The sequence below is a fragment of the Micromonospora sp. WMMD735 genome, assembly GCF_049178995.1.
Taxonomy (GTDB): Bacteria; Actinomycetota; Actinomycetes; order Mycobacteriales; family Micromonosporaceae; genus Micromonospora; species Micromonospora wenchangensis.
The window spans coordinates 1-115343 of record NZ_JBMHMJ010000002.1 but is presented as its reverse complement, the minus strand read 5'-3'; the positions used below and the strand labels follow the sequence as shown (position 1 = coordinate 115343).

Here is a 115343-nt window from a genome sequence, read left to right as displayed (position 1 = left end):
CAGTTCACTCCGCGAGACTAGTGCCCGCGCTGGTCAGCGGGCACGTCGGGCAGCTCCAGCAGCCATTCCTCGACCTCGACGCCCCGGCCGGGAGCGAATCCCGAGTCCTCGCCGACGACGACGAAGCCGCACTTGCGCAGCACCGCCAGGGAGGCCCGGTTGTCCTTCGCGGCGCGGGCCCGCAGCGGCCGGTGCGGCAGCTCCCGCAGCAGGGCGGTCAGCGCGGCGGTGGCGTGCCCGCGCCCCCACCGGCGCGGGTCGATCCAGTAGCTGACCTCGGTGTGTTCGCCCACCGGGAAGGCCGCCACGTGCCCGACCACCGCGCCGTCGACGACCACCGTGCGGTTGACCACCCGGGGGTCGGCGCGGATGCGGGCCCAGTGCGCGTCGAAGAGCGCCCGGTCGGTCGGGTCGGCCGGGCCGAACGCCGCCATCCAGGCCGCCTCCGGGTCCTGCTCGTGGACGAAGAAGTGCGGCAGGTCGTCGTCGCGCACCGGGCGCAGGGACACATCGGCGGTCACCGCCCGGAGGATACGCACCGGCACCGACACGTCGGGACCTGTGGCCCGCTCGGCGTACCGTCCGGCCCTGCCGGTGGACCCCCCGGCGTTGCTACCAACGAAGGGACAGGTCCGACCGGCGAGTGGAGTGGAGGCCGGGGCCATGACCAGGTACGTCTACGACTTCATCGAGGGTGACCGCAGCAGGGCCGACCTGCTCGGCGGCAAGGGCGCCAACCTCGCCGAGATGACCCGCCTCGGGTTGCCGGTGCCGCCGGGCTTCACCATCGGCACCGACGCCTGCCGGGCGTACCTGGCCACCGGGTCGCCGCCGGACGGGCTGTTCGCGGAGGTCGACACCCACCTGCGGCGGGTGGAGCGGCAGGTGGGCCGGCGGCTCGGCGACCCGCACGACCCGCTGCTGCTGGCGGTGCGTTCCGGCGGCCGGTACTCGATGCCCGGGATGATGGAGACGATCCTGGACATCGGGCTCACCGACGCCACCGTGGCGGGGCTGGCCGCCCGCACCGGCGACGCGAGGTTCGCGTGGGACTCGTACCGGCGGTTGATCCAGATGTTCGGCCGGACCGTGCACGGGGTGCCGGCGGAGGAGTTCGACAACGAGTTGGCCGCCCTGCGGGCCACCGCCGGCCCGGACGGGCCGGACGCCGGACAACTGCGCGACCTGGTGTCGACGTACCAGAAGATCTTCCTGCGGGTGGTGGGGCACGAGTTCCCGCAGTCCCCGCAGGAGCAGTTGCGGCAGGCCGTGTGCTCGGTGTTCGCGTCGTGGAACTCCGCGCGGGCCCGGATCTACCGGCGGCAGGAGCACATCCCCGACGACCTGGGCACCGCCGTCAACGTGATGGCGATGGTCTTCGGCAACCTCGGCCCGGACTCCGGCACCGGGGTGGCGTTCACCCGCGACCCGGCCACCGGCCTGCCCGGCGTGTACGGCGACTACCTGCCCGACGCCCAGGGGGAGGACGTGGTGGCCGGCATCCGCAACACCGTCGCCCTGCCCGAGCTGGCCCGGCTCGACCCGGCGAGCTTCCAGCAGCTCACCGGGGTGCTGACCACGCTGGAACGGCACTACCGGGACCTGTGCGACGTCGAGTTCACCATCGAACGCGGCACGCTGTGGATGTTGCAGACCCGGGTCGGCAAGCGGACCGCCGCCGCCGCGTTCGTGATCGCCGCCCAGCTCGTCGACGAGGGGCTGATCACCCTGGACGAGGCGTTGTGCCGGGTCAGCGGGGCGCAGTTGGGTCAGTTGATGTTCCCCGCGTTCGACCTGGCCGACGCGCCGCCGCCGCTCACCGTCGGGGTGGGGGCGTCGCCGGGGGCGGCGGTGGGTCGGGTGGTGTTCGACTCGGCCGCCGCGACCGCCGCCGACGGGCCGGTGATCCTGGTGCGTCGGGAGACCAACCCGGACGACCTGCCCGGCATGATCGCCGCCGCCGGGGTGCTCACCGCGCGGGGCGGGAAGACCTCGCACGCCGCCGTGGTGGCCCGGGGCATGGGCCGCACGTGCGTCTGCGGGGCGGACGCGCTGGCGGTCGACCCCGATCGGGGTGAGTTCACCGTCGGCGACCGGGTGGTCCGGGCCGGCGAGGTGATCTCGATCGACGGAACCACCGGCCGGGTCTACCCGGGTGCGGTGCCGGTGCAGCCCTCCCCCGTCGCCCGGTACCTCGCCGGTGAGCTGGACCCGCAGGCCGACCCCCTGGTGGCGGCGGTGCACCGGCTGCTCGGGCACGCCGACGCGGTACGCCGGCTCGGGGTGCGGGCCAACGCGGACACCGCCGCCGACGCCCGTCGGGCCCGCGCGCTCGGCGCCACCGGCATCGGGCTGTGCCGCACCGAGCACATGTTCCTCGGCGGACGGCGGGAACTGGTGGAACGGCTGATCCTGGCCGAGGGGCCGGACGCGGTGGCCGGGGCGTTGGCGGCGCTGCTGCCGTTGCAGCGGGCCGACTTCACCGAGCTGCTCGCCGCGATGGACGGCCTGCCGGTGACGATCCGGCTGATCGACCCGCCGCTGCACGAGTTCCTGCCGCCGCTGGCCGAGCTGACCGCGCGGGTCGCCCGCGCCGAGGCGTCGGGCCGGGACCCGGGACGCGACGGGGAGCTGCTGGCGGCGGTCCGTCGGATGCACGAGGCCAACCCGATGCTGGGGCTGCGCGGGGTGCGCCTCGGGCTGGTGGTGCCCGGGTTGTTCGCCATGCAGGTGCGGGCGGTGGCCGAGGCGGCGGCGCAGCGGGTCCGCGACGGCGGGGACCCCCGCCCGGAGATCATGGTGCCGCTGGTGGGTGACGTGCGGGAGTTGGCGGTCGTGCGGGCGGAGGCCGAGCGGGTGCTCGCCGAGGTGCCCGACGCGCCGGCCGTGCCGATCGGCACGATGATCGAGGTGCCCCGGGCGGCGCTGACCGCCGGACAGATCGCCACCCAGGCGCACTTCTTCTCCTTCGGCACCAACGACCTGACCCAGCTCACCTGGGCGTTCTCCCGCGACGACGTGGAGGGGTCGTTCTTCGGGGCGTACCTGGAGCGGGGGATCTTCGAGGTGTCGCCGTTCGAGAGCCTCGACACCGTCGGGGTGGGTCAGCTCGTGCGGCTGGCCGTGGCACAGGGGCGGGCCACCCGCCCGGAGTTGACCGTCGGGGTCTGCGGCGAGCACGGCGGCGACCCCGACTCGGTGGCGTTCTTCGCCGACGCCGGCCTGGACTACGTCTCGTGCTCGCCGTACCGGGTGCCGGTCGCCCGGCTCGCGGCGGGCCGGGCCGCCGTCGCCGCCGGCACCGGCACGTCCGACAGCCGATAGGAGGCAGCGCCATGACCGCGATCTTCAACCCGACCGGACCCGCCACGCTGGGCCCACCGCCGGTGCCGCGTACCCCGGTGGAGGCGACCGGGACCACGACGGCCGGGCCGGTGGGGCCGGTGCTGACGCTGCCCGGTTCGCCGGCCGCCGCACTGGTGCCGGTGACCCGCGACGGGCGGGCCGTCGGGGCGTTCGTGCTCGCCGACGGGCGGGTCCGCTACCGGGCGCTGCCCGACCCGGACCGGGTGCTCGCCGCCACGGCCGGTGCCGCCGCCGTCGCCCTGCTCACCGCCGGCGTGGCGGTGGTGGCGCGGCGTCGACCACCGGCGATCGGCACGGTCACCATGGGGCCCGGCGGCTGGGTCAGCCTGCGCGGAGCGCGGGTGCCCGCGCTGCGCCCGGCGACGCCCCGGCCGTGGTGGGCGCGGCTGCTGCGCGCCCAACGGCTCGTCGTGCGGCGCTGACCGGCCGCCGGGGGTCTTTGGTCCCGGGCGGGGGTGGTCCTGCGCCTCTGCCCGGGACGGCCCGGCCCGACGAGGCTGATGGTGCAGGCGCAACACCCCGGCGACCCAGGCCGCCGGACCCGACCAGCGCGGAAGGACCGATCATGACCGGCACCGCACATCTCGACCCGTGGCGCGGCTTCACCGGCGACGCCTGGCGCGACACCGTCGACGTGGCCGCCTTCGTCCGGGACAACCACGAGCCCTACACCGGGGACGCGTCATTCCTCACCGGACCCACCTGCCGCACCCTGGAGGTCTGGGGCACGCTGCGGTCGATGTTCGTCGAGGAACGCCGACGCGGCGTGTACGACGTCGACGCCGCCACCCCGTCCACCATCACCGCGCACGCCCCCGGGTACATCGACCGGGAGCGGGAGCTGATCGTCGGGTTGCAGACCGACGCGCCGCTGCGCCGGGCCATCATGCCCGCCGGTGGGCTGCGGATGGTGGAGACCGCGCTGAAGGCGTACGGCTACCCCGCCGACCCGCAGGTGCACCGGATCTTCACCACGTACCGCAGGACGCACAACGACGCGGTGTTCGACGCGTACCCGGCCGACGTGCTCGCCGCGCGCCGCTCGCACGTCATCACCGGGCTGCCCGACGCGTACGGGCGGGGACGGATCATCGGCGACTACCGGCGGGTGGCGCTGTACGGGGTGGACCGGCTGGTCGCCGAGCGTAAGGCGCTCAAGGCGGCGCTGGACGACCGGCCGTCGACCGACGAGGTGATCCGGGACCGTGAGGAGCTGGCCGAGCAGATCCGGGCCCTCGGCGAGCTGGCGCAGATGGCCGAAAGCTACGGCTACGACATTTCCGGCCCGGCCACCACCGGCCGGGAGGCGATCCAGTGGCTCTACTTCGCCTACCTGGCCGCCACCAAGGAGCAGAACGGCGCGGCGATGTCGCTGGGGCGTACCGCCGGGTTCGTCGACGTCTACCTGCGGCGGGATCTTGCCGAGGGGCGGCTGACCGAGATCGACGCCCAGGAGCTGGTCGACGACTTCGTGATCAAGCTGCGGATCGTCAGGTTCCTGCGCACCCCCGAGTACGACCAGCTCTTCTCCGGCGACCCGACCTGGGTCACCGAGGCGCTCGGCGGGATGGGTGCCGACGGTCGGCCGCTGGTGACCCGGACCAGCTTCCGCTACCTGCAGACCCTCTACAACCTCGGTCCCGCGCCGGAGCCGAACCTGACGGTGCTCTGGTCGCCCCGGCTGCCGGTCGGCTTCAAGCGGTTCTGCGCCCAGGTGTCGCTGGACACCAGCGCCATCCAGTACGAGAACGACGACCTGATCCGGCCCGCGTACGACGACGACACCGCGATCGCCTGCTGCGTGTCGGCGATGCGGGTGGGCCGGGACATGCAGTTCTTCGGCGCGCGGGCCAACCTCGCCAAGGCCCTGCTGTACGCGATCAACGGCGGGCGCGACGAGATCACCGGTGAGCAGGTCGCCCCGGTCAGCGCCCCGGTCGGCGGAGAGACCCTCGACTACGCCGAGGTGCTGGCCGCGTACGAGCGCACCCTGGACTGGCTGGCCGAGACGTACGTGGACGCGCTGAACGTGATCCACCACCAGCACGACCGGTACGCCTACGAGCGGCTGGAAATGGCCCTGCACGACCATCCGGTGCGCCGGTTCATGGCCACCGGCATCGCCGGGCTGTCGGTGGCGGTGGACAGCCTCGCTGCGATCCGCTACGGCAAGGTGAAGGTGCTGCGCGACGACACCGGCCTGGCGATCGACTACGTGGTCGAGGGGGAACCGCCGACGTACGGCAACAACGACGAGCGGGCCGACGCGATCGCGGTGTGGCTGACCGAGACGTTCGCGGCGAAGCTGCGCCGGCAGCGCACCTACCGCGACGCCGAGCTGACCATGTCGGTGCTGACCATCACCTCGAACGTGGTGTACGGCAAGCACACCGGCAACACCCCGGACGGCCGGCGGGCCGGTGAGCCGTTCGCCCCGGGCGCGAACCCGATGAACGGCCGGGACACCCACGGGCTGGTGGCCGCCGCGCTGTCGGTGGCGAAGCTGCCGTACGACGCGGCCCGCGACGGCATCTCGCTGACCTCGACGGTGACCCCGGACGGGTTGGGCCACACCCGCGACGAGCGGATCGACAACCTGGCCGGGGTGCTCGACGGCTACACCGACGCCGGCGGGTTCCACCTCAACGTCAACGTGCTGGACCGGGCCACCCTGGTCGACGCGATGGCGCACCCGGAGCGCTACCCGCAGTTGACCGTCCGGGTCTCGGGGTACGCGGTGAACTTCGTCCGGCTCACCCGGGAACAGCAGGAGGACGTGGTGTCCCGGACCTTCCACGGGTCGCTGTGAACGTCCGGCCGCCCGACGCCGTCGCCACCGCCACCCGGCGGGGCGACGGCGTGCCGACCGGGGCGGTGCACTCGTGGGACGTGTCGGTCGGGGTGGACGGGCCGGGCACCCGGTTCGTGGCCTTCCTCGCCGGCTGCCCGCTGCGCTGCCGGTACTGCCACAGCCCGGACACCTGGTACCGGCGCAGCGGCCGGCACCGCACCGTCGACGAGCTGATGGCGCAGATCGAGCCGTACCGGCGGTTCATCGCGGTGGCCGGTGGCGGGGTGACGATCAGTGGCGGCGAGCCGCTGATGCAGCCCCGGTTCACCGGTGAGGTGCTGCGCCGCTGTCACGACCTGGGCCTGCACACCGCGTTGGACACCTCGGGCTTCCTCGGCGTCCGCGCCGACGACGCCCTACTCGACGCCACCGACCTGGTGCTGCTGGACGTCAAGTCGTGGGACCCGGCGACCTACCGCCGGGTCACCCGCACCGGGTCGGTCACCCCGACGTTGCGCTTCGGCCGCCGGCTCGCCGACCGGGGCACCCCGATCTGGGTACGGTTCGTGCTGGTCCCCGGCCTCACCGACGCCGAGGAGAACGTGGCGGGCGTCGCCGACTTCGTCGCTGGGCTGGCCACCGTGCAGCGGGTCGAGGTGCTGCCGTTCCACCGCCTCGGCGCGCACAAGTACGCCGAGCTGGGGTTGACCTTTCCGCTGGCCCGCACGGAACCGCCGACCCCGGAGCTGGTGGCCCGGGTCCGGGGCCAGTTCACCGAACGCGGCCTGACCGTCACCTGACCCGGCGTCTCAGCCCTGCTCGTCGTCGTCTGCCGACGGCCTGGGGCGGCGGTGGTCCCGGATGTACGCCTCGACGTCGGACCGCAGCCACACCGAGCCGACCGACAACGTCTGGAACGGGCGCGGAAAGTTCGGGTGCAGCGCGATGGCCCGGAACCGTGACCGGCTGACATTCAGCATCTTCAGGATCTCGCCTGCGGCGACGAGTGGCCCCGGCACCTCATCAGTCATGCCCGAAAGGTAGACCGGTGCGCGCGTGCCGGAGTTGACACGATCATGTTTGCACGCTAGCGCAATCGCGTCTCAGATGGCACGTTAACTACATCGCGCTTACGTGTACGCGTCAACATTGACACGGGGTGACCAAGGGTGTGGAATCGGTGGCGCGGTGCCTCCGCCCTGGTGGAGCGGGGCTCGGCGGGGCGGGGTGCCGCGACGACCCCACCCCCGGGAGGCGCAATGTGTCGACACCGCGCGGTGCCGTACCTGATCGAATCGGCCTGGCGCTGCCTGGACCAGCACCGCGACCGGCGGTGCGAGCGGTGCACCGGCACCGGCTTCTGCCCGGCGGTGGAGGCCGCGCGCACCCGGATCAGGGCGTGGCGTCGGTACCGCAGCGTGTTCGGCCGGCGGTGAACGCGCCCCCGCCGAGGGCGGGCGACCTGCTCCTGCTGACCCGCGCGGCCAGCGTCCAGTTCGTCAGGCCGGTCCGGTTCCGGGTGATCCGCGTGCTCGACTGGCCGACGTACGACGGCTGGGTCTGGCTCGACGGCTACCGGCTCGACGACCGGGGCGACGCGGTGGCCCGCCGGTCGGTCTTCGTCCGCCCGGCCGGACTGGTCGTCGCCCCGCGCACCGCCCCGACGCCGGTTGCGCGGTCCGGGCCGACGCCGCCGGGTGCCTCGACGCGGGCGCGGGTCAGCTCGCGGCCGAGGTCGGGTAGCCGTACAGGTCGAGCAGCCGGACCCGGGACGCCTGGAGCCGGTCCACCACCACGCTCATGAACCGGGTGGTGAGCTGCCGGCCCAGGGCGTCGTCGGACTCCATCAGCCGGCGTACCCCCTCGGCGGTGAACTCCACGGTCGGGGTCCGTCGGACGGCCACCGCGCCGAACTGCCAGCGGTACGGCGGGAACAGCCACGACCAGCCCAGCACCCCACCGGCCCCGATCGACTCGATGCCGACGTCGCCGCGTGCGGGGACCGGGAAGTCCAGCGCCACCTCACCGCCCCGGACCAGCCAGAACCGTTCCGCCGGCTGACCGGCGCGGAACAGCCGGTGGCCGGGGTGCCAGACCACCGGTCGGGCGTACCCGGTCAGCCGGGGCAGCCACTGCGGCGGCAGCCCGGCGAGGAACGGGTGCTCGGTGAGCATCTCCAGAGGGGTCATCGGGGTGCCCTTCGCCGGTGGTCGTCGCCTCCATGGCACACCCGTCGGCGGCCGAGCGGCAGGGCCGTTGGTCCCGTGACCTGCGGCGGATCGCCCGAGCCCCGGCCGACCCGGGGGTGCGCCACGACGACGACGTGACGCTCGATCAACTCCATGGCACCGAAACAGCGGTGTCCGACGGCTCCGAAACCGCAACTTCGGCGACATGGCGCAGCGCCCACCGCCCGACCGCCCCACCCGGGACCTTGGGCCCGCCGGCGGGGCCGGACGCCCCTGACCGGGCCGGCCGGGCCGGGCCAGGCTAGAAAGGGACGAAGGAGGACGTGATGACCAACAGAGCCGGTGCCCCCGTCGTGGTGGGTGTGGACGGTTCCCGATCGGCGTTGGACGCGGTCGGGGTGGCCGCCCGGGAGGCCGTCGCCCGCAACCGCCCGCTGCGGGTGGTGCACGCGTTCGTCTGGCCGCTCTTCGGCGTCCCGCTCGGCCCCGCGCCCGTCGGACCGCCGGACGGCGGACTGCGCAACGAGGCCGAACGGATCGTCACCGAGGCGGTCGCCGAAGCCGGCAAGATCGCCCCGGAGCTGACCGTCACCGGCTACCTGTCCGACGGCGCGCCGACCCCGGTGCTGCTGCGCGAGGCCCGCGACGCGGCGCTGGTGGTGCTCGGCACCCGGGGGCTGGGCGGCTTCGCCGGGCTGCTGATCGGTTCGGTGGCGGTGCAGGTCTCGGCCCGCGCCGACTGCCCGGTGCTGGTGGTCCGGGGTGAGCCACGGGCGGACGGCCCGGTGCTGGTCGGGGTGGACGGGTCGGCGCTGTCCACCGAGGCGCTCGGGTTCGCCTTCGCCGCGGCGGCGCAGCGCGACACCGGGCTGCTGGCCGTGCACGCCTGGCTGACCCCGGCACCGATCGGCCCGGGTGACGTGCTGCCGCTGGTCTACGACGTGGAGGCGGTCGCCGCCGAGGAGGAGCGGGTGCTCGCCGAGGCGCTGGCCGGCTGGTCGCAACGCTATCCGGACGTGCCGGTGACCCGGCTGCTGGTGCCCGGCGCGGCGGCCCGGGTGCTGGTCGAGGAGTCGGCGTCCGCCCAGCTCACCGTCGTCGGCGCGCACGGCCGTGGCGCGTTGGGCGGGGTGCTGCTCGGATCGGTCAGCCACGCGGTGCTGCACCACGCGCACAGCCCACTGGTGATCGTCCGACGCCGGCCGGCCTGACCGTCGGGGCGGCGGCACGCCCGGCCGGGTGACCTGCCGGCGCGGGCGGGCCGGCGCGTCGACAATGGGCTGGGCCGGCGACGAGGGCAGGACCGGCGACACGGGCAGAACCGATCCTGGGAGGGCCGATGACACGACCGGTGGTGGTGGGGGTGGACGGATCGCCGGCCAGCCTGGCCGCCGCGGAGCAGGCCGCCCACGCGGCGGTGCTGCGCGGCGCGTCCCTGCACCTGGTGCACGGCTACCTGCACCCGCTCGGGTACGGCGTCCCGCTGAACCCGTACGACCTGGGGGTGCCCGCGCCGTCGCAGGAGGCGCAGCGGATGTTGGAGCGGACCGCCGCCGAGCTGACCGACAGGTGGTCGGGGCTGACCGTGCAGGCGCGGCAGGTCGCCGGTGGGGCGGGCGCGACGCTGGTCGAGGAGTCCCGCCGGGCCGACCTGGTGGTGGTGGGCAGCCGGGGTCTGGGCGGGTTCACCGGGTTGCTGCTCGGCTCGGTCGGCGCGCAGGTCGCCGCGCACGCGCACTGCCCGGTGCTGGTGGTGCGCCCGGAGACCCCCGCGGGTCGCCCGGACGGGCCGGTGCTGGTGGGCGTGGACGGCTCGCCGGCCGCCGGGGTGGCCGCCGACCAGGCCGCCGCCGAGGCCGTCCGCCGGGGGGTCCCGCTGGTGCTGGTGCACGTCGGCCCCACCCCGCCGGAGCGGGACGAGGTCGACGCGGAGCAGGCAGAGGCCGCGTACCGGGCGCACGCCGTGCGGCTGCTCGCCGAGGCGTCCGCCGCCGTGCGCGCCGACCACCCGGACGTGGTGCTGCGGGAGCACCCGGTCCGGGCGGTCGGGGTGGCGCAGGGCCTGGTCGAGGCGAGCGCGACGGCGTCGGTGCTGGCCGTCGGCACCCGGGGGCGGGGTGGTTTCACCGGCCTGCTGCTGGGTTCGGTCAGCCAGGCGGTGGTGCAGCACGCCCACTGCCCGGTGCTGGTGGCCCACCCGTACCGGTGAGGCTCAGTCCTCCCGACCGCCGCCGAGGAGTTCGGCGAAGTCGGTGGTGAGGGCGAACGGGTCGGCCGGGCCGGCAGCAGGCGGACGCCTGTCGACCTGGTCGGCCAGTTCCCGGCCGGCGCGCTGGATGCGGGCCCGCAGCGCCCCCTCGGCGGTGCCGCCGGACCAGTCCTCGGGCGCGGCGAAGACCGACGTCGGCAGCACCACCGCCCGCAGGTAGCCGAACATCGGCCGGACGGCGTGTTCCAGGGCGAGGGAGTGCCGGGCGGTGCCGCCGGTCGCGCCGATCAGCACCGGCCGGTCGACAAGCGCCTGGGCGTCCACCACGTCGAAGAAGGACTTGAACAGCCCGTTGTAGGACGCGTTGAAGATCGGCGTGACGGCGACGATGCCGTCGGCTCCGGTGACCGCGTCGAGGGCGGCCCGCAGCTCGGTCGACGGGAAGCCGGTGAGCAGGTTGTTCACCACGTCGTGGGCGTGGTCGCGTAGCTCCACTACCCGCAGTTCCACCTCGTCGCCGCGCCCGACCAGCTCGTCGCGGGCGGCCGCGGCGAGCTGGTCGGCGAGCAGCCGGGTGGACGACGGTTGGCTCAGCCCCGCCGACACCACGGCCAGGGTGCGGCGGGTCATCGCCGACCCTCCGCCCCGGCCCCGGCCAGGTCACCGGCGTCGGCCGCTCCGGTGGCCGCCCGGTCGGCGGCGTCGCGGGCGGCGACCAGCGACGCGTGGGTGGGAGCGACCGGCACGTGCGCCGGGCGCAGCGCGTCGAACTCCTTGCGCAGCACCGGTACGACCTCCTCGCCGAGCAGGTCGAGCTGCTCCAGCACCGTCTTCAGGGGCAGCCCCGCGTGGTCGAGCAGGAACAACTGCCGCTGGTAGTCGCCGACGTACTCGCGGAAGCCGAGGGTACGGTCGATGACCTGCTGCGGGCTGCCCACGGTCAGCGGGGTCTGGCGGGTGAACTCCTCCAGCGACGGCCCGTGCCCGTAGACCGGCGCGTTGTCGAAGTACGGCCGGAACTCGCGGACCGCGTCCTGCGAGTTGCGCCGCATGAACACCTGGCCGCCGAGCCCGACGATGGCCTGCTCGGGCGAGCCGTGGCCGTAGTGGGCGAAGCGCTGCCGGTAGAGGCCGACCATCCGCTGGGTGTGCTCCCTGGGCCAGAAGATGTGGTTGGCGAAGAAGCCGTCACCGTAGTACGCGGCCTGCTCGGCGATCTCGGGGCTGCGGATCGAGCCGTGCCAGACGAACGGCGGCACGCCGTCGAGCGGGCGCGGGGTGGATGTGAACGACTGCAACGGGGTGCGGAACTTGCCCTGCCAGTCGACGACGTCCTCGCGCCACAGCCGGTGCAGCAGCTCGTAGTTCTCCACGGCCAGCCGGATGCCGTTGCGGATGTCCTGCCCGAACCACGGGTAGACCGGCCCGGTGTTGCCGCGCCCCATCATCAGGTCCACCCGGCCGTCGGCCAGGTGCTGGAGCATGGCGTAGTCCTCGGCGATCTTCACCGGGTCGTTGGTGGTGATCAGCGTGGTCGAGGTGGACAGCAGCAGCCGCTCGGTACGGGCGGCGATGTGCCCCAGCATGGTGGTGGGCGAGGAGGGGACGAACGGGCGGTTGTGGTGCTCACCGGTGGCGAAGACGTCGAGACCGACCTCTTCGGCCTTGAGGGCGATCGCCACCATCGCCTTGATCCGCTCGTGCTCGGTCGGCTCCCGTCCGGTGGTCGGGTCGACCGTGACATCGCCGACGGTGAAGACTCCGAACTGCATGACCAGCTCCTCGCGTCTGAGATACCGGGACCGTTCGTGGTACCCGGACGTCGCGCACAACATAGTTGCAGCGTCAACTATTCCGGCGGCGACCACGCGTGGGGTGGCCCCGGTCACCCCGCCGGTGGCCGCTCCCCCTGCGGGGGCGTACCCGGGTCGGGCTGGTCCGATGCGCCCGACGGCGGACCGGCGGGGGCCGGCGGCGTGGGGTGCGGCGGCGCGGCGGGCGGGCCGGACCCGGCCGGACCGGGCGGGGGCCAGGACGGGGCCGGGGGCGGCCCGGGTGGGGTCGGCCGGCGGCGGGCGACCTGCACCGCCACCACGACCACCGCGGCCAGCACCAGCATCACCAGTAGCGGAATGACCACGCAGGCCAACCGGCCGACCAGCACTCCGGCGTCGTGTGAGTCCATCCGGGCCACCTCCAGGGTCATGATTGCGCGCGAATGCCAGCGAGCCGGCGGTCCCGCCGACCGGCCGGTCGGCTGTCGGGTCAGGTGCGACGTCGGGGTACGTGCCGGCGGTAGGGGCTGACCGTCGGGTCACCGGTGATCCAGAACCGCCAGGGCACGTCGTGGGCGGCGGCCACCCCGACCCGGGGGCCGGCGGAGACCTCGGCCCGGGTGACCGGCCGGGTCGGCGGGCTCAGCAGCAGGGGGCCGCTCCCGTCGAGCACGCAGGTGCCGTTCGCCGACGCGGTGACGCCGAGCGCGACGGCCAGCCGGGCCGGCCCCCGGGCCAGGTCCCGGTCGGCGACGTCGCCCCGACGGGCGCGGGCGGTCGGCAGCCCGTCAACCACCTCACCGGCGCGCACCAGGACGGCCGCCGCCTCCCCGTCCCGGCCGCAGACGATGTTGAGACACCAGTGCATGCCGAACACGAAGTACGTGTACGCGTGCCCGGCCGGACCGAACATCACAGTGGTCCGGGGGGTGGGGCCCCGGTGGGCGTGCGACGCCGGATCTTCGCCGGTGCCCGCGTACGCCTCCACCTCGGTCAGCCTGATCCGGACGCCGCCGGCGGCCAGTTCCCAGCCGAGCAGGGTGCGTGCCGTCTCGGCGACCTCGGCGGCGGGGGCGTGCAGCCACGGATAGTCCACCGGTCCAGGTAACGCCACCCGGCGAAGATCGGCAAACCGACGGGAGCGCCTAAGCGTTTCGTTGACAACGTTTCGTTGATGGATTGGGATGGGGGGATGAGCGACGCCTTCACCGCACCCGACGCGAGCCGCGCCCGAGCCGAACGGACCTACGCCGCGCTGCACCGGCTCAGCGAGCGGCACGCCGACACCGACGCCCGACGCCGTCGGCACACCAACCCGCACCTCGCCGACCCCTGGGAAGCGGTCTGCGTGGTCACCGCGCTCGCCGCTGGCGGGATCGTGCCGGACACCGACGAGGAGCCTGTCGACGGGGCCGATCTGATGGCCGCGCTGACCCTGGTGCCACACCTGCGGGCCGAACTCGACGTGCTGGAGGCGGGCCTGCTGGCGACGGCACGGGCCCGGGGACTGACCTGGCAGGCGATCGGCCACGGCCTCGGCCTGGGCAGCGCGCAGGCCGCCCGGCAACGCTACGAACGCCTGGTCAGCCGGACCGCCGACACGACGATGTCAACGCCGGCCACCACCCAGCACGTGGAGTAGTCGCCTGGCCGCCCCACCTCTCCCCCCGAAGTCATCTCCAGCCGTACGCCAGCGGCGACCCGGCGGCAACGACCAGGACGGCCGACCAGCCGGAGCAGGCCGGTTCGGGGAGACTGGGCCGACCACCACCGCACCGGGAGGACACCATGACCCGCGAGGAGATGCTGGCGTACTGCCTCGGCAAGCCGGGGGCCTGGCTGGACCGCCCCTGGGAGGGCGACGAGGTGGTGAAGGTGGGCAGCCGGATCTTCGCGTTCCTCGGCGCACCCGACGGCACCCCCCGGATCGGGGTGAAGTGCGGCCCGAGCCGCGAGGTCGCCGACGAGTGGCTGCACCGGTTCCCCGCCGACGCCCGACCGATGCCGTACGTCGGCCGCTCCGGCTGGAACGCCCTCGACCTGGGTGGCGCCATCCCCGACGACGAACTGGTCGAGGCGGTCGACGGCTCGTACGAGGCGGTGCTGGCGAAGCTGCCCCGCCGCGAACGCCCCACCTGACCGGCGACCCACCCGCCCGCCCGGCCGACGGTCAGCAGCACGACCGGCCGGACCGCGCCCGGTCGTCCGTCGCCCCGGACCACGGGACGACGGGCGACCGGCGCGGGTCAGCTCAGCGGGGGACGACCCGCTCGGCGGCCCACTCCCGCCAGCCGGTGAGCTGGTCGGACGCGGCGGCGAGCTGGTCGGCGACCGGACCGGGGCCGGTGGAGCCGGGGGTGATCCGGGCGGCCAGCGCCGACCGGACCGACAACACGTCACGCACCGACGGGTCGAGGTGCTCGCTGACCGCCGCCAGATCGGCGTCGGACACGTCGTCGAGGGCGCAGTCGCGGGCCGCGCAGAGCGCCACCAGCTTGCCGGTGATCTCGTGCGCGTCGCGGAACGGCACGTTGCGCCGCACCAGCCAGTCGGCGACCTCGGTGGCGAGCGAGAAGCCCACCGGCGCGGCGGCGACCAGGCGGTCCACCCGTACCGTCATCGTGGAGATCATCCCGGCCAGCGCCGGCAGCAGCAGCTCCAGGGTGTCGACCGCGTCGAACGCGGGCTCCTTGTCCTCCTGCATGTCCCGGTCGTAGGCCAGCGGCAGGCCCTTGAGCATCGTCAGGACGCTCATCAGCCCACCGACCAGCCGGCCCGACTTGCCCCGGGCCAGCTCGGCGATGTCCGCGTTCTTCTTCTGCGGCATGATCGACGACCCGGTGGCGAACGCGTCGTCCAGCTCCACCCAGCCGAACTCGTGCGACGTCCAGAGCACCACCTCCTCGCCGAGGCGGGACAGGTGCACCCCGACCAGGGCGGTGACGAAGAGGAACTCGGCGACGAAGTCCCGGTCGGCGACCGCGTCCATCGAGTTGGCGAACGACGTCCGGAAGCCCAGCTCCTTGGAGACCGCCACCGGGTCCAGCGGCAGGCCCGAGCCGGCCAGCGCGCCCGCGCCGAGCGGGCTGACCGCCGTCCGGTGGTCCCAGTCGCGCAGCCGCTCCAGGTCCCGCAGCAGCGGCTGGACGTGCGCCAGCAGCCAGTGCCCGAAGGTGACCGGCTGGGCGTGCTGCAGGTGGGTCATCCCCGGTGCCGCCGTGTCGACGTGCCGTTCCGCCTGCTCCACCAGGGCCTCGGCCAGCTCGACCAGCCGGGCGGCCACCCCCCGCGCATGGTCGCGCAGATAGAGCCGCAGGTCGGTGGCGACCTGGTCGTTGCGGGACCGGCCGGCGCGCAGCTTGCCGCCGAGACTGCCCAGCCGCTCCAGCAGGCCCCGCTCCAACGCGGTGTGCACGTCCTCGTCGTCGATCGTCGGGCGGAACTGCCCGGACGCGCAGGCCGCCTCCAGGTCGTCCAGCGCGGCCAGGATCTTCCCCAGCTCGTCGGGGTCGAGCAGCCCCGCGCCGGCCAGCACCCGGGCGTGCGCCCGGGAACCCGCGATGTCGTATGGGGCGAGACGCCAGTCGAACTGGACGCTCACCGACAGCCGCGCCAGGGCCTCGGCGGGGCCACCGGCGAACCGGCCACCCCACAGGCTCGTTCGGTTCGTCGCGGCGCTGTTCTCGGTCAGGCTCTTGTCGTCCACGCCGCTCATTCTGGCAGTGCTCACCTTTCGCTCCCCGACGGTGGGGTACGCCCCGACGCCGGCTCGTCCGTCGTCTGTGAACCCGTGACCCGGGCGGTCACGGGGTGTTCGTCTCGCCGCCGTCGTCGCGGCGGGCCCACCCGGCGAGCTTCTCGCCGAGCGCGGCCCCACCGTCGGCCTCCCGGGCCACCACGAGGATGGTGTCGTCACCGGCGATGGTGCCGACCACCTCGGCCAGTCCCGCCCGGTCCACCGCGCTGGCCAGGTAGTGGGCCGCGCCCGGCGGGGTGCGCAGCACCGCGATGTTGCCGCTGGAGTCGACCCCGTTGAGCAGTTCCCGCAGCAGCCGGATCAGCCGGGCGGGAGCCGCCTCGGCGTCACGCAGCGGCCGGTGGCCGTCCTCGGGGATCAGGTAACCGGCCCGCCCGTCGCCGCCCCGGGCCTTCACCGCACCCAACTCCTCCAGATCCCGGGAGAGGGTGGCCTGGGTGACCTGCACCCCGTCGGCGGCGAGCAGGTCGGCCAGCTCGGTCTGGGAACGGATCGCCCTGGCCCGGATCAACTCGACGATGCGGGCGTGCCGGGCGGCGCGGGTCGGGGCGGTCATGATGAGGATGCCTCCAGGAGAAAGGTCAGCAGCGCCTTCTGGGCGTGCAGCCGATTCTCCGCCTGGTCGAAGACCACGCTGTGCGGGCCGTCGAGCACCTCGCTGGTGATCTCCTCGTCCCGGTGCGCGGGCAGGCAGTGCAGCACCTTCACGTCCGGCCGGGCGTGGCCGAGCAGCGCCGTGTTGACCTGGTACGGCAGGAACGGGGTGATCCGGTCCAGGCCGTCGTCCTCCTGCCCCATCGAGGTCCAGGTGTCGGTGGCGACCACGTCGGCGTCCCGGACCGCCTCCACCGGGTCGACGAGCGCCCGTACCGACCCGCCGGTGCCGGCGGCGATCTTCCCGGCCCGGTCCAGCACCCCCGGATCGGGCTGGAACCCGGCCGGCCCGGCGACCCGCACGTGCATCCCGGCCGTCGCCCCGGCCAGCAGGTACGAGTGCGACAGGTTGTTCGCCGCGTCCCCCACGTACGCCAGGGTCCGCCCGGCGGTGCCGCCGCAGTGCTCGCGGACGGTGAGCAGGTCGGCCAGGAGCTGGCACGGGTGGTAGCCGTCGGTCAGCGCGTTGACCACCGGCACCGTGGCGTGCTCCGCCACCTCGGCGATCCGGTCGTCGCCGTGGGTACGCAGCACGATGGCCGCGACGTAGCGGGACAGCACCCGGCCGGCGTCGGCCAGTGTCTCGCCCCGCCCGAAGTGGGTGACCTGGGTGTCCACCACCAGCGGATGGCCGCCGAGCTCGGCGATGCCGGCGTCGAACGAGATCCGGGTGCGCAGGCTCTGCTTGTCGAACAGCACCGCCACCGAACGCGGCCCGGCCAGCGGGGTGAACCCGAACCGGTCGGCCTTCATCCGGGCGGCCAGGTCGAGCACGGCCGACTGTTCGGCCGGGGTGAGGTCGTCGTCGGCCAGCAGGTGCCGGATCATGTGCGGGTCTCCGTCGGGGTCGGGGTGGGAGTGGACGGCGGCACGGCGGCGGTCTGCGCACCCGGCGCGCCGTCGGATGCCGGGGTGTGCGCGTCGAGGGCGGCGGGGAGGGCGGCCAGGAACGCGTCGACCTGCTCGGCGGTGAGGACCAGCGGCGGGGCCAGCCGGATCACGCCCGGCTGGACCGGGTTGACCAGGAACCCCGCCGACCGCAGCGCGTCGGCCACCGGGCCGGCGACCGGCGCGGCGAGCACGATGCCGAGCAGCAGCCCGGCTCCGCGTACCTCGGCCACCAGCGGGTGACCCAGCGCCTCGACGCCCCGGCGCAGCCGTTCACCGGTGCGCTTGACGTGGTCGAGCAGCCCCTCGCTGGCGATCGTGGAGACCACCGCGAGGGCGGCGGCGCAGCTCACCGGGTTGCCGCCGAAGGTGGTGCCGTGCGACCCGGCGCGCAGCAGCTCGGCGGCCCGGCCGAAGGCCAGGCAGGCGCCGATCGGCAACCCGCCGCCGAGCCCCTTGGCCAGGGTGACGACGTCCGGTTCGACCCCCTCGGCCTGGTGGGCGAACCAGTACCCGGTACGCCCGATCCCGGTCTGCACCTCGTCGAGGACCAGCAGGGCCCCGTGCCGGGCGGTGATCCGCCGCGCCTCGGCCAGGTAGCCGGGCGGCGGGACGACCACCCCGTTCTCGCCCTGGATCGGCTCCAGGATCACCATCGCCGTCGCGTCGGTGACGGCCGCCGCCAGCGCCGCCACGTCGCCGTACGGGACGTGGTCGACGTCGCCGGGCAGCGGGCGGAACGGGTCGGCCTTCGCCGGCTGGCCGGTCAACGCCAGCGCCCCCATGGTGCGGCCGTGGAAACCGCCGACGGTGGCGACGACGTGCGACCGGCCGGTGAGCCGGGACAGTTTGAACGCGGCCTCGTTGACCTCCGCGCCGGAGTTGGCGAAGAACACCCGACCGGGCCGGCCGGCCAGCGCCAGCAGCAGTTCCGCCAGCGCCACCGGGGGTTCGGCGACGAACAGGTTGGAGACGTGACCGAGGGTGGCGACCTGCTTGGAGACGGCGGCTACCACGGCGGGGTGGGCGTGCCCGAGGGAGTTGACCGCGATGCCGCCGAGCAGGTCGACGTACTCCCGGCCGGCCTCGTCGACGACGACCGCGCCCGAACCGGAGGCCAGCGCCAGCGGCGGGGTGCCGTAGTTGTCCATCATGGACTGCCGCCAGCGTTCCACCAGCGTACTCATGAGCCGACCGTGCCTTCCTGGGTGGTGGTGGACCCGGCCGGGGTGTCGACGACCATCGTGCCGAACCCCTCCGAGGTGAAGACCTCCAGCAGCGTGGAGTGGGCGACCCGGCCGTCGACGACGTGCGCGGCGGGCACTCCCCCGCGCACCGCCCGCAGGCAGGCCTCCATCTTGGGCACCATCCCCGCCTCCAGAGACGGCAACAGCGTCGCCAACGCCTCCGTGTCGATCTCGCTGACCAGGCTGGCGGTGTCCGGCCAGTCGGCGTACAGGCCGGCGACGTCGGTGAGGACGACCAGCTTGCGGGCCTGAAGGGCGATCGCCAGCGCGGCGGCGGCGGTGTCGGCGTTGAGGTTGTGCAGCACCCCGTCGGCGTCCGGCGCGACGGTCGAGATGACCGGGATCCGGCCCGCCGCGATCAGGTCGGTCACCGCCGAGACGTCCACCGACTCCACGTCACCCACCTGACCCACGTCGACCGCCTCGCCGTCGACCCAGGCGGGCCGGCGCACGGCGGTGAACAGGCCGGCGTCCTCGCCGGACAGGCCCACGGCGAACGGTCCGTGCGCGTTGATCAGACCGACCAGTTCCCGGCCCACCTGACCCACCAGCACCATCCGGACGACGTCCATCGCCTCCGGCGTGGTGACCCGCAGGCCACCCTTGAACTCGCTGGCGATGCCGAGCCGACCGAGCATCGCCGAGATCTGCGGCCCGCCGCCGTGCACCACGACCGGCTTGAGCCCGGCATAGCGCAGGAAGACCATGTCGGCGGCGAAGGCCCGTTGCAGGGCCGGATCGACCATCGCGTTGCCGCCGTACTTGACCACGACGGTGGCACCGGAGAACCGGGCCAGCCAGGGCAGCGCCTCGATCAGCGTCTCGGCCTTCACCTGGGCCCGGGTGAGATCCGCGGACAGGCTCATGTCGAGTACGCCGAGTTCTCGTGCACGTACGCGTGCGACAGGTCGTTGGTCCAGATCGTGGCCGCCGCCCCGCCGGCGTGCAGGTCGATCCGGATGGTGACGTCCCGCCCGGTCAGGTCGACCTTGGACCGGTCCTCGGCGGCGGCACCGCCCCGGCACACCCAGATCCCGTTGACCGCCACGTCCACCGCGTCCGGGTCGAACGCGGCGGCCGTGGTGCCGACCGCGGCCAGGATCCGCCCCCAGTTCGGGTCGTTGCCGAACAACGCCGTCTTGACCAGGTTGTTGCGGGCCACCGAGCGGCCCACCTCGACCGCGTCGTCCTCGTCGGCGGCACCGACCACCTCGATGGCGACCTGCTTGGTCGCCCCCTCCGCGTCGGCCACCAACTGCTGGGCCAGGTCGTGACAGGCCGCGGTGACCGCGGCGGTCAGCTCCGCCTCGTCGGGCTCCACCCCGGACGCCCCGCTGGACAGCAGCAGCACCGTGTCGTTGGTGGACATGCACCCGTCGGAGTCGACCCGGTCGAAGGTGACCCGGGTGGCCGCCCGCAACGCCGCGTCCAGCAGCTCCGGCCCGGCCACCGCGTCGGTGGTCAGCACGCACAGCATGGTGGCCATGCCCGGGGCGAGCATGCCCGCGCCCTTCGCCATCCCGCCCACGCTCCACCCGGAGCCCCGGGCGACGGTGGTCTTCGGCCGGGTGTCCGTGGTCATGATCGCCTCGGCGGCGGCCGGACCGCCGTCGCGGGCCAGCGCCCGGATCGCGGTACGCACCCCCGGCAGCAGCCGGTCCATCGGCAGCCGCTCACCGATCAACCCGGTCGAGCAGACCGCCACGTCACCGGCACCGAGCCGCAGCCGGGGGCTGGACGCGGTGAGCGCCGCGGCGGTGTGCTCGGCGGTGGCGTGGGTGTCCTGGAACCCGGCCGGACCGGTGCAGGCGTTCGCGCCACCGGAGTTCAGCACCACCGCGCGGACCACGCCGCCCCGGACGACCTGCTGCGTCCAGCGCACCGGCGCGGCCCTGACCCGGTTGGTGGTGAAGACGCCGGCCACTCCGGCGTCCGGACCGTCGTTGACGACCAGGGCGACGTCGGTGGCCCCGCCGCTCTTCAACCCGGCCGCGACACCGGCCGCACGGAAGCCCCGAGGGGCGGTGACACTCACTGGACTGGCCTTTCGTTCGCGACTGCGGGGCTCCGCTGCGCTGCGCTCCTCGCGCTCACGGATGTTGACCTGTTCGCGACTGCGGGGCTCCGCTGCGCTGCGCTCCTCGCGCTCACGGGGCAACTCCAAAAGTGGGCAGGCCGGTGGTTTCGGGGAGGCCGAGCATCAGGTTGGCGTTCTGCACCGCCTGGCCGGCGGCGCCCTTGCCGAGGTTGTCGATGGCGCTGACCACGATCACCCGGCCGGAGTCGACGTCGACGGTGGCCTGGAGGTGGCACGAGTTCGCCCCGGCGGTCGCGGCGGTGTGCGGCCACGCCCCCTCGGGCAGCAGGTGCACGAACGGCGCGTCGGCGTACGCGGCGGCCAGCACCGCACGCGGTTCGGCGTCGCCGGTGGGCACGGCGGTGACGGTGGCGAGGATGCCGCGCGGCATCGGGGCCAGCACCGGGGTCAGCGACAGCCCGGTCGCGCCGGTGGCCTGCTTGATCTCCGGCACGTGCTGGTGGGCACCCACCTTGTAGGGCGACAGGTCCCCCATCACCTCGCTGCCGAGCAGGTGCGCCTTGGCGGCCCGACCGGCCCCGGAGGTGCCGGAGGCGGCCACCACGACCACGTCGGCCGGCGCGACCGCACCGGCGGCGATCAGTGGCGCGAGGGCCAGGGTGATGGCGACGGCGTAACAGCCGGTGTTGGCGACCCGGGTCGACCCGGCGATCGCCGCCCGCTGGCCGGGCAGCTCCGGCAGGCCGTACGTCCACGCCCCGGCGTGCGGGCCGCCGTAGTAGCGGGACCAGGCGTCGGCGTCGCGCAGCCGGTGGTCGGCACCGAGGTCGACCACCCGCACCGACTCGGGCAGTTCGGCGGCGAGCGCCGCCGACTCGCCGTGCGGCAGGGCCAGGAAGACCAGGTCCGCGTCGGCCAGCGTCACCGCGTCGGTCGCCGCGAACGCCAGGTCCAACCCCACGAGCTGCGGGTGTACGGCGGTGACCGGCGCACCGGCCTGGCGGTGCGCGGTGGCGGCGACCAGGTCGAACTCGGGATGACCGGCGATCAGGCGCAGCAGCTCGCCCCCGGCGTAGCCGCTCGCCCCGGCGACCGCAACTCGGATACCCATTCCAACCTCCGCATGACTATGCAGAGAAGGCTAGCGACCCACCGCCCCTCTGTGCAAGTTAATACAGCCTACTGCATGGACATGAAGAAGTGACCTGGACCACTCCCTTGCATTGACAGTCGTGACGGTATTGGCCATGCTGAGAGAGCGCTCTCTAGCCGCCCATCAGCCACAAACCACCCGCCTGCCGCTTGCGGCCCGGCCGAAGGAGCCGTCCTTGCGTACCCCGAGAAGCTGGGCCACCGCCCTCGCCGCGATCGCGATCGCCGGCGCCACCACCCTCGGCCTCACCACCGCGCCCACCCGCGCCGTCGGACCGTCCCCGCTCCCGCTGACGGTCACCAACAGCACCGGCCGGGCGGAGGCCGTCCACCTCTACCTCCTCGGCGTCGACCTCGCCTCCGGCCGGCTCGGCTACGTGACCGCCGGGGGCGTCTTCACCCCCTGGCCGGCCGGCGGCCAGCCACCCACCCCCGCCCCCGACGTCGCGATCGCCGGACCCGCCAACGGCGGCTCCGTCACGCTACGGGTTCCCCGTGGCCTCTCCGGCCGGGTCTACTTCTCCTTCGGCCAGAAGCTGCGCTTCTCACTGACCCCGGACGGCCTGGTCCAGCCGGCCCCCTGGGCCGCCGGCGACCCCAACCGCGACATCCTGTTCGACTGGTCCGAGTTCACCTACAACGACGCCGGGCTCTGGCTCAACAGCACCCAGGTCGACATGTTCGCCGTCCCGCACGCGGTCAGCGTCACCGGCGCGAGCGGCACCACCCGGCGGGCCGGCCAACTCGTCAACGGCGGCCGGCAGGCCGTCATCGACGCCGTCCGCGCACAGCCCGGCTGGGCGGACACCGTGCAGACCCGGTCCGACGGCACGGTGCTGCGGGTGCTCTCCCCCGGCAAGGCCGTCGACGCCGGCCGGTTCGCCTCCGGCTACCTCGACCCGTATATCGACGCGGCCTGGCGCTCCTACACCACCCGGACGCTGACCGTGACCCCGTTCACCGACCGGCCCGACGTGCGCTACCTCGGGCGTACCGCCGGCACCACGATGACGTTCACCGACCCGGCCGGCCGACAGGTCGCCACCTTCACCAGGCCCACCAGTTCCGACGTGTGGGACTGCGACGGAGCCCTCGCCGCCCCCAACGACCAGGTGGTCGGGCCGATCGCCCGGACGCTCTGCGCCGCCCTGCACCGCGCCACCCTCGACACCATCACCACACAGCCCGGCGGCGGCCCGGCCGACTTCTACCGGGGCACGCTGACCAACCACTACTCCCGGATCATCCACCAGCACATGGTCGACGGCCGGGCGTACGGCTTCGCCTTCGACGACGTGCTCGCCCAGGAGTCCCTCGTGCACGACGGCGACCCGCGCGCCGCCGGCCTCACCCTCACCCCGTTCACCGGCACGACCACCCCGACGCCCACCACCGGCCCGACCCCAACCGCCAGCCCAACCCCGTCCCCCGGCCAGCCGTGGAACGCGACCCGCCACCTCCAGGCCGACGGCACCCTGGCCGGCACCACCGGCCCCACCGGCACGGTCACCCTGGCGGCGGCGAACGGCAACCACGACGGCACCCCCACCAACGCCCGGGTCTTCACCGCCCGTGGGCTCACCGGCACCTGGACCGGCGCAGCCACCACCTTCGACCTGGCCGTCGACGCCGGCACCGCCGTCGGCGACGGCGTCCAGGCCCGGGTGTCGTACGACCTCACCGGCGACGGCACCGCCGACCGGGTCGAGACGTACGCCTACTTCGCCACCGACCCGGTGCCCGGCGTCGAGCGCTACCGGCAGACCCAGGGGCTGCGCTCGGCCACCGGCACCCTCGGCAACCTGCGCGGCGGGACGGTGACCGTGCAGGTCTGGAACGCCATCGGCGGCACCCCGACCGCCCTCGGCGTCGGCGACGCCTCCCGCGTCGTACTGCCCTTCACCGGCTGACCGTGCGGCGTCCTCCGGAGGCCGGGCCGCCTCCGGAGGACGCCCGCGCTCAGCCGGTCCGCTGAACGAGCCCGTGTTCGCGCTCGTACGTGCGCAACGCGACGTCCCATGCCTCGGTGTACTCCGACGGGCCCAGGTTGAGATCGTGGTGGCCCCGGACCGCCTCCCGGAGCAGGGTCACCAGTTCCGGCACCGTCGCCCGGCGCTCGTCGACGTAACGGCGGAACACCTCGGCGAACTGCTCGCCGGTCAGCCGTGCCGCGTGCATCGTCACCGGATCGGCCTCCAACGCCTGGAGCACCGCGCACCACCGACGGGTCAGGTCATCGACGTGCCGGGCCCGGATCTTCTGCAACTCGTGCTCGCACTCCAGCCTGATCCGTTCCTCCCAGTACGGCCGCAGCCGGTCGCGTACCCGCTCGTCAGGGCTGACCCGGACATGGGCGGTGAACTGCGGCAACGACTCGTTCGCCGGCCACCGCTGCCCGGCGAGCCGGTCGTTGAGCACCCGCTCCAGCTCATGTGAGCGATGCGGCTCGAACTCCCGCGACACGTCGACGATCCGCTCCCGGACGATCCCGCCGGCCCAGTCGAGGTACCGCTCGGCGCGGTACTTCAGCTCCTCGAACGTCATCCGCCGGCCGGTCCAGACATACACGGGGTACACCCGGAAGTCGAAGGCGTCCCCCTTCGCCGGCACCAGCAACGGGTGCGGGGCGTCCTGCCGGAACGACACCGTGACAGGTGCCGGTGCCGGCAGTGGTGGCGGCGTCGGCACGGCAGGCACCGGCGTGCCGAACAGACCCTGCCACCAGTGGCGGCGCTGCGGCGCCGGCACCTGGGTGCCGGCGGTGGTGCTGGAGTACACGTTCATCCGTGGTCCTCGTCGGTGAGTCGGCGTACGGCGGCGAGCAGGGTGTTGTCGGGCATCAGGGGTCCCCAGACGTGGCGCAGCTGGTGGTCCAGCCGGTGCCGCAGCGGCGCCCGACCCGCCACCACCAGGCCGAGCAGCTCCAGGCAGTAGGCGGCGACTTCGGGGTGGCCGTCGGCCCGGTTCAGCCAGAAGCCGAGCGTGCGCCACGAGCGGTAGGCGGTCGTGGGCAGGCTGAGGGCATTGGCCCAGCAGTCGGCCAGGTCGGTCATCGACACGGTCCCGATTCGGGCCAGATCGAGCAGTTCCGGCCAGTGCTCCCGGGGCGCGGGCGCCCACCGGTCGGCGAGCTGGCGCAACGCCCGCCCGGCGTGCAGCCACACCTCCGGGTCCTCGGCACGGGTCCACTGGGCGAGGGCCGGCAGCACGGTCGCCTGGTGACCGGCGGTGTGCACCTCCACCAGGCCGCGCACCACCGAGTGGTGCCACCGTTGCATCCGCGCCTGGGCGATCTGCCGCAGATGCAGCAGGGCGGTGTCCGGCCAGAGCCGGGCCAGCCCCAACGCGTAGGCGCGGGCCACCGTGTCCCGCAGGTGGGCCGGTCCGCTCGACGCCCACCGGTCCAACTCCGTGCGTACCCGTTGCCGCAGCTCCGGCTGCATGGCCATGGCGACCAACGCGATGGCGGCGGCCTGCCGGACGCCGGCCCGGCGCTCCCGGGCCAGCCGGTCCACCGTCTCCAACGCGACCCGCACCCCGTGCCGGGCCGACCAGCCGACCGCTCCGGCGGCAGCCTCCCGGACACCCGGATTGCCCGTCCGCACCAGGGTGGCGAGCCACCCGAGCAGATGCTCCGGCAGCCACCAGTCCGACCAGGCGACCTCCAGCAGGCTGGTCCGCAGCTGGTCGTTGCCGGGCGAGAACTCGATCCGCCGCCCGCCGTGGAGCCGGTCGTCGTCGACCAGGACGACGGCCTGCCGCAGTACCGGACCGAGCAGCAGGTCCACCACCCCGCCCAGGAACCCCACGGGTGCCGGGGACGTCGCACCGTCGTCGCCCGGCACCGGCGCGGCGAGCAGCCGTCCGGCCGCCGCCTGGACCTCGACCACGGACTGCCCGGCCAGGACCGCGCACGACAACCGGAACGCCCGCCGCTGGTCGACGTCCCACCGGGACGCCCCCTCGACGCCGTCGTCCTCGACGGCGAGCACCCGCCTGGCCCGTTCCCGCAACTGCCGGGGGAGCAGCCGTTCCAGCCGCTCGGTCAGGTCGCCGCCGCGCGGCGGGGCCTGGGCGATCAGTTCCGCCAGCCGGACGACCTCAGCGGCGCGCGGGCCGCCGGCCAGGTGGGCCGCGAGCAGCGGATGCGGGACGCACTCCTCCTCGACGTACACGTCGACGCAGTCTCCGGTGCAGCCGTCGACGCACCAGCCGACGCACTGCCCCCGCAACAACCGGCGGAGTTGGGCCCGGAACACCTCCACCGGGGCCGCCGGCCGGTGGGGCACCAGGTGCCCGGCGAACTCCTGTTCCCGGCGCTCGAAGTCACCGACCAGCACCAGGCTGCTTCCGGTGGCTTCCAGCCTCGCCGACAGGCCCACCAGGGTCATGCCGTCCAGGTCCCGGACCGCCTCCTCGCCGAGCGCCAGCGTGTAGCCGTGGCCGGGTCGCACCGGCGCGTCGGCGCCCAGCAGGTCCGACAGGTGCTCCGCGTCGAGCACGCCCACCCGGTCGTAGCCGTAACGGCGGGCCGAGGCCAGACAGGCGGCGGTGTGCCGGCCCGTACCGTCGGCACCGGTCAGGCAGACCAGGTGACGGAGCTTGAGCTGCCGGTCGAGCCGCTGGTCGCTCGGCGCGGGGGCGTAGCCGTCGGCCAGCTGACGGACCCAGGTGCCGCTGAGCGTCTCCGACCAGGTCCGGCCACCGGCCCCCACGGTCGCCGTGGTGATGTTCACGGTGCCGATCGCCGTCGCCCCCGGGCCTGTCGCGTTCTGACCCCGGACCCGTACGTCACCGACCCCGATGCCCGCCGGGACACCGAGCAGCGCGGTGAGGCGGGCCAGGACGGCCGCCGGGTCCGGTGCCTCCTCCGGCTCGTCCACCGGCTCGTCCTCAGGGTGCGGCCCCACCGGGGACGCGTCCGTCGCCGCAGACCACTCGGCCACGTTCTCGTCCGACCGCCGTTCCTCGTCGCGGGGAAGGTCCGCCGCGGTGTCGATCGGGCGCGGCTGGCCGAGGCCGTCCAGGTCCGGCGGTTCCCACGAATCCGACACCCCGGTCACCGGCCGCCGCCCTCGCCGCCGAACACGGCATCGCGTCCGACCGACCCGATGGCCGTGGCGTTCGGGCCGATCGCGTTCTGTCCGCGTACCCGGATGTCGCCGGTGCGGATGCCGGGCCCGGCCGCGCCGGCTCCGGTGTCCGGCCGGGCCGCGCCCGTTCCGGTGTCCGGCCCGGCCGGCGGCGGTCCCCCGGTGGGGGACGACGGATCCTGCGGCGGCCACGACGACATGTCCTCGTCGACCACGTAGAGCCAGGCCGGCTCCCGGAACTCCTTCTCCGGGTGCTCGACCTCGATCCGGCGGAACCGTTCCGGCCGCATCTCCTCCGGGTACTCGCAGACCACCTCGCGGTACATCTGCGTCGAGACCACCAGCGCGACGCCCGCGTCGGGGAACGCGGCCAGCGCCTGGCGCACCGGCTTGGCGTCGCAGAGCCGGCAGACGTGCACGACGGCGTGGCCGGGGAAGCCGTTCGCGCCGTCCAGGTGCACCAGGCCCTGGTGCACGGCCACCCGCAGCCGGATCTGCGCTGCGGGCGTCCGGCTGCTGTTGAACGCGCGCAGCCGCCGGTTCAGCTCCGGCACGAACCGGCCGATGACCCGGGACTCCGGCACGTCGCGGGGCAGGATCGCCAGCTCGCCGTCGCCGGCCTGCTGCGTGGTCCAGGTGACCCGGTCCAGGCCCACGTCGGTCGCCGCCGCGTGCAGGAGCGAGTGGAAGTTCTGCTGTGCCTCGTACTGCTGAAGATTGCTGCGCCGGCTGTATCGTTCCATGTCCACAGAGATCAGCAGACGCCGTTCGGGATGTCGCATGGCACACCCTTCGTCGTCAGCCCGCTCGGTGAGCGGGCACCACCGTGCCCATGGAAGCCGCCCCGCCGGGCGCAGACCCCCTAGAAGTACGGCATCGTCGGGACTGTCGGCATCCGGTCATCCCATCGTGGACAGGTGTCGTGCTAGGCCGGGTCGGTTGTGCTGGGAACATGTGGACGAACCTGACCGAACTGCTCCTGGCGCTCGGGCTCTCCCCGCCCGCGATCCTGGCCCTGGTGCTCGCCGAGGCCCTCGCGGTCCGCAGCGGGACGGTGCGAGCCGTGTCGGCCCGGATACGCTTCGGCACCTCTCGTCTGCTGAGGAGGATGCCGGTGCTGATGCGGCAACCCCATGTCCCCACCGACGGCGACTGGCCGTACGGGACCTTCCTGCAACGACTCGACCGCCCGGTACGGGACGCGTTGCTGGCCACCGGCGTCCGCCGGCAGGTCCCCGCCGGGCAGATCCTCATCCACGAGGGCCACCACGAGGCGCACCTGGTGCTGTTGGAGGACGGCCTGACGAAGGTCACCGCGTCCCTGCCCGACGGGCGGACCGCCCTGCTGGCGTTGCGGGTCGGCGGTGACCTGGTGGGTGAGATGTCGGCGCTCAACGACCACCCCCGGTCGGCGACGGTGACCACCTGCGGCCCCACCCGGTACAGCGTCATCCAGCCGGCACAGTTCAAGACCTTCCTGCGCGACCATCCCGACGCCGCCCTCGAACTGGCCGCCATGGTCTCCGACCGGCTGCGCTGGTCCAACCGTCGTCGGATCGACTTCTCGTCGTACCCGGTGAAGATCCGGGTGGCCCGGGTGGTGGCCGAGCTGTGCCGCTCGCACGGCAGACAGGACCGCGACGCGGTCGTCATCGACGTCCGGTTGACCCAACCGGAACTCGCCACCATCTGCGGTGCGGCCGAGACCTCCATCCAGAAGGCGCTGCGGGAACTGCGCGCCGACGGGCTGGTGGAGACCGACTACCGGCGGATCACCGTCCGCGACCTGGCGGCCCTGCGCACCTGCGGGGAGATCACCGACGACGCGTGAACCCGCGACGGCCCCGACCCGGTGACCGGGTCGGGGCCGTCGTCGGCTGTCACACCTCAGGCACCGCGCAGGGTCGCCCCGAACCGCTGGGCGGCGACGGCCACGGCGGCGTCCCGCGCGGCCACCGCCTCCTCCACGGTCAGCGTCCGGTCCGGCGCCCGGAAGGTGAGCTTGTACGCCAGCGACCGGCGACCCGCGCCGAGCGACTCCGACGCGTACACGTCGAAGAGCCGGACGTGCTCCAGCAGTTCGCCCGCCCCCTCGACCAGCGCGGCCCGGACGTCGGCGGCCGGCACCGTGTCGTCCAGCACCAACGCCACGTCGATCAGCGCCGGGGGGAACCCGGACACCGTCGGCGCGGACACCACCGGGGCCGCCGGCAGGGCGTCCAGGTCCAGTTCCATGGCGCTGGTCCGGCGGGGCAGTTCCAACGCGGCCAGCACCGCCGGGTGCAGCTCACCGGCGTGACCGACCACCTCCCCGTCGACCAGCAGCGCGGCGCAGCGGCCGGGATGCCAGGGCGCCCGCTCGGCGGCCCGCACCTCGACCCGCTCGGCCGGCAGGTCGGCGGCGGCCAGCACGGCCCGGCCGGCCTCCACCGCGTCGGCCCAGCCGGCGGCGCGGCCCGGCCCCCACCAGCCGGTCGGCTCCACGTCCCCGGTGAGCACCACCGCGACGTGCCGGGGCTGGGCGGGCACCACCGCGTCGGCGGCGGCGAACTCGGCGTCGGTGGGACGGCGGTCCACCCCCATGGCCGGCGGCGCGCCCACCCCGGGACGCGGGTGGAACACCGCCCCGATCTCGTAGAGCGCCAGGTCACGGTGCCCCCGGCCCAGGTTGCGCTTGAGGATGCCGAGCAACGGGCCGAGCAGGGTCGTGCGCAGCAGCGGCTCCTCCTCGGACAGCGGGTTGGCCAGTCGTACGGCCGGCCGGCGCGGGTCGTCGGCGGGCAACCCGAGCTGGTCGGCCAGCTCCGGGGCGACGAACGGCAGGGCCAGCACCTCGACGTACCCGCGCTCGGCGAGCGAACGGGCCACCGCCCGACGGCGACGCTGCTGCCAGGTCAACCCCCGGCCGGGGGGCGCGGTGGGCAGCACCGACGGCACCCGGTCGTACCCGTCGAGGCGGACCACCTCCTCGACCAGGTCGGCCGGGTCGGTGAGGTCGGGCCGCCAGGTCGGCGGGGTGACGGTGAGCACGTCGCCGCCGCCGGCCGTCGTCGCGACCGTGCCCACGTCCTCGGCCAGCCGGTCGGCACCCCGGATCACCGTGCAGCCCACCTGCTCCAGCAGGTCGACCACCCGCTGCGGGGAGTAGTCCACGCCGACCCGGCGCGACGGCAGGTCGACCGGGAGGACGACCTGCCGCATCGGCCGGACGTGGTCCAGGTCGAGGATCTCCGCGCCGGCCCCACCCCCGCCGTGCGCGGTGAGCAGCTCGACGGCACGCTGGAGGGCCACCAGCGGCAGGGCCGGGTCGACGCCCCGCTCCCACCGCTTGGCCGCCTCGCTGAACAGCTTGTGCCGGCGGGCCGTGCGGCCGACCATCACCGGGTCCCAGTGGGCGGCCTCCAGCAGCACGTTCGTGGTGCCGCCGACCACCTCGCTGGTCTCGCCGCCCATCACCGCGGCCAGCGAGATCGGGCCGGTGTCGTCGCAGATCACCATGTCCTCGGCGGTGAGCGAGCGGACCACGCCGTCCAGGGTGGTCACCTTCTCGCCCGCCTCGGCCCGGCGCACCACCAGCGGGCCGGTGAGCCGGTCGGCGTCGAAGGCGTGCATCGGCTGGCCCAGTTCGAGCATCACGTAGTTGGTGACGTCGACCGCCAGGGAGATGCTGCGGACGCCGGCCACGGTCAGCCGCTGCCGCATCCAGCCGGGCGTGGCCGCCGTCGGATCCACCCCCCTGACCATCCGAGCGGTGAACCGGTCGCAGCCGACGGTGTCGCGCACCTGCACCGGGTACGCCGGCTGCGCCGTGCCGGCCGGCGCGGGCACCCGGCCCGGGTCGCGGAAGGCCACCCCGAGGGCGTACGCCAGCTCCCGGGCGATGCCGCGCACGCTCAGCGCGTACCCCCGGTCGGGGGTGATCTCCAGCTCGACCACGACGTCGTCGAGGCCCACCACGGGGCGGGCGTCGTCGCCGGGCCGGGCCGGGGTGTCCGGCGGCAGCACGATGATGCCGGAGTGGTCGTCACCCAGGCCCAGCTCCATCGCCGAGCAGATCATGCCGGCCGACATCCGGCCGTACGTCTTGCGCGCGCCGATGGTGAAGTCGCCGGGCAGCACCCCGCCGGGCAGGATCACCACGACCCGGTCGCCGGGGGCGAAGTTCCGCGCCCCGCAGACGATCTGCTGGAGTTCGCCGGTGCCGTTGGCGGTGCCCACGTCGACCAGGCAGTGCCGGATCGGCTTCTTGAACCCGGTCAGCTCCTCGATCTCGCGGACCTCACCGACGACCAACGGACCGGTGACCGTGCGGCGCAGGTCCACCACGGACTCCACCTCGATGCCGAGGTCCACCAGGGCCTGTTCCAGGTCCTCGGTGGGCAGGTCGACGGGGAGGTCGACGTACTCCCGCAGCCAACTGACAGAAACTCGCATGACTCAGACCACCGTCTCCGTGACTCGTACCCGCATCGCCCTACGCCCCGGCCCCGAACGCGCGGGTGAACCGCACGTCGCCCTCGGCCATGTCCCGCATGTCGCTGACCCCGTGCCGGAACATCACCGTCCGGTCGATGCCCATGCCGAACGCGAACCCGGAGTAGACCTCGGGGTCGATGCCGCAGGCCCGCAGCACCCTCGGGTTGACCATGCCGCAGCCGCCCCACTCGACCCAGCGCGGGCCGTCGCGGTGCTCGGGGAACCAGACGTCGAACTCCCCCGACGGCTCGGTGAACGGGAAGTAGTGCGGACGCCAGCGGGTCTTCGCCCCCTCGCCGAACATGGCGCGGGCGAAGTGGTCGAGGGTGCCGCGCAGGTGCGCCATCGTGATGCCCCGGTCGACCACCAGGCCCTCGACCTGGTGGAAGACGGGCGCGTGGGTGGCGTCCAGCTCGTCGGTGCGGTAGACCCGGCCGGGCACCACCACGTAGATGGGGGGCTTGCGGGTGAGCATGGTCCGCGCCTGCACCGGCGAGGTGTGGGTGCGCAGCACCAGGCCGGAGGTGTCCGCGCCGGGCGGGGGTGCGATGTGGAAGGTGTCCATCAGCCCGCGCGCCGGATGGTCGGCGGGGATGTTCAACGCGTCGAAGTTGGTCCACTCCAGCTCGACCTCGGGACCCTCGGCCACCTCGTAGCCCATCCCGACGAACAGGTCGCTGATCTGCTCCATCAGGGTCGACAGCGGGTGCCGCGCCCCCCGGGGCCGCCGGTCGTACGGCAGGGTCACGTCGACCCGCTCCTCGACCAGCACCCGGGCGGCCTGCTCCCGGTCGAGCACCTCGGCGCGGGCCGCGTACGCGGACTCGACCGCCCGGCGGGCCTCGTTGACCCGCTTGCCGGCGTCGGCCTTCGCGGCCGGCGGCAGCGCGCCGATCTCCCGGCGGGCCAGCGACACCGGGGACCGGTCGCCGAGGTGCGCGGGGCGCAGCGCGGTCAGCGCGTCGGGGTCGGTGGCGGCGGCGAACGCCTTCTCGGCGTCGGCCACGGCCCCGGCCAGGGCGGCCGGGTCGAGCAGGGCGACCTGCTTCGGGTCGTACGGATCGTTGCGGTAACTCATGGCGTACGGGCACTCCCTCACGGCGGCGCCGGCCCTTCCGGGCGGCTAGGCGAGTCTACGGACGCGCGGCGGTGCCGCAGCCCGCCGGTGGGAGTTACGTGCGGAGGTAGGTCAGGACCACCGCCCGCCGACACCGGCGGGCTGGCTAAACGAACGCCGTGGCGCGTTCCTCACGTGACCGGCTCCCCTGCTGGGTGTGCGCCCGACCGGGGTCGGCGCAGTGCTCGGGCTGAAGCGTACAGGCAGACGGCGGCGGCCGCAGCCAGGTTCAGGCTCTCGGCCCGCCCGTGCAGCGGCACCCGGACCCGGGCGTCGGCGGCGGCGGTCAGCTCCCCGGGCAGGCCGTGCGCCTCGGCGCCGAACAGCCAGGCGGTGGGGGCGGCGAGCCGGCCCCGGTCGGCGAGGTCGTCGAGGTCGCTGTCGCCGTACCCGGTGGTGGCGAGGACGGTGAGCCCGGCGGCGCGCAGCGCGTCGACCACGGCCTGCGGGTCGGCGGCACGGACCACGTCGACGTGGAACAGGCTGCCGGCGGAGGCCCGCACGCACTTGCCGTTGTAGGGGTCGACGGTGTCGCCGGCGAAGACCACCGCACCCGCGCCGGCCGCGTCGGCGGTGCGCAGCACGGTGCCGGCGTTGCCCGGGTCACGGATGCCGGCGAGCACCGCGACCAGGCGGGGACCGCGCGCCAGGGCGGCGTCCAGTGGCACGTCGAGGTGCCGGCAGACGGCGACCACGCCCTGCGGCGTGACGGTTTCGGTGAGCGCGGCCAGGGCCTCGTCGGTGACCTCGGAGACGGGCAGGTCGGCGCGGGCGGCAGCGGCCGCGAGGTCGGCGTACCGGTCGAGCGCGGCCGGGGTGCCGAACAGCTCCACCACCGTGCCGGTGCGGTCGAGGGCCTCGCGGACGGCCTGCGGCCCCTCGGCCAGGAACCGGCCGGTGGCGTCACGGTCGCGGCGGCGGTGCAGCCGGCGGGCGGCGACCACCCGGGGCGTACGCGGGGTGAACGGGCCGGTGACGGCGTCGAGGCGTCTCCCGCGCGGTGGTGACTGCATGGGAGACGCCTCGATCTGCTGCCGGGGTGGGTCAGGCGGCCTGGGCCGCGGCGCCACCGGTGCCCTCGGCCGCCACGGCGGCGCGGGCCAGCTCGACGATCGCGGCGAACGCCGCGGCGTCGTGGACGGCCAGGTCGGCCAGGATCTTGCGGTCGACCTCGATGCCGGCCAGGCGCAGGCCCTGGATCAGCCGGTTGTAGGTCATGCCGTTGGCCCGGGCGCCAGCGTTGATGCGCTGGATCCAGAGCTGCCGGAAGTCGCCCTTGCGGTCGCGACGGTCCCGGTAGGCGTACTGCATCGAGTGCAGCACCTGCTCCTTGGCCTTGCGGTACAGCCGGGAGCGCTGACCGCGGTAACCGCTCGCGGTCTCCAGCAGGGTACGACGCTTCTTCTGGGCGTTCACAGCCCGCTTGACGCGTGCCATCTCAACTCCTTGTTAGGTAAAGGTGGCGCGCGTCAGCGGCCGAGCAGCTTCTTGATGCGCTTGACGTCGGACTTGGCCAGCTCGACCGTGCCGGTCAGCCGCCGGGTCTGGGTGGACGGCTTCTTCTCCAGGTTGTGGCGAAGGCCGGCCTGCTGGGCGACGATCTTGCCCTTGCCGGTCACCTTGACCCGCTTGCCCATACCCGTGTGGCTCTTCATCTTCGGCATGTGGAACGTCTCTCCCTGTTACTGGCCGCTGATGTCAGCGGTCGGGCCGGTCTCGCCGGCTGCTGCGGTCTCGCCGGCCACCGGGGGCTCGCCACCTGCCGGGGCGGCCGATTCCTCCGCGGCCCGGTCCCGGGGGCCACCACGGGACGCCGTGGCGGCGACCGCGGATGCCTTGACGGCCCGGTGCGGAGCGAGAACCATGATCATGTTACGGCCGTCCTGCTTCGGAGCGGCCTCGACGTATCCCAGGTCCGTGATCTCGGACTCGAGCCGGCGCAGGAGCCGGTAACCCAGCTCCGGACGGCTCTGCTCCCGACCGCGGAACATGATCGTCACCTTGACCTTGTCGCCGGCCTTGAGGAACCGCACCACGTGACCCTTCTTGGTCTCGTAGTCGTGCGGGTCGATCTTCGGCCGGAGCTTCATCTCCTTGATGACGGTCTGCTGCTGGTTACGCCGCGCTTCGCGCGCCTTGAGTGCGCTCTCGTACTTGAACTTGCCGAAGTCCATGAGCTTGCACACCGGCGGGCGCGCCATCGGCGCAACCTCGACCAGGTCCAGGTCGACGTCCGCGGCCAGCTGCAGGGCGCGCTCCAGCGGGACGATGCCCACCTGCTCACCCTCAGGGCCGACCAGTCGGACCTCACGTGCCCGGATCTGCTCGTTCACGCGTGGTTCGACGCTGATGTGGCCTCCTCGAGTCAAGTCTGCTGCGTGGCCGACCCCGCGCGGCCCCCGGGTGGGGGCGACCCGGAAAGCAGAAGGCCCCGGCGCATGCCAGGGCCTGCTCGACCGGTCGGCACGATCACAGGATCGCGCATCCGGCGCCGGGACGGACCCGGAACCGGTGACCGGACCCGGCCACCTCGGGGGCGACTCGGGTGGGAGCAGGCGCTCCGCTTCGGGACCACCCACACGCCACAGGCGGGGGCAGTCTGGTCGACGTGGTAACACTACACCCCGGCGCAGCCATCCCCCAAACCGGGCCCGCAGGTCAGCACGCTACGAGAACCCCGGTAGCGGGGGCCGGGACGCTCAGCGGGCCGGGGTGCCGCCGAGGCCGGCCAGGTGGGCCTGGTGCAGCCGGCGCAACGCGCGGACCCCGTCGACCGCGCTCTCCTTGTCGGCGGCCTGGAGCGCCACCATCGGCAGCAGGTCGTCGTCGTGCAGCTCCAGGCTGGCCCACGGCGCGCCCCGGTCGAAGCGCACCCCCCGGACGACCTCCCAGGGCAGCTCGTACGAGCCGAGGATGTTGCGCACCCGGACCCCCCGGGCGTCCGCCTCGACCCGGGGCCTGGTGAACAGCAGGATGCCGAGCGCGCCGAGCACCCCGAGGCCGACCATGGCGACCTGGTCGCCACGCTGGAAGGTGCCGTAGCCCTCGCCGGTCGCCCCGGTCAACGAGGTGGCCACCAGGCTGAAGACCACCAGCAGGGCGATCGCCGAGGCCCAGCAGACGACCCGGATACGACGCGGCCTGAGACGGATCAACTCGGTGTCGCTCACCGCTCCAGTCTGCCACCCGACCCGGACGGCGTCGCGTCGCCACCCACCCCCACCAGCCCCGCCCGGTTCGAGCGGGCCCGGTCGGACCGGTCAGGCCGAACTGGCCGGGCCGGGCCGGGCTGGGGTGGGGCGGGGCGGGCCGGGGTGGGGCGGCTGGGGCAATGGGGCTGATACAGCGGTATCCGCGCGGGATGATGCCGCTGTATCGGCCCCACAGCCGTCGATCACGAGGGCCCGCCGGGCGGTCGGGTCAGAGCCGGCAGGCGTGGATGTTGGTGACCAGGATGGCGCGGGCACCCAGCTCGTACAGCTCGTCCATGATCCGGTGGACGTCGTCGCGGAGCACCATCGCCTGCACGGCGACCCAGCCCTCCCGGTGCAGCGGGGAGACCGTCGGCGACTCGATGCCCGGGGTGAGGCCGCTGGCCCGGTCGAGCAGGCCGGCCGGCACGTCGTAGGCGAGCATCACGTACCGGCGGGCCACCAGCACCCCGTGCAGGCGACGCAGCAACTGCTCCGCCTGCGGGTGGGCCGGCGCGGCGGCCCGGCGGACCAGCACCGCCGAGGACCGCAGCAGCGGCTCCCCGAACACGACCAGTCCGGCCTGGCGCAGCGTCGCGCCGGTCTCCACCACGTCGGCGACGACGTCGGCGACCCCGAGCCGGATGGCGTTCTCCACCGCGCCGTCGAGCCGGATCACGTCGGCCTTGACGCCCAGCTCGGCGAGGTACCGCTCGACCAGCCCCGGGTACGCGGTGGCGATCCGGTGCCCGCCCAGCTCCTGCACGTCGCCGACGTCCTCAGGGCGGGCGGCGAAGCGGAAGGTGGCCCGGCCGAAGGCCAGGTCGACCACCTCCTCGGCGGGCGCGCCGGAGTCGATCAGCAGGTCCCGGCCGGTGATCCCGACGTCGAGGTCACCCGAGCCGACGTAGGTGGCGATGTCCTTCGGGCGCAGGTAGAAGAACTCGATGTCGTTGGCCTCGTCCGGGCAGACCAGGTCCTTGGGGTCGGTGCGCTGGCGGTAGCCCGCCTCGCGCAGCATCTGGGCGGCCTTCTCGGCCAGGGCCCCCTTGTTGGGTACGGCGACACGCAGCATGACGGAGTGCTCCTTCGATCGGATCAGATCAACGACGCGGGCGCACTCACAGATGTCGGTAGACGTCCTTCAGCTCCAGGCCACTGGCCAGCATCAGCACCTGCACCTGGTACAGCAGCTGGGAGATCTCCTCGGCGGTGCGCTCCGGGCCCTCGTGCTCGGCGGCCATCCACGACTCGGCCGCCTCCTCGACGACCTTCTTGCCGACGAAGTGCACCCCCTTGGCCAGGGCGTCGACCGTGCCGGAACCCGGCGTGCCGGCGGCTGCCTTGGCCTGGAGCTCGGCGAACAACTCCTCGAACGTCTTCACGGAACCGGATTCTTCCAGCCACCCACCGACGCCGTGCGCTCCGGGTCCGGCCGGGTCGCCCCGCCCACATCCCGTTCCCGCAGGCTGGGACGGGGCCGGAGACGCCGGGCGCTCCGGCCGGCCGGGGCGCGGGTCACCGGCCACCGGCAACGGGCCGGACACGTTTGCACATCGATCTCTCATCTACCTGATGGGACACCCTTCGAGGGATCGGTGGTCTTCTCTATCCTGGCGGCCATGGTCAGCAGCAGCTCACGTACCCGCGCCGCCGCCACCGCCGCCGCCGCGCTCCTCGTCGCCGTGGCCGGATGCGCACCGCAGGACCCCACACCCACCGCCCCCGACGTCGCCCCCACCGCAGCGTCCTGCGCCAAGGACAGTCTGAAGACCCGGACGCCGGGCAAGCTCACCATCGCCACCGACGAGCCCGCGTACGAGCCGTGGTTCAAGGGCGACAAGCCGGACAGCGGCGAGGGTTTCGAGTCCGCCGTCGCGTACGCGGTGGCCGAGAGGCTCGGGTACGCCCGGGGGGACGTCACCTGGACCCGGGTGAAGTTCGACACCGCCATCGCCCCGGGCCCGAAGACCTTCGACTTCGACATCAACCAGTTCTCCATCACCGAGGAACGCAAGCAGGCGGTCGACTTCTCCGCCCCGTACTACCTGGTGCGCCAGACGGTCATCGCGCTCAAGTCGTCGAAGATCGCCGGGAAGAAGTCGGTGGCGGACCTGAAGAACGCCAAGCTCGGCGCGCAGGTCGGCACCACCAGCTACCAGGCGATCACCGCCCTGATCAAGCCCTCGGTCAAGCCGCAGGTCTACAACAGCAACGACGACGCCAAGAAGGCCCTGCAGAACGGCCAGATCGACGGGCTGGTGGTCGACCTGCCGACCGCGTTCTACATCACCGGTTCGGAGGTCACCGACGCCACCATCGTCGGCCAGCTGCCGCAGGTGGGTGCGCCGGAGGCGTTCGGACTGCTGCTGGACAAGGACTCCCCGCTCACGCTGTGCGTCAGCAAGACCGTCGGGGAACTCGCCGAGGCCGGCACGCTCAAGCAGCTGGAGCAGAAGTGGCTCGCCCAGGTGGCGGGGGCGACCGAACTCCAGTGAGCCGGGTGTCCGCAGGCAACGACGACCCGGCGGTGGACCGGCCGTACCTCCTGTCGGCGGCCCAGCGGCGGCGGGCCGCGTACCGGCGTCGGCAGACGACCCGCAGCGTGCTGGTCGCCGCCGTCTCCACGGCGGTGCTCGGCACGCTGCTGGTCGTCGCGGTCACCGGCGCGCCCGGCTGGGACCGGGTCCGCCTGTCGTTCCTCGACCCGCAGATCGCCCGCCACGCCCTGCCGGAGGTGCTCACCGGGCTGTGGCTCAACGTCCGGCTGCTGGTCTGCTGCGCTGCCGGGGCGCTGCTGCTCGGCCTGCTGATCGCGTTGCTGCGGACCCTGCGCGGGCCGGTCTTCTTCCCGCTCCGCGCGCTCGCCGCCGGCTACACGTACACCTTCCGGGGCCTGCCGCTGATCATCGTGCTGTACGTGCTCACCCTCGGCGTGCCCGGCCTGCGGTTGCAGGGGATGCCCCCGGTGCTGGTGCTCGGCGGGCTGGCGCTGGTGCTCACCTACGGTGGCTACCTGGCGGAGGTGTTCCGGGCCGGCATCGAGTCGGTCCACCCCAGCCAGCTCGCGGCGGCCCGCTCGCTGGGGCTGACCTACCGGCAGACCATGCGGCACGTGGTGCTGCCGCAGGCCGTCCGGCGGGTCGCGCCGCCGCTGCTCAACGACGTGGTGGCGTTGCAGAAGGACGTCGGCCTGGTCTCCCTGGCCGGCCCGATCGACGCCGTCCGGGCGGCGCAGATCGCCACCGCGCAGAGCTTCAACTACACCCCGTACATCGTGGCCGGGGTGCTGTTCGTGCTGCTCGCCATCCCGCTGATCGCGGTCACCGACTGGGTGACGCTGCGCGCGGCCCGACGCCAGTCCGGAGGCTGACCATGGCCGTGCTGACCTGCCAGGGGGTACGCAAGGAGTTCGGTGGCCGGGTGGTGCTCGACGGGCTCGACCTGACCGTCGACGAGCACCGGGTGGTCGCCCTGATCGGGGCGTCCGGGTCGGGCAAGTCGACGCTGCTGCGCTGCGTCAACCTGCTGGAGGAACTCGACGACGGGACCATCACGCTCGACGGCGAGGAGATCTCCGACCCCCGGGTCGACCCGGACCGGGTCCGCCGGCGCATCGGCATGGTGTTCCAGTCGTACAACCTGTTTCCGCACCTGAGCGTGCTGGACAACGTCACCCTCGCGCCGCGCCGGGTGCACCGGCGGGCCCGGGCCGAGGCCGAGGCGCAGGCCCGGGAACTGCTCGCCCGGGTCGGGTTGGCCGACCGGGCGGACGCCTACCCGGACCGGCTCTCCGGCGGCCAGCAGCAGCGGGTGGCGATCGTCCGGGCGCTGGCCAACTCGCCCCGGCTGATGCTGCTGGACGAGGTCACCTCGGCGCTCGACCCGGAACTGGTCGGCGAGGTGCTGGCGATGATCCGGGACCTCAAGGCCGACGGGATGACGATGGTGCTGGCCACCCACGAGATGGGGTTCGCCCGGGAGGTCGCCGACCAGGTCTGCTTCCTCGACGCCGGCCGGGTGGTCGAGGCCGGCCCGCCCGCGCAGGTGTTCGGCGAACCGACCCAGCCGCGAACCCGGCAGTTCCTCCGCCGGATCATCGAGGCCGGCCGGCTGTAGCGGGGCCGTGCCCTCGGAACGACCCGTGTGGGCCGATGGTGCGGGGTCTACGCCTGCCGGACCCCACACCATCGGCCCAAGAGGCCACAGCCCGCCGGGGCACGCCGGCCCGGCGTGCCCCGGCGGTCCGTCAGCCGGCGAAGCCGACGCGGTGGCCGTTGGCCGTGGACACGGCCCGGACCGCCAGCGCGGCGTCCAGGGCGGCCACCGTCGCCGACCAGCCCTTGTCCTCGGCGGAGCCGGGCAGCCCGGCCCGGTCCCGGGCCTGGTCCAGGTTCTCCACGGTCAGCACCCCGTGCGCCACCGGCTTGCCCTCGTCCAGGGCGACCCGGGTCAGGCCGTCGGTCACCGACCGGCAGACGTAGTCGAAGTGGGCGGTCGCGCCGCGCACCACCACGCCCAGCGCCACCACCACGTCGCAGCGCCGGGCCAGGGCCTGCGCCACCACCGGCAACTCCACCGAGCCGGCTACCCGGGCCGTCACCACCCGCGCCCCGCACGCCTGCGCGGCGGCCACCGCCCGGTCGAGCATGTGGTCGGTCAGCTCGCCGTGCCAGCGCGCCGCCACCACCCCGACGGTCAGCCCGGCGGTGTCCACCGGGGTCACTCCGGGTTCACCGAAACCCGCCATCGTCATGCTCCGATCTCGTCGCCGGGGACCGGCCGGCCCATCGGGGCCTCGGTCACCTCGTCCAGCTCGTCCAACAGGTGGCCCATCCGGTCCCGCTTGGTCCGCAGGTAGCGGACGTTCTCCGGGTGCGGCCGGACCGGCAGCCCCTCCCGGCCGGTGACGGTCAGCCCGTACCCCTCCAGCCCGGCCCGCTTGGCCGGGTTGTTGGTGAGCAGCCGCATCGACCGCACCCCCAGGTCGTAGAGGATCTGCGCGCCGGTGCCGTAGTCCCGGGCGTCGGCCGGCAGGCCCAGGTCGAGGTTCGCGTCCACGGTGTCGCGGCCCTGGTCCTGGAGCTGGTACGCCTGGAGCTTGTGCAGCAGGCCGATGCCCCGGCCCTCGTGGCCGCGCACGTAGAGCACCACGCCCCGCCCCTCCCGGGCGACCCGGGCCAGCGACGCTTGCAACTGTGGCCCGCAGTCGCAGCGCAGCGACCCGAAGACGTCCCCGGTCAGGCACTCGGAGTGCACCCGGACCAGCACGTCCTCGCCGTCGCCCAGCTCGCCGAAGACCAGCGCGACGTGCTCGGCCGGGTCGTGTTCGGCCCGGTAGCCCAGCGCCCGGAAGACCCCGTACGGGGTGGGCATCCGGGCCTGCGCGACCTGCTCCACCTGCTTCTCGTGCCGCCGCCGGTAGGCCACCAGGTCGGCGATGGTGACCAGGGTGAGCGAGTGCTCGGCGCAGAACTTCTCCAGGTCCGGCAGGCGCATCATGGTGCCGTCGTCGTTGACCAGCTCGCAGAGCACCCCGGCGGGACGTAGCCCGGCCAGCCGGGTCAGGTCGACCGCCGCCTCGGTGTGCCCGGGACGGCGCAGCACCCCGCCGGCGCGGGCCCGCAGCGGCACCACGTGGCCGGGGCGGGCCAGGTCCGTCGGGTCGGTGCCGGGGTCGGCGAGCAGCCGGATGGTGTGCGCCCGGTCGGCGGCCGAGATGCCGGTGCTGACCCCCTCCCGGGCGTCCACGGTCACCGTGTAGGCGGTGCCGCGCCGGTCCTGGTTGGTGTGGTGCATCGGCGGCAGGTCCAGCCGGTCGCACTCCGCCTCGGTCAGCGGGACGCAGACGTACCCGGAGGTCCAGCGGACCATGAAGGCGAGCAGCTCCGGGGTGGCCAGCTCGGCGGCGAAGATCAGGTCGCCCTCGTTCTCCCGGTCCTCGTCGTCGACCACCACGACGGGCCGGCCGGCGGCGATGTCCGCCACCGCCTCCTCGATCCGGGCGAAGGTGACCGCCTGGGTGCTCATGCCACGACCTCCGAGTAGGTGGACGGGATCGGTGTCGACGCCGTACGGCTGGCCCGCGAGCTGCGCCACCAGGCGGCGAAACCCCAGCCGCAGAGCGCGCCGTAGACCAGGTACATCGCCGCCGAGGGGTAGAAGCCGCCGCGCAGCAGCAGCGGTACGCCGACCGCGTCCACCGCGATCCAGACCAGCCAGAACTCCACCCAGCCCCGGGCCATCCCGTAGGTGGCCAGCAGGCTGCCGGTGAGGATCCAGGCGTCCGGCAGCGGCCCCCAGGAGCCGAGCGCGGCGAGCAGCGGATAGCCCAGCGCGGTGCCGAGCACGGCGGCCAGCAGCAGAGCGAGCCGTTCCCGGCCGGTGGCCCAGCGGGGGGTTACCGCCGGGGCGTCCGCACCCTGGCGGCGGTTGCGTGACCACCGCCACCAGCCGTAGACGCTGACCGCGAAGAAGAAGACCTGCCGGCCGGCCTGGCCGTAGAGGTCGTGCGCCTGCGGGGTGGCGAACACCCCGCCGAGGAAGACGGTGAACAGCAGCCCGTTGCCGATCATGCCGACCGGCCAGGCCCAGACCAGCCGGCGCAGCCCGAGCAGCGCCGAGACCAGCCCGAAGGCGTTGCCGACGATCTCCCGGACCAGCACCGGGGAACCGACGACGTGCACCTGCGCGTCGAGCAGCCAGCCGACCGGGCCGGTCACCGCGCCCCTCCGGTGGCGTCCCCGGGCAGCGCCGGGGCGGTGCCGTCGGTCCCGGCGGGCAGCCGGGCGTCGAGTAGGCGTTCGACGTACTTGGCCAGCACGTCCACCTCCAGGTTGACCGGCGCGCCGACCCCCCGGCCGCCGAGCGTGGTGAGCTTGAGGGTGGTGGGGATCAGCCCGACGGTGAACCAGTCGTCGCCGACCGCCGCCACCGTCAGCGACACCCCGTCGACGGTGATCGAGCCCTTCTCCACCACGTACCGGGCCAGGGCGGTGGGGAGCCGGAACCGCAGCGTCTCCCACTGCGCGGCCGGTTCCCGGGAGAGCACCTCGCCGACGCCGTCGACGTGGCCCTGCACCAGGTGCCCGCCGAGCCGGCTGTTCAGCGCGGCGGCCCGCTCCAGGTTGACGGGGTCGCCGGGGCGCAGCCCGCCCAGCGCCGAGCGGCGCAGCGTCTCGCCCATCACATCGGCGGTGAACACCCCGCCGTCGACGTCGACCACGGTCAGGCAGACCCCGTTGACCGCGATGGAGTCGCCGTGCCGGGCGTCGGAGGTGACCAGCGGGCCGCGGATCGCGACCAGCGCCGAGTCACCCCCGGTGTCGGCGATCCGGACGACCTCGCCCAACTCCTCGACGATGCCGGTGAACATCTCAGGCCTCCCTCTTCCGGGGCAGCGCGGTGATCCTCAGGTCGGACCCGACCCGGGTAACGTCGGTGATTTCCAGATCGATGGCGTCGGCGATGGTCGTCACACCCGCGTCGACCAACGCGGTCGGGCCGGCCCCGAGCAGCTTCGGCGCGACGTACCCGACGACCCGGTCGACCAGGCCGGCGGCGAGGAACGCCCCGGCCAGCCGGGGGCCGCCCTCCAGCAGCGCGGCGCGTACCCCCCGGTGGTGCAGTTCGGCCAGCAGGGCCGGCAGGTCGACCCGGCCGTCCGGGCCGGCGCCGACCTCCGCGACGGTGGCGATCCAGGTCCGGGCGGCGCCGTCGCGGACCCGGGCGTCGGCGGGGGTACGTCCCGCGCTGTCCACCACCACCCGCAGCGGCTGGCGGATGGCCAGGGTGCCGTCGCGCAGGTTACGGGCGGTCAGCCGGGGATCGTCGGCGAGCACGGTGCCGACCCCGGCGATGACCGCGTCGACCGTGCCGCGCAACGCGTGCACGTCCATCCGGGCCGCCTCGGAGGTGATCCACATGCTGCTGCCGTCGGCCGCCGCGGACCGGCCGTCGAGCGTGGCGGCGTACTTCCAGATCAGGTACGGCCAGCCGCGCCGCATCGAGGTCAGCCAGGCGACGTTGCCGGCCTCGGCCTCGTCGGCGCGTACCCCGAACTCGACCCGCACCCCGGCGGCGCGCAGGGTGGCGGCGCCGCCCGAGGCGACCGGGTTGGGGTCGGGTACGGCGATGACCACCCGGGCGATGCCGGCGCGGATCAGCGCGTGACTGCACGGGCCGGTGCGACCCGTGTGGTCGCAGGGTTCGAGGGTGACCACCGCGGTGCCGCCCCGGGCCCGCTCGCCGGCCTGGGCGAGCGCGACGATCTCGGCGTGCGGCCCGCCGGTGTAGGCGTGGAAGCCCTCCCCGACGACGACGCCGTCCGCGTCGAGCAGCACGCAGCCGACGACCGGATTGGGACTGGTGGTGCCGAGACCCCGCGCGCCCAACTCGATGGCACGACGCATCGCCTCGTCCACGGAGACGCCGCCCATGCCCTGCCCTCTCGCTCGCCGGTCCCCGCGCGGGCGGTACGGGAGCAGGCGGGCAGGCGGCGGCGGAACCGGGAACGGCAGCGCCGCCCCCGGGGAGCCCACGCGGTCGCCGAGACGCCACGCAGGCCCGCCCCGCCCGCGCGCTGTCTCCCATCCGGACTGTCGGGGGTGCGGACGGACCGCTCCCCCACCGTCGGCCCCGGATTCTCACCAGGTCCACCGGGCGGCACAGCCGTCCGGGTCGCGGGCTTACCACGTCGAGCGTGGATCACCGCCGGTTCGGAATTTCACCGAGCCCCGCCAGCGCGTGGTGGGTACATGCGAAGTCTTACACGTCACCCCCGGGAGTCCGCCACATCCAGCGTGCTACTTCACACCCCGTCGGCACGTCGCCTGTCGACTGCGACGTATGACCCCGGTTGGCTCTTGGCGACCGTTTTCATCTCGCTGGCCACGGCGATCGCCGCCAGCGGGTCGGTGAAGCGCTTGCGGGCGTCGGAGAGCGACACACCGATCGACAGGGTGACCAGGGCCGCCCGCCTGATGTTGCCCCGCCGGTCCTTCAGCTCGACGAAGCCGCGTTCCCGGTCGGTCGCGTCGTAGAGGGTGTCGGCGGTCTTCTCGAAGTCGACCACGGCCCGGGAGGTCAGCGGGCGGATCTGGTCGGGGGCGCAGACGATCACGAAGTCGTCGCCGCCGACGTGGCCGAGGAAGGCCGGCGGCAGCCCGATCGCGACCACCGCCCGGTACAGGCTGCGGGCCAGCGCGGAGATGAACTCGTCGCCCCGCACGAAGCCGTACCGGTCGTTGACGCTCTTGAACCGGTCGATGTCGATGTAGCCGACGGCGTAGTCGACGCCGCTGCGGACCCGGTCGCTGATCTCCCGGCGGATCCGACTGTTGCCGGGCAGGCCGGTCAGCGGGGAGACCTCACGGAACTCCTTGTTGCGGCGCAACGTGGAGCTGACCCGGGCCACCAGCTCGGCGGTGTCGAACGGCTTGACCAGGTAGTCGTCGGCGCCGGCGCTGAGCCCGTGCACCTTGTCCACGGTCATGCCCTTGGCGGTCAGCATGATCACCGGCAGTGCCGAGGTGATCGGGTTGGCGCGCAGCCGGCGGGTCAGCTCCAGACCGTCGATGCGCGGCATCATCAGGTCGACCACGGCCAGGTCCGGCTTGTGCTGCTCGATCATGTCGAGCGCCTCCTGGCCGTCCCCGGCGTGCAGCACCTCGAAGCCGTGCAGCCGCAGGTTGAACTCGACGAAGCGGGCGATGTCCTCGTCGTCGTCGACGACCAGGATCACGTCGGGGCGGTCGCCGGTGGGTTCCACCTCAGGCCCCGGCGTTGGCGCGCTCCGCCAGCCCGCGCAGGCGACGGACCGCCTCGGCCGGGTCGTCCGCGCCGTACACGGCGGTGCCGGCGACGAAGGCGTCCGCGCCGGCCGCCGCGGCCTGCTCGATGGTGTCGGCGGCGATTCCGCCGTCGACCTCGATGCGCAGTTCCAGGTGGCCGCTGTCGACGTGCCGGCGGGCCGCCCGCACCTTGTCCAGCAGCTGCGGGATGAAGCGTTGCCCGCCGAAGCCGGCCTTGATCGTCATGATCAGCAGGGTGTCGAAGCTGGGCAGCAGGTCGAGGTACGGCTCGATCGGGGTGTCCCGGTCGATGGCCAGCCCGGCCCTGGCACCGGCCGAGCGGAGATCCTTGGCCAGGGCGACCGGGTCGTCGCACGCCTCGGCGTGGAAGGTCACGTTGTACGCGCCGGCGTCGGCGTAACCGGGGGCCCACCGCCGCGGGTCGGTGATCATGAGGTGCACGTCGAACGGGAGCCGGGTCACCGCCCGCAGGCTCTGCACCACCGGCAGGCCGATGGTCAGGTTGGGCACGAAGTGGTTGTCCATCACGTCGACGTGCAGCCAGTCCGCGGCGTCCTCGACGGCGCGGACTTCATCGGCGAGGCGGGCGAAATCGGCGGCGAGGATGCTGGGCGCGATGATCGACGGCGGTACGGTCACAGGGCAAGTGTACGAACGCGGCCATCCGCCGCGGACAGCACGGCACCATGAGCGACGCCCTGTGACCCAGGCGTGACCCGTGGTGCACCAACGGCTCCCCTTCCCGGGAGTCCGGGACGAATGGCCGGTGCCGACTGGCCGAACGGCCCGCAAGAGGCAACACTCCATCAGGGACGGTCACGTATGATGCTCGCCCGGCGGCGGGCACGCCGGGCGGGGCACGGCGACGGACCGTCGACCCCCGGAAAGGGTGGACGATGCGACGGTGGCTCGTGGCGCTGGCGCTGGCCGGCACCGTGACGGTGGCGCTCAGCGGCTGCGTACCGCAGCACGGCGCCGACGGCGACCTGCTCGACGACTGGCCGGTGCTGCCGGTCGCCCAGTCGTTCGTGCCCGCCACGGACGCCTGCCTACCCCGGATCACCCCGGTCGTGCAGGCCGGCACCTACGAGACCGTGGACTGCGCGCGCAGCCACCTGGCCGAGACCATCCACGTCGGCACCTTCACCGGCGCGGTGACCCGGGGTGAACGGCCCGAGCCGGGCTCCGCCGCGCTGCGTCCCGCCCGTACCGAGTGCGACCAGCGGGCCCGTGACGTCCTCGGTGGCGACTGGCACTCGGCCCGGCTGACGATGAACATCGCGCTGCCGGCCAACTCGGCGTGGAACAGCGGCGCCCGCTGGTTCCGGTGCGACCTCAGCGAGACCGACAGCATCGACAACACCCGGCCGGTCAACCGCGTCGGCAGCCTGCGCGGGGCGATGATCGGCGACAATCCGCTCAGCCACCGTTGCTTCGATCCCAAACTGATCGGCAACAACCTCAACTACATGGCCCCGGTGCTCTGCTCCGAGCCGCACCGCGCCGAGTTCGTCGGCGTCTACCTGGAACGCAGCGACCTGAGCTGGGCCGATTTCAGTCGCGCCAACCAGCGGGTGCACCGGCGGTGCATGGCGCTGATCGCCGGCTTCGCCGAGGTGCCCAACAACAGCGAACTGCCGTACCGGGCCGGGTCGATCTTCTATCCGCCGTCGCAGCGGGAGTGGGAGGAGGGCGACCGGGGCATCCGCTGTTTCCTGTGGAGCGACGACCGGAAGCTGACCCGCTCGATGCGCGGCGCCGGCCCCAAGGGCCTCCCCACCATCTGACCCGTCCGTCCGCCGCCGCTTCCCGCTTCCCGCCCCCGGTGATCAAGAGGTTCGCGTCATCCGGCGACGGATCGTTGACGCAATTCTCTTGATCACCGGGGGCAGGAAGCGGGGCGGCGGCAGGGGCGGGGCGGGTCAGGTGCGGCGGAGGAGGGCCAGGAACATGGCGTCGGTGCCGTGGCGGTGCGGCCAGAGCTGGACGGTGGGGCCGTCGCCCAGGCCGGGCATGCCCGGCGGCAGGACCGTCCGGGCGTCGACGAAGTCCGCCGGCACCCCGGCACGCCGGGCCGCCTCGGTGACCGTCACGTGCGTCTCCACCGTGTGCGGGGAACAGGTGACGTAGCCGACCAGACCGCCCGGACGGGCCGCCCGCAGCGCGGCGGAGAGCAGTTCCCGCTGCAACCGGGTCAGCGGCGGCAGGTCCGACGGCTGCCGCCGCCAGCGCGACTCGGGCCGGCGGCGCAACGACCCCAGCCCGGTACACGGGGCGTCGACCAGCACCCGGTCGAAATGCCCCTCCGGCAGCTTCGGATCGGCCCCGACCGTGCGCCCGTCGGTGTGCAGCACGCTCACCGGCAGACCCCGGGTGGCCTGCTCGACCAGCCGGGCCCGGTGCTCCGAAACCTCCACCGCGGTCAGCCGCGCACCCCGCTGCGCGGCGAGCGCGCCGAGCAGTCCGGCCTTGCCACCGGGGCCGGCGCACAGGTCCAGCCAGCGGCCGTCGTGACCGTCCAGCGGAGCCGTGGCCAGCGCGTTCGCCACCAGCTGGGAACCCTCGTCCTGCACGTGCGCCCGGCCGTCGGCCAGCGCCGGCAGGTCACCGGGCGCGCCACCGGGCAGGTAGACCGCGTACGGCGAGAACGCACCCGGCGCGCCGCCGACCGCGTCGGCCAGCTCTGCCGGGTCGAGGAGGCCCGGACGGGCGCACAGGTGCACCGGCGGGCGCTCGTTGTCCTCGATCAGCAGCCGGGTCACCTCGCCCAGGTCACCGCCGAGAGCGTCGGCGAAGGCCCGGACGATCCACTGCGGGTGGCTGTAGGTCACGGCCAGGTGGCCGATCGGGTCGGCGGCCATCGTCGGGGCGAGTTTGGCCGTCCACGCGTCGACGTCCTGGCCGGCCACCTCGCGCAGCACCGCGTTGGCGAAGCCGGTGGCCCCCTCCCCCACCGTACGGACCAGGTCGACCGTGGAGGACACGGCGGCGTGCGCCGGGACCCGGGTGTGCAGCAGTTGGTAGGCGCCGAGCCGCAACGCGTCGCGCACCGGCGGGTCGATCCGCGCGACGTCCCGACCGGCGGCGGCGGTGAGGATCGTGTCGAGGGTGCCGAGCTGCCGCAGGGTGCCGTAGGTCAGCTCGGTGGCGAAGGCGGCGTCCCGCCCGGCCAGCCCCTGCTCGCGCAGGATCGCCGGCAACACCAGATTGGCGTACGCGTCGTCGCGGTGCACCGCCGCGACCGCCTGGTAGGCGGCGTACCGGGGCAGGTCGACGGCCGGGCGGACCGGTCGGCCGGGTCGCCCGCCGCGCCGGTCGGACCCGGCCCGGTCGCCCCACCCACCGGTGCGGGCGGGGCGGTCGCCCCGGGTGCCGCCGGAGGGCCGCCGGTCGTCGCCGCGCCGGTCGCCGTCGGCCGGACGGTCTCCTCGTGCGGTCGGTCCGGTCACGCGAGTTCCTCCCCGGCGGCGACCCGGACGCCACGCGCCCAGTCGGTCGCCGGCATGGCCTTCTTGCCCGCCGCGCGCACCTCACCGAGCTGCACCGGCACGGTCGCCGTGCCGGCCAGCACGCGGGACTTCTCCACCAGCAGTTCTCCAGGTTTCAGGGTGGGGCCGTTGCCGACCGGGGTGACCGGGCCGAGCTTGACCCGGTCGCCCCGGAAGGTCGTCCACGGGCCCGGGGCGGGGGTGCAGGCGCGCACCCGCCGGTCGACCGCGAACGCGGGGTCGCCCCACCGCACCCGGGCGTCGTCCACTGTCAGTTTCGGGGCCAGCGAGACCCCGTCGGCGGGCTGCGGTTCGGCCCGCGCGGTGCCCGCCGCGATCGCGTCCAGGACGGCTACCAGCAGCCCGGCACCGGAGTGGGCGAGCCGCTCCAGCAGGTCGCCGGAGGTGTCGGTGGGGCGGATCTCGTCGGTGAGCGTGCCGTAGACCGGGCCGGTGTCCAGCCCCTGCTCCAGCTGGAAGACACTGGCCCCGGTCAGCTCGTCGCCGTGCAGCACCGCGTGCTGCACGGGTGCCGCGCCCCGCCAGGCGGGCAGCAGCGAGAAGTGCAGGTTGACCCAGCCGAAGCGGGGGATCTCCAGCGCCGCCGGGGGCACCAGCGCGCCGTAGGCGACCACCGGCACGCAGTCGGGGGCCAACTCCCGGAGCCGGTCGAGGAACTCGGGCTCCCGGGGGCGGGCCGGGGTGAGCACCTCGACGCCGTGCTCGTCGGCCCAGACGCCGACCGGGGACCGCAGCACGCCCCGGCCCCGACCGGCGGGCGCGTCGGGGCGGGTCACCACGGCCACCACCTCGTGCCCGGAGGCGTGCACGGCGGCCAGGGCGGGGACGGCGACCGCCGGCGTACCGGCGAAGACCAGCCGCATCGGGGCGGTCACCGGCCCAGACCGAAGGGGTTGCCGGCGGCGTGCGGGCTGACCTTGACCGTCGGCGGGGCGGCCTCGTCGTACCAGTCGGCCTGCCGGATCGCCTTCATCGCCTCCTTGCGCCCGGCCGGGTCCAGCCGGTCGAGGAAGAGCACCCCGTCGAGGTGGTCGGTCTCGTGCTGGACGCAGCGGGCCATCAGCCCGGTGCCGACGATCTGCAACGGGTCGCCGTAGCCGTTGAAACCCTTGGCGATCACGTTCTGCCGGCGCTTGGTGTCGAAGTAGAGCCCGGGGATGGACAGACAGCCCTCCGGGCCGTCCTGCTCCTCGGCGTCGGGGAACTCCAGCACCGGGTTGACCAGGTGGCCGAGCACGTCGTCCACCTCGAAGGTGAAGACCCGCAGGCCCACACCGAGCTGGGGGGCGGCCAGCCCGGCACCGCTGCGGTCACGCATCGTGTCGGTGAGGTCGGCGATGAGCCTACGCAGCTCGACGTCGAAGTCGACGACCGGATCGGCCGGCGTGCGCAGCACCGGGTCCCCGAACAGACGGATGGGCTGGACGGTCACGCGGGGTGGCTCCTTCGTTGGACGGCGTGGTGCCGTACCAGTCTACGGAGTACGGCGGGGGCACCGGCCGGCGTACCGCGACGGGTGGTGACCGGGGTGGGACGGCCGGTCAGACGCCGGCCCCCGCTTCGCCGGCCAGCACGGCGTCCCCGCCGAGCAGGGCGTGCGCGGGCAGCGGGAGCCGGGTGCCGTGGGCGGCCTCCCAGTCGTGCACGAGGCTGGGGCGCACGTGGGCGGCGAAGTAGTCGACGGCGCTCGTCTGCCCGACCACCGGCTCGTCCACCTCGGCGACGAGCTGCGCGGGCACCAGCGAGAAACCGTTGCGCAGGGCCGCGCTGAGCCGGCGGTGACCGTCGACGACGAAGAAGTACTCGCCGGTGAAGCCGATCCGCAGCGGGGCGAGGGCCTCGTCGCCGGCCGCCGCCAGCTCCCCGACGAGCCCGGACCCGTCGAGCCCGCGCAGGGTGGCGACGTCCTCGGTCGGGTAGACCCGGGCCGGGTCCAGCAGCAGCAACGGCGGGGCGTCACGCAGCACGTCGGCGGCGAGCCGGCCCTCGTACGCGTCGATGATGTGCGTGATGACCTCCTCGGCGGAGGCCCGGGTGGTGTCGCAGACCAGGTCGTAGTTGCGCAGCCGGGCCTTGTCGACGCCGTAGCGGAGGATGAACCGGTTACGCTCGCTGTCGCTGCGTTCGCGCAGCCTGGCCTCCGCCTCGGCCAGCGAGGTGTAGCTCTCGGCCGGCCCGGAGGGGCGCAGCAGCACCCGCCGGGCCGCCTCGGCCGGCTCGGTGATCATGTGCACCTTGAGCGCGTGGGTGAAGAAGTGCCAGGCCAGCCGGGAGTCCATCACCAGTGACTCGCCGGAGGCGGCGATGTCGCGCTGGAGCTGGTCGACGTAGCCGTCGACGGCCTGGTCCAGCTCGGCGTGCAGGTTGAGCTGGAGGGCGGTCATCTGGCGTTCCTGGGCCATCTGCCGGTAGAGGTCACCGACGCTGACCCGGCGCAGGCCCAGCCGCTTGGCGATCTCGACGGAGACGGTGCTCTTGCCGCTGCCGAGGTCACCGTTGAAGACGATCGACTGACGAACGGTCACGACTGGTCCACCCCTGCTCACCGGCTGATTGAGATCATCGATTTGGCGTCGACCCGACGCGTTCCCGCCTTCGTCGCGCCATTCGTGCGCCCGGGCATGAGGGGCGATGCTATCACGCGTACGCCCGCCGGCCGGCGGACCCGGGGTGCGACGGCGGGCTGGCCGGACCCCCGACGGAACTGAGCGACGACTCAGAACAGGGCGAGCGGGTCGACCTGGAGACGGACCGGTTCGGCAGACCGCCTGGCGCTGCGGACCCCGGCGGCGGTGTGCAGCGCCCCGGCCAGCGCGGCGGCCCGGGACCGGGGCACCCGGACCAGCATCCGCTCCCGGTCCTCGTCGGCAGGGACCGGGCCGAGCACCTCCGCCCCCTCCGGCAGCTCGGCCTGCGCCAGCAGGTCGGCCACCGCCGCCGCTCCCCCGGTGACGCTGGCCATCTTCACCGCCGGCGGGAAGCCCAGCTCGCGCCGCTCGGCCAGCTCCCGCGCGGCGAACCAGCCCGGGTCCCAGCGCAGCAGCGCCTGCACCGGGGCCAGCGCCCCGTCGGCGACCACCACCACCTTCCCGCCGGCCGGGGCGGGACGGGCCAGCGCCGCAGCGGACAGCCACCGCCGTAGCGCCTCCTCGCCGGCGCGCAGGTCGGCCCGGGTGAGCAGCGCCCAGGAGTCCAGCAGCAGGACCGCGCCGTACCCCCCGTCGGCCACCGGCTCGGCCCCCGGGGTGGCGATGACCAGCGCCGCACCGCCCGGCACGGCGGTGAGCACCTCGTCGCGACCCGAGGTGCGCACCGGCACCCCGGGGAACGCCCGACCCAACTCCTCGGCGGTCCGGCGGGCCCCGGTGACGGCCGCCCGCAGCCGTCGCCCGCCGCACTGCGGGCAGGCGTACGCGGCGGTGACCCGGCCACACCAGCGGCAGGCCGGCGGGGCGTCGGCGGCGCGCAGCGCCAACGGGCCCGCGCAGTGCGGGCAGCGGGCCGGGGTCCGGCAGTCCGCGCAGGAGACCGAGGGCAGGTAACCCCGGCGGGGCACCTGGACCAGCACCGGCGCGTCCGCGCGCAGGGTGTCCCGGGCGGTGGTCCAGGCCAGGCTGGGCAGCCGGGCCGTCGCCGCGCCCGGATCGCGGGCCAGTTGCGGATCGTCCCCGGTCGGGGCGATGGCCGGGGTACGCGCCCGCAGGGTCGACCGGTCCGCCACCACCTCCCGGGCCCAGCCGGTCTCCACCAGCAGCTGCCCCTCGGCGGTCCGGGTCCAGCCGCCGACCAGCGCGGCGGCGTCGGCGAGCCGGGCCCGGGTGAGCAGCACCTCCCGCGCGTGCGGGTAGGGGGCCCGGGGCTCGGCGTGCAGGTCGTCCCCGTCGTCCCAGATCGCCACCAGGCCGAGCCGGTCGACCGGGGCGAACATGGCGGCCCGGGTGCCGATCACCACCGGCACGTCGCCCCGCCGGGCGGCCAGGAAGGCCCGGTACCGGCGGGCGGGGCCGAGCGCGGCGGAGAGGGTCACGTGCCGCCCGGGGCCGAGCAGGGCGGTCAGCGCCGCGTCGAGACGGTCGAGGTCCCGGGCGTCGGCGACCACCACGACCGCGCCCCGCCCCCCGGCGAGGGTCGCGGCGACCGCGTCGGCGTAGCGGGCCGCCCAGTCCTCCCCGGCCAGCGCCGACCAGACCGCGCGGGGGGCCCGCCCGTCGGCGAGCGCCGTCAGGAACGCCGCGCCGGCGGGATAGTCCCGCCAACCACGCGGGTCGACCCCGGCCGCGTCACGCGGGGCGGGGCCGGGCGGGGTCGGCCCGTCGTCGCCCGGGTCGGTGCCGGCACGGACGGGGTCGACCCGCGCGGGGTCGGCCCGGGGTTCCTTCTCGACCCGGGCGTGCCGGGGCGGGACGGCCAGCCGGAGCACGTCGGCGAGGTTGCCGGCGTACCGGTCGGCGACCGCGCGGGCCAGCCGGGCCACCTCGGGGGCCAGCACCGGCTCCGGTGAGACCACCTTCTCCAGGTAGGCCAGCCGGCCGTCGTGCGCGGAGCTGTCCACCCGCTCCAGCAGCCACCCGTCGACCAGCTGACCGGCGAAGCGGACCTTGACCCGCACCCCGGGGACCGCGTCGTCGGCCAGCCCGGCGGGGACCAGGTAGTCGAAGGGACGGTCGAGGTGCGGCAGCGCGACGTCGACGCAAACCCGAGCGACCGGCGACCCGTCAGCGGGTCGCCGGTCGCTGGGCGTGGTGCCGGTCAGGCGCCCGCTACCGACTTCAGGTCGGCGGCCCGGTCGGTGTTCTCCCAGGTCAGCTCCGGCAGCTCCCGGCCGAAGTGGCCGTAGGCCGCCGTCTGCCGGTAGATCGGACGCAGCAGGTCGAGGTCCCGGATGATCGCGGCCGGACGCAGGTCGAAGACCTCACCGACGGCCCGCTCGATCCGCTCCACCGGCACGTTCTCGGTGCCGAAGGTCTCGATGAAGAGGCTGACCGGGTGGGCCTTGCCGATCGCGTACGCGACCTGCGCCTCGCAGCGCTCGGCGAGGCCGGCGGCGACCACGTTCTTCGCCACCCACCGCATCGCGTACGCCGCCGAGCGGTCCACCTTCGACGGGTCCTTGCCGGAGAACGCGCCGCCACCGTGCCGGGCGTACCCGCCGTAGGTGTCGACGATGATCTTCCGGCCGGTCAGGCCGGCGTCACCCATCGGGCCACCGATCTCGAACCGGCCGGTCGGGTTGACCAAGAGCCGGTAGTCGTCGGTGTCCAGGCCCAGGCTCTCCAGCTCCGGGGCGATGACGTGGTCCCGCACGTCCGGGGTCAGCAGCGAGTCCAGCGAGATGTCGGCGGCGTGCTGGCTGGACACCACGACGGTGTTCAGCCGTACCGGGCGCAGCCCCTCGTACTCGATGGTGACCTGGGTCTTGCCGTCGGGCCGCAGGTACGGGATCGTGCCGTCCTTGCGCACGGCGGACAGCCGCTGGGCCAGCCGGTGGGCGAGCGCGATCGGCAGCGGCATCAGCTCGGGCGTCTCGGAGCAGGCGAAACCGAACATCATGCCCTGATCGCCGGCACCCTGCGCGTCCAACGCGCTCTCCGACGCACCCGTCCGCAACTCGAAGGCGTTGTCCACACCCTGGGCGATGTCCGGCGACTGCGCGCCGATGGAGACGCTGACGCCGCAGGAAGCGCCGTCGAAGCCCTTCTTCGACGAGTCGTAACCGATGCCGAGGATCGTCTCGCGGACGATGGTCGGGATGTCGGCGTACGCCTTGGTGGTCACCTCGCCGGCGACGTGGACCTGACCGGTGGTGATCAGGGTCTCGACCGCCACCCGACTGTGCGGGTCCTGGGTCAGCAGGGCGTCGAGGATCCCGTCACTGATCTGATCAGCGATCTTGTCCGGGTGGCCTTCCGTGACCGATTCGGACGTGAAGAGGCGGCGTGTCACGGCACTCCTAAGCTCTTTAGATAATCGTTCCGCAGCAGTCTAGTCACCCTCGCGTACCGCTCACGACCGGGCGAGGCGGCATCCACCGTTCAGGAACGGGCGGGCCACCGGTCGCGTACGAGGTCCCAGACCCGGTCGGCCAGATCCTCCTTGGCCTGCTCGGGCAGGCGGTGCACGCTGCCGTCGACGCCGATGACGGTGGCCGCGTTGGTTTCGGCGCCGAAGACCTTGTCGACGCCGACCTCGTTGACGACGACGAGGTCGGCGCGTTTGCGGGCGAGTTTGGCCCGGCCGTTGGCCTCGGCGTCGCCGGTCTCGGCGGCGAACACCACCAGCACCTGCTCCGGTCGACGGCGACGGCCCAGCTCGGCGGCGATGTCCGGGTTGGTGACCAGCGCGATGGTCGGCGCGCTGCCGTCGTCCGACTTCTTGATCTTTCCGGTCGCGTAGGTCGCCGGCCGGAAGTCCGACGGTGCCGCCGCCATCACCACCGCGTCGGCGTCGGCGGCGGCGGCCAGGGTCGCGGTGCGCAGTTCCTCGGTGGTGCCCACCCGGACCAGGTCGACCCCGGCGGGGTCGGGCAGCGAGACGTTGGCGGCGATCAGCGTGACCCGGGCGCCCCGGGCGACGGCGGACCGGGCGAACGCGTAGCCCTGCTTGCCGGAGGACCGGTTGCCGAGGAAACGGACCGGATCGAGGGGTTCGCGGGTGCCGCCGGCGGTGACCACCAGGTGCCGGCCGGCCAGATCGGCGGGGGCGTCGACGCCCCGGGCGAGGGTCCGGCGGGCGACGGCGAAGATCTCGGCCGGGTCGGGTAGCCGACCCTTGCCGCTGTCGGCGCCGGTGAGCCGGCCGACGGCGGGCTCGATCACCCGTACCCCCCGGGAGCGCAGGGTGGCCACGTTCGCGACGGTGGCAGGGTGCTCCCACATCTCGGTGTGCATCGCCGGGGCGAGCACCACCGGACAGCGGGCGGTGAGCAGGGTGTTGGTGAGCAGGTCGTCGGCGAGGCCGTGGGCGGCCCGGGCGAGCAGATCCGCCGTGGCCGGCGCGACGACCACCAGGTCGGCCTGCTGGCCGAGCCGCACGTGGGGCACCTCGTGCACCGCGGACCAGACGTCGTCGGCGACCGGCTGGCCGGACAGCGCCGCCCAGGTCGGCGCCCCGACGAAGCGGAGCGCCGACGCGGTCGGCACGACCCGGACCCGGTGGCCCGACTCCGTGAACAGCCGCAGCAGCTCGCACGCCTTGTAGGCGGCGATGCCACCGCCGACTCCGAGCACGATCTCGGCGGACATCGGGGGTACGGGGGTTACGGCTGGTCGGTCGGCTCGGCGGTGAGCAGGCCCGCGTTGATCTCGCGCATGGCGATGGAGAGCGGCTTCTCCTGCGGGGTGGTCTCCACGAGCGGGCCGACGTACTCGAGCAGGCCCTCGCCGAGCTGGCTGTAGTAGGCGTTGACCTGACGCGCCCGCTTGGCGGCGAAGATCACCAGCGCGTACTTCGAGGTGGTCTTCTCGAGCAGCTCGTCGATCGGCGGGTTGGTGATGCCCTCGGGGTTGGCGATGGATCCCACGAAATACCTCTGCCTCTGAAGTGGCTGGTCGCTCGGCCGCTCGGGGCGGCCGGTCGCCCGACCACGGTTCTGCGGTCGGACGGGAGCCAGATTAGGACGAACCGAGCAAGCCTACCAGCTCAGCGGCGGCGCGCTCGGTGTGGTCGTGGTGGACGGCGCGCGCGGCGAGGGCCGCCAGGGCCGGGTCCGGACGGTGTCCCGGCGGCAGCAGCAGCACCAGCCTGCTCTGCGGCAGGGCCGCGCGGACGACCAGCGCCCCGGGCGGGTCCAGCGGCAGCAGCACCGGCCGGCCCCGCGTCAGGCACTCGGTCAGCGGGGCGCGCGGCGTGCCCCGGCGGTACGGCCCGGCCCGGGACCACTCCAGCAGCTCGCCCGCGGCGATCATCCGGTCGAACTCGGCCGGCTCCCGGAAGAGCCGGTCGACGCCGTCGGACTCGCCGGTGCGAGGTGCCCGGGTGGTCACCGGGACCGGCACCCACACGGCGGGAGAACGCGCCCGGACCGCCTCGACCACACCGCCCCGGCCGGCACCCGAAGGTCCGGTCAGGACGGTGAGCCGTGCCGCCGGGCACGCCTCCTCATCCGTGCTCACCGCTTGTTTGTACCTGCTGCGGCGGTCAGTTGGCGGCGAACTCTCCAAGCAGCGCCTTGCGCTGCTGCTCGCCCAGGCCACGCAGGCGGCGGCTGTCGGCGATCTTGAGCTTCTCCATGATCTGGGTGGCCCGGATCTTGCCGATACCCGGCATCGCCTGCAGCACGGCCGACACCTTGAGCTTGCCGACGACGTCGTCGGACTCGGCTCGCGCAAGGACGGCGGCCAGGGTGGTCTTGCCCTGCTTGAGCTGCTCCTTCAGCTCAGCACGGGCCTTGCGGATCTCCGCGGCCTTTTCCAGCGCGGCAGCGCGCTGCTCGGGGGTCAGTGACGGGAGCGGCACCAGTTCTCCTCAGGTCCCTATCGCGACGGGCGGAACGCACCGCCGCTCTGTGAAACGTGGTGTCGCTGGCAACCAAAGGGGTCCGTGGTTCCCAGCGCGGGGAAAACTAGCGTTCGACGGAGTTTTCGGCAACGTGGACGCGCGATGATCAACGTAAAGTGACCGAGCCGTCAGTCAGTGTCCGGAAGCCAGAATGCGCCGGCAGTCGGCCGCCACCCGGGCCGCGGCGGCCCGCAACGCGTCGGCGTCCGGACCCGCGTTGAGCACCTCCCGGGAGTACGACGGCAACACTGCGGACAGGCTCGGACCGAACACGGTGGGTAGATCGGCGGCCGTCGCACCCTGCGCGCCGAGGCCCGGAGCGAGCAGTGGGCCATTGACCCGCGACAGGTCGTGACCGGTGGCGCCGATGGTCGCGCCGACCACCAATCCGAAGCTTCCCAGCGGCTCGGCACCCCTGTTGAGCTGGGAAATCTCATCGATAACAAGCTGTGCGACGGTACGTCCACCTGAGGTGACGGCACGCTGCACCTCCGCCCCCTCGGGGTTCGAGGTGAGCGCTAACACGAAGACCCCGCCACCGTGCGCAGCGGCCGTGTCGAACATCGGGGCCAGTGAACCTACTCCCAGGTAGGGGCTCGCCGTGAGCGCGTCGACATACATCGGGCTGGATGGATCAAGGTACGCGGAGGCGTACGCGGCGACCGTCGAACCGATGTCGCCACGCTTGGCGTCGAGAAGAACGAGCGCGCCAACATCACGTAACTGTCGGATAGTTGACTCAAGAATCGCCACCCCGCGGCTCCCGAATCGCTCGAAGAAGGCCGACTGAGGCTTGAACACCGCAACCCGGTCACCGAGCGCTTCCGCGACGGTCCGGACGAACCGTTCCAGACCGTCGACGTCGTCCTCAAGGCCCCAGCGGGCCAGCAGACCCGGATGCGGGTCGATGCCCACACAGAGCGGCCCGCGCTCGGCCACCGCCCGGTGCAGGCGGGTTCCGAAGGTCTCCATCCGTTGCTCCCTCTCGTCTCGTGCTCCCCTGCTGCGGGGCGACGGTCGCCGCCCCGGTTGCGCCCCCGGTGCTCAGCCGGCCGCCACGGCGGCGGCGATCCCGGCCGCGACCCGGGCCACGTCGTCGTCCCCGGTCACGTACGGCGGCATCGTGTACACCAGGTTCCGGAAGGGACGCAGCCACACGCCCCGCCCCACCGCGGCGGCCGTCGCCGCCGCCAGGTCCACCTCGTGGTCCAGCTGCACCACACCGATCGCGCCGAGCACCCGGACGTCCGCCACCCCCGGCGCGCCCCGCAACGGCTCCAGACCGGCCCGTAGCCCCGCACCCACCCGCGCCACCCCGGCCGCCCAGTCGCCGGCCTGCAGCAGCCCCAGGGAGGCGTTGGCGACGGCACAGGCCAACGGGTTGCCCATGAACGTCGGCCCGTGGGCCAGCACCCCGTCGGCGGAGATGCCCCGGGCCACCTCCGGCGTGCACAACGCCGCCGCCAGGGTGAGGTAGCCGCCGGTGAGCGCCTTGCCCACACAGAGCACGTCCGGGGTCACCCCGGCGTGCCCGGCGGCGAACATCGACCCGGTCCGGCCGAACCCGGTGGCGATCTCGTCGAAGATCAGCAGCACCCCGTGCGCCCGGGTCACCTCGCGCAGCACCCGCAGGTACCCGGGATGGTGGAACCGCATCCCGCCGGCCCCCTGCACCACCGGCTCGACGATCACCGCCGCCAACTCGTCGGCGTGCCGGGCGACCGCGTCGGTCAACGCCGTCACGTACGCCGGGTCGGGCGGGTCGGCGAAGCCACCGGGCGGCACCGGCGCGAAGACCTGCCGGGGCAGCACGTCACCCCAGAGGTGGTGCATGCCGCCCTCCGGGTCGCAGACGCTCATCGGGTGGAACGTGTCGCCGTGGTAGCCACCCCGCCAGGTGCCCAGCCGGCGACGCCGCGGCCGGCCGGTGGCCCGCTGGTACTGCAGGCACATCTTGATCGCCACCTCGACCGACACCGAACCCGAGTCGGCCAGGAAGACGTGTTCCAGGCCGTCCGGAGCCAACTCGACAAGCGTCTCGGCCAACCGGACCGCCGGCTCGTGGGTGAGCCCGCCGAACATCACGTGACTCATCCGGCCGAGCTGGTCGGTGACGGCCGCGTCCAGCACCGGATGCCGGTACCCGTGGATCGCCGCCCACCACGACGACATCCCGTCGACCAGTTCCCGGCCGTCGGCCAACCGCAGCCGGACACCCTGCGCGCTGTGCACCACGTACGGCGGGTGGGCCGGCGGCAGCGCCGCGTACGGGTGCCAGACGCGGGCCCGGTCGACGGTCAGGATCTCCTCGGGCGTCACGCGTGCTCCTCCGTACCCTCGTCGGTGGTGGCGTCGGGGCGGACGGGCGCTCCTGGCGGGCACGACCGGAACCCCGGACGCGCCCGCCGGCTCACCGGCCGCTCACCGCCCGGTCACCCGCCGGAACCCGGGCGGCGGCCCGCACCAGGGCCGGACCCCGGTAGATGAACCCGGTGTAGAGCTGGACCAGGCTGGCCCCCGCGTCGAACATCCGGGCCGCGTCGTCCGGGTCGAGGATGCCGCCGACCCCGATCACCGGGAGCCGGCCCCCGGTCTCCCGGTGCACGAACGCGACCATCTCCCGGGCCCGCCCGGTCAGCGGACGGCCGGACAGGCCACCGGCCTGCGCGCCACGGTCCCGGTCGGCGGCGGCGAGACCGTCGCGGGCCAGCGTGGTGTTGGTGGCGATCACCCCGGCCGCGCCCCGGGCCAGGCACACCTCCAGCAGCTCCGCCACGGCCGGCTCGGTGAGGTCCGGGGCGATCTTCACCAGCACCGGCTTCTCCCCCACCAGGGCGGTGAGCAGGGCGTCCAGGTGCGCCCTGTCCTGCAACGAGCGCAGCCCCGGGGTGTTCGGCGAGGAGACGTTGACCGCGAAGTAGTCGCCGTACCCGCGCAACGCCCGGTACGAGGTGAGGTAGTCCTCGACCGCCTCCTCCAGCGGGGTCACCTTGGACTTGCCCAGCGAGATGCCCAGCGGCACCCCCAGCGGGCGGGGCGCGGCGGCCAGCCGGTCGGCCAGGGCCTGCGCCCCGGCGTTGTTGAAGCCCATCCGGTTGATCACGGCCGAGCTGTCGGGCAGCCGGAACAGCCGGGGCCGGGGGTTGCCCGGCTGGGCGTGCGCGGTGACCGTGCCCACCTCGACGAAGCCGAACCCCAGCGCCGGCCAGGCCGGCAGGGCCACCCCGTTCTTGTCCATCCCCGCCGCCAGGCCCACCGGGTTGGGGAACTCCACCCCGAACACCGTCCGGGGGGCCCGGTGCAGGTTGCGGGCCCGCAGCAGCGCCAGCGCCGCCGGCCGCCGGGACAGGGTCGCCAACCGGCGCAGCGTCCACTCGTGCGCCGTCTCCGCGTCGCCGCCGCCGATCCGGAACAGCGCCCGCCGGACACCCCGTTCGAACATCATGTTCCCTCCCGGCCGACGCCCTCGTCGGTGATCACGAGGGTGGCGTCACCGCACCCGCCGTCCGGTGACCGGAACCTCGTGATCACCGAAACGAGCGGGGCGAGCGGGGTGCGGGGGGCGGGGGTCACCGGGCGGCCCGGAGGGCGGCGTGCAGCTCCTGCAGGGGGCGCACCCGCATGTCGCCCCGGATGCGGGCCTCGATGCCCATCACCGCCGCCGCCACCCCCGGCACGGTGGTGATGCACGGGATGTCGGCCGTGACGGCGGCGCTGCGGATCTCGTAGCCGTCCGAGCGGGCGCTCGCGCCCGACCCCTGCGGGGTGTTCACCACCAGCGCCACGTCACCGGCGAGGATCATCGACACCGCGTCCGCGCCCTCGCCGCTCTGGTAGTGCTTGCGGATCTGCTCACAGGCGATACCATGCCGGCTCAGCAGCTCGGCGGTGCCGGCGGTGGCGACGATCTCGAAGCCCAGGTCGGCCAGCCGCTTGATCGGGAAGATCATGGCCCGCTTGTCCCGGTTGGCCACCGAGACGAAGATCCTGCCGGTGGTCGGCAGCGAACCGTACGCGGCGGACTGGCTCTTGGCGAACGCGTGCCCGAAACTGGTGTCGATGCCCATCACCTCGCCGGTGGACTTCATCTCCGGGCCGAGCAGCGAGTCGACGCCCTTGCCGGCCGGGGTGCGGAACCGCTTGAACGGCAGCACCGCCTCCTTCACCGCGATCGGGGCGTCCGGCCGCAGCACCCCGCCGTCGCCGGTCGCCGGAAGCAGCCCCTCGGCGCGCAGCTCGGCGATGGTCGCGCCGAGCGCGATCCGGGCCGCCGCCTTGGCCAGCGGCACGGCGGTGGCCTTCGAGACGAACGGGACCGTCCGGGACGCCCGCGGGTTCGCCTCCAGCACGTAGAGCATGTCGTCCTTGAGGGCGTACTGGACGTTGAGCAGCCCACGCACCCCCACGCCCCGGGCGATCGCCTCGGTGTAGCGGCGCACCTCGCTCAGGTGCGAGCCGGCCAGCGTGATCGGCGGCAGCGCGCACGACGAGTCGCCGGAGTGGATGCCGGCCTCCTCGATGTGCTCCATCACCCCACCGAGGTAGACCTCGCCGTCGGCGTCGCAGAGCGCGTCGACGTCGATCTCGATGGCGTCGTCGAGGAACCGGTCGACCAGCACCGGGTGGTCCGGGGAGATGTCGGTGGCCCGCCCGATGTAGTCGCGCAGCGTGGCGTCGTCGTAGACGATCTCCATGCCCCGCCCGCCGAGCACGTACGACGGGCGGACCAGCACCGGGTAGCCGATCTCGTCGGCGATCGCCTTCGCCTCGTCGTACGAGGTGGCCGTGCCGTGCGCCGGGGCACGCAGGTCGGCGCGGGCCAGCAGCGCCCCGAACGCGCCGCGCTCCTCGGCCAGGTGGATCGACTCCGGGGAGGTGCCCACCACCGGCACCCCGGCGTCCTTGAGCCGCTGCGCCAGCCCCAGCGGGGTCTGCCCGCCGAGCTGCACGATCACCCCGACCACGCCGGGGCCGCCGGCCGCCCGGCCGGACGAGTCCTCGGCGTGCCAGACCTCCAGCACGTCCTCGAAGGTCAGCGGCTCGAAGTAGAGCCGGTCGGCGGTGTCGTAGTCGGTGGAGACGGTCTCCGGGTTGCAGTTGACCATCACGGTCTCGTAGCCGACGGAACCGGCCGCGTCCGCCGCCACGGCACCCGCCGTGCCGCGCGGGGCGGCCCGCAGCGCCTGGACGGCGTGCACGCAGGAGTAGTCGAACTCGATGCCCTGGCCGATCCGGTTCGGCCCGGAGCCCAGGATCAGCACCTTGGGCCGGTCCGACGCGGCGACCTCGGTCTCCTCGTCGTACGTGGAGTAGTGGTACGGGGTGGCCGCCGCGAACTCGGCGGCGCAGGTGTCCACCGTCTTGTAGACCGGCCGCACGTCGAGCCGGTGCCGCAGGGTGCGCACCCCGTCCTCGGCGGCCAGCTCCGGGCGCAGCGCGGCGAGCTGCCGGTCGGACAGCCCGGCCCGCTTGGCCCGGCGCAACAGCCCGCCGTCGAGCACCGGGGCGGCCACGATCTCGGCCCGCAGCTCGACCAGACCGGCGATCTGGTCGAGGAACCACGGGTCGATCCCGCCGGAGGCCGCCGAGACCTCGGCGACCGACGCGCCCAGCCGCAGCGCCCGCTCCACGGTGTAGAGCCGGCCGTCGTGCGGCATCCCCAGCGCGGCGAGGGTGTTCTCCCGGGTGGCCCCCTGCGGGTCCGGGGTGGTCCAGAAACCCGACGACTTGGTTTCCATCGACCGCATCGCCTTGTTGAGCGCCTCGGTGAAGTTCCGGCCCAGGCTCATCGCCTCGCCCACCGACTTCATCGTGGTGGTCAGCTCCGGGTCCGCGCCCGGGAACTTCTCGAACGCGAACCGGGGGATCTTCACCACCACGTAGTCCAGCGTCGGCTCGAACGCGGCGGGCGTCTTCAACGTGATGTCGTTGGGGATCTCGTCGAGGGTGTAGCCGATGGCCAGCTTCGCGGCGATCTTGGCGATCGGGAAGCCGGTGGCCTTCGACGCCAGCGCCGACGACCGGGACACCCGGGGGTTCATCTCGATCACCACGATCCGGCCGTCGGCCGGGTTCACCGCGAACTGGATGTTGCAGCCGCCGGTGTCCACCCCGACCTCGCGCAGCACCGCGATGCCCAGGTCACGCAGGTTCTGGTACTCCCGGTCGGTGAGCGTCATCGCCGGGGCGACGGTCACGCTGTCGCCGGTGTGCACGCCCATCGGGTCGACGTTCTCGATCGAGCAGACCACCACCACGTTGTCGTGCCGGTCGCGCATCAGTTCGAGTTCGTACTCCTTCCAGCCGAGCACGCTCTCCTCGATGAGCACCTCGTGCACCGGGCTGGCGGCCAGCCCCGCCCCGGCGATACGGTCCAGGTCCTCGTCGGTGTGCGCCATGCCCGACCCCAGGCCACCCATGGTGAACGACGGCCGGATCACCACCGGCAGGCCCAGCTCGGCGACCGTCTCGCGGACCTCGTCCATCGAGTGGCAGACCCGCGAGCGGGGCACCAGCGCGTCCGGGTCGGGCAGCCCCAGCCGGACGCCGGCCTTGGCGACGATCTCCTTGAACAGTTGGCGGTCCTCGCCCCGGTTGATCGCCTCGATGTTCGCGCCGATCAACTCGACGCCGTACTTGTCGAGCACCCCGGCCGCGTGCAGGGCGACCGCCGTGTTCAACGCGGTCTGCCCGCCCAGGGTGGGCAGCAGGGCGTCGGGCCGCTCCTTGGCGATGACCAGCTCGACGAACTCCGGGGTGATCGGCTCGACGTAGGTGGCGTCGGCGAACTCCGGGTCGGTCATGATGGTCGCCGGGTTGGAGTTGACCAGGCTGACCCGGATCCCCTCGCTGCGCAGCACCCGGCAGGCCTGGGTGCCGGAGTAGTCGAACTCGCAGGCCTGTCCGATCACGATCGGCCCGGAGCCGATCACCAGGATGTGCTTGAGATCGTCGCGCTTAGGCATTCGTGCGCCCCTCGCTGTGGTTCCGGCCCGCGCCGGGCTGCCCGTCCGGGCCACGGCCCTCGATCAGCTCGGCGAAGCGGTCGAAGAGGTAGTCGGCGTCGTGCGGGCCGGCTGCCGCCTCCGGGTGGTACTGGACGGTGAAGGCGGGCACGTCCACGGCCCGCAGCCCCTCGACGACGTTGTCGTTGAGGCAGACGTGCGACACCCGCACGCCACCGAACTCGGTGTCGATGACCTGGTCGGGGACGACCGCACCGGCCGGCCCGTCGCCGTGGCCCGGCCAGGCCACCGCGAAGCCGTGGTTGTGGCTGGTCACCTCGACCTTGCCGGTGGCCCGGTCGAGCACCGGCTGGTTGATGCCCCGGTGGCCGTAGCCGAGCTTGTAGGTGCCGAAGCCGAGCGCCCGGCCGAGGATCTGGCTGCCGAAGCAGATGCCGAACAGCGGAATCCGCCGGCTCAGCACCTCCCGGGCCAGCGCCACCGGCCCGTCGGCGGTGGCCGGGTCACCCGGGCCGGGCGAGAAGAAGACCGCGTCCGCGCCGGTGGCCAGCAGGTCGTCGATGGTGGAGCCGGCGGGCAGCACGTGGGTGGTGACCCCCCGGGCGGCCAGCCGCCGCGGCACGTTGCGCTTGATGCCCAGGTCCAGCGCGGCGACGGTGTACCGGTGCTCGCCCTCCGCCTCGACCACGTACGGCGCGGCGGTGCTCACCTCGGCGGACAGGTCCGCGCCGACCATCTGCGGGGACTGCCGGACCCGCTCCAGCAGGGCACGCGGATCGTCCTCCACGCTGGAGATGCCGACCCGCATCGCGCCCCGCTCCCGCAGGTGCCGGGTGAGCGCCCGGGTGTCCACCCCGGCGATGCCCACCACGCCCTCCACGCCGAGCCGGTCCTCCAGCCCGCCGGTGGCCCGCCAGTTGGAGCCGATCCGGGCCGGGTCACGGACCACGTACCCGGCTACCCAGATCCGGTCGGACTCGTCGTCCTCGCCGTTGACCCCGGTGTTGCCGATGTGCGGGGCGGTCTGCACCACCACCTGCCGGTGGTAGGACGGGTCGGTCAGGGTCTCCTGGTAGCCGGTCATGCCGGTGTTGAAGACCGCCTCGCCGAAGGTCTCCCCGACACTGCCGTACGACTCACCGTGGAAGGTGCGCCCGTCCTCCAGCACGAGGATCGCGGACCTACGCTTGTTCATCGCTCGAATCACCGGGCCTGCCCTCCGATCCGGACTGCGGGACTCCGCTTCGCTACGTTCCTCGCTCGAATCACGCACCCACCCCCGATCCGGACTGCGGGACTCCGCTTCGCTACGTTCCTCGCTCGAATCACTTGACAGCCTTTCCGTCCAGGACCGTCGGCTCGCCGCGCAGGAAGGTCGCCACGATGCGACCCGGCAGCGTCATGCGGGCGTACGGGGTGTTGCGACTGCGGCTGGCCAGCTCCGCGGGCTCGACCACCCGGCGGGCGGCCGGGTCGACCAGGGTCAGGTTCGCCGGCACCCCGGGCGCCGGGTCGAGGCCGTGGTCGTCGAGGCCGGCGATCCGGGCCGGGGTCCGGGACATCCGGTCGGCGATCAGGTCCCACCGGGGGCCGAGCACGTCGAGGGCGATGGACAGCGCCGTCTCCAGGCCGAGCATGCCCGGCCTGGCGTACGCCCACTCGCACTCCTTGTCCTCCACGGCGTGCGGGGCGTGGTCGGTGGCGACGACGTCGATGACACCCTCGGCGAGCGCGGCGCGCAGCGCGGCGACGTCGGTGCCGGTGCGCAGCGGCGGGTTGACCTTGAACACCGGGTCGTAGCTGGCCGTCGGGCTCCAGTCGGCCCCGAGCGCGGGGCTGGCCAGCACGCCGCGCCCGGCCACCACCTCGTCGGTGAGCAGCAGGTGGTGCGGGGTGACCTCGGCGGTGACCCGTACCCCGCGCGCCTTGGCCTGGCGCAGCACCTCGACGCTGCCGGCGGTGGAGACGTGGCAGACGTGTAGCCGGCTGCCGACGTGCTCGGCGAGCAACACATCCCGGGCGATGATCGCCTCCTCGGCGACGGCCGGCCAGCCGGTCAGCCCGAGCCGGGTGGAGACCTCGCCCTCGTGCATCTGCGCGCCCTCGGTGAGCCGGGGCTCCTCGGCGTGCTGGGCGATGATCCCGTCGAACGCCTTGACGTACTCCAGGGCCCGGCGCATCAGCTTCGGGTCGGCGACGCAGTGCCCGTCGTCGGAGAAGATCCGTACCCGGGCCGGCGAGTCGGCCATCGCGCCCAGTTCGGCGAGCCGCTCGCCGGCCAGGCCGACGGTGACCGCGCCGATCGGCTGCACGTCGACCAGACCGGCCTGCCGGCCGAGCCGCCACACCTGCTCGACCACGCCGGCGGTGTCGGCGACCGGCGAGGTGTTCGCCATCGCGCAGACCGCGGTGTAGCCGCCGAGCGCCGCCGCCCGGGAGCCGGACTCCACGGTCTCGGCGTCCTCCCGGCCGGGTTCGCGCAGGTGGGTGTGCAGGTCGACCAGGCCGGGCAGGGCGACCAGGCCGGTGCCGTCGACGACGGCGGCGTCCGGCGCGTCCAGGCCCGGACCGGTCTCGGCCACGACGCCGTCGCGGATCAGCAGGTCGGTCGGCGCGCCGCCGACGACGCTCACGTTCTTGATCAGGTACGCGGTCACCGGTTGTTCCCTCCGAGCAGCAGGTAGAGCACGGCCATCCGCACGGAGACCCCGTTGGCGACCTGTTCGACGATGGTGGAGCGGGGCGAGTCGGCGACCTCGGGAGTGATCTCCATCCCCCGGTTCATCGGCCCGGGGTGCATGACGATCGCGTGTTCGGGCAGCCGGCGCAGGCGCGGGCCGTCCAGCCCGTAGCGGCGGGCGTACTCGCGGGCCGAGGGGAAGTAGGAGTCGTTCATCCGTTCCCGCTGCACCCGCAGCATCATCACCACGTCCACCCCGGGCAGCACCGCGTCGAGGTCGTAGCAGACGTCGGTGCCGGGGTCGGCGTCGGTCGCCACGGACCCGACGCCCGCGCGGGCGGCCCAGTCGACCGGGATCAGCGTCGGCGGGCCGACCAGGGTGACCTTGGCGCCGAGAGTGCTCAGCAGCAGCACGTTGGAGCGGGCCACCCGGGAGTGCAGCACGTCGCCGACGATCGCCACGTGCAGGCCGGCGAGCCGGCCCAGCCGGGCCCGCATGGTGTACGCGTCGAGCAGCGCCTGGGTCGGGTGCTCGTGGGTGCCGTCACCGGCGTTGACCACCGAGCCGTCCACCCAGTTGGCCAGCCGGTGCGGTGCCCCGGAGGCGGGGTGCCGGACGACCACCGCGTCGGCCCCCATCGCCTGCAGGGTCAGCGCGGTGTCCTTCAGGCTCTCGCCCTTGGTGACGCTGGAACCCTTGGCGGAAAAGTTGATCACGTCGGCGCTGAGCCGCTTGGCGGCGGCCTCGAACGAGATCCGGGTCCGGGTGGAGTCCTCGTAGAAGAGGTTCACCACCGTCCGGCCGCGCAGCGCCGGCAGCTTCTTGACCTCCCGGCCGGCGACGGTGGCCATCTCGGCGGCGGTGTCGAGGATCTCGGTGGCGGTGCCGGCGTCCAGGTCACCACCGGAGAGCAGGTGTCTGATCATGAGCGGGGCCGCCTCTCGTTCGCGCCTGCGGGACGCCGTCGCGGCGCGTTCACCGGGTCCCCCCGCAGAGCCGGACCTCGTCGGCGCCGTCGGTCTCGACGAGGGTGACCTTGACGCTCTCGGCGAGCGCGGTCGGGATGTTCTTGCCGACGTAGTCGGCGCGGATCGGCAGCTCCCGGTGGCCCCGGTCGACCAGCACGGCGAGCTGCACCGAGGCGGGCCGGCCGACGTCGTTGAGGGCGTCGAGGGCGGCCCGGACGGTCCGGCCGGAGAAGAGCACGTCGTCGACGAGGACGACCCGCTTGCCGTCGATGCCGCCGGGGGGCAGCTGGGTCGGGCCGACCGCGCGGGTGGCGTGCCGGCGCAGGTCGTCGCGGTAGAGGGTGATGTCGAGCACCCCGACGGGGACGTCGACGTCCTCGAAGGTGCTGATCCGGGCGGCGAGCCGCCGGGCCAGCGGGGCGCCCCGGGTGGGGATGCCCAGCAGCACGGTGTCGGCGGCGCCCTGGGTCTTCTCCAGGATCTGGTGGGCGATCCGGTCGACGACGCGCTGGACGTCGGCGCTGGCGAGGATCACCTTCACCGAGGGTTGCCGCTCGGGCGACGGGTGGGCAGCCGGTGGGCAGGCCACGGCGGACCTCCTTCCCCGCCTCACGGGACGGGTCGTTAAAGGATGTCGGGGGTGTCCGGTCGGGTCGTGGGGCCCGACCGGGGCTGGCGGCCACGTTACCAGCGGTCACCTGGCCGTTCGCCGCGACCCACTGATCCCCGGATCAGGACGGTGAAATGCGGACAACTCACCCGCTATCTCCGATGGGAATGTCACGAGCACTTGACCACGTGTCGCAATCCCCGTACCGTCACGCTCCGTAGCGATCGCGGGGAGAACCCCAAGCACAGCACTGGGAGTGTCCGAATGCCCTCTGAATACGCCAAGTCGCTGGGCGCCCGCCTGCGCTCCATCCGCCAGCAGCAGGGCCTGTCCCTGCAGGGGGTGGAGGAGAAGTCGAACGGACGCTGGAAGGCGGTGGTGGTCGGCTCGTACGAGCGCGGCGACCGGGCCGTCACCGTGTCCCGACTGGCGGAGCTGGCCGACTTCTACCGCGTTCCCGTCTCGGAGCTGTTGCCCGACGGCAGCGGGGTACGGCACGAGCCCACCAGCAAGATCGTCCTCGACCTGGAGCGGCTGTACGACGAGGCCTCCGAGGACCTCGCCTACGTCGCCCGCTACGCCCGTGCCATCCAGCAGCAGCGTGGCGACTACAACGGCCGGGTGCTCTCCATCCGCGCCGACGACCTGCGCGCCCTGGCGATCGTCTACGACGCCTCGCCGTCCGGTCTGATCGAACGGCTCACCGAGCACGGTGTGCTGGTCGCCGACCCGCGGGCGTTCTTCGCCTCCTGATCCGCGGTCACGCAACGAGAAGGGCCCGTGCCGGACGGCACGGGCCCTTCTCGTCACAGCGTGCGGTCCCGCCCACGCCACGCAGGGCACGGGCGACCACGCTCAGCGGGTGGCGTACTCGGCGATCCGGCCGAGGATGCCGTTGAGGAAACGCGGCGAATCGTCGGTGGACATCTGCCGGGCCAGCTCCACCGCCTCGCTGATCGCCACCGCGTCGTCGATCTCGTCGACGTAGAGCAGCTCGTAGACGGCGATCCGGGCCAGGTTGCGGTCGACCGCCGGCATCCGGTCGAGGGTCCAGCCCTCGGCGTAGCTGGCGATCACCTCGTCGATCCGGTCGAGATGCCCGGCGACCCCCTCGACCAGACCGATCGCGTAGTCCAGGTGCTCCGGACGCGGCTTCTCGATCCGCTCGACGTAGCCGGCGAGCACCTCGACCGGGGGCCGGTCCCGCAGGTCGGCCTCGAAGAGCACGTCCAGCGCCCGCTTGCGCGCCTTGCGGCGCGCCGGCATCTGCTGCTTGGCGCCCTCGGCCATCAGGCTCGGCCGAGGTAACGGCCGTCGCGGGTGTCGACCTTGATCTTCTCGTCGGTGGTGATGAACAGCGGCACCTGCACGGTCGCGCCGGTCTCGACGGTGGCCGGCTTGTTGCCGCCGGTCGACCGGTCGCCCTGCAGACCCGGCTCAGTGTAGGTGACCTGGAGCACCACGCTGGTGGGCAGCTCGATGTAGAGCGGCACCCCCTCGTGGGTGGCGACGGTCGCCTCGGCCTCGGGGAGGAGGTAGTTGGCGGCCTCGCCGACGGTGCCGCCGGGAACGGTGATCTGGTCGAACGTCTCCAGATCCATGAAGACGTAGTCCTCACCGTCGGCGTACAGGTACTGCATGGTGCGCTTGTCGACGGTGGCGGTCTCGACCTTGGTGCCCGCGTTGAAGGTCTTGTCGACGACCTTGCCGGACAGCACGTTCTTCAGCGTCGTGCGGACGAACGCCCCACCCTTACCGGGCTTGACGTGCTGGAACTCGACGACGGACCACAACTCCCCGTCGAGGTTGAGTACCAGGCCGTTCTTGAGGTCGTTGGTGGATGCCATTTCCTGCCTTGATCATCAATTGGCGGACAGACCTGACAAGTCTACTAGCTGCGTCTAATCGGCGGCGGGGCCGTCAACGGGGGCCCGCCACACCCCCCACGGGCCGGGCCGACAATCACGCAGAGTAACGGGCGGCGGTTCAGTCGGCCCCGGCGGGCCGGGTGGCGAGGTGCCGCAGCGCGAGCCGGTAGCCGTCCACGCCCAGACCGCAGATCACCCCGGTGGCCACCGCCGACACCACCGAGTGGTGCCGGAACTCCTCCCGGGCGTGGATGTTGGAGATGTGCACCTCGACCAGGGGGGCACGCAGCAACGCGCAGGCGTCGCGGACCGCGATCGAGTAGTGCGACCAGGCCGCCGGGTTGAGCACCACAGCCGCGCCCTCGTCCGCCGCCCCGTGCAGCCAGCCGACGAGTTCGTGCTCCGCATCGGTCTGCCGCACCACCACGTCCAACCCCAGCTCACGGCCCGTCTCGACGCAGAGCGTCACCAGGTCGGCATAGCTGGTCACGCCGTACACGTCGACCTGGCGGGTGCCCAGCCGGCCCAGGTTCGGCCCGTTGAGCACGTACACCCGGGGGGCGTCCGGGCCGGTCACCGGCTGACCTCCCGGTAGGCGGCGTGCAGCAGCTCGTCGTCCGGGCCGTCCAGGATCGCCGGGCGGGCCAGACCGTCGAGCACCACGAACCGCAACCGGCTCCCCCGGGCCTTCTTGTCCACCCGCATCGCCGCCAGCAGGTCCGGCCAGGCGTCCGCCGGGTAGCTGGTCGGCAGGTCCAGCGCGGACAGCACCCGGCGGTGCCGCTCGGCGGTCACCGCGTCGAGCCGACCGGCCAGCCGGGCGAGGGTGCCGGCGTAGACGGTGCCGACGGAGACCGCGTGCCCGTGCCGCCAGCGGTACCCCTCGACCTTCTCGATCGCGTGCGCCAGCGTGTGCCCGTAGTTGAGCACCTCCCGCACCCCCGACTCGCGCAGGTCACCGGAGACCACGTCGGCCTTCACCCGGATCGCCCGCTCGATCAGCTCCCGGGCCACCGGGCCGCTCGGGTCGACGGCGGCCACCGGGTCCGCCTCGACCAGGTCCAGGATCACCGGGTCGGCGATGAAACCGCACTTGACCACCTCGGCCAGCCCGGCGGCCAGGTCGGCCGCCGGGAGGCTGTCCAGCGTGCCCAGGTCGGCCAGCACCCCGACCGGCGGGTGGAAGGAGCCCACCAGGTTCTTGCCGGCCGCCGTGTTCACCCCGGTCTTGCCGCCGACGGCGGCGTCGACCATGCCGAGCAGCGAGGTCGCCACCGGCACCCACCGCACCCCGCGCAACCAGCAGGCCGCGACGAAGCCGGCCAGGTCGGTCACCGCGCCGCCGCCCACCCCGACCACCGCATCGGTACGGGTGAAGCCGGCCGCCCCGAGCTGCTCCCAGCAGTCGGCGGCCACCTCGACCCGCTTGCCCGCCTCGGCGTCGGGCACCTCGATCGCCAGCGGGGTGATCCCCGCCCCGGCCAACCGCCCGCCGATCTCCTCGGCCAACGCCCGCAGGGGCGGCGCGTACAGCACCGCCGTCCGGGTCGCGTCGGGAAGCAACGCGGGCAGCTCGGCCAGCAGGCCCCGCCCGACCAGTACGTCGTACGGCCGTTCGCCGCCGACCGGAATCCGGGTCACCTCGTCCATCGCCGGCAGCCTAGTCCAGGCTCGGCCCCGGCACGGGGAGTGTCCACCTGATGGCGGCCCGCCCCGGCGTGACCCGGCGGCCGGGCCGGCGTTTAGCCCCACGGGACCCGGGCACCGGAGACGGGACCGACCCGAACGTGCCGACCCGAACGTGGAGGAACCCCCATGGGCAGCACCACCGTCGACGGCGCGGACATCCGGCTCCCGGCCACCATCCTCGGCGTCGGCCTCGGCGGCTTCGTCGACGGCATCGTCCTGCACCAGGTGCTCCAGTGGCACCACATGCTCAGCAGCACCGGCAGCGACAACGTCGGGATCAGGGCGTACCCGGTGGACACCGTGCCCGGGTTGCAGATGAACACCCTGTGGGACGGGCTGTTCCACGTGGTGACCTGGGTGGCGGTGCTCACCGGCCTGGCCCTGCTCTACTCCCGGGTCACCCGCTCCCGGGGCCGGCTGTGGCGCTCCGGCGCACTCTGGGGCTGGGCGCTGGTCGGGTGGGGGCTGTTCAACCTGGTCGAGGGGATCGTCGACCACCACCTGCTCGGCATCCACCACGTGCACGGTGGCCCGCACCAGACCGCCTGGGACGTCGGCTTCCTGCTGCTCGGGGCGGCACTGGTGGCCCTCGGCTGGACGGTTCAGCGCCGGGCCACGGCCGTGGACACCTGCGCCGACCGGCGATGACCGGGACGCACGGCGGCGGGGTCGGACTGCTGCTGCTCGTACCCCCGGTGGTGTTCTGGGGTTACCTGGCCGCCGCGCTGCGCCAACGCGGCCCGGGACAGGCCGGGTGGAGCCACTGGCGGACGGCCAGCTTCGGCGCGGGCAGCGCACTGCTCGCAGTGGCCCTGCTGCTGCCCGCGCACGACCTGGTCGGGCACATGTGGCAGCACCTGCTGGTCGGCATGCTCGCGCCGCTCGGGCTGGTGCTCGGCGCGCCCGGCACGCTGGCGCTACGCACCGTCGCGCCCCGCACCGGCCGGGCCGTGCTGCGGCTGCTGCGGCGGCCCGCCGTGACGGTCGCCAGCCATCCGGTCACCGGGCTGCTGCTCACCGCCGGCGGCCTCTACCTGCTGCACCTCACGCCGCTGTACCGGGCCACCCTGACCCATCCCGGCCTGCACCCGGTGCTGCTGCTGCACTTCCTGGTCAGCGGGTACGTCTTCACCTGGTCGATCGCCGGCCCCGACCCCGGGCCGCACCGCCCCGGCGTGCCGGTACGCCTGGTGGTGCTGGGCCTGTCGGTCGCCGCCCACGCCACCCTCGCCCAGCTGATGTACGCCGGCCTGGTCGACGCCGCCGCCCCCGCCGACCAGCTCAGGACTGCGGCGACCCTGATGTACTACGTCGGCGACCTGGCCGAGATCCTGCTCGCCCTGGCCCTGCTGGCGACCTGGCGGCCCGAACCCCGTCGGAACGGGTCGACGCCGGTCCGGCGTCGGGTGGGGGCGGTCAGGGCTTGAGCAGGGCGACGATCTCGGCGGCGATCTCCTCTGGCGCACGGCCGTCGGTGACCACCGTAGCGGTCGCGACCTCCGCGTAGAGCGGCCGACGCTGGTCCATCAGGTGTTTCAGGGTGGCGCGCGGGTTGACCGACAGCAACGGCCGGCCGGCGCCGAGCCCGACCCGCTTCACCGCGTCGGTCAACTCCACCGACAGGTGCACCACGGTGTGCCCGACCAGCGCGGCCCGGTTCTCCTCGGCGAGGATCGCCCCACCTCCCAGGGCGAGCACCCCGGCGTGCGACGTCAACGCCGCCAGCACCGCGGCCCGCTCCAGGGCCCGGAAGTGCGCCTCACCCTCGTCGATGAAGATCTCCGGAATGGGCTTGCCCGCCATCTGCTCGATGTCGGTGTCGGTGTCCCGGAACGCCACCCCGAGCAGGGTGGCCAACTCCGCGCCGACGGTGCTCTTGCCGGAACCGGGCGCCCCGACCAGCACACAGACAGGCTTCGTCATCGGGTTGGCCTTTCTTGACAGCCGGCGCTCACCGGATGATCAGGCTGTCGAGGTAGCCGGTCAGGTTACGGCGGATCTCGGCCACCGAATCACCACCGAACTTCTCCACCGCGGCCTCCGCCAGCACCAACGCCACCATCGCCTCCGCCACCACCGCAGCAGCGGGAACGGCACACACGTCGCTGCGCTGGTTGATCGCCGTGGCCGGCTCACCCGTGGTCACATCCACCGTCGACAGAGCCCGGTTCAACGACGAGATCGGTTTCATCGCCGCCCGCACCCGCACCGGCTCACCTGTGGTGATCCCACCCTCCAAACCACCGGCCCGGTCGGTGACCCGACGGACCCCGGTCGCGGTGGGCATGATCTCGTCGTGCGCCTCCGAGCCTCGGGACCGCGCCTGCTGCCAGCCGTCCCCGATCTCCACACCCTTGATCGCCTGAATCGACATCAACGCCGTCGCCAACCGCGCATCGAGCTTCCGGTCCCACTGCACATGACTACCCAGACCCGGCGGCACCCCGTACGCCAACACCTCCACCACCCCACCGAGGGTGTCCGCGGCCTTCTTCGCCGCGTCGACCTCCGCGACCATCCGCGCGCTCGCGTCCGGGTCGAGACACCGCAACGGGTCCGCGTCGATCCGCTCAGCGTCCTCGGGCGTCGGCCGCAAACCCGGCTTCGCCGCCACCGACCCCAACTCCACCACGTGCGACACGATCTCGATGCCGAGGGCCTGCCTCACCAGCGCCTTCGCCACCGTCCCCACTGCCACCCGCGCAGCCGTCTCCCGCGCACTCGCCCGCTCCAGAATCGGCCGCGCATCGGTGTGACCGTACTTCTGCATGCCCGCCAGGTCGGCGTGACCCGGACGCGGACGCGTCAACGGGGCGTTACGGGCCTGACTCGCCAACTCGTCCGCATCGACCGGATCAGCGGCCATCACCGTCCGCCACTTCGGCCACTCCGAATTACCCACCCGAATCGCCACCGGACTACCCAACGTCAACCCGTGCCGCACACCACCGACAACCTCGACCTCATCCTGCTCGAACGCCATCCGCGCACCCCGGCCATACCCCAACCGACGACGCGCCAACTCACCCGCGATATCGGCAGTGCTCACCGCCACCCCGGCCGGCACCCCCTCCAACAACGCCACCAGAGCCGGACCATGCGATTCACCTGCAGTCAGCCAACGCAACACCGCGTCAGTCTGTCACGCCCGGTCCCGGCAACGGCACCGTGCCCGACCCGTCCCGCCCTGCGGACGACGAGGTTCCCCCGGCGGGGCACCGGCACCGGTCACGACCAGTCGAAGCGCATCCCCAACCGCTGTTCCAGCGCCGCGTTGTGCGGGGCGAAGTGGGCACTCAGCTCTTCCCGTACCTGATCCGGCATGGCGCTGCTACGCCGGTGGTTGTGCGCCTCGTACGCGGCGAGCTGGTGCGGGGGCAGGCCGAGGAAGTCCAGCACCCGGGCGTACGTGGCGGCCGGCTCGGCGTACAGCGTCTCGCTGGGCAGGATCAGCAGCTGGGAGCGGTCGAACCGGTCCAGCCACGGCGTCAGGTGCTCCAGGTAGCGGCCCCGGGCGCGGTAGGTGTACCAGTCGTACGCCTCGCTGAAGTACGTCGGGTCGGCGATCAGCCTCTCCCGCTCCCCCGCCGTCCGTTCCTCCTCCCGGGCCAGCGCCTCGGCGAAGTCCAGCGGTTCCCTGCCCTCGGTACGCCGTTCCTTCCAGTGCGAGTACGCCCGCTCCACCGGGTCCCGGAGCAGGAAGATCAACCGGACGTCGGGCATCAGCTCCGCCACCCGCTGCGGGACGAGCGGGTGGAACATGTACAGCGGCGCGGCCTCACCGACGCGGACCGGCCCACCGTGCCGGCGTTCCAGGGCCTGCCGGTGCCGGACCGTCGGAAAGTGCGACCGGTACCACGCCTCGCCCCGGCCCCAGTTCTCCTCGAAGTAGTGCGAGGTCTTGGTGTTCCAGGCCGGGAAGAGCCGGGGCACCAGGGGGTGCGCCAGCAGGTAACGCCACAGCGAGGTGGTGCCGCCCCGCTTGGTGCCGGTGATCAGGAAGTCCGGCAGCGGTCGACGGTCGCTGGTGCGTTCGCCGTACCGGACCAGCGAGCTGCGCACCTGGTGGGTCACCTGGTGCGGGACCACACCCTTGAGGCGGTCGCGGATCGTCATCGTCTCCCTCTCGTCACGCCGGTTTCGGCCTGAGCATCGTCACGGCGGTCCGCACCGTACGCCGGACCCGCCGGTCCAGCAGCAGCCCGACGGCGACGACCGCCAGCACCACCAGAGCCAGCGCCAGGCCGGCCACACCCCGGCCGGCGACCAGCGCGCTGAGCACCGCCACCACGGCCGCGCCGCCGCCGGCCCCGACCGCCGCCCAGCCCACCGAGCGGGTAAGCAGCGGCTCGCCGATCGCCACCCGGGCGGCGATCGCGGCCAGCACGTTCTCGGCGACCACGCCAGCCGTCCAGGCGTACGCCGCGCCGAGCGCCCCGTGGTCGGGGATGAGCAGGAAGCCCAGCCCGACGGTGAGCGCCAGCCCGACCACGGTGGCCTGGAGGTGGCGGGCGCTGTTGCCGCTCATCAGCAGCATCGTCTGCACGATGCCCACCCCCGAGTTGACCAGCATCGCACCGGCGAGCACCGCCAGCGGGGCGGCCCCGACGGTGAACCCGTCGCCGAAGAGGCTGAGGAACCCGGGTGCGAACACCGCCAGCAGCAGGTACGCCGGCCAGGACAGCAGGATGATCACGACGGTGACCCGCCGGTAGACCAGCGCCGCGTCGGCGGTGCGCCCCTGCCCGAGCAGCCGGGACAACTGGGGTGCGACGGCCACCCGCAACCCCTGCATGATCAGCAGCCCGGCCAGGGCGTACCGGCCGACCGCGCCGAAGACGCCGGACTCGTCCGCGCCGGCCAGCGCGGAGGTGAGCAGCACCCCGACCCACATGCTGCTGGCGTCGATGGCCGCTGACACCGCCCGGGGCAACGCGAAGCCCCAGAGGGTACGCCAGTCCGCGCCGTCCGGCCGTAGCCGCGCCCCGGCGAGCAGGCCGAGGGGCCGCAACAGCAGGACGGCGGCGGCGACCACGGCCAACGCCACCGGCAGCAGCCAGCCGCCGAAGCCGACGGCCACCCCGGCGCCGGTGGCGACGGTCGCCAGCAGCAGGGCGGGTCGGGCCAGCGGCACCAGCACGTACTGGATGCCGACCACGGCGGTCACCGGCCGGACCGCCCGGACGGCGGCGAGCAGCACGGTCATCGCCACGGTCACCGGCAGGGCGAGGAACGCCAGCCGCAGCAGTGTCGGCCCGTCCGACCGCTCGAAGAAGACCGGGGCGAGCCGGTCGGCGGTGAGCGCGCCCACCGCCGCCACGACCCCGGTGAGCAGGAGCACCGGCAGCAACGCGACCGGCAGCAGCCGGGCGGCGTCGCCGTCGACGCCGATCCGACGTCGGGGCAGCGCCCAGACCAGGGCGGTGTCCGCACCGGCGCAGCAGACCGCGCCCAGGATGGAGACCACGCCGATGGCGGTGAAGAGCGCACCGGAACCGTCGGTGCCGAAGCCGCGCACGATGACCACGGTGAGCAGGAAACCCAACGCGCCGTTGACCGCCGCGCCGACCAACCCGACCGCACCGCTGCGGGCGCTACGCCGTACCTCGCCGGCACCGCCCGTCGCGTCGGTCCCGTCGGCGACCGCCGGGTGCGCCCCCGGATCGGCGGAGCGGCGGTCGAGCTGCCGGGGCACCGCCGGAGTGGTTCCGGTTCCCGGTCGTCTCATCCCTGCTCCCTGCCGTCGTCGGTGCGGGTCTGGTCCCCGGTGTCGCGCTGGTCCCGGACGTGGGGCCGGCCGTCGGCCGGATTGCCAAGTGGGGTGTCGCCACCGGTGCGGGCGGGTTGCACCACCGTCGGCGCGTCCACCCCGCCGGCAGGCCGGGGACCGCTGACAGTGGTCGCCGCCGGAGGCCGGGCGGGAACCGGCGGCGGAGCAGGGCTCGGCGTCGGAGCCGGAACCGGGGTCGAGGTCGGAGCCGGGGTCGGGATCGGGGTCGGGGTCGGGGCCGGAACCGGGGTCGAGGTCGAGGTCGGAACCGGAGTCGGAGCCGGAACCGGGGTTGAGGTCGGAACCGGAGCATGGGCCGGAGCCGGAGACACGATCGGGCCCGGGGCCGGCCCGGCGGTCGGAGCTGCCGTCGGAGACGGCGCGGGGGGCGGCGTCGCAGCGGCGGTCGGGGACGACGGCTGGTCGGGAACCGGCGGTCGGGCCGGCCCGGGAAGGGGGATCGCGGTCCGGCGGGGCATCGGGTCGGGAACCTGCCCGGCTGGCGGGGGTGGGGGCGTGACCGGAGGCGGGGTCGGCGACGCTCCCCGGTTCGACGCCGGGGCGGGTGCGCAGGGGCGGGCCGGGGCCTGGGCCGGGGGCCAGGACGGGAGCGGGGCTGCTGGCCGGCCCGGAGCCGACGTCGACGGCGGGACCGGGGGCCCGACCGGGGACGTCGTCGCGGACGGAGCCGGGGTCCGGGGTGCCGGCGCAGGTGGGGCCGGAGTTGCCGGCGGGACCGGGGTTGCCGTCACCGGCGACACCGAGGCGCGGGGCGGGACCGAGGTTGCCGTCACCGGCGACACCGGGGCGCGGGGCGGGACCGGGGACGCCGCCACGGGTGGAGTCGGGGATCGGGGCGGGGCGGTGGGTGCCGGCGCGGGCGAAGCGGGGGGTGGCGCGGCGGCGGTGGCCCGGGTCGGCCGGGGTGGCACGGTGGCGGCGGCCCGGATCGGCGGGATCGCGACGGCGGCCGACGCCCGGGCCGGCACGGCAGCCGTTCCGGTCGCCGTGGCCGCACCGCCGGACGCCGTGCTGCCGGACGCCGTACCGCCCGACGTCGTGCTGCCAGACGCCGTGCTGCCGGACGCCGTACCGCCCGACGTCGTGCTGCCGGACGTCGTGCTGCCGGACGCCACGGTGCCGGCGGCCGGGGACGGCACGCCGACGCCGGCCGGCGCGGGGCGGGACGTGCGGGCGTCGACGACCCCGGGCGCGAGGGTCACCGCGCGGTTCACCGGCCCGCTGACCGCCGCCAGCCCGGCCCCGACGGCGAAGAAGATGACCGACATGTTCGGGTCGATGTAGGCGTACACCGGGATCACCACCAGGGCGATCACCGGGATGGTGCTCAGCCACTGCCCGGCCGGGGAGACCGCGCCGGCCAGCCGCTTGGCGATCAGCGCCAGCCAGCCCAGGAAGGCGATCAGGGCTGGAACGCCGTGGCTGTAGAGCACCTGCCAGATCATCCCCTGGGTGCCCAGCGGTTCCTCGGCGAGCGTGGTGTCGACGCTGTTCGGTGCGCCGTACCCGAGCAGGGGCGAGCGTTCGACGGCCTGGAGGGTACGGACGTAGAGGTCCATCCGGTCGACGTTGGTGTCGGTGCTGCTGACCCGGTTGTCGATCAGCTCCTGCACCGGCACCACCAGGCTGACCACCCAGACGAGCAGCACCAGTCCACCGATCGAGGCGATCAGCTTGGCGTTGCCGCGGATCAGCGCCCGCAGGCCCAGGTAGGTCAGCCCGGCACCGAGGCCGAGGAACATGCCCCGGTTGAGGGTCATGAACGCCGGCACCATCGACAGCGGCAACGACACCAGCAGCGCCACCCGGAACTTGCCGGTACGCACCGAGGTCAGGTACGCCAGCACGCACGGCACCAGCAGCGCGTAGGCCGTACCCCAGTTGTTGGTGTACGGGTAGGGCGCGGCGGTCCGGTAGATCGGGGCCCGGGAGACCGGGTTGAACTCGTTGGCCCGCACGTGGGTCAACGCCTGGATGAACCGTTCCCCCGACATGCTGCCCGGCAGCAGCATCTCCACCGGGGTGGTGAGCTGGAAGCGGGGGGCCAGCACGGCCAGCCAGCCGAGGGCGACCACGCCCAGCCAGTACCAGCCGAGCGGGCGGAGCACCTGCTCCCAGGGGACGCCGTCGCGGACCAGGTTGTAGACGTAGACGCAGACGATCAGCGCGGTCAGCATGAAGCCGAAGCGCAGCCCGGAGGTGAGGTAGGCGGTGGCCCGTTCGAGCCGGGTGAAGCTGAGCAGCACCAGGGCGAGCAGCACCAGCCAGCAGGCGGTGCCGGCGGGCAGCGCCACCCGACCCCGGGTGACCATCAGGCCCAGCAGCACCACCCCGAACACCGACCAGCCGAGATAGAAGCCGCCGAGCATCCACCACAGCGGGACCAGCCCGAACATGGCCAGCAGCGGCCAGGTGGGCAGCGGCGGCGGCCCGGCGAGTGATCCGGGCACCCGCCGGTCAGACACCCCGGCCCCGGCGTTGGGCGAGCTGCAGCACCCGCTCCCCCGACAGCAGCCCGAGCACCACCGGGACGGTCACCAGCACCCGCTTCTCCCGGGGGTTGAGCCGGATCACCCGGCCGAGTTCCCGTACCGCTTCGCCGCGCCGCCGGCCGGAGGCGAGGGCGAACGCGATCTGCCCGTGCAGCCGGGCCAGCCCGGTACGGCTGCCGGCCAGCTCGGGGTGCTTGTCGAGCAGGTAGCGGGTGGCCTCGACGATGGTCGCCCAGCGGCCGAAGAAGAACGAACCGCCGTGCCAGTCGACCACCACCAGCACCTCGGGCACGATCACCACCGGGCCGTGCCCGGCGATGCGCAGCAGCCACTCGTAGTCCTCGCCGTAGCCGCCGGGCAGTTGCTCGTCGACCGGGCCGATGGCCTCCCAGGTGGTGCGCCGGATGAGGATGGTGCTGGAGTGCACCTCCATGATCCGGTCCTCGACGAAGTCGGGCAGGCCGACCTCGGTCCGGTCGAGCTGCCGTTCCTTGGCGATGCCCGGCCCCTCCAGCCGGATGCCGCAGCTCGCGGCGGCGGCGTCGGGCCGCTGCGCCAGCAGCTCCACCTGCCGGCGCAGCTTCGCCGGCAGCCAGTGGTCGTCGTCGTCGCAGAAGGCGATCAGGTCGGCGGTGGCGGTGTCGAAGCCGGTGTTCCGGCCGCCGGGCAACCCCCGCCGGTGGGTGTTGTGGACGTACCGCAGGGTGCGCCCGGCCGGCACGTCGACGTCCAGTTCCCGCAGGTCGGTGTGGTCGTAGACGACGACGCACTCCACCGGTCCGGGGTAGTCCTGGTCGAGCACCGCGCGCACGGCCCGTTCCAGCAGGCCGGGCCGGTCCCGGGTGGCGATCACCACGGTCACCGGCGGGTACGCGGTGGTGGTCGGCTCAGTCACGCTTCTCTCCCGTCACCACGAACCCGACCGGTTCGACGCCCACCGAGCGCAGCCGTTCCACCAGTTGACCCAGCCGGCCGGTGCGGGTCTTGTCGCGGGCGGCGACCAGCACGGCCCGTCCCTCCCGGGCGGCTCGGACACCCCGTTCGTCGTGCAGGGCGGGTGGGGCGTCGATCACGGTGACCCCGGCGGCCACCGGGGCCTCCAGCGGGACCAGGCGTACCGCGCCGGCACCGATGCGGACCTGCTCACCGTCGGTGGCGGCGGGGGCCTCCTTGGGCAGCACCCGGGGGATGATCTCGGTCTTGTCCGCCGAGGTGGTGGTGGAGCGGTAGACGCCACCGTTCTTCGGGTCGTCGGTGGGGAACGGCCGGGGCTTGCGGACCGGCGGGATGACCATGGTGTCCTCCGGGTTGCCGCCGGTGGCCGGGGTGGTGGCCGGGGCCGGGACGCTGCTGGGCATCGGCCGGGGGCGGGGCACCCGGGGCCGGGTCTGCTCGACGGCCGGGTGCCGGCGCTGCGCGTCGGTGAGCAGCGCCCGGATGCGCTCCCGGCTCTCCGGGGCGACGCCCAGGCGTACCTCGTGCCCGGACTGGGCCAGTGCCGCGGCGACCCCGGCGGTGACCTGTTCCCGCTGCTCGTCGGCGGCGCTGGAGAGCAGGACCAGGGGCAGCGGGGTCGGTCCGTCCACCCACCGGCCCAGGGCCAGCACCAGGTAGCGCAGGTCGGTGTCGGAGAGCCGGCCCGAGCGGTCCCGCCCGACGGTGCCCAGCAGCGGGGCACCGACCAGCGCGGAGGCTTCACCGGCGGTGCGGACCCGGCGGTCCATGGACTCCCGGACGAAGGCGACCAACCCGCCGACGAGCAGGCCACCGAGGAGCCCGGCGACCAGGATCAGCGGGGCGGCGTCCCGGCTCGACGGGACGGGCGCGCGGGCGGCGCTGGTGACCGAACCGGGGCTCAGGTCCGCCGAAGCGATCTTGGAACGCTGCTCGGCGAGGGTGGCGAGCTGGTCGTTGAGCGCCCGTAGCTGGTCGAGCAGGGCGCTGGTGCGCGGCGACGGGCTGGACGAGCCCTGGTTGGCCGGCAACGACCGCTGGGTGGTGGTGCGCTGGCTGGTGACCAGGGCGATGGTCTCGTCGTACGACTTGAGCACCGCGGCGCGCTGGTTTTCGTACATGCCCTTGCGTAGTTCGAGGTACGACTCGGCGGCGCCGTTCGCGCCGTTGACCGCCTCGGTCTCGCTGTGCCCGGCGTAGCTGAACCGCATCACCTGCCCGCCGACGGGCGTCTCCACGGTGAGCGAGTCGGCCACGGAAGTGGTGTCCCGGCCGGTGATCGAGGCGACCTTGTCGATGACGTCGTTGCTGGTGGCGATCCCGCTCTCGGCGGTCATGTTGACCGCCCGGTCGGCGCCGCCGGAGGGCACCGAGAACGGGTCGGTGACCACCGGACGGACCACCACGGCCGTGGTGGCGGTGTAGGTGGCCGGGAAGACCAGCAGGTAGGCGGCCACCAGTAACAGCACCAGCCCGGTCGCGGCGAGCACCGTGCGCCACCGCCGCAGCGGAATGCGGGCCAACTCGGCCAGGCCGACCGGGCGCTGCCGGGCGGGAGTGACGTCGGTCACATCCATCAGTCAGGTCCTCTTGCGATGCGAGGGGTGGGCAGGTCGGCGCGGGCCGACGACGGCCCCGGGGCGAGCCGCTGGTTGTCCCATTGTCGCCGACCGCTCACCTGTGGTCGACAGCCGACCGGCCCCCTGCGCCACGGGCGGTCCGCCGGTGTCCGGGACACCGGCGGACCGCCCGTGGCAGGTGCGGCTTCAGGAGGTGGCGAAGAACAACGTCTTGCTCGACCAGTCCACGTCGCCGCCGGCCGGTGCGATCTCCACCGAGGCGGCGCCGTCGACGGCGGTCTCGTCGAACGGCACGGCCCGCAGGGAGCCGTTGGTGTTGCCGTAGACGATCTTACCGTCGACCCAGGCCATCCCCCGCACGTTGCCCCAGTTCAGGCCCACGCTGGGCAGGGTGAACTCGGTGCAGCCGACGATGTAGCCGTCGGGCTCCAGGTACCTGTAGAACAGCTTGTTGGTACCGGCCTTGGTGTAGTACATCCGACCGTCGAGGTAGAACGCGCCGGCCATCGTGGCGGGGTTGAACCAGTCGTTGTAGCCACTGCTCACCCAGGGTGCGCCCACCGTGCCGCCGGTGAACATCGACACACCCAGGTAGCTGCCGCCGGCGGCGGTCGCGTCGGTCTTCGACCAGTAGAGCTTGTTGCCGACCGAGAAGGCCGCGCCGGACGCGGTGAGGTTCGCCTGCGCGCTGGCCACCGGGGTGCCCAGGGTGGTGCCGTTGAACGACACCTTGGCGGTCTGCCCGTTGCCGGTCCCGACGTACAGGTAGCCCGAGGACGCCGTCGGCGCGTTGGTCGCCGCGACGGTACGGCCACCGGCGAGCGGGAACAGGCCCAGCCGCCCGTGGTACTCGTTGCCGAGGCCGTCGGAGTCGAAGCCGGCGTAGAGGCCGGTGCTGCCCCGCCACAGCTCCCACATGATCGGGCCCCAGGTGGTGGTGCCCGCCGGGGCGCCCGAACGGGTCGGGTTCCAGACCAGCGGCAGGCCGTTGATCGGGTCCAGCGCGCCGAGCCCGAACCGGTTGATCGCGCCGCTGCCGGCCGAGTCGTTGCCGTTGGCGTTGCTCAGCCAGCGGAAGTGACCGCCGACGTAGACCACGTTGTCGGCCACCTCGACGGAGGTCACCGAGTCGGTGCCGGTGTAGTTGACCCAGGTGGCGTCCATGGCCGTACCCCGGTCGGCGGTCTCGAACCGGGCGATGGCGTCGCAGTACGCCCCGTCGCCCCGGCCACCGTCGGCGATGATCACGAAGTACGTGCCGTCGTCGGAGAAGTCGACGTCGCGGGCGTAGAACGGGAACGAACCGCTGTAGCAGGGCGCCACGTAGCGCTGGGTGCTCCAGTTGGCGACCGTCGGGGTGCCGTCCAGGTCGACGACCACCACCTGGTTGCGGGGCTGGCCGTTGACCTCGGTGAAGTTGCCCACCGCGACCAGCGTCTTGCCGTCGGGGGCGACGGCCAGGCCCCAGACCAGCTCGCTGCTGGCGCGGGCGACGCTGGCGTCGATCTGGAAGCTCGGGTCGATCGCGCCGGTGGTCGCGTCGAGCCGGGCCAGCAGCGAGTGCTCGGTGCCGTTGACCCAGTGGAACGCGCCGGCGATGTAGAGCTTGTTGCCGACCACGACGGTACGGCGGACCAGGCCGCCGTCGCTGCGGCCGACCCAGCTGGCGACCGTCGCGCCGGTCACCGGGTCGAGCTGGACGAGGTTCTTGCGGCTGACCCCGTTGACGTTCTTGAACGCGCCACCGACGATCAGCTTGCCGTCGGGGCTGGCGGCGAGGGCGTGCACCGCGCCGTCGAGCGTGGGGCTGAAGTCGGCCTTGAGCGCCCCGCTGGTCCGGTCGTAGGCGAACAGGTAGTTGCGTGAGGTCCAGCTGGTGGCGCCGGCGGCCTTGACCGAGGTGAAGGAACCGCCCACGTAGATCGTGTTGCCGATCTCGGCGAACGCCTTGGTGTCGCCGTCCTGCGCGTGCGGAATGTTGTCCGCCGGGTTGGCCGAGGTGAGGGTGCTGGTTACCGGGGTGAGATCCGCCGCGTGGGCGGGCGCGGCCAGGAGGCCGACCGCGAGCACCGGTGCGGCGAGCACGGCGAACCACCGCCGCCACACCGGTCGAGACGTTCTGTGAAGCACTGGCGCCCCCAAAAAAGAAGTGAGATCGTGCGTAGCTTGCTCTGCCCGGACATTTCCCACCATCAACCGACCGGTCCGGTCGGCCACCGGCTCGGCCCTGTCCTGCCGTACGGGTCGCGTCCGGACGACCCACGCAGGACGAGAATCGCGCATCGACCGGCGGAGCCCACCACCGGGCCGCCCGTCCCCGATCGGCCTCACGCCGCCTCCGCCCACCGGAACGCCGGGACGACTCCGGTGGCGGTCACCGTCCAGGCCGCCGCCCGGGTCAGGTCGTCGGCGGTGACCGCGTCGGCCTCCCGGGCCAGCACCAGTCCGCGTCGGTCGAGCTCCCGGGCCATCTCCACCTGGTGGTCGTCGACGTGTTCGCCGTGGCGGGCCCGGCGCGGCACGTACACGGCGCGGTGGCCGGCGCGCATCGCGGCCAGCGCCGACCCCACCCCGGCGTGGGTGACGATCACGTCGGCCTCCCGCATGGCCTGCTGCATCTCGGCGTACGGCACCTGCCGGCGGGCACCGGCCGGCATCCGGGGGATCCGGGTCGCGCCGACCTGCCAGAGCACCTCCGCCTCGGCGGGCACCACGTCGACCAGGCGTTGCAGCAGACGCGGGAAGCCGAAGCGGTCCTGGGTGCCGAGGGTCACCACGATCTTGGACAGGGGGCGCGGGGCGGCGGGCGCGGGCGCGTACCCGTCGAAGATGGAACCGCCGTAGCGCCACCGGCCGTTCGCCCAGCCCGGGTACTGCGTGTAGAGCCGGGTCCGGGGCACCCGGGCGACCAGCCGACCGGTCAGCGACGGGCCGACGGTGCGGGTGGCGCTCTCGATGTAGTGGCAGTCCAGGCCGTGCCGGGCGGCGGGCAGGAAGAACGACATGGCGACGCTGGCACCGGTGCTGATCACCCGGCGGAACCGCCCGTCGCAGAGCACCCGGCGGGCGGCCAGCAGGTCGCGCAGCGCACCCACCGGATCGCGGGTGCTCGCCGGGGGTACGTGGATGACCTCGTGCCCGTCGAGCAGTGACCGGCTCTGCGGTGAGTCGAACGTCGCCCACACGCAGTCGTGCTGCACCCCGAGCCGGGGCAGCAGGTCGTGCAGCTCGGCGAGGTGCCCACCGGTGGAGGCGACGAGGAGGGTGGTCACGGCGGTGGCCCAACTTCTGTGCGAGGAGGGGTGGGGGCCGGGTCCGGACGGCGCGGGAACGGGTCGCGCCCACCGGACGGGGGTACGGGTCAGGTGCCGGTCAACATCCGGTCGTCGTCGGTGGTATCCGTCGGCACCGGGGCCACGGGGCGGCGGACCCGACCGTCGGCGACCAGCACGGCGAGCACCATCACGCCGGTCAGCAGGGTGCCGAAGAACCACCCGCCGAACACGTCGGTGAGCCAGTGCTTCTCGGCGTAGATGCGGGTGTAGCCCTCCACCGAGACCAGCACGGCCAGGGCGGTGACCAGGCCGATCAGCACCCGACGCGGCAGCCGCCAGGTCAGCGCGGCCAGCACCAGGATGGTGCCGAAGGTCATCAGCACCCGGCCACAGCCGCCGGAGGGGTAGGTGCCCAGGTCGGTCGGCGGGTGGCCCCGGTCGACGACCTTCGCGAGGATCGTCTGGGTGTACTGCTCGACGACGAACTGCAGCGGCATCGCCACCAGCGGGATCCACCAGCGGCGACGCCGCCAGGCGATGGCGAAGCCGATCGCGGCCACCACGGTCACCCACTTGAGCGGGTAGCGGTCGCCGATCGGGGAGATGAACAGGTTGACGTCCTCCCAGAAGCCGACCCGGTGGGCGTGCACGTAGTCGAAGACCCGGTGGTCGACGTGGGGTTCGAGCCGGGAGATCGCCTCACCGACGGGCCAGCACACGGCGACGACCGCCGAGCACCCGGCCAGCAGCACCACCACGGCCGCGCCGACCCGGCCGAACGCGGCGGTCAGCCCGGACAGGGCGATCCGGAACCGTTCGGCCGTCCGGCCGGTGGCGACGGCCGACATCCAGCGGGACGCCAGCACCGGAACGACCAGCAGCGGCACCAGCACCGCCAGCACGGCCAGCAGGTAGACGATGGTCACCGGAAGTCACCGCCGCCCACACGGCAGGTGACCGGGGCATGGTCCACCCCGGGCTGAATGACACGTGACGATCCCATCGTGCTCCCTGATTGTGCCGGCCGTCGGCCGGGCCTCCCCCACACCTGCGCCCCGGACGAGGTCCCCACGTCGTCCCGGGCCGGACCGACCACGCCGTCACCGGCCAGTAGTCGTCGAGTGGGGCCACCCTAGTGGAACGTGAGGCGGCTTCGGTAGCGGCGGTGACGGCAGTGAGGGCTTTTCGCCGTTTTTCCGGTCGGGACCCCGACACTTGTCCCAGCCCACGGGAAACCGCCGGTCAGGGGCGGGGCGTGCCCAGCCGGTCGGCGAGCGTGTGCAGCAGCGCGGGGTGCAACTTCGCACTCCAGCCACCCCCGCCGGCGGCCAGTTCCGCCGTCCGCAACCACAGCTCGACAAGATAGGCGTCGGCGACGAACTGACACCCCGCCGGGTCCAGGCCGAACGCCGCACCGTGCCGGTCCAACAGCTCGACCATCTCCCCGGTCGCCCCCGCCACGTCCCGGCCGCCCAGCGACAGGGCGCTCTGGAACCCGTGGTGGGCGAGATCGAAGCCGAGCGGCCGGTCGGCGCCGCTGTTCTCCCAGTCCCAGACGACCAACCGCCCACGGTGCCGGCCGAGGTTCCACGGCACCCAGTCGCCGTGCCAGTGGCCGAACTCCACCGGCCGGTCGCCGTCGCGGGCGGCCAGGGCCGCCACCGCCGCGACCACCGGACCACCGGCGGTCGCGGCCCGCGCGGTCAGGTCGTCCAGGAACGCCGAACCGCGCAGCGGCCGGGGTGTCGACGGCGGACCACCACGCCGGGCCACCGCCAGCATCGCGGCCACCTCCGGGCGCAGCGGACGACGGGGGCGGCGCACCCGGGCCGGCATCGGCTCGACCAGGGTCACCGCCAGGTCACCCCAACCCACCTCGTCCAGCAGCCGGGGTACGTCCGGGAAGTCACCACCGTCGCGGGGCAGATCCCGCAGCGCGGCGGCCTCCGCGCGCACCATCGCCCGGGTCGCGTCGTTCCACCCGATCTTCGCGTACGCCCGGGCGACGCCCCGGTCGTCGAAGAGCTGCAACGTCGGCTTGTGGTGCGGGTCCGGCGGCCGGATGCCGATCGCGGCGTGCAGCGGTCGGCCGGCCAGCCGGCCCAGGTGCTCGGCGAGCAGCAGCTCGGCCGGGTCGGCGTCGGTGGGCACCGCCACGGTCAGCACCGGCATCCGGGCCAGCCCGGTCGCCCCGAGCCCGGCCAGTATCCCGACGGCCAGCCGGTTGGCCCGCACCCGGGGCGGGCGCAACGCGTTGTACGCCAGCGTCGACGCCGCGCCGACCCGGCGGGAGGCGAGCGGAAGCAGGAACCTGGCCCGCTCCACCGAGGGCACCACGGCGTACCGGACGACCGGGCGGTGGGTGGCGGGCACCGGGTCCGGCGGCATGCCGAGCCAGAGCCGGGGGTCACCGAAGATGGCCCGGGTCACCCAGCCCACGCCGTCCTGCCGGGTCCGTGGGTCCGTCGCCACCGTCATGCCCTCCACCTGTCCCGCCCGACCGCCGCGCGCTGGCGGCCACGATAGGACCAGCGGACAAGCCGCCGCCCGGCGGGCCGTGACCCACCGGGCGGCGTACGACGTGCCGGGCGGCTCAGCGCTGCCAGACGCGGACGTAGTCGACCCGGAAGTCGGCCGGGAAGCGGGTGGCCGCGTCGGGGTCGCCCAGCCAGCCGCCGACCTGGAAGTTCAGCCGCAGGTTGAACGGCTTGTTGAACGCCTCGTCGAACCACGGGGTGGTGCTGCGGTCCCGCTGCCAGACCTGGCGGCCGTCGATGTACCAGCGGATCACCCCCGGCTCCCACTCGGTGGTGTACGTGTGGAAGCCGTCACCCGGGTAGCCGGTCGGGAAGTCCCACCGCTGGTCCTGCTTGACCGGCGTGTAGTCGTAGAAGATCGCCTGGGTGGCGGCCCCGTGCAGGGACGACCCGCCGGGCAGCTCCACCACGTCGATCTCGCCCTTGCCACCGTCGTCGGGACGCAGCCAGAACGCCGGCCAGAGCCCCTTGGAGTCGGTAGGCCCGTTGGGCGACTTGGCCCGCATCTCGAACCGGCCGTACGTGAACGACGCCTTGCCGATGGTGTCCAGGTAGCTCTGGGTGTACTGCCGGGTCTGCGAGCTGCACACCGCGGTCTCCCGCTGGGCGCGCAGGGTCAGCACCCCGTCGGCGACGAAGGTGTTGTCCGGGTCGTCGACGTTACAGCCCTTGTCGATGTCGCGGCCCTCGTTGTCGCGCAGGTTCCACCGCTTGAGGTCGACCGTGGGCCCGGTGAACTCGTCGGACCAGACCAGCCGCCAGCCGGGCACGTCGGTGCCGGGGCGCACGGTCGGCGTCGGGCGTGGGGTGGCCGTGGTCGGCGCGGGCGGGCTGACCGTCCGCGTCGGCTTCGGCGACGGTGACGGCGACGTCCGCGTCGGCGACGGGGCGGCGGTGGTCGGTGCCGCCGTGGTGGCCGGCGGCCGGGTCGGCGTCCGGTCGCCGCGCTGGTAGGTCAGCACCAGGCTCGGTCGGATGGCGGCCTTGGCGTTCTCCCGCGAGGCCCAGTAGATCCGGGTGTTCCAGTTCTCCTGGGTCAACGCGAAGGTGACCGGACCGTTGCCCGTGACGGCGGCGGAGACGTCCCACTCGTTGTAGCCCTGGGCGACCCGGTCGACGGCCGAGAGCACCGGGCCCAGAGTGGGTCGGTAGGCCCATTGGCCGGCGCCGACGGCGGTGCCCTGGGCGGCGTGGGCCCGCACCCGGGAGGAGAACTGCTGCCACGCGTACACCCGCAGCGACGCCTTGACGTCGACCGCGTCGGCGGGCAGGCCCCGCACCTGGAACTCCAGCACCGCGTCGCGCCGGCCGTTGCGGTTGCCGTCGCACAACTGCGGGCAGCTGGCCAGGGTGGTCTTGATCCCGTTGTCGCCGTCCTGCGGCACCTGGGTGACAGTGGTGTCCGCGACGGCGGAGAGTGTGATCGGTGGCACCTCGGCGGCGATCAACGGCATCATCGTGGCCGTGATGCCGCCGACTGCGGTGACGCTCAGGACACTGAGGACGACCGCCTTGCGTCGACCGCTGATGGCCGGAAGTGCGCGGTGGATTCCGTGCCGGCTCAAGGAACACTCCCCGGGTGGGCGACGATTACCGGCAGCAGCGTATCCACCACGGCTGGATATGGCAGGTCGGAAATCAGAGTGGCGACACGACTTAACCAAAGAATAAGGGAACAGGGGTTGCTTTTCGGCAGGCCAGCAAACGAATGCCGCTTCGGCGAGGTTACGCCTGATTGACCGGAAAGTCGGCGATGCGGTGACGACCGGCCGCCGGTGGGTCAGCCGCGGGCCGCCGCCAACGCCGCCCGCATCGCGTCCACCGGTGCCGGCACCCCGGTGAACTGGGAGAACTGGCCGACGGCCTGGGCCAGCAGCAGATCCAGCCCGGAGACCACCCGCCGGCCGGCGGCCTGCGCCGAGGCCGCCAGCGGGGTCGGCCACGGGTCGTACAGGGCGTCGAAGAGCACCGTGGACGGTCCCCAGTCGACCCCGGTCGCGACCGGGTCGGCCACCCCCTTGGGCACGGTGGAGACGACCAGGTCGGCGCGGGTGTGCGCGACGGCGTCGGACCAGGCGGCCGACACCAGCTCCACCCCGACCGCCGACGCCACCGGCCGCAACTGCGCCACCGCCTCCGCGCGCCGGGCCACCACGGTCACCTCGGTCGCGCCGAGCCGGGCGGCGGCGGCCAGGGCGGCACGGGCGGTGCCGCCGGCGCCGAGCACCGTCACCGTGGCACCGGGGCGTACCCCGGCCCCGGTCAGCACGTCCACCATGCCGGTGACGTCGGTGTTGTCGGCGTACCACGAGCCGTCGGGACGACGGACCAGCGTGTTGGCCGCGCCGACGGCGGCGGCGACCGGCGACGCGGTGGCGGCCACCGCGAGCGCCGCCTCCTTGCCCGGCATCGTCACCGACAGCCCGGCCCACTCCGGGCCCAGGCCGGTGACCAGCGCCGGCAGCTCCTGCGCCCCGCACTCGATCCGGGTGTACGACCAGCCGTCGAGCCCGGCGGCGACGTAACCCGCGTTGTGGATCACCGGGGAGAGGGAGTGCGCGATCGGCTTGCCGAGCACCGCCGCCCTCACCGGCAGTTCTCGCCGCTCAGCACGCCGTTGGTGCACATCTTGCGTTGCAGCTCGCGGAAGTCGGCGTCGGTGGTGCCGTAGCCCATGGTGCCCTTCTTGTCGATGGTCATGAAGTAGACCCAGGTGCCGTTGGGCGGGCTCATCGCCCCCTTGAGGGCGTCCTCGCCGGGGTTGCTGATCGGGGTGATGGTCAGGCCGTCCGCGCCGTGCGTCCGGTACGGGTTCCTCGGGTCGTTCAGCTCGGACTGCTTGAGGATGTCGGAATCCTTCGGGTTCTTGCCCTGCAACCGCAGCCAGTAGTTGATCGCGCTGTCGATCTCCAGGCACTTGCAGTGGTAGCGGTCGGTGTAGACCCGGTTGTAGATCACCCGGGCCACCTTCGGCATGTCCTCGTGGTTGACCGACTCGGCCTGCGCGATCGACGCGGTGATCAACGCCTCGTACGGCGAGATGCCCCGGTCGGCCTCGACCGTCTCGACGAACTTCATCTCCCCGGTCACGTCGAGGAACTTGTCCACCATCAGCGACAGGATCTGCGGGGCGGTCGCCTTCGGCGGCAGCTCGTAGGTGGCCGGGAAGAGGAAGCCCTCCAGGCTGCGCGGCCCCTTCTTGCCGTCCTTGCGGTTGAACCAGAACTCCGGCACGCCCAACTTGACCGGGTCCTTCGCGGCGGCCTTGAACTCGGCGACCGGAATCTTGGTCTCCTTGGCCAGCAGGTCGTAGATGGCCAGCGTGATCATGCCCTCGGGAATGGTGACCCCGTTGACCACCCGGCTCTTCGGGTCCAGCAGCAGGGCGAGCGCGTCGGTGGCGCGCATCTCCTTCTTGACCTTGTACCGGCCGACCTGGATGTTCTTGCTGAGCGCGTTGTCGTCGGCCGCTTCGACGAAGGCCTTGGTGCTCTTGACCACACCGGCGTCGTAGAGGGAGTTGCCGATGTCCGTGGCGGTGTCGCCCTGCTTGACGTCGACCAGCGCCTCACCGGTGCCCGGCCCGTCGAAGTCCGGGGTGATGAAGTGGTTACGGATCCGGTCGAAGCCGTAGAAGGCCCCGCCGCCGATGCCACCCAGCAGCACCAGGGCCATGAACAGGGCGAAGATGGTCTTTCCGAGCCCGCCGCCCGACTTGCGGCCACCCGACGTGCCGTTACGCCGGTTGACGAAGCCGCGCCGGTGCCGGCCCTTCTCCCCCCTCTCCTGCTCGTCGAACCCGAGGTCCAGATCGTCGATCATTCCGTCCGCCTCCGCTGCGCTTCCAGCCAGCTCTGCAGGATCTCGACCGCGGCGGCCTGATCCACCACCGCACGTTGGCGCTTTCCCCGGACGCCACGCTCGGCAAGCCTACGAGACGCGACGACAGTTGACATCCTCTCGTCGGTGAGGGTCACCGGAACCGGGGCGATCACCTCGGTCAACCGGCCCGCGTACGCCAACACGTGCTGGGCGGCCGGGCCGTGCCGACCGGCCAGGTTGACCGGCAGGCCGACGACGACCTCGACGGCCTCGTGCTCGACGACCAGCTGCTTGAGCTGGGCGAGATCGCTGGGCACCGCGTCCGGTCCGGTGGTCAGGTCCCGGGCCAGGGTGACCAGCGGAGTGGCCAGGATGCCGTGCGGGTCGGACCGGGCCACCCCCACCCGGACCTGCCCCACGTCGACGCCCAACCGGACCCCACGGGACGACTCACTCACGGATGGTCACCCTCCCCGGTGACGAGCCAGGGCGGACCAGCTCGGGTCCGCCCTGGCTCGGGTGCTGTTCCGTCACGCGTCGGCGATCGCCTTCTCGACCGTGAGCAGCAGGTTCGGCGCCTCGGCGGCGGGCAGGCCACCGCCCTGCGCCACGTCCGGGCTGCCGCCGCCACGCCCGGAGAAGGCTGCCTTGACCAGGTCGTTCGCCGCCAGGCCACGCCCACGGGCCGCCGCGTTCACGGCCACCACCAGGGATGCCTTGCCGTTCGATCGGGCCGCCACCGCCACCACGGCCGGCCGCGCCGGATCGATCTTGCCGCGGATCTCCTGGGCCAGGGTCCGCACGTCGTTGCCGGCCGCGCCCTCCGGCGCCTCGGTGCCGACGTACGCCACCCCCCGGACGTCCTTCGCCTGCCCGGCCAGCGCCGCCGCCCCGCCCAGCACCAGCTGGGCGCGGAGCTTCTCCAGCTCCTTCTCGGCGTCACGCAGCTGGGTGACGGTCTGCTCCACCCGGTCGGCGACCTGCTCACCGGGCACCCGGAACAGCTCCGCCAGCCGGGACACCAGCAGGTGCTCGCGGGCCAGGAAGCCGAACGCGTCCATCCCGACCAGCGCCTCGATCCGGCGGACCCCGGAACCGACCGACGCCTCGGAGAGGATCTTCACCAGGCCGAGCTGGGCCGACCGGGCCACGTGGGTGCCGCCGCACAGCTCCCGGGCGTAGTCGCCGACCTCGACGACCCGGACCCGCTCGCCGTACTTCTCGCCGAACAGCGCCATCGCGCCGATCCGCCGCGCCTCCTGCTGGGTGGTGATGAAGGCGTTGACCTCCAGATCCGCCAGCAGCACCTCGTTGACCTGCTGCTCCACGTCGTGCAGCACGCTCGGCGACACTCCGGTCGGGGTGTTGAAGTCGAAGCGCAGCCGGCCCGGCGCGTTCAACGAACCCGCCTGGGTCGCCGACTCACCGAGGAAGTTCCGCATCGTCTGGTGCACCAGGTGGGTCGCCGTGTGCGACCGGGAGATCGCCCGGCGGCGGGTCACGTCGATCTCGGCGTAACCGGTCTCACCGGCCCGCACCTCGCCCCGGACCACCTTCGCCCGGTGCACGATCAGCCCCGGCACCGGCTGCTGCACGTCGAAGACCTCGACCTGGCCGGCACCGACCGTGATCAGCCCCTGGTCGGGCTGCTGACCGCCGCCCTCGGCATAGAACGGGGTGGTGTCGAGCACCAGCTCGACCGTCTCCCCCTCGACCGCCGCGCCCACCGTCGCGCCACCGCGCAGCAGCGCCCGCACCCGGGACTCCCGCTGCAACTCGGTGTAGCCGGTGAACTCCACCTCACCGCCGTCGTCGCGCACCGACCGGTACGCCGACACGTCGGTGTGCCCCGTCTTGCGGGCCTGCGCGTCGGCCTTCGCCCGGCTGCGCTGGTCGGCCATCAGCCGACGGAAGCCCTCCGCGTCGACCTGCAGGCCCTGCTCGGCCGCGATCTCCAGGGTCAGGTCGATCGGGAAGCCGTACGTGTCGTGCAGCTGGAACGCCTTCTCCCCCGACAGCGCCGGCTTCCCCGCCGACCGGGTTTCCGCGATCGCCGTGTCCAGGATCGTCGTGCCCGCCCGAAGCGTCGACAGGAACGCGTCCTCCTCGGCGTACGCGTACTGGGAGATCCGGTCGAACTCCTGCGAAAGCTCCGGGTACGACGGGGACATGCAGTCCCGGGCCACCGGCAGCAGCTCCGGCAACGCCCGATCCTGCCAGCCCAGCAACCGCACCGCCCGGATCGCCCGCCGCATGATCCGGCGCAGCACGTAGCCGCGCCCCTCGTTGCTCGGGGTCACCCCGTCGCCGATCAGCATCAGCGCGGTCCGTACGTGGTCGGCGACCACCCGCAGCCGTACGTCGTCCGGGTGCGACTCGCTCGCCACGTGCCCGGAGTGCGCGCCGTACCGCTTGCCGGTCAGCTCCGCCGCCCGGTCCAGGATCGGCCGCACCTCGTCGATCTCGTAGAGGTTGTCGACGCCCTGCAGGATCGAGGCCATCCGCTCCAGGCCCATGCCGGTGTCGATGTTCTGCGCCGGCAGGTCGCCCAGGATCGGGAAGTCCTCCTTCCCGCTGCCCGGACCCCGCTCGTACTGCATGAAGACCAGATTCCAGAACTCCATGTAGCGGTCCTCGTCGACCGCCGGGCCGCCCTCGCGGCCGTACTCCGGACCCCGGTCGTAGAACAGCTCCGAGCACGGGCCGCACGGGCCGGGAATGCCCATCGACCAGAAGTTGTCCGCCTTGCCCCGGCGCACGATCCGCTCGGCCGGCACCCCCACCGAGCGCCAGATCTCGAACGCCTCGTCGTCGTCGAGGTAGACCGTCGGCCAGACCCGCTCCCCGTCCAGCCCGTAACCGCCCTCGGCGACCGGCTTGGTGACCAGGTCCCAGGCCAGCGGGATCGCCCCGGCCTTGAAGTAGTCACCGAAGGAGAAGTTGCCGTTCATCTGGAAGAACGTGCCGTGCCGGCTGGTCTTGCCGACCTCGTCGATGTCCGGCGTGCGCAGGCACTTCTGCACGCTCACCGCCCGCCGGTACGCCGGGGTCTGCTGCCCCAGGAAGTACGGGACGAACTGCACCATGCCGGCGTTGACGAACAGCAGGTTCGGATCGCTGATGGCGGGCAGCGGAGCGGACGGCACCACGGTGTGCCCGTTCGCCTCGAAGTGGGCGAGGTACCGCCGCTTGATCTCCGCCGTCTTCATCGCTGGGGTTCCTCCGGAAAGATCTCTCGGTCACCGATGCGCGGGTCCTCCCGCAGCTCGGCGAACTGGTCGTCGAACGCCTCACCGCGGGCGAACGCCTCGTGGATCTCCTGCTCGCGCTCGGCCATCCCGATCCGTACGTCCTCCACGAAGTTACGCAGCGACTCGACCAGACCGCCAGCGGATTCGGACAGCCCACTGGCGATGCCCGCCGGGGTGTACGCCTGGGCCGTCCGGGTGGCCTTGCGGACCACCACCACGCCCACGGCCAGCCCGATACCGAGCCAGAAAAGTCGCCTCATGTCCCTATCCTCCTGTGCGCCGCCGGCCCGGGGTCAGCGGTTGCCGCGCCGGGCGGCCCGACGCTGCTGCTTGATGGTGTCGCGCACCTCACGCTCGGTCTCCGCGGTCCGCCGCGCCGACGCGGCCCGGCGGACGCCGTACCCGAAGGCCGCCACCTTCACCAGCGGGTTCGCCGCGGCGGCCGAGACGACGGTGGCCAGGTTCGCCACGTTGGCGGTGACGTTCTGCGCGTGGCTCGTCATCGTGTCGACCTTGGCGAGCTGGAGGTTCACCCCGTCGAGGGAGGTCTGCACCTGCTCCAGGGCGACGTTGACGTTCTTCACCGTGGTGTTCACGTCCCCCAGCAGCGGAGCGGTCTGCTCGTTGAGGTCGTTGATCATCCGGGTCGTCGCGTCCACGGTGTGCCGCAGCCGCAGGATCGGCACCGCCAGCACGAGCACCAGCATCAGGAACGCGCCGGCCGCGATCAGCGCAGCGATCTGTCCACCATCCACGCAAGTCCTCCTCAAGCAGGGTTCCGGGGCCCGACGCCCCGGAACACGCGACCCGGATCCCCGCCGTCGCGGCGTGACCCCGCACGGGGTCATCGGGAGCAGGCGGGCCTGCCAGCCCCAGACCCTACCGTCCGTGATGGAAACCGGCTCAGGATGGTGAGCGTGTCAGATCGCCGAGCGGATCATCGGTAATCGTCGGGAACGGGTCCTCACCGGTCAGTGACGGGTCGGTGCTCGGCTGTGGCCGGGTCCGCTCGTCGTCGATCGCGTTACGGACCTTCACCGAGACCAACGAGCCGGTGCACTCCCCCGCCGCGGGGGGGACCGGGGTGGCCGGCGGCACCGCCGGGTCACCGCTCGCCTGTGGTGCCGCGCAGGTCGGCTCCCGCACCCACAGGTCGAGGGTCAACTCGTCGCGCCGCCAGCAGGTGTAGCTGCCCTTGGCCGGCTGCTCCGGGCAGCGGGTGACCTCCCACCGCCGCCAGCCCTCCGTCCGCAGGGCCTGCTCGTAGACCCGGGCGGTCTCCTCCGGTGCCCGGTCGGACTCCACGGTGCGCTCCCGCAGCCGGCAGTCCTGCAGGCACCAGCGGCTGCCGCTGACGTTGTCCACCGTCTTCGCCGTCGCCCAGCCGGGCACACCCAACTCGTCGAGGGTGTCGAAGACCGGGTCCCGGCTCAACGTCCGCATCGCGAAATAGAGCGGGAGCGCCCCGAGGAGCACCACGCTGACCAGCACCAGGACTCCCAGCCGCAGCCGACGCCGCTCCCCCGACCGGCGTCGCGGCTCGGTGCCGGTCGGCGCGTCGGAATCGACGCCGGACGCGTCGCCCCCGCTGGCGGGGCGCAACGACCCACCGGCCGGACCGTCGGCATCGGACCGAGCCTCCTGCGGGGAGGTCACCCGGGCCACACCCGGCCCGTCGACCCGGCCGGCGGCGGGTGGCACGGCGGCGGAACCCGCCGCCTCCGCCCGGTCGGCGGGACGCACCGGCGGAGCCGCCCGACCGACGGACTCCTCCGGCCGTACGCCCGGCGCGGTGGCCCGGGCCACCGCCGCCGCCGCGACGACCCCGCCCGCACCGGCGGGCCGGGGGGTGGCATCGGCAGCGGGTCCGGGCCGCCGGTCCCCCTCCGGTCCCGCCACCCGACGCGGGTCGTCGGCGGGTACGGGCGGACGCGCGGTGCCGGTGGCGGGGCCGCCCGGACGCGCGGTGCCGGTGGCCGGACCGGCCGGGCCGTCCACCCGCGCGGTACCGGCGGCCGGGCCGGCCGGACGTGCCACCCCGGCGGCCGGACGCGCGGTACCGGTGACCGGGATGTCCGGACGTGCCACCCCGGTGGCCGGACGCGCGGTGCCGGTGACCGGGGTGTCCGGGCGGGCGGTGCCGCGCGACGGTGCGCCGGGGCGCGGGGCCCGGGGATCGGGCTCGCCGAGCCGCGGGCCGCCCGGGCCCGGGACATCGGGGCGGGGGGCGCCACCGGAGGGCCCGGTCGGGTGGGGGGCGTTCGGGACCGGGACACCGACCCGGGGAGCGCCGGAGGTGGGTGCCGCGACGGCCGCGTCCGGACCGGTGGCACCGGCCGGGCGGGCCACCGGTGGGGACGCCACCGCACGCGGGCCGTCGGCGACCGGCGCGACGCCGGGCACCGGCACGGCCGCAGTGGCACCGGTCCGGGGCCCGCCGGACGGGGTGCCCCGGACGCCGGGGAAGCCGGGGCCGTCAGGACCGCCGGGGCCGTGGGCGCGCGGGCCACCCGGCACCGGCGCGCTGCCGGGCACCGGAGCCGGGCCACCGGCCCGGGGGTCGGGGACCGCCCCGGCGGCACCGGGACGCGGACCCCGGGTCGGCTCCGGTGACGGACCGGGACCGGGACCGGCGTGGGTGCCCCGGGCGGGACGGTCGGGCCCCTGCGGCCCCCGGCCGGGGGCCGCCTCGGGCGGGCTCGGCCGGGCCGTCGCCCGGGTCGGGCCGGGCTGGTCGGGCCGGTCGGTCGGTCGGGTCGGGCCGGGCTGGTCGGGCCAGGACGGCCCGGCGGGGACGCCGGTCGTCTCCGGGCCACCCCGACGGGTCGGGGCGGCCGGGGTGGCCGCCGCCGACGGGTCCGGCCGGCCGGGCGGCGGGGTCGACCGGTTCAGCACCCGCAGGGCGGGGTCGGTGTGCGAGGTGCGCCCGGCCTGACGCAGCCATTCGGCCGGGCGCTCCGGACGCTCGCCTCGGTGTCGGTCGCCCGGCACCGGCGGGACCGTCGGCTGGCCGGCCGTCCCGCCCTCGTCGGACCGGCTCCGCCGGCCCGGTGCCTCGTCGGTGTCCGGACGGGCCCGGGAACCGGGGGCGTCGGTGCCGACCGGGTGCCGCCATCCGCCCGACGGCTCCTCGTCGTCGGGGCGGGCCCGACGACCCGCGGGTGCGTCGCCGGCCGGCTCGGGGCGGTGCACGGCCGGCTCGGGGCGGTGCACGGCCGGCTCGTCGTCGGGGCGGGCCCGTCGGCCGGGCGGTGCGGCGACGTCGGTGGGCGGGCGGCGACGCCCGTTGTCGTCCCGGGCGGCCGCACCGGGCCGACCCGCGACGGAGGGGGCGGCCGGCGCACCCGGCGCGGCGTCCGGCAGCGGTGGCGCGTTGCCGCTCAGCGGCACCAGCGGCTGGTCCGGCTCGGCCGCGCGTCGGCGGCCACCCCGCTCGGCGGCCGGCCGGTCCGCGGGCTCCCGGCCCGCGCCGGTCGCCGCGACGGCGGGCCGGCCCGGTGCACCGGGTGCGGTCGTCTCGGGACGCGGGCCCACCGGTGCCACGGCGGCGGCCCGTGGGCCACCGACCGACGGGTCCGGCAGCAGTCCGGCACCGGCCGGGGCACCCGCCCCGGCCCGGGGGGCACCGCCCGGGTCGACGCCGACGGAGGCGGAACCCTGGCCGGACCTGGCCGGCTCGACCGGTACCGCCGCCCGGCGACCTCTCGGCCGGTCGTCCGGCACCGTCCGGCGGCTGCGCAGGGACGGCTCGGCGGGGGCCGCGACGCCGGGCCGGTTCTCGGGGACCGCCCGGCCGGCCGGTGGCCCGGCTGCCGGGCCACCGGGGGTCGCGACGCCGGGGGCCGTACCGCCGGGGCCGGCCCAGCCGACCGGAGGTGCCTGAACCGGCGGAGGTGACTGACCGGGCGGGGGCGCCTGACCCGACGGGGACGCCTGACCGGGCGGGGGCACCGCCCGGCCGGGCCCGGTGCCGGGGACCGACGCACTGCCGGGGGCCGGGACGGCGGCCCGGACCGGGCCGGTACCACCGGTGGTGGGGTCGGGGCGGGACGCCTCCTCGGGCCGCTGCGGGCCCGGCCGGCCGGGCGGTGCCGGGTCCGGCCACGGCCCCGCGCCCGAACGAGGACGCTGCTCGGAGGTCGCGGGCCGGCCCGGCCCACGGACCGGCGGGGCAGCCGGGGCGGCGGGGTGCGGCGGACGGGCGACACCGGGGGCCGTCGGCTCCCGGCGCGGGCCCGGTTGACCGGGGAACGGGGCTGCCGGGGGCCCGGACTGCGGCCGGACGCCCGGCGGTGCCGGCTCCGGCCCGGTCCCGGCAGGTGTCGGGTGCGGTCGGGGGTCCGGCTGCGCGGGCCGGGGGGCGGCGGGGTCGGGGCGGAGCACCGGCTGACCGACGCGCGGCGCGACCGGCCCGGGCTGCGGCGCGACCGGCCCTCGGCCGACGGGCGGCGCGGCCGGGCCACGCACGGGCGGAACCGGGCCGCCGTCCGGGCCGAGTTCGGTGCGCTGCTGTTTCGCCGTACGCAGGTCGTCGATCCAGCCGAAATCCTCGCCGGCCGGCTCGGGCGGGGTCTCGTCGCCGCCCCGCCCCCGACCCCACCGACGTCCCTTGGCGCGAGGTTCACGCCGCTCGTCGGGTCCGTCCTGCGGTTGCTCCCCACCTCGCGATGTCACTGCCGAACCTCCCCGGCGGCGTCGCCGCCGTCCTCGTCCGCCCCATCGGCGTGCCCCGTGCCCGACGGGTGCCGGCCGTTGACCACCGGCACCGGACCGTCGGGGCGCGTCGCCGGGGCGGACAGCCCCCGGACGATCCGGCGCAGCAGGGGCAGCCGGGCGGCCACCGACCGCTCGGCCCCGTGCCCGCTGGGCCGGTAGTAGTCGGTCCCGACGAGGTCGTCGGGAGCGTACTGCTGGGTGACCACCCCGCGCTGGTCGTCGTGCGGGTAGCGGTAACCCGTGCCGTGCCCGAGCCCCCGGGCGCCGGCGTAGTGCGCGTCGCGCAGCCCACGCGGCACCGCGCCGCCCCGGCCGGCCCGCACGTCGGCCATCGCCGCGCCGAGGGCGGTGGTCGCCGAGTTGGACTTCGGCGCGGTCGCCAGGTGGATCACCGCCTGCGCCAGGTTGAGCTGGGCCTCGGGCAGGCCGACGTACTCCACCGCGTGTGCGGCGGCGGTCGCCACGCTCAGCGCCGACGGGTCGGCCATGCCGACGTCCTCGCTGGCGAAGATGACCAGACGCCGGGCGACGAACCGGGCGTCCTCCCCGGCGACCAGCATCCGGGCCAGCCAGTGCAGCGCGGCGTCGACGTCCGAGCCGCGCATGCTTTTGATGAAGGCGCTGGTCACGTCGTAGTGGGCGTCGCCGTCGCGGTCGTAGCGCACGGCCGCCACGTCCACCGCCTGCTCGGTGGTGGCCAGGTCGATCCGGTCGACGCCGAGCGCGGTCGCCGAGGCCGCCGCCGCCTCCAGCGCGGTCAACGCCTTGCGGACGTCGCCGCCGGCCAGGCGTACCAGGTGGTCCTCGGCATCGGCGGCCAGGGTGAGCGTGCCGGCGAGGCCGCGCGGGTCGGTCACCGCGCGGCGCAGCAACGCGCGCACGGCGTCGTCGTCGAGCGGCTGGAGGGTGAGCAGTACGCACCGGGACAGCAGCGGCGAGATGACGGAGAAGTACGGGTTCTCGGTGGTCGCCGCGAGCAGGGTGACCGTGCGGTCCTCGACGGCGGCGAGCAGCGAATCCTGCTGGGTCTTGCTGAACCGGTGCACCTCGTCGATGAAGAGCACGGTCTGCGGGCCGCCGGAGCGGCGCTGGCGGCGGGCGGTCTCGATGACGGCCCGGACGTCCTTGACCCCGGCGGTCAGCGCCGACATGGCCACGAACCGGCGGTCGGTGGCCCGGGCCACCAGGTGGGCGATGGTGGTCTTGCCACTGCCCGGCGGGCCCCAGAGGATGACCGACAGCGCCGCGCCGCCGCCGACGAGCTGCCGCAGCGGGGCCCCGGGGGCGAGGAGGTGTTCCTGGCCGACCAACTCGTCGATGCTCGCGGGTCGCATCCGCACCGGCAGCGGGGCGTCCTGCCCGACGGAGGCGAAGTCGTCGACGCCGACGGAGCCCGCGGGGGCGCTGGGCGCCGCGGCGGGTGCACCGAGGGAGAAGAGGGCGTCGGAATCCATCAGGAAGACAGTACCGGGCGCGGCCCACGACGCCGGAATCGCGCCGTGGGCCGCGCCCGTTCTGATCTGTTGCGGTCAGCCGCGGCCCGGCCGACGGCCCCGGTACCACCGGCCGCCGCCACCGCCGCGCGGGCCGCTGCCGACGCCGGCCAGGTAGAGCGAGAGCAGCAGCAGGCCGATCAGGACCAGGGTGTTCCAGTTGAACAGGTCGGGGGCACCGAAGTTGGTGTTGAGCAGGTCCAGCAGGAGCGCGAAGCCGAACACGACGGCCGCGAGGATGGCGAGCATGGTTATGTCCTCCGGTAGGGGGTCCCAGTAGGTCGGCCCGGATGTACCCAAACGGTCGACTCGTCAATCTCCATCGTGGAGATCGGCGTCGCCGGGGCGTCCCGCCCGGCCGGGTTCTAGGCTGCTTGCATGATCGACACCGACCGGGAACTCGCCGGCCGGGCGGCCGTCCTCGCCGCCACCGACCACCACCCGTTCGTCCGGCACGCGCTGCGGCTCGACGACGCGCCCCGCGCCTGGGCCCGCGACGGCGCGGTGGCCTGGGTGCTCCCGACGGCGGGCAACGACCTGGCCGGCGGCGTGGTCGGCCCGGTCGACGCGGCGGTGGGGCTGGTCGCGGCGCTGGTCGCCGACGGGGTCGTCCGCCCGGGGCAGTACCTGCAGCTACCCCGGGCCGACCGGGAGCTGCTGGTCGACCGGTTCGCGGCGACCCGGGTCGACGACTGGGATTTCCTCTGGACCACCGCCGCCCCACCCCGGCAAGCCGGGCAGGAGCGGGTGGTCAGCCTCGGTCGGGCGGACCACCCGGCGCTGGCGGCGCTGATCGACGACGCCTTCCCCACCTCCTCGTCACGCCCGCAGGACCCGACGGTCACCGGCTGGTACGGCATCTGGGACGCCGACCGCCTGGTCGCCTGCGGTGCGGACCGCAGTCGCGGCGACATCGGCTTCCTCGCCGGGCTCACCGTGGCCCGTGACCGGCGGGGACGGGGGCTGGGCGCGGCGCTGACCGCCGGGATGACCCGGGCCCTGCTCGCCCGGTACGACCACGTCGCGCTCGGCGTCTACGCCGACAACCTGGCCGCGCTGCGGCTCTATCGTCGGCTCGGCTTCACCGGCACGCTACGGCGCAGCTCGGTGTGGCTCGGCTGAGGCCGCCGCGCCGACCGGTGGGACGGCCCCGGCCGGTTCGGATCCGGCTGCGGGCCCGACCGGTTCGGCCCCGGCCGGTTCGGCCCCGGCCGGTTCGGCCCCGGCCGGTTCGGCCCCGGCCGGTTCGGCCCCGGTTCCGGCCGGACCGGTCGCCGGCCCGGCTCCTTCGGGCGTGGCCGGGGTGGCCCGGCGGCCGGCCCACCAGGCGGGCAGGTAGAGCGGAGCGGCCGCCGCCAGCGCGACCGCGCCGACCACCATCGCGGTGCCGACCCCGGAACGGTCGGCCAGGGCGGTGAGCAGCACCGCGCCGAGGGCGAACCCCGGTTGTCCCATCATCGAGTTCAGCGAGATGACGCTGGTCCGGTAGGGCCCGTCGACCTGCCGGTGCAGCAGCCCCAGGTGCAGTGGGTTGGATGCGCCGTGCACGGCGTAGCAGGCCAGGTAGGCGACCAGCACCCCGGCGGGCCCGGCGAGCAGCCCCATGCCGAGCACGGTGACGCCCTGCAGGATCCGCAGCAGCCCGGCGGCGGGGGCGGCGCCGAGCCAGCGCAGCAGCAGCGGGGTGGCCGCCGCGCCGGCCGCCGAGACCAGCCAGGCCGCCGAGTTCGCCGGACCGAGCATGGCCGCCGCCCGCTCGGGGTCGCCGACCACGTCGGCGAGCCGGATCGGCAGCAGCGACTCGAAGGTGACCATGCCGAAGCCCCAGAACAACTCCACCGACACCAGGGCCAGCAGCACCCGGGAGCGGCGTAGCAGGCCGACGGCCTGCCCGACCATCCGGGGCGCCGCCACGACCGAGGCACGCAGCGCGCCGGCACCCCGGGCGGGGCCGGTCTCGACCAGCAGGATCAGCAGGACGACCAGGGCGACGGCCTGGAGGGCGGCGGCGACCAGCACCGGCACGGTCAGGGCGCTCACCGGCCCGACCGGTCCGAGCGCGATGAGGCCGCCGGCGAGCAGCGCGCCACCGGCGATGGTGATGCCCGCGACGGTGCCGGCGAAGCCGAGGCCGGGCTCGTAGTCGGCGTCGCGGTCGGCGGCCAGGGTGGACTCGACGTACCAGGAGTCGAGCGGGCCGCTGTCGAGTGCCCGGTAGACCCCCTGCAGGGCCCAGACCAGGAAGAACAGCGCGAACGAGTCCGCCACCGCGAAGAGCCCGAGCGACAGCAGGCTCACCGCCCAGGCGGTGACCAGGACCACCCGGCTGCCGAGCGCGTCGGCCAGGCCACCGGTGGGCAGTTCCAGCGCCAGCACGACCAGACCCTGGGCGGTGGAGACCAGGCCGATCTGGGACAGCGTCAGGCCGCGTTCCTGCATCAGCAGGATCATCACCGGGATGGTCAGGCCGGTGGGCAGCCACCGCAGGCCGTAGAGGGTCAGGTAGCGCAACCGGACCTGGCGTACGGTCAGCGCGCTCATCGGGGCCCCTCCGGCAGCGGGTAGGCGGCCAGGAACACCTGCACCGGGCGGGCCTGCGGATCGGCGGGCGCGTGTTCCGCCTCGTGGTGGTACCGCTCCAGCACCTGCCACACCTCCGCCGTGAGCGCCTCGAGCCGGTCCGGTGCGACGGTCAGGAAGATGTCGCTCATGCCGATCGCGTCCCGCCACGCGGGGGTCGCCTCGTGCTGGGTGGCGAACCAGCGTTCGGCGTGCTCGACGAGCAGGCGCACCTGGTCACCCTGGATCCACTCGATCGCGGCCCGCGCGTCGGGGTCGTCGTCGAAGTCGGTCGGCTCCCAGTTGGTGACCTCGTGGGCCGCCTGCCACCAGCGCTGCCGGCCGGTCCCCCGGTCGTGGTCTTCGGTGACCAGCCCGACCTCGGCGAGCTGCCGCAGGTGGTAGCTGGTGGCACCGGTGTTGGTGCCGAGCACTTCCGCCAGGGTGGTGGCGGTGGCGGGCCCCTGCACCCGCAGTGCGCCGAGCAGCCGCATCCGCAGCGGGTGCGCCAGCACCCGTACCTGCCGCTTGTCGATCCGCACCTCACGCGGCGCGGGTCGGGGGGTGGGTCCGTCGTTCGCCATAACCGCACAATACCTGTGCACAGTTTATGTGCACAACTCTTGTGCACATAAACTGTGCGTCAGCGGGTCTGCGGCGGGTCGGAGGGCCGGCCGGGCGTGGGGCCGGCCGGGCGTGGGGCCGGCCGGGCGTGGGGCCGGCCGGGCGTGGGGCCGGCCGGGACATCGGGTTGGGCAGGGTGGGCGGGGTCAGCCGGCGAGGAGTTCGGCGACGCCGCGCAGTCGGGTCCGGAGCAGACCGGCCGCGCGGGAGGAGTCCAGGCGCACCTGCGTCGGGCGGACCAACCCCGACGACCGCCCGGTGGCGGTCGTCATCCCACCCGGGTCGAGCCCGTCCCGCCGGGCCACCAGCAACCCCAGTTCCGCCCGGCTGACCGCGTCGGGGCCGGCGACGTTGAGCAGCCCGGCGTACGACGACGTGGCCAGCTCCAGCACGGCGCGGGCCAGGTCGGTCACGTCGATCGGGCAGCGCAGCTCGTCGGTGAACAGGACGGCCCGCCCGGCGAGCGCCTCCCGGCAGAGTCGGATCTGCTTGCTGCCCTCCCCCACGATCAGTGAGGTACGCACCAGCACGGCGGACGGGTCGATCGCCCGGACCGCGGTCTCCGCCGCCGCCTTCGCCGCACCGTAGACGTGGATCGGGCTGGGCGGCTCGTCGTCGCCGTAGGGTTCGGGACGTCCACCGTGCAGCGCGTCGCTGGACAGGTGCACCAGCCGCGCCCCCACCTCGGCCGCCGCGTACGCGACGTGGGCCGCCCCGTCGGCGGTGACCGTCCAGTCGTCGGCACGGTACGCGGTCCCGACGACGACGTCCGGGCCCACCTCGGCGACCAGTCGGCGCACCGCGTCCCGATCGGTCACGTCCAGGCGGCGTGTCCCGACGCCCGGCACGGCCACCCGGCCGCCGTGGCAGGTCCCCACCACCGACCACCCGGCAGCGACCCCCGCCGGCACACCTCGCCCCCGAGAAACCCGCTCCCTCCCACCACGAGCATCCGCATCCCACCACTCTCCCGTAACGATCAAGAGGTTTGCGTCACCTCGCCGCGCGATGATGACGCAAACCTCTTGATCAACGATGCCGGGTGGGCCCGGCCGGACGGGACCGGGCTCCGGGTGGGGTGGGTCAGACCGGGTCGGCGACCGGGGCGGCCGGGCCGGCGGTGCCGGTGGACGCGGTGGCGGTGGGCTTGGGCTTGGCGTCGATGCCGGCCTCGGCGCGCTGCTGCCCGGTGATCGGGGTCGGGGCACCGGTCAGCGGGTCGAAGCCGCCCCGGGTCTTCGGGAAGGCGATCACCTCGCGGATCGAGTCGGCCCCGGCCAGCAGCATGCAGACCCGGTCCCAGCCGAACGCGATGCCGCCGTGCGGCGGGGCGCCGTACTTGAACGCCTCCAGCAGGAAGCCGAACTTGTCCTGCGCCTCGGCGGGGGTGATGCCGAGCAGGTCGAAGACCCGCTGCTGCACGTCGCCCCGGTGAATACGGATCGAGCCGCCGCCGATCTCGTTGCCGTTGCAGACGATGTCGTACGCGTACGCCAGCGCCCGGTCCGGGGCCTGCTCGAACCGGTCGACCCAGTCGGCGTTCGGCGAGGTGAACGGGTGGTGCACGGCCGTCCAGCCGCCCTCGTCCGTGCGTTCGAACATCGGCGCGTCGACCACCCAGCAGAACGCCCAGGCGCTCTCGTCGACCAGCTTGGCCCGCTTGGCGATCTCGATCCGGGCCGCGCCGAGCAGTTCCTGCGCCTCCCGGGTGTTGGTGCTGGCGGCGAAGAAGACCGCGTCGCCCGGCTTGGCCCCGACCGCGTCGGCCAGCCCGCCCAGGTGCTCGGCGGAGAGGTTCTTGGCCACCGGGCCGCGTGCCTCGCCGGTCTCGGCGTCCAGCACCACGTACGCCAGGCCCCGCGCGCCGCGCGCCTTGGCCCAGTCCTGCCAGCCGTCCAGCTCCTTGCGGGTCTGCGCCGCCCCACCCGGCATGACCACCGCGCCGACGTAGCCGCCCGCGTCGATCGCGCCGGCGAACACCCGGAAGGCGGTGCCGCGCAGGTAGTCGGTCAGCTCGGTCAGCTCCAGGCCGTAGCGCAGGTCGGGCTTGTCGGAGCCGTACCGGGCCATCGCGTCGTGCCAGGTGATCCGGGGGATCGGCCGGGAGATCTCGTGACCGGCCAGGTCCTTCCAGAGCGCCGCGACGATCGCCTCGCCGAGGTCGATCACGTCGTCCTCGGTGACGAAGGACATCTCGATGTCGAGCTGGGTGAACTCCGGCTGCCGGTCGGCCCGGAAGTCCTCGTCGCGGTAGCAGCGGGCGATCTGGTAGTACCGCTCCATGCCGCCGACCATCAGGAGCTGCTTGAACAGCTGCGGCGACTGCGGCAGCGCGTACCAGCTGCCGGGCTGGAGCCGGACGGGGACCAGGAAGTCGCGGGCGCCCTCGGGGGTGGACCGGGTCAGCGTCGGGGTCTCGATCTCCAGGAAGTCCCGCTCGTGCAGCACGGTGCGGGCGAGCTGGTTGGCCCGCGAGCGCAGCCGCATCGCCTTCGCCGGGCCGCTGCGGCGCAGGTCCAGGTAGCGGTAGCGCAGCCGGATGTCGTCGCCGGCCTCGACCTGGTCGTCCACCGGCAGCGGCAGCGGCGCGGCCTCGGAGAGCACCTCCAGCGCGCTGGCGGTCACCTCGATCTCGCCGGTGGGCAGCTCGGGGTTCTCGTTGCCCTCGGGGCGGCGGGTCACCTCGCCGGTGACCTTAACGCAGAACTCGTTGCGCAGCGCGTGCGCGTCCTCCTCGCGGAACACCACCTGGACCACGCCGGAGCCGTCGCGCAGGTCGACGAAGATGACACCGCCGTGGTCGCGCCGGCGGGCGACCCACCCGGCGAGCGTCACCGTGGTGCCGGCGTCCGTCGCGCGCAGGCTGCCGGCGTCATGGGTACGGATCACGACTTGCGTCTCCTCATCTGCGGTACGGCTGTTCCCCCGCATTGTGTCAGCCGCCCGGTCCGCCCGGTTGCGGGGTGAGCAAGGCCGGCCCGCCCACCGGACGCGCGGAACGGGCCGCCGGTGTCCCGACGGCCCGCTCCCGGGTTGGATCAACCGAGGTGGATCAGATGATGCTGACGCCGTAGACGCTCAGCGGCTCGGTGACCGGCTGGAAGTAGGTGGTGCCACCGCGGGTGCAGTTGCCACTGCCGCCGGAGGTGAGGCCGACCGCACTGCTGCCGCTGAACAGCGAACCGCCGCTGTCGCCCGGCTCGGCGCAGACGTTGGTCCGGATCAGGCCGGAGACCGAGCCCTCGGCGTAGTTCACCGTGGCGTTGATGGCGGTCACCGAGCCGCTCTTGAGGCCGGTGGTGCTGCCGGAGCGCTGCACGCTCTGGCCGACGTACGCGTTGGCGGCACCGGTGACGTCCCGGAAGCTGCCGTTGTAGAGGGACACGTTGCCGGTCGCGTTGGCGGCGTTGCTGTGCCGGACGATGCCGTAGTCGTTGCCCGGGAAGCTGGTGCCGGTACGGGTGCCGAGCACGCTGGTCTGGCCGGAGTTCGAGTACCAGGTCGAGCCGATGTTGGTGCAGTGCCCGGCGGTCAGGAAGAAGGTCTGACCGGCGCTGTTGCGGACGTTGAAGCCGAGCGAGCAGCGCCCGCCGCCGGTGTAGATCGCCTGGCCACCGGAGATCTTGGTGCTGAGCACCCCGGCCTCGGCCTCGACCCGGACGGTGCCACCGGTGCGCGCGGCGGCGGCCTTGACCCGCTCCAGCTTGGCGCCGGTGACGGTGCTGTCGACCGACACGACGACCTGGTTGGTGGCGGCGTCGGTCCACCACGCGGTGCCGGGGATCTTGGCCGACCGCTCCAGCTCGGCGGTGGCGGAGCGGAGCTGCGCCGCGCCCCGGGTGACCAGCTTCGGGACCGCACCGGCGGCGCGGACCTGCTTGGCGGCGGCGGTGTCGGTGACGGTGACGACCATCTTGCCGGCGGCGTCGGCGTAGGTGCCGGCGGCGCGGTCACCGAGACGCTCGGCCAGGCTGGCGGCGGCGTCGGGGGATGCGGGCGAGGCGGGGGCCGCCTGGGCGGGGGCACCCATGAGCGCGCCGGTGACCAGGGTCCCGGCCATGGCGACGGCGGCGGCGTGTCGGAGTGAGGACCTCGTGGGTCGCATGCAACAACCTCCGGAAGGGGGTGACGGGCGGCGTCACGGGGACGCACCCGGGGACAACCCGGCCGACCTGGGGAAACCGGCCGAGTGACTGAAGTATTCACATATTTAAGATCGTTATCAAGACATGCGTTTGCCCGGATTCACCCCACCAGCGGTTATGACGGTCAGGCAACACCATGGACACATCCATGTCAGACCCTCCGCCGACCCGTCCCCGCCTCCACGGACGGTCGGGCGGGCACGGTCACCGCCGCGGGCCCGACGCACGCGGCCGCGCCCCGTCCCCGCGCCCGGTCCCGCAGGCGCCGCCGCCGCTCCCGCCGACGCACCGACCGGGGCCGGCCCGCCCCGGCACCGTCCGGCGAACCCCGGTGACACCGACCCGGCCACGGTCACGATGGCGGGCAATGCCCCGGCCACAGACCAGGACGTCTCGCGCCCGCAGGCCCGGTGGCGACAGGGAACGACCGCCCTCGACACCCGTCACCGCGAGTCACCACCGGTCGACCCCGCCCTACGACGGTTGTCCCCCTTCGCTCTGCCGCCCCCGCCGCGACGGTTACCCGGGCTAGCCGCGCATCAGGGAACCGCCGAACCACACGCCGCAAGAAGCAGCAGCTCGGGACGGCTCCGCTTCGATGTCAGCAGAGCACAGCGCGGAAGGGCAGGAATGCGAGGAAGGCGCATCAGTCACAGCGCGTCACGTCAGTCGATTCATCACCGAGTGTTACCGACGTCGGGGGACGGACGGGGCATCCGGGTCGGCGGCAGACCCGCGACGCGGCGGGGCCGGGAGATCCGTCCCCGACGGCGCGGCACGCCGACGCGCCCGCCGCACGGCACACCCGACGCGCCCACCGCAGGGGACGGCGACGTGGGCGCAACACACACCCGTGACTGCGAGCCGGAGCGGGCAGGCACGGGTGTGGTGAACCGCCGGAGGGGACGATCAGGTCAGGCGCGGGCGGCCAGCTTGGCGGCCCGGGCGTCGCGCTTCTCCTCGAACCGGGACGCGGCCTGCTCCAGGCCGTCCAGGTGGGCGGCGATCCGGTCACGGGCGGCCTCACCCTCGGCGCCCAGGCCGGCGACGTTGAACACGTCCCACTGGCGCAGCACCGGGGCGACCACGTCGTCGCGGTGCTGACGCAGGTCGTAGATGCCGGCCAGGGCGATCGTCACCGACTTGCGGGTGAAGCCCTCGATACCGACGCCGGGCATCTGGAAGTCCTCCAGCACCTCGGCGATCGCCCGCATCGTCTGGTCGGGGGCCACCTCCAGGGCCGCCCCGAGCAGGTTGCGGTAGAAGACCATGTGCAGGTTCTCGTCGGCCGCGACCCGGCTCAGCAGCGCCTCGCAGACCGGGTCCCCGGTGATCCGGCCGGTGTTGCGGTGCGAGATCCGGGTGGCCAACTCCTGGAACGACACGTACGCCAGCGAGCGCAGCATCGACGAGTCGTGCGAGTTGGTGTAACCGGCGGTCATGTGCACCATCCGGGCCCGCTCCAGGGCGACCGGGTCGACCGCCCGGGTCACCGTCAGGTAGTCCCGGATGGCGGTGCCGTGCCGGCCCTCCTCGGCCGTCCACCGACCCACCCAGGTCCCCCACGCCCCGTCCGGTCCGAACAGGCTGGCGATCTGGTGATGGTACGAGGGCAGGTTGTCCTCGGTGAGCAGGTTGACGATCAGCGCCGTACGGGCCACCTCGGGCAGGGTCGAGTCCCCCTCCGACCACGCCTCGCCGCCGAGCGGGCCGTCGAAGGTGCGCCCCTCGCTCCACGGCACGTACTCGTGCGGGAACCACTCCTTGGCCATCGACAGGTGACGGTCGAGGTTCTTGGCGACCACGGGTTCGAGTTCGTGCAGCAGCGCGGTCTGGCTCAGCTCGGTCACAGGGCCCCTCCCTACGGTGGCGTAACTTACGCCACCGTAGGTCCCCGTCGGCGTACGCGCCAGTAACTGAGACTCAGCCGACCAGCGGCTTCAGATCGGCGTGGGGCGGCGTCCACTCGGCCGGTACGGCGTCCACCTGCTCGCCCGAACGGATGTCCTTCACCTGGTGACCCTCGGCACCCGGGAACCACACGTACGGGATGCCGCGCCGCTCGGCGTAGCGGATCTGCTTGCCGAACTTCGCCGCGCTCGGCGACACCTCCGTCGGCACGCCCCGCGAGCGCAGCGCCTCCGCCACGGCGTTGCTGGCCGCCCGCTCCTCCTCCGCCGCGACGGCCACCAGCACGCAGGTCGGCACGCTGCGCGAGATCGACAGCGCCTCGGCACCGAACAGCAGCCCGAGCAGCCGGGTCACCCCGATCGAGATCCCCACCCCCGGGTACGACACGCTCCCGGCGCTGGCCAGGTTGTCGTACCGGCCGCCGGAGCAGATCGAACCGAACCGCTCGTAGCCGACCAGCTGGGTCTCGTAGACCGTGCCGGTGTAGTAGTCCAGACCCCGGGCGATCCGCAGGTCGGCGACGCACAGCCCCGGCGCGTGCGCGGCGGCCGTCTCCACCACCGCGACCAGTTCGGCGACACCCTCGTCGAGCAGCGGATCGCGCACCCCGAGGGCGTGCACCGCGTCGGCGAAGGACGCGTCCGGCGCGGAGATCCCGGCCAGCGCCAGGCAGGCGTCGGCCTGCGCCGCGCTCGCCCCCGCCGTCTCGGCCAGCAGGTCGGCCACCTTCGCCGGGCCGATCTTGTCGAGCTTGTCGACCGCGCGCAGCGCCGCCTCCGGGTCGGTCAGCCCGATGCCCCGGTAGAAACCCTCACAGATCTTGCGGTTGTTGACCTGGATCAGCACCGGCGGGACGGGCAGCGACCGCAGCGCGTCCCCGATCACCAGCGGCATCTCGGCCTCGTAGTGCGCCGGCAGGGTGTCCCGGTCGACGATGTCGATGTCGGCCTGGAGGAACTCCCGGTAGCGCCCCTCCTGCGGGCGCTCGCCCCGCCACACCTTCTGGATCTGGTAGCGGCGGAACGGGAACTGGAGCTTGCCGGCGTTCTCCAGCACGTAGCGGGCGAACGGCACGGTCAGGTCGAAATGCAGCCCGAGCGCGTCGTCACCGGCCGGGCCGTCCGCGTCGGCCTGCAACCGGCGCAGCAGGTAGACCTCCTTCGAGGTCTCCCCCTTACGCAGCAACTGGTCCAGCGGCTCCACCGACCGGGTCTCCAGCGGGGCGAACCCGTACAGCTCGAAGGTGTGCCGGATCCGGTCGAGGACGAACTGCTCGATCATCCGCTGCGAGGTGGTCCACTCCGGGAAACCGGAGATGGGCGTGGGCTTGCTCATGACGTACTCCTTGCGGGTCCGCGCCGGGCGCGGTGGGATCGACAGGTCCGCGTGCGGCGCGGAGGAACGACTAGAGGCCCCGGGTGGGGGCGGCCGGATGTGCGCCGTCCGGGTCGGCCAGGTCGGCGAGGTACGGGTTACGTGCCCGCTCCCGGCCGATGGTGGTCGCCGGGCCGTGGCCGGGCAGCACCACGGTGTCGTCGGCGAGTGGGAGGACCTTCTCCCGCAAGCTGGTCAGCATCCGGGGCATGCTGCCGCCCGGCAGGTCGGTGCGGCCGATCGAGCCGGCGAACAGCACGTCACCGGAGAGGCAGACCTGGTCGGCCTCCCAGGGCGAGCCGGCACCGGGCAGCCGGAACAGCACCGACCCGCCGGTATGGCCGGGCGCGTGGTCGACGGTGATCTCCAGGCCGGCCAGCGCCAGCGTCGCCCCGTCGGTCAGCTCCGCGACGTCGTCGGGCTCGGAGTACGGCAGGCGGCCGCCGAACAGCCCGGCGAGGTCCATCGACAGCGCCTTGGTCGGGTCGGCCAGCAGCTCCCGGTCCTCCGGGTGCACGTACGCGGGGATGCCGCGTGCGCCGCAGACCGGCGCGACGGAGAAGGTGTGGTCGAGGTGGCCGTGGGTGAGCAGCACGGCGGCCGGGTGCAGGCGGTGCTCGGCGAGCACGGCGTCGAGCCGGTCGAGCACCCCGATACCGGGGTCGACCACCACGCACTGCTCCCCCGGCGCGGTCGCCACCACGTAGCAGTTGGTGCCGAAGGCGTCCGCGGGAAAGCCGGCCACGAGCACGTCCGCTCCCCTTCCGTCTCAGTCGTCCGTCTCCTGGGCAGCCTAGTCGTCGGCGCGATCCGATATCCGCGCCCACCCGTACCACGGGCCCCGCACGGCACAGTGACGCACTTTGATAAACCCAGGCCGGCCCTCGTACACCACTTTCACAGCAGGTACCCGTACACTCTGGCGGGCGTGTGGCGTGGCGCACCTGCGGGCACGGCGGGCGCGCACGGCCCGACCGCCGGTGACGACCAGGGTAGAGGAGGGGAGCACGGGTGGCTTCCAGCAGGGACCGGCAGCGCAAGCTCGCGCGGGAGAAGCTCGACCGGCAGTTGGCCCGGCGGGCCGCCGCCGCCCGACGGCGTCGGCAGATCCAGGCCGGGGTCGGTGCGGCAGTGGTGCTGGTGCTGATCGTGGCCGGTGCGGCGTGGGGGCTGGGTGCCTTCGACAGCGACCCCGAGCCGAAGGCCGCCGAGGACGTCTGCCTCTGGACGCCGCAGGACGCCGCCGCCAACACCAACCTCAAGGACGTCGGCACCCCGGCCACCAAGGATCTGCCCACCACCGGGGTACGCACGATGACCATCGACACCGACCAGGGCGGCCCGATCACCGCCGAACTGGATCTCGCCGGGGCCCCCTGCGCCGGGGCGAGCATCGCCCACCTGGCCGGCACGTCGTTCTACGACAACACCAAGTGCCACGAGATCACCACCGAGGGCGCGCTGCGCTGCGGCGACCCGAGCGGCACCGGGCTCGGCGGCCCCAGCTACTCGTTCTACAACGAGAACGTGCCGACCGCACCCGAGGCGAGCCCCTCGGCCAGCCCGCAGCCCGGGCAGCCGCCGACGTACCCCAAGGGCACGGTCGCGATGATCGGCAACCCGCCGGGCGCCAACGGCAGCCAGTTCCTGCTCTTCTTCAAGGACTCCAGCCCGGCCCAGCCCGCGTACCCGATCATCGGCCGGATCACCGGCGGCCTCGACGTGGTCGAGAAGATCGGCGCCCTGCCGACCGTGGACAACGGGGCGGGCGCCAAGGTCAAGCCGAAGACCGACGTGGTGATCCGCAAGCTCACCGTCGGCGAGGCGCAGGCCGCCCCGGCACCGGCGACCGGCTCCCCGGCCGCGTCCCCGGCGGCCAGCCCGAGCGCCGGCTGAGCCGGCCCACAACCCGTACCTGCGGCCCCGCCGCGCCAGAGAAAGCCCAGGAGGAGTGACCGTGACGTCCACGAGAGAGCGGCAGCGCGCGGCGGCGCGGGCCCGACTTGAGCGGGAGATGGCCGAGCGTTCGGCCAAGGCCCGTAAGCGCCGGCAGACGCAGGCGATCGTCGGGGCCGCCGCCATCCTGGTGCTCGTGGTCGCCGGCACCGTCTGGTTGGCGACCAGCCTCGGTGGCGACGACGACGACAGCAAGCAGCAGGCCGCCGGCACCGAGGGCTTCTCGCAGTGCGCCTACACCGAGACGCCGAAGGAGGGCCGGCCGGCCCAGGTCAAGGACGTCGGGCTGCCCCCGAACCAGCAGGCCAACAAGGGCACCCAG

104 protein-coding genes, 3 pseudogenes and 1 riboswitch (1 of these 108 running past the window's edge) are annotated in these 115343 nt (G+C 73.7%); of the genes and pseudogenes, 22 read left to right on the top strand and 85 right to left on the bottom strand.

All coding sequences use genetic code 11. The annotated features are described in order from the left end of the window. Positions 1–8, bottom strand: partial view of a hypothetical protein gene (locus ACN268_RS00915; RefSeq protein WP_421481267.1) — the beginning only. 631 nt of this gene lie to the left of the window's left edge; 8 of the gene's 639 nt are visible here — the first part of the coding sequence; its start codon is at positions 6–8; its stop codon lies beyond the left edge, outside the window. A gap of 9 nt (positions 9–17) precedes the next feature. Continuing rightward, positions 18–521: a GNAT family N-acetyltransferase gene (locus tag ACN268_RS00910; protein WP_421481266.1), complete on the bottom strand. Its 504-nt coding sequence runs from the start codon at positions 519–521 to the stop codon at positions 18–20. A 142-nt stretch (positions 522–663) separates the two neighbouring features. On the opposite strand from ACN268_RS00910, the gene ppdK reads away from it, so the two are divergent. The 4 genes from ppdK (at position 664) to pflA (ending at position 6957) form a co-directional block, all read left to right on the top strand. Beyond that, positions 664–3324 carry a pyruvate, phosphate dikinase gene (gene ppdK / locus ACN268_RS00905; protein ID WP_421481265.1) on the top strand — a complete coding sequence of 887 codons (2661 nt, stop codon included), beginning with the start codon at positions 664–666 and terminating at the stop codon, positions 3322–3324. An 11-nt stretch (positions 3325–3335) separates the two neighbouring features. Beyond that, positions 3336–3788, top strand: coding sequence for a hypothetical protein (locus ACN268_RS00900; protein ID WP_421481264.1), 453 nt, complete (start codon positions 3336–3338; stop codon positions 3786–3788). Positions 3789–3931: 143 nt separating this feature from the next. After that, positions 3932–6175: a formate C-acetyltransferase gene (pflB, locus tag ACN268_RS00895; RefSeq protein WP_421481263.1), complete on the top strand. Its 2244-nt coding sequence runs from the start codon at positions 3932–3934 to the stop codon at positions 6173–6175. Beyond that, positions 6172–6957 (top strand): pyruvate formate-lyase-activating protein, encoded by a 786-nt coding sequence (pflA, locus tag ACN268_RS00890; RefSeq protein WP_421481262.1) that lies wholly within the window; start codon positions 6172–6174, stop codon positions 6955–6957. The genes pflB and pflA overlap by 4 nt, the downstream gene beginning before the upstream one ends. 9 nt (positions 6958–6966) lie before the next feature. Here the strand turns inward: pflA and ACN268_RS00885 are convergent, their stop codons facing one another. Beyond that, a complete protein-coding gene (locus ACN268_RS00885) occupies positions 6967–7188 on the bottom strand; it encodes a helix-turn-helix transcriptional regulator (protein WP_204927708.1) in 222 nt (73 codons plus the stop codon). Between the two features lie 228 nt (positions 7189–7416). Here ACN268_RS00885 and ACN268_RS00880 point away from each other — a divergent pair, with 228 nt between their 5' ends. Together ACN268_RS00880 and ACN268_RS00875 are read left to right on the top strand one after the other, a co-directional pair. Then, a complete protein-coding gene (locus tag ACN268_RS00880; protein WP_421481261.1) occupies positions 7417–7593 on the top strand; it encodes a hypothetical protein in 177 nt (58 codons plus the stop codon). Continuing rightward, positions 7590–7961 (top strand): hypothetical protein, encoded by a 372-nt coding sequence (locus ACN268_RS00875; RefSeq protein WP_421481260.1) that lies wholly within the window; start codon positions 7590–7592, stop codon positions 7959–7961. The genes ACN268_RS00880 and ACN268_RS00875 overlap by 4 nt, the downstream gene beginning before the upstream one ends. On the opposite strand, the gene ACN268_RS00870 is transcribed toward ACN268_RS00875, so the two are convergent. Then, positions 7876–8346, bottom strand: coding sequence for a cyclic nucleotide-binding domain-containing protein (locus ACN268_RS00870; RefSeq protein ID WP_067305204.1), 471 nt, complete (start codon positions 8344–8346; stop codon positions 7876–7878). The two genes, ACN268_RS00875 and ACN268_RS00870, sit on opposite strands and share 86 nt — an antisense overlap. Positions 8347–8672: 326 nt before the next feature. Here ACN268_RS00870 and ACN268_RS00865 point away from each other — a divergent pair, with 326 nt between their 5' ends. Next, positions 8673–9557: a universal stress protein gene (locus tag ACN268_RS00865; protein ID WP_421481259.1), complete on the top strand. Its 885-nt coding sequence runs from the start codon at positions 8673–8675 to the stop codon at positions 9555–9557. 128 nt (positions 9558–9685) lie between these two features. Continuing rightward, complete coding sequence (locus ACN268_RS00860; RefSeq protein ID WP_421481258.1) at positions 9686–10555, top strand: universal stress protein; 870 nt, start codon at positions 9686–9688, stop codon at positions 10553–10555. Between the two features lie 3 nt (positions 10556–10558). On the opposite strand, the gene ACN268_RS00855 is transcribed toward ACN268_RS00860, so the two are convergent. The 4 genes from ACN268_RS00855 to ACN268_RS00840 all read right to left on the bottom strand — a co-directional run bounded on the left by ACN268_RS00855 (position 10559) and on the right by ACN268_RS00840 (position 13426). Next, the gene (locus ACN268_RS00855) at positions 10559–11185 is read right to left on the bottom strand and encodes an FMN reductase (protein WP_421481257.1); all 627 of its coding nucleotides are present in this window, start codon (positions 11183–11185) and stop codon (positions 10559–10561) included. Next, positions 11182–12327 (bottom strand): LLM class flavin-dependent oxidoreductase, encoded by a 1146-nt coding sequence (locus tag ACN268_RS00850; RefSeq protein ID WP_421481256.1) that lies wholly within the window; start codon positions 12325–12327, stop codon positions 11182–11184. Before ACN268_RS00850 ends, ACN268_RS00855 begins: the two co-directional genes overlap by 4 nt. Positions 12328–12440: 113 nt before the next feature. Continuing rightward, a complete protein-coding gene (locus ACN268_RS00845; protein ID WP_421481255.1) occupies positions 12441–12740 on the bottom strand; it encodes a hypothetical protein in 300 nt (99 codons plus the stop codon). An 80-nt stretch (positions 12741–12820) separates the two neighbouring features. Beyond that, positions 12821–13426, bottom strand: coding sequence for a DNA-3-methyladenine glycosylase (locus ACN268_RS00840; protein WP_421481254.1), 606 nt, complete (start codon positions 13424–13426; stop codon positions 12821–12823). Between the two features lie 96 nt (positions 13427–13522). Between ACN268_RS00840 and ACN268_RS00835 the strand changes: the two genes are divergently transcribed. Beyond that, positions 13523–13972, top strand: coding sequence for a DNA-binding protein (locus ACN268_RS00835; RefSeq protein WP_421481253.1), 450 nt, complete (start codon positions 13523–13525; stop codon positions 13970–13972). 146 nt (positions 13973–14118) lie between these two features. Further along, positions 14119–14469, top strand: a complete 351-nt coding sequence (locus ACN268_RS00830) for an MmcQ/YjbR family DNA-binding protein (RefSeq protein ID WP_421481252.1) — start codon at positions 14119–14121, stop codon at positions 14467–14469. A gap of 112 nt (positions 14470–14581) precedes the next feature. On the opposite strand, the gene argH is transcribed toward ACN268_RS00830, so the two are convergent. The 7 genes from argH to argC form a co-directional block, all read right to left on the bottom strand. After that, positions 14582–16045 carry an argininosuccinate lyase gene (argH, locus tag ACN268_RS00825; RefSeq protein WP_421486782.1) on the bottom strand — a complete coding sequence of 488 codons (1464 nt, stop codon included), beginning with the start codon at positions 16043–16045 and terminating at the stop codon, positions 14582–14584. Between the two features lie 88 nt (positions 16046–16133). Further along, positions 16134–16643 (bottom strand): arginine repressor, encoded by a 510-nt coding sequence (locus tag ACN268_RS00820; protein ID WP_204927557.1) that lies wholly within the window; start codon positions 16641–16643, stop codon positions 16134–16136. After that, complete coding sequence (argF, locus tag ACN268_RS00815) at positions 16640–17569, bottom strand: ornithine carbamoyltransferase (protein WP_421481251.1); 930 nt, start codon at positions 17567–17569, stop codon at positions 16640–16642. The genes ACN268_RS00820 and argF overlap by 4 nt, the downstream gene beginning before the upstream one ends. Then, positions 17566–18816, bottom strand: a complete 1251-nt coding sequence (locus ACN268_RS00810) for an acetylornithine transaminase (protein WP_421481250.1) — start codon at positions 18814–18816, stop codon at positions 17566–17568. The genes argF and ACN268_RS00810 overlap by 4 nt, the downstream gene beginning before the upstream one ends. Further along, positions 18813–19742, bottom strand: coding sequence for an acetylglutamate kinase (argB, locus tag ACN268_RS00805; protein WP_421481249.1), 930 nt, complete (start codon positions 19740–19742; stop codon positions 18813–18815). Before argB ends, ACN268_RS00810 begins: the two co-directional genes overlap by 4 nt. Continuing rightward, on the bottom strand, positions 19739–20911 hold the full coding sequence (gene argJ / locus ACN268_RS00800) for a bifunctional glutamate N-acetyltransferase/amino-acid acetyltransferase ArgJ (protein ID WP_421481248.1): 1173 nt from the start codon (positions 20909–20911) through the stop codon (positions 19739–19741). The genes argB and argJ overlap by 4 nt, the downstream gene beginning before the upstream one ends. A 112-nt stretch (positions 20912–21023) precedes the next feature. Next, positions 21024–22025, bottom strand: a complete 1002-nt coding sequence (gene argC / locus ACN268_RS00795; protein WP_421481247.1) for an N-acetyl-gamma-glutamyl-phosphate reductase — start codon at positions 22023–22025, stop codon at positions 21024–21026. Positions 22026–22242: 217 nt separating this feature from the next. Here argC and ACN268_RS00790 point away from each other — a divergent pair, with 217 nt between their 5' ends. After that, positions 22243–23976 carry a beta-1,3-glucanase family protein gene (locus ACN268_RS00790; RefSeq protein ID WP_421481246.1) on the top strand — a complete coding sequence of 578 codons (1734 nt, stop codon included), beginning with the start codon at positions 22243–22245 and terminating at the stop codon, positions 23974–23976. 49 nt (positions 23977–24025) lie between these two features. Here ACN268_RS00790 and ACN268_RS00785 read toward each other — a convergent pair whose 3' ends face one another. Genes ACN268_RS00785 through ACN268_RS00775 form a run of 3 tightly spaced genes read right to left on the bottom strand, consistent with a single transcriptional unit; the run spans position 24026 to position 27902 of the window. Beyond that, a complete protein-coding gene (locus ACN268_RS00785) occupies positions 24026–24850 on the bottom strand; it encodes a hypothetical protein (protein ID WP_421481245.1) in 825 nt (274 codons plus the stop codon). Beyond that, a complete protein-coding gene (locus ACN268_RS00780) occupies positions 24847–27120 on the bottom strand; it encodes a hypothetical protein (protein ID WP_421481244.1) in 2274 nt (757 codons plus the stop codon). Before ACN268_RS00780 ends, ACN268_RS00785 begins: the two co-directional genes overlap by 4 nt. 5 nt (positions 27121–27125) lie before the next feature. After that, complete coding sequence (locus ACN268_RS00775; protein ID WP_421486781.1) at positions 27126–27902, bottom strand: hypothetical protein; 777 nt, start codon at positions 27900–27902, stop codon at positions 27126–27128. Between the two features lie 209 nt (positions 27903–28111). Between ACN268_RS00775 and ACN268_RS00770 the strand changes: the two genes are divergently transcribed. Then, the gene (locus ACN268_RS00770) at positions 28112–28990 is read left to right on the top strand and encodes a Crp/Fnr family transcriptional regulator (protein ID WP_421481243.1); all 879 of its coding nucleotides are present in this window, start codon (positions 28112–28114) and stop codon (positions 28988–28990) included. A 56-nt stretch (positions 28991–29046) separates the two neighbouring features. Here the strand turns inward: ACN268_RS00770 and pheT are convergent, their stop codons facing one another. The 9 genes from pheT to ACN268_RS00725 form a co-directional block, all read right to left on the bottom strand. Further along, positions 29047–31593, bottom strand: a complete 2547-nt coding sequence (pheT, locus tag ACN268_RS00765) for a phenylalanine--tRNA ligase subunit beta (protein ID WP_421481242.1) — start codon at positions 31591–31593, stop codon at positions 29047–29049. 40 nt (positions 31594–31633) lie between these two features. Beyond that, entirely contained in the window at positions 31634–32713 is a 1080-nt protein-coding gene (gene pheS / locus ACN268_RS00760; protein ID WP_421481241.1) for a phenylalanine--tRNA ligase subunit alpha, read from the bottom strand. A gap of 170 nt (positions 32714–32883) precedes the next feature. Continuing rightward, positions 32884–33765: a TrmH family RNA methyltransferase gene (locus ACN268_RS00755; protein WP_421481240.1), complete on the bottom strand. Its 882-nt coding sequence runs from the start codon at positions 33763–33765 to the stop codon at positions 32884–32886. Positions 33766–33796: 31 nt separating this feature from the next. Then, positions 33797–34189, bottom strand: coding sequence for a 50S ribosomal protein L20 (gene rplT / locus ACN268_RS00750; protein ID WP_088645192.1), 393 nt, complete (start codon positions 34187–34189; stop codon positions 33797–33799). Between the two features lie 32 nt (positions 34190–34221). Beyond that, positions 34222–34416, bottom strand: coding sequence for a 50S ribosomal protein L35 (gene rpmI / locus ACN268_RS00745; protein ID WP_088645193.1), 195 nt, complete (start codon positions 34414–34416; stop codon positions 34222–34224). Between the two features lie 18 nt (positions 34417–34434). Then, the gene (gene infC, locus ACN268_RS00740) at positions 34435–35085 is read right to left on the bottom strand and encodes a translation initiation factor IF-3 (RefSeq protein WP_421481239.1); all 651 of its coding nucleotides are present in this window, start codon (positions 35083–35085) and stop codon (positions 34435–34437) included. Between the two features lie 366 nt (positions 35086–35451). Then, complete coding sequence (locus ACN268_RS00735) at positions 35452–35922, bottom strand: PH domain-containing protein (RefSeq protein WP_421481238.1); 471 nt, start codon at positions 35920–35922, stop codon at positions 35452–35454. A gap of 250 nt (positions 35923–36172) precedes the next feature. After that, on the bottom strand, positions 36173–37018 hold the full coding sequence (hisG, locus tag ACN268_RS00730; protein WP_421481237.1) for an ATP phosphoribosyltransferase: 846 nt from the start codon (positions 37016–37018) through the stop codon (positions 36173–36175). A gap of 46 nt (positions 37019–37064) precedes the next feature. Continuing rightward, positions 37065–37346, bottom strand: coding sequence for a phosphoribosyl-ATP diphosphatase (locus tag ACN268_RS00725; protein ID WP_204927713.1), 282 nt, complete (start codon positions 37344–37346; stop codon positions 37065–37067). A 219-nt stretch (positions 37347–37565) separates the two neighbouring features. On the opposite strand from ACN268_RS00725, the gene ACN268_RS00720 reads away from it, so the two are divergent. The 3 genes from ACN268_RS00720 to ACN268_RS00710 are packed head-to-tail and all read left to right on the top strand — an operon-like array spanning position 37566 to position 40062. Next, a complete protein-coding gene (locus tag ACN268_RS00720; RefSeq protein ID WP_421481236.1) occupies positions 37566–38441 on the top strand; it encodes an ABC transporter substrate-binding protein in 876 nt (291 codons plus the stop codon). Between the two features lie 50 nt (positions 38442–38491). Then, a complete protein-coding gene (locus tag ACN268_RS00715) occupies positions 38492–39316 on the top strand; it encodes an amino acid ABC transporter permease (protein WP_421486780.1) in 825 nt (274 codons plus the stop codon). 2 nt (positions 39317–39318) lie between these two features. Next, complete coding sequence (locus ACN268_RS00710; RefSeq protein WP_421481235.1) at positions 39319–40062, top strand: amino acid ABC transporter ATP-binding protein; 744 nt, start codon at positions 39319–39321, stop codon at positions 40060–40062. Between the two features lie 130 nt (positions 40063–40192). Here ACN268_RS00710 and ribH read toward each other — a convergent pair whose 3' ends face one another. From ribH to rpe, 7 genes are all read right to left on the bottom strand, one after another. Next, the gene (ribH, locus tag ACN268_RS00705) at positions 40193–40693 is read right to left on the bottom strand and encodes a 6,7-dimethyl-8-ribityllumazine synthase (protein ID WP_421486779.1); all 501 of its coding nucleotides are present in this window, start codon (positions 40691–40693) and stop codon (positions 40193–40195) included. Between the two features lie 2 nt (positions 40694–40695). Further along, positions 40696–41973 (bottom strand): bifunctional 3,4-dihydroxy-2-butanone-4-phosphate synthase/GTP cyclohydrolase II, encoded by a 1278-nt coding sequence (locus ACN268_RS00700; protein ID WP_145918945.1) that lies wholly within the window; start codon positions 41971–41973, stop codon positions 40696–40698. Continuing rightward, on the bottom strand, positions 41970–42665 hold the full coding sequence (gene pnuC / locus ACN268_RS00695; protein WP_421481234.1) for a nicotinamide riboside transporter PnuC: 696 nt from the start codon (positions 42663–42665) through the stop codon (positions 41970–41972). The genes ACN268_RS00700 and pnuC overlap by 4 nt, the downstream gene beginning before the upstream one ends. After that, positions 42662–43318, bottom strand: coding sequence for a riboflavin synthase (locus ACN268_RS00690; protein ID WP_421481233.1), 657 nt, complete (start codon positions 43316–43318; stop codon positions 42662–42664). Before ACN268_RS00690 ends, pnuC begins: the two co-directional genes overlap by 4 nt. A gap of 1 nt (position 43319) precedes the next feature. After that, positions 43320–44381 carry a bifunctional diaminohydroxyphosphoribosylaminopyrimidine deaminase/5-amino-6-(5-phosphoribosylamino)uracil reductase RibD gene (ribD, locus tag ACN268_RS00685; protein WP_145918942.1) on the bottom strand — a complete coding sequence of 354 codons (1062 nt, stop codon included), beginning with the start codon at positions 44379–44381 and terminating at the stop codon, positions 43320–43322. A gap of 138 nt (positions 44382–44519) precedes the next feature. Beyond that, positions 44520–44690: riboswitch (FMN riboswitch) on the bottom strand. Positions 44691–44752: 62 nt separating this feature from the next. Beyond that, positions 44753–45712, bottom strand: a complete 960-nt coding sequence (locus ACN268_RS00680; RefSeq protein WP_421481232.1) for a GGDEF domain-containing response regulator — start codon at positions 45710–45712, stop codon at positions 44753–44755. 1 nt (position 45713) lies between these two features. Beyond that, positions 45714–46394 (bottom strand): ribulose-phosphate 3-epimerase, encoded by a 681-nt coding sequence (gene rpe / locus ACN268_RS00675; protein WP_204961400.1) that lies wholly within the window; start codon positions 46392–46394, stop codon positions 45714–45716. Between the two features lie 257 nt (positions 46395–46651). Between rpe and ACN268_RS00670 the strand changes: the two genes are divergently transcribed. Next, entirely contained in the window at positions 46652–47542 is an 891-nt protein-coding gene (locus ACN268_RS00670) for a septum formation family protein (protein ID WP_421481231.1), read from the top strand. 135 nt (positions 47543–47677) lie between these two features. On the opposite strand, the gene ACN268_RS00665 is transcribed toward ACN268_RS00670, so the two are convergent. The 18 genes and pseudogenes from ACN268_RS00665 to pyrR form a co-directional block, all read right to left on the bottom strand. Further along, positions 47678–49204 (bottom strand): RsmB/NOP family class I SAM-dependent RNA methyltransferase, encoded by a 1527-nt coding sequence (locus tag ACN268_RS00665; protein ID WP_421481230.1) that lies wholly within the window; start codon positions 49202–49204, stop codon positions 47678–47680. Continuing rightward, positions 49201–50127, bottom strand: coding sequence for a methionyl-tRNA formyltransferase (fmt, locus tag ACN268_RS00660; RefSeq protein ID WP_421486778.1), 927 nt, complete (start codon positions 50125–50127; stop codon positions 49201–49203). The genes ACN268_RS00665 and fmt overlap by 4 nt, the downstream gene beginning before the upstream one ends. An 8-nt stretch (positions 50128–50135) precedes the next feature. Next, entirely contained in the window at positions 50136–50696 is a 561-nt protein-coding gene (gene def, locus ACN268_RS00655; protein WP_204927577.1) for a peptide deformylase, read from the bottom strand. 109 nt (positions 50697–50805) lie between these two features. Further along, positions 50806–51789, bottom strand: coding sequence for an AAA family ATPase (locus ACN268_RS00650; protein ID WP_421481229.1), 984 nt, complete (start codon positions 51787–51789; stop codon positions 50806–50808). A 191-nt stretch (positions 51790–51980) separates the two neighbouring features. Beyond that, complete coding sequence (locus tag ACN268_RS00645; RefSeq protein ID WP_421486777.1) at positions 51981–54017, bottom strand: primosomal protein N'; 2037 nt, start codon at positions 54015–54017, stop codon at positions 51981–51983. Next, positions 54014–55207, bottom strand: coding sequence for a methionine adenosyltransferase (gene metK, locus ACN268_RS00640; protein ID WP_421408964.1), 1194 nt, complete (start codon positions 55205–55207; stop codon positions 54014–54016). The genes ACN268_RS00645 and metK overlap by 4 nt, the downstream gene beginning before the upstream one ends. 89 nt (positions 55208–55296) lie before the next feature. Further along, positions 55297–56505, bottom strand: coding sequence for a bifunctional phosphopantothenoylcysteine decarboxylase/phosphopantothenate--cysteine ligase CoaBC (gene coaBC, locus ACN268_RS00635; protein ID WP_421481228.1), 1209 nt, complete (start codon positions 56503–56505; stop codon positions 55297–55299). A 14-nt stretch (positions 56506–56519) separates the two neighbouring features. Further along, positions 56520–56783 (bottom strand): DNA-directed RNA polymerase subunit omega, encoded by a 264-nt coding sequence (gene rpoZ / locus ACN268_RS00630; protein WP_007075826.1) that lies wholly within the window; start codon positions 56781–56783, stop codon positions 56520–56522. 60 nt (positions 56784–56843) lie between these two features. Then, positions 56844–57375, bottom strand: a pseudogene (locus ACN268_RS00625) (guanylate kinase); the annotation flags it as partial. 25 nt (positions 57376–57400) lie between these two features. Then, the gene (gene mihF, locus ACN268_RS00620; RefSeq protein ID WP_067309448.1) at positions 57401–57718 is read right to left on the bottom strand and encodes an integration host factor, actinobacterial type; all 318 of its coding nucleotides are present in this window, start codon (positions 57716–57718) and stop codon (positions 57401–57403) included. Positions 57719–57892: 174 nt separating this feature from the next. Next, a complete protein-coding gene (gene pyrF / locus ACN268_RS00615) occupies positions 57893–58732 on the bottom strand; it encodes an orotidine-5'-phosphate decarboxylase (protein WP_421481227.1) in 840 nt (279 codons plus the stop codon). A gap of 72 nt (positions 58733–58804) precedes the next feature. After that, complete coding sequence (locus ACN268_RS00610; protein ID WP_421481226.1) at positions 58805–60079, bottom strand: adenosylmethionine--8-amino-7-oxononanoate transaminase; 1275 nt, start codon at positions 60077–60079, stop codon at positions 58805–58807. A 91-nt stretch (positions 60080–60170) separates the two neighbouring features. Next, positions 60171–61205 carry a quinone-dependent dihydroorotate dehydrogenase gene (locus ACN268_RS00605; RefSeq protein ID WP_421481225.1) on the bottom strand — a complete coding sequence of 345 codons (1035 nt, stop codon included), beginning with the start codon at positions 61203–61205 and terminating at the stop codon, positions 60171–60173. Between the two features lie 124 nt (positions 61206–61329). Continuing rightward, on the bottom strand, positions 61330–64725 hold the full coding sequence (carB, locus tag ACN268_RS00600; RefSeq protein WP_421481224.1) for a carbamoyl-phosphate synthase large subunit: 3396 nt from the start codon (positions 64723–64725) through the stop codon (positions 61330–61332). Next, the gene (gene carA / locus ACN268_RS00595) at positions 64718–65920 is read right to left on the bottom strand and encodes a glutamine-hydrolyzing carbamoyl-phosphate synthase small subunit (protein WP_421481223.1); all 1203 of its coding nucleotides are present in this window, start codon (positions 65918–65920) and stop codon (positions 64718–64720) included. The genes carB and carA overlap by 8 nt, the downstream gene beginning before the upstream one ends. Before the next feature lie 130 nt (positions 65921–66050). Further along, on the bottom strand, positions 66051–67382 hold the full coding sequence (locus ACN268_RS00590) for a dihydroorotase (RefSeq protein ID WP_421481222.1): 1332 nt from the start codon (positions 67380–67382) through the stop codon (positions 66051–66053). After that, positions 67379–68332: an aspartate carbamoyltransferase catalytic subunit gene (locus tag ACN268_RS00585; RefSeq protein WP_204927588.1), complete on the bottom strand. Its 954-nt coding sequence runs from the start codon at positions 68330–68332 to the stop codon at positions 67379–67381. The genes ACN268_RS00590 and ACN268_RS00585 overlap by 4 nt, the downstream gene beginning before the upstream one ends. A 49-nt stretch (positions 68333–68381) precedes the next feature. Beyond that, positions 68382–68963, bottom strand: a complete 582-nt coding sequence (gene pyrR / locus ACN268_RS00580; RefSeq protein WP_088645219.1) for a bifunctional pyr operon transcriptional regulator/uracil phosphoribosyltransferase PyrR — start codon at positions 68961–68963, stop codon at positions 68382–68384. A 285-nt stretch (positions 68964–69248) separates the two neighbouring features. Here pyrR and ACN268_RS00575 point away from each other — a divergent pair, with 285 nt between their 5' ends. Further along, a complete protein-coding gene (locus ACN268_RS00575; RefSeq protein ID WP_013285505.1) occupies positions 69249–69737 on the top strand; it encodes a transcriptional regulator in 489 nt (162 codons plus the stop codon). Positions 69738–69839: 102 nt separating this feature from the next. Here the strand turns inward: ACN268_RS00575 and nusB are convergent, their stop codons facing one another. From nusB to aroB, 4 genes are all read right to left on the bottom strand, one after another. Beyond that, positions 69840–70250, bottom strand: a complete 411-nt coding sequence (gene nusB, locus ACN268_RS00570; RefSeq protein WP_204927718.1) for a transcription antitermination factor NusB — start codon at positions 70248–70250, stop codon at positions 69840–69842. A 23-nt stretch (positions 70251–70273) separates the two neighbouring features. Next, positions 70274–70831: an elongation factor P gene (gene efp / locus ACN268_RS00565; RefSeq protein ID WP_088645221.1), complete on the bottom strand. Its 558-nt coding sequence runs from the start codon at positions 70829–70831 to the stop codon at positions 70274–70276. A 139-nt stretch (positions 70832–70970) separates the two neighbouring features. After that, complete coding sequence (gene aroQ / locus ACN268_RS00560) at positions 70971–71429, bottom strand: type II 3-dehydroquinate dehydratase (protein WP_421481221.1); 459 nt, start codon at positions 71427–71429, stop codon at positions 70971–70973. Then, positions 71426–72502: a 3-dehydroquinate synthase gene (gene aroB / locus ACN268_RS00555; RefSeq protein WP_421481220.1), complete on the bottom strand. Its 1077-nt coding sequence runs from the start codon at positions 72500–72502 to the stop codon at positions 71426–71428. The genes aroQ and aroB overlap by 4 nt, the downstream gene beginning before the upstream one ends. Positions 72503–72667: 165 nt before the next feature. Between aroB and ACN268_RS00550 the strand changes: the two genes are divergently transcribed. Continuing rightward, positions 72668–73189 carry a DUF2243 domain-containing protein gene (locus ACN268_RS00550; RefSeq protein WP_421481219.1) on the top strand — a complete coding sequence of 174 codons (522 nt, stop codon included), beginning with the start codon at positions 72668–72670 and terminating at the stop codon, positions 73187–73189. Further along, positions 73186–73968: a cytochrome c oxidase assembly protein gene (locus ACN268_RS00545; RefSeq protein WP_421481218.1), complete on the top strand. Its 783-nt coding sequence runs from the start codon at positions 73186–73188 to the stop codon at positions 73966–73968. Before ACN268_RS00550 ends, ACN268_RS00545 begins: the two co-directional genes overlap by 4 nt. Here the strand turns inward: ACN268_RS00545 and ACN268_RS00540 are convergent. The 21 genes from ACN268_RS00540 to ACN268_RS00440 form a co-directional block, all read right to left on the bottom strand. Further along, positions 73958–74464 (bottom strand): shikimate kinase, encoded by a 507-nt coding sequence (locus ACN268_RS00540; RefSeq protein ID WP_420116130.1) that lies wholly within the window; start codon positions 74462–74464, stop codon positions 73958–73960. The genes ACN268_RS00545 and ACN268_RS00540 overlap by 11 nt on opposite strands. A 28-nt stretch (positions 74465–74492) precedes the next feature. Next, complete coding sequence (aroC, locus tag ACN268_RS00535; RefSeq protein ID WP_421481217.1) at positions 74493–75671, bottom strand: chorismate synthase; 1179 nt, start codon at positions 75669–75671, stop codon at positions 74493–74495. A gap of 98 nt (positions 75672–75769) precedes the next feature. Then, complete coding sequence (locus ACN268_RS00530) at positions 75770–76657, bottom strand: sulfotransferase domain-containing protein (RefSeq protein ID WP_421481216.1); 888 nt, start codon at positions 76655–76657, stop codon at positions 75770–75772. A gap of 13 nt (positions 76658–76670) precedes the next feature. Next, positions 76671–78269, bottom strand: coding sequence for a lipopolysaccharide biosynthesis protein (locus ACN268_RS00525; protein WP_421481215.1), 1599 nt, complete (start codon positions 78267–78269; stop codon positions 76671–76673). Further along, positions 78266–80782 (bottom strand): O-antigen ligase family protein, encoded by a 2517-nt coding sequence (locus ACN268_RS00520; protein WP_421481214.1) that lies wholly within the window; start codon positions 80780–80782, stop codon positions 78266–78268. Before ACN268_RS00520 ends, ACN268_RS00525 begins: the two co-directional genes overlap by 4 nt. A 7-nt stretch (positions 80783–80789) precedes the next feature. Then, positions 80790–81719, bottom strand: coding sequence for a glycosyltransferase family 2 protein (locus ACN268_RS00515; protein WP_421481213.1), 930 nt, complete (start codon positions 81717–81719; stop codon positions 80790–80792). Beyond that, entirely contained in the window at positions 81712–83355 is a 1644-nt protein-coding gene (locus tag ACN268_RS00510; RefSeq protein WP_421481212.1) for a hypothetical protein, read from the bottom strand. Before ACN268_RS00510 ends, ACN268_RS00515 begins: the two co-directional genes overlap by 8 nt. A gap of 189 nt (positions 83356–83544) precedes the next feature. Continuing rightward, entirely contained in the window at positions 83545–85443 is a 1899-nt protein-coding gene (locus ACN268_RS00505) for a delta-60 repeat domain-containing protein (RefSeq protein WP_421486776.1), read from the bottom strand. A gap of 242 nt (positions 85444–85685) precedes the next feature. Beyond that, complete coding sequence (locus ACN268_RS00500; protein ID WP_421481211.1) at positions 85686–86630, bottom strand: glycosyltransferase; 945 nt, start codon at positions 86628–86630, stop codon at positions 85686–85688. Positions 86631–86719: 89 nt separating this feature from the next. After that, the gene (locus tag ACN268_RS00495) at positions 86720–87559 is read right to left on the bottom strand and encodes a hypothetical protein (RefSeq protein WP_421481210.1); all 840 of its coding nucleotides are present in this window, start codon (positions 87557–87559) and stop codon (positions 86720–86722) included. Positions 87560–87875: 316 nt separating this feature from the next. Further along, on the bottom strand, positions 87876–89111 hold the full coding sequence (locus tag ACN268_RS00490; protein ID WP_421481209.1) for a hypothetical protein: 1236 nt from the start codon (positions 89109–89111) through the stop codon (positions 87876–87878). A 115-nt stretch (positions 89112–89226) separates the two neighbouring features. Beyond that, positions 89227–90735, bottom strand: coding sequence for a family 16 glycosylhydrolase (locus ACN268_RS00485; protein WP_421481208.1), 1509 nt, complete (start codon positions 90733–90735; stop codon positions 89227–89229). A 215-nt stretch (positions 90736–90950) separates the two neighbouring features. Then, the gene (locus ACN268_RS00480) at positions 90951–91760 is read right to left on the bottom strand and encodes a shikimate dehydrogenase (RefSeq protein WP_421481207.1); all 810 of its coding nucleotides are present in this window, start codon (positions 91758–91760) and stop codon (positions 90951–90953) included. Next, complete coding sequence (gene mltG, locus ACN268_RS00475; RefSeq protein ID WP_421481206.1) at positions 91757–92992, bottom strand: endolytic transglycosylase MltG; 1236 nt, start codon at positions 92990–92992, stop codon at positions 91757–91759. The genes ACN268_RS00480 and mltG overlap by 4 nt, the downstream gene beginning before the upstream one ends. Then, the gene (gene ruvX, locus ACN268_RS00470) at positions 92989–93450 is read right to left on the bottom strand and encodes a Holliday junction resolvase RuvX (protein WP_421481205.1); all 462 of its coding nucleotides are present in this window, start codon (positions 93448–93450) and stop codon (positions 92989–92991) included. The genes mltG and ruvX overlap by 4 nt, the downstream gene beginning before the upstream one ends. Before the next feature lie 72 nt (positions 93451–93522). Next, positions 93523–96201 carry an alanine--tRNA ligase gene (gene alaS / locus ACN268_RS00465; protein ID WP_421481204.1) on the bottom strand — a complete coding sequence of 893 codons (2679 nt, stop codon included), beginning with the start codon at positions 96199–96201 and terminating at the stop codon, positions 93523–93525. Further along, complete coding sequence (locus ACN268_RS00460) at positions 96198–96503, bottom strand: hypothetical protein (protein ID WP_204927608.1); 306 nt, start codon at positions 96501–96503, stop codon at positions 96198–96200. Before ACN268_RS00460 ends, alaS begins: the two co-directional genes overlap by 4 nt. A 33-nt stretch (positions 96504–96536) precedes the next feature. After that, a complete protein-coding gene (locus ACN268_RS00455; RefSeq protein ID WP_088647310.1) occupies positions 96537–96998 on the bottom strand; it encodes a DUF948 domain-containing protein in 462 nt (153 codons plus the stop codon). 148 nt (positions 96999–97146) lie between these two features. Then, positions 97147–97746 (bottom strand): hypothetical protein, encoded by a 600-nt coding sequence (locus ACN268_RS00450; protein WP_421486775.1) that lies wholly within the window; start codon positions 97744–97746, stop codon positions 97147–97149. A 3167-nt stretch (positions 97747–100913) separates the two neighbouring features. Then, positions 100914–102413 (bottom strand): replication-associated recombination protein A, encoded by a 1500-nt coding sequence (locus ACN268_RS00445; protein WP_421481203.1) that lies wholly within the window; start codon positions 102411–102413, stop codon positions 100914–100916. Positions 102414–102488: 75 nt separating this feature from the next. Continuing rightward, on the bottom strand, positions 102489–102701 hold the full coding sequence (locus ACN268_RS00440) for a hypothetical protein (RefSeq protein WP_067307861.1): 213 nt from the start codon (positions 102699–102701) through the stop codon (positions 102489–102491). A gap of 129 nt (positions 102702–102830) precedes the next feature. Between ACN268_RS00440 and ACN268_RS00435 the strand changes: the two genes are divergently transcribed. Next, a complete protein-coding gene (locus ACN268_RS00435) occupies positions 102831–103574 on the top strand; it encodes a GNAT family N-acetyltransferase (RefSeq protein ID WP_421481202.1) in 744 nt (247 codons plus the stop codon). On the opposite strand, the gene ACN268_RS00430 is transcribed toward ACN268_RS00435, so the two are convergent. The 8 genes and pseudogenes from ACN268_RS00430 to ACN268_RS00395 all read right to left on the bottom strand — a co-directional run bounded on the left by ACN268_RS00430 (position 103545) and on the right by ACN268_RS00395 (position 113816). After that, the gene (locus ACN268_RS00430) at positions 103545–104993 is read right to left on the bottom strand and encodes an MFS transporter (protein ID WP_421481201.1); all 1449 of its coding nucleotides are present in this window, start codon (positions 104991–104993) and stop codon (positions 103545–103547) included. The genes ACN268_RS00435 and ACN268_RS00430 overlap by 30 nt on opposite strands. Then, on the bottom strand, positions 104990–105595 hold the full coding sequence (locus ACN268_RS00425) for an ArsR/SmtB family transcription factor (RefSeq protein ID WP_421481200.1): 606 nt from the start codon (positions 105593–105595) through the stop codon (positions 104990–104992). Before ACN268_RS00425 ends, ACN268_RS00430 begins: the two co-directional genes overlap by 4 nt. A gap of 186 nt (positions 105596–105781) precedes the next feature. After that, positions 105782–106593 (bottom strand): annotated as a pseudogene (locus ACN268_RS00420) (SDR family oxidoreductase). 125 nt (positions 106594–106718) lie between these two features. Continuing rightward, positions 106719–108524 carry an aspartate--tRNA ligase gene (gene aspS, locus ACN268_RS00415; RefSeq protein WP_421481199.1) on the bottom strand — a complete coding sequence of 602 codons (1806 nt, stop codon included), beginning with the start codon at positions 108522–108524 and terminating at the stop codon, positions 106719–106721. 163 nt (positions 108525–108687) lie between these two features. After that, positions 108688–109740: a S1 family peptidase gene (locus tag ACN268_RS00410; RefSeq protein WP_421481198.1), complete on the bottom strand. Its 1053-nt coding sequence runs from the start codon at positions 109738–109740 to the stop codon at positions 108688–108690. Between the two features lie 954 nt (positions 109741–110694). Then, positions 110695–111630, bottom strand: coding sequence for an acyl-ACP desaturase (locus ACN268_RS00405; protein ID WP_357930721.1), 936 nt, complete (start codon positions 111628–111630; stop codon positions 110695–110697). Between the two features lie 73 nt (positions 111631–111703). After that, positions 111704–113026, bottom strand: coding sequence for a histidine--tRNA ligase (hisS, locus tag ACN268_RS00400; RefSeq protein ID WP_421481197.1), 1323 nt, complete (start codon positions 113024–113026; stop codon positions 111704–111706). Positions 113027–113096: 70 nt separating this feature from the next. After that, positions 113097–113816: an MBL fold metallo-hydrolase gene (locus ACN268_RS00395; RefSeq protein WP_421481196.1), complete on the bottom strand. Its 720-nt coding sequence runs from the start codon at positions 113814–113816 to the stop codon at positions 113097–113099. Positions 113817–114076: 260 nt separating this feature from the next. Here ACN268_RS00395 and ACN268_RS00390 point away from each other — a divergent pair, with 260 nt between their 5' ends. Together ACN268_RS00390 and ACN268_RS00385 are read left to right on the top strand one after the other, a co-directional pair. Next, positions 114077–114961, top strand: coding sequence for a peptidylprolyl isomerase (locus ACN268_RS00390; protein WP_421481195.1), 885 nt, complete (start codon positions 114077–114079; stop codon positions 114959–114961). Positions 114962–115022: 61 nt separating this feature from the next. After that, positions 115023–115343: pseudogene (locus ACN268_RS00385) on the top strand (peptidylprolyl isomerase); the annotation flags it as partial.

Coding starts and splice junctions, on each gene's coding strand:
- coaBC (WP_421481228.1), bottom strand. CDS start 56,505: ATGTCCGCCGAGATCGTGCTCGGAGTCGGCGGTGGCATCGCCGCCTAC.
- argC (WP_421481247.1), bottom strand. CDS start 22,025: ATGGGTATCCGAGTTGCGGTCGCCGGGGCGAGCGGCTACGCCGGGGGC.
- ACN268_RS00575 (WP_013285505.1), top strand. CDS start 69,249: ATGCCCTCTGAATACGCCAAGTCGCTGGGCGCCCGCCTGCGCTCCATC.
- efp (WP_088645221.1), bottom strand. CDS start 70,831: ATGGCATCCACCAACGACCTCAAGAACGGCCTGGTACTCAACCTCGAC.
- hisG (WP_421481237.1), bottom strand. CDS start 37,018: ATGCTGCGTGTCGCCGTACCCAACAAGGGGGCCCTGGCCGAGAAGGCC.
- ACN268_RS00855 (WP_421481257.1), bottom strand. CDS start 11,185: ATGACCCGCCGCACCCTGGCCGTGGTGTCGGCGGGGCTGAGCCAACCG.
- ACN268_RS00435 (WP_421481202.1), top strand. CDS start 102,831: ATGATCGACACCGACCGGGAACTCGCCGGCCGGGCGGCCGTCCTCGCC.
- ACN268_RS00690 (WP_421481233.1), bottom strand. CDS start 43,318: ATGTTCACCGGCATCGTCGAGGAGTTGGGCGAGGTCGTCCGGATCGCC.
- ACN268_RS00860 (WP_421481258.1), top strand. CDS start 9,686: ATGACACGACCGGTGGTGGTGGGGGTGGACGGATCGCCGGCCAGCCTG.
- ACN268_RS00850 (WP_421481256.1), bottom strand. CDS start 12,327: ATGCAGTTCGGAGTCTTCACCGTCGGCGATGTCACGGTCGACCCGACC.
- aroB (WP_421481220.1), bottom strand. CDS start 72,502: ATGGACGAGGTGACCCGGATTCCGGTCGGCGGCGAACGGCCGTACGAC.
- argF (WP_421481251.1), bottom strand. CDS start 17,569: ATGATCCGGCACCTGCTGGCCGACGACGACCTCACCCCGGCCGAACAG.
- carB (WP_421481224.1), bottom strand. CDS start 64,725: ATGCCTAAGCGCGACGATCTCAAGCACATCCTGGTGATCGGCTCCGGG.
- fmt (WP_421486778.1), bottom strand. CDS start 50,127: ATGCGGCTGGTCTTCGCCGGTACGCCGGCGGTCGCCGTCCCCGCCCTG.
- hisS (WP_421481197.1), bottom strand. CDS start 113,026: ATGAGCAAGCCCACGCCCATCTCCGGTTTCCCGGAGTGGACCACCTCG.
- ribD (WP_145918942.1), bottom strand. CDS start 44,381: ATGGGCGGCGTCTCCGTGGACGAGGCGATGCGTCGTGCCATCGAGTTG.
- ACN268_RS00830 (WP_421481252.1), top strand. CDS start 14,119: ATGACCCGCGAGGAGATGCTGGCGTACTGCCTCGGCAAGCCGGGGGCC.
- pflB (WP_421481263.1), top strand. CDS start 3,932: ATGACCGGCACCGCACATCTCGACCCGTGGCGCGGCTTCACCGGCGAC.
- argH (WP_421486782.1), bottom strand. CDS start 16,045: ATGAGCGGCGTGGACGACAAGAGCCTGACCGAGAACAGCGCCGCGACG.
- ACN268_RS00720 (WP_421481236.1), top strand. CDS start 37,566: ATGGTCAGCAGCAGCTCACGTACCCGCGCCGCCGCCACCGCCGCCGCC.
- ACN268_RS00525 (WP_421481215.1), bottom strand. CDS start 78,269: ATGAGACGACCGGGAACCGGAACCACTCCGGCGGTGCCCCGGCAGCTC.
- ACN268_RS00710 (WP_421481235.1), top strand. CDS start 39,319: ATGGCCGTGCTGACCTGCCAGGGGGTACGCAAGGAGTTCGGTGGCCGG.
- ACN268_RS00540 (WP_420116130.1), bottom strand. CDS start 74,464: ATGACGAAGCCTGTCTGTGTGCTGGTCGGGGCGCCCGGTTCCGGCAAG.
- ACN268_RS00670 (WP_421481231.1), top strand. CDS start 46,652: ATGCGACGGTGGCTCGTGGCGCTGGCGCTGGCCGGCACCGTGACGGTG.
- ACN268_RS00585 (WP_204927588.1), bottom strand. CDS start 68,332: ATGATCAGACACCTGCTCTCCGGTGGTGACCTGGACGCCGGCACCGCC.
- pheT (WP_421481242.1), bottom strand. CDS start 31,593: ATGCGAGTTTCTGTCAGTTGGCTGCGGGAGTACGTCGACCTCCCCGTC.
- ACN268_RS00410 (WP_421481198.1), bottom strand. CDS start 109,740: ATGCGACCCACGAGGTCCTCACTCCGACACGCCGCCGCCGTCGCCATG.
- ACN268_RS00870 (WP_067305204.1), bottom strand. CDS start 8,346: ATGACCCCTCTGGAGATGCTCACCGAGCACCCGTTCCTCGCCGGGCTG.
- ACN268_RS00605 (WP_421481225.1), bottom strand. CDS start 61,205: ATGATGTTCGAACGGGGTGTCCGGCGGGCGCTGTTCCGGATCGGCGGC.
- ribH (WP_421486779.1), bottom strand. CDS start 40,693: ATGGCGGGTTTCGGTGAACCCGGAGTGACCCCGGTGGACACCGCCGGG.
- ACN268_RS00810 (WP_421481250.1), bottom strand. CDS start 18,816: ATGAGTACGCTGGTGGAACGCTGGCGGCAGTCCATGATGGACAACTAC.
- ACN268_RS00425 (WP_421481200.1), bottom strand. CDS start 105,595: ATGGCGAACGACGGACCCACCCCCCGACCCGCGCCGCGTGAGGTGCGG.
- ACN268_RS00510 (WP_421481212.1), bottom strand. CDS start 83,355: ATGGATGTGACCGACGTCACTCCCGCCCGGCAGCGCCCGGTCGGCCTG.
- ACN268_RS00770 (WP_421481243.1), top strand. CDS start 28,112: ATGTGGACGAACCTGACCGAACTGCTCCTGGCGCTCGGGCTCTCCCCG.
- argB (WP_421481249.1), bottom strand. CDS start 19,742: ATGAGCCTGTCCGCGGATCTCACCCGGGCCCAGGTGAAGGCCGAGACG.
- ACN268_RS00785 (WP_421481245.1), bottom strand. CDS start 24,850: ATGAACGTGTACTCCAGCACCACCGCCGGCACCCAGGTGCCGGCGCCG.
- carA (WP_421481223.1), bottom strand. CDS start 65,920: ATGAACAAGCGTAGGTCCGCGATCCTCGTGCTGGAGGACGGGCGCACC.
- mltG (WP_421481206.1), bottom strand. CDS start 92,992: ATGATCGACGATCTGGACCTCGGGTTCGACGAGCAGGAGAGGGGGGAG.
- rpmI (WP_088645193.1), bottom strand. CDS start 34,416: ATGCCGAAGATGAAGAGCCACACGGGTATGGGCAAGCGGGTCAAGGTG.
- ACN268_RS00775 (WP_421486781.1), bottom strand. CDS start 27,902: ATGGAACGATACAGCCGGCGCAGCAATCTTCAGCAGTACGAGGCACAG.
- ppdK (WP_421481265.1), top strand. CDS start 664: ATGACCAGGTACGTCTACGACTTCATCGAGGGTGACCGCAGCAGGGCC.
- pyrF (WP_421481227.1), bottom strand. CDS start 58,732: ATGGAGACCTTCGGAACCCGCCTGCACCGGGCGGTGGCCGAGCGCGGG.
- ACN268_RS00490 (WP_421481209.1), bottom strand. CDS start 89,111: ATGACGGTGGCGACGGACCCACGGACCCGGCAGGACGGCGTGGGCTGG.
- ACN268_RS00900 (WP_421481264.1), top strand. CDS start 3,336: ATGACCGCGATCTTCAACCCGACCGGACCCGCCACGCTGGGCCCACCG.
- ACN268_RS00700 (WP_145918945.1), bottom strand. CDS start 41,973: ATGAGCACCCAGGCGGTCACCTTCGCCCGGATCGAGGAGGCGGTGGCG.
- alaS (WP_421481204.1), bottom strand. CDS start 96,201: ATGAAGACGGCGGAGATCAAGCGGCGGTACCTCGCCCACTTCGAGGCG.
- ACN268_RS00885 (WP_204927708.1), bottom strand. CDS start 7,188: ATGACTGATGAGGTGCCGGGGCCACTCGTCGCCGCAGGCGAGATCCTG.
- ACN268_RS00845 (WP_421481255.1), bottom strand. CDS start 12,740: ATGGACTCACACGACGCCGGAGTGCTGGTCGGCCGGTTGGCCTGCGTG.
- ACN268_RS00880 (WP_421481261.1), top strand. CDS start 7,417: ATGTGTCGACACCGCGCGGTGCCGTACCTGATCGAATCGGCCTGGCGC.
- ACN268_RS00445 (WP_421481203.1), bottom strand. CDS start 102,413: ATGGATTCCGACGCCCTCTTCTCCCTCGGTGCACCCGCCGCGGCGCCC.
- ACN268_RS00865 (WP_421481259.1), top strand. CDS start 8,673: ATGACCAACAGAGCCGGTGCCCCCGTCGTGGTGGGTGTGGACGGTTCC.
- pheS (WP_421481241.1), bottom strand. CDS start 32,713: ATGAGTTACCGCAACGATCCGTACGACCCGAAGCAGGTCGCCCTGCTC.
- ACN268_RS00835 (WP_421481253.1), top strand. CDS start 13,523: ATGAGCGACGCCTTCACCGCACCCGACGCGAGCCGCGCCCGAGCCGAA.
- ACN268_RS00545 (WP_421481218.1), top strand. CDS start 73,186: ATGACCGGGACGCACGGCGGCGGGGTCGGACTGCTGCTGCTCGTACCC.
- ACN268_RS00755 (WP_421481240.1), bottom strand. CDS start 33,765: ATGCAGTCACCACCGCGCGGGAGACGCCTCGACGCCGTCACCGGCCCG.
- ACN268_RS00440 (WP_067307861.1), bottom strand. CDS start 102,701: ATGCTCGCCATCCTCGCGGCCGTCGTGTTCGGCTTCGCGCTCCTGCTG.
- ACN268_RS00430 (WP_421481201.1), bottom strand. CDS start 104,993: ATGAGCGCGCTGACCGTACGCCAGGTCCGGTTGCGCTACCTGACCCTC.
- ACN268_RS00460 (WP_204927608.1), bottom strand. CDS start 96,503: ATGAGGCGACTTTTCTGGCTCGGTATCGGGCTGGCCGTGGGCGTGGTG.
- ACN268_RS00530 (WP_421481216.1), bottom strand. CDS start 76,657: ATGACGATCCGCGACCGCCTCAAGGGTGTGGTCCCGCACCAGGTGACC.
- ACN268_RS00550 (WP_421481219.1), top strand. CDS start 72,668: ATGGGCAGCACCACCGTCGACGGCGCGGACATCCGGCTCCCGGCCACC.
- rplT (WP_088645192.1), bottom strand. CDS start 34,189: ATGGCACGCGTCAAGCGGGCTGTGAACGCCCAGAAGAAGCGTCGTACC.
- nusB (WP_204927718.1), bottom strand. CDS start 70,250: ATGCCGGCGCGCCGCAAGGCGCGCAAGCGGGCGCTGGACGTGCTCTTC.
- ACN268_RS00820 (WP_204927557.1), bottom strand. CDS start 16,643: ATGACCGCCCCGACCCGCGCCGCCCGGCACGCCCGCATCGTCGAGTTG.